This window comes from Enterobacter sp. Lyrl_3, assembly GCF_051948675.1.
GTDB classification, from domain to species: domain Bacteria; phylum Pseudomonadota; class Gammaproteobacteria; order Enterobacterales; family Enterobacteriaceae; genus Enterobacter; species Enterobacter cloacae.
In genome coordinates this window covers 1-115,343 of the sequence record NZ_JAYJLI010000005.1, presented here as the reverse complement: position 1 = coordinate 115,343, position 115,343 = coordinate 1, and the positions used below count along the sequence as shown (strand labels likewise).

Sequence of the window (115,343 nt, the reverse complement as noted above, 5' to 3'; positions counted from 1 at the left end):
GTTGCCGGCTGAATGGGGGTTTTCAGCTCCACATTGAGGTTAGTCGTCGCTTCATAGGCGTACGTGTTAACGATGGGTTTATCCGGCAGGATAAAGAACGAGTCTGCGATAATCGGCGAGCTGTTAATTGCCCCATCTACGTAAGGTGCCTGAGCCTGCTTTTTGGTCGGGAAGAAGGTGATTTTCGCCACATCCCGTGGCTGCCCGACGGCGGCGATGGTGTAGTCGATGCTGGCGTATTTGCCCTTCACCAGGTTCAACTTCACCGTCACGTTAAAGTCAGGATGGGTGAAGTCGACGACAATTCCACTGTCCTGTTTTTCGACATGTTTGACCTTAAAATCCGCCGTGTGAATTTTAGTCTCGTCCGGCAGCGTCAGAAAGAACAGCTCCTGCGGCTTCAGCGGATGATTAGCCCTGGTGTCCTTCACCACGACCGTCGAGTTCGCGTCATCAAATGACAGGGCAATGTTGTCGTTATTAAGGGAGTAATTCGCTGCTATCGCGCTATGGGAAACACACAGGGCAAGCATGGATAGGGTGAGGATTTTTTTCATCAGGGTAAGATCCTTTTTCATCAGGCTTCTGCCGGAAGCAGCAAGCGGTTTGCCGAGCCACACACGGTAATTTTGCTTCTGACCACCTCTTTCATGGCATCCATTCCGACCCGCATATAAAAACGCGGATCGTTACCCTGCGGGTTTTCAGCAAACCAGGCTTTCACTGCGTCAGAGAAGGCGATTTTCAGCTCGGTCGCCACGTTGACTTTGCACACACCCAGCGCGATGGTGCGACGTACATCCTCATCCGGCACATCGCTCGCGCCATGCAGCACCAGCGGCACGGTGACCACTTCGCGGATCTCGGCCAGGCGCTGAAAGTCAATTTTAGGGCGTTTGGTATACAGGCCATGTGCGGTGCCGATGGCGACGGCGAGGCTATCGACGCCGGTCAGTTCGACAAAGCGTTTCGCTTCCTGCGGGTCGGTGAGAAATGCACTCTCCGCGTCGACGCTCATGTCATCTTCCACGCCGCCCAGACGGCCCAGCTCAGCCTCGACGCTACAGTCGTTGAGGTGGCAGAAATCGACTACCGATTTCACCAGCTTCACGTTTTGTTCAAACGGATAGTGGCTGCCGTCGATCATCGCGCTACGCACGCCAGCGTTAACCTTGCGACGAATATCGTCGAGGGATTCGTGATGATCGAGATGCAGCGCCAGCGGCATGTCGTAAGTTAATGAATATGCGCTGCACAGGGCGTAGATCTCTTCCAGGGCAATATGTTTGAACGTGCCCGGCGTGCCTGCGAGGATCACTGGCGATCGCATCTCGCTACACACTTCGAGGATCGCCTGGATCGTCTCTGCGTTGTGGATGTTAAACGCCGGTACGGCGTAGCCTTTTGCCTGTGCGTCCTGCAGAAGATATTTCGTTGAGATAATGCTCATGATGCGATCCTCTTAAGCCTGCCACGGGTGAATAACAACGCCCTGTACCACGCGGTTGACCGTGCCGCTGGCGGATGGCGTATCGGGTGTATTGCCCACGCTGAGGGACTGGGACAGCGCAAATACCTGGGCGTACATCAGGAAGCAGAACGCCTGTTCCATATCAATAAACGGGCGTGAAGGCGGCAGCAGGATGTGCGGGCCCGCTTCAATCACCGGATCGTTTTCAGCGGCGATGGCGACAACGCGCAGGGCCTGGCGATCGCGACGCAATTCGGCCAGAAGATCCAGATCGTACTGACGCGTATACGGATGGCTGGAGATAAACACCACCACCAGCGTTTCGTTATCTACCAGCGACTTAGGCCCGTGACGGAACCCCGTTGGGGAATCGTAGAATGCCGCCAGCTTGCCCGCGGTCAGTTCCAGTACCTTCAGCGCCGATTCGCGCGCCGCCCCCTGCAGGCCACCGCTTCCCAGGTAGACGATCCGTTTCCAGGGCTCGTTACCAAATACGCCATGGCGGAAATCACCAAGTGAGGTGAGGATCGCCTGACAGCGATCGGCCACGTCGCGGAAGGTGTTGCTGTTGATCGTCTCTGGCGCGAATACGGCCAGGCAGCTTGCCATCATGGTGGTGATACTGCTGGTCATCGCGAAACCGCGATCGTGCGTTTCGGCAGGCATCAGCAGGGCACAGGCGTTATCACTGTCGATAGCGCTCTGATACAGGTTTCCCGCCTCGTTACAGGTGATCGACAGGTGGTAGCACTCCGGCACGAACTGATTGGCCAGCTCAACGGCGGCGACGCTCTCAGGGCTGTTACCGGAACGGGCAAAAGAGATCAGCAGCAGCGGATGTGCAGGGCTGAAGTAATCCATCGGGTTTGTGACCAGATCGGTTGTCGGAACGGCGCAGATGTTTTTCCCGGTGTGGCCCGCAAGCCATGGCGCAATGATATCGCCTATAAACGCGGACGTGCCCGCGCCGGTCAGTACGATCCGCAGATCGTGCTTACGCAGCAGTGGCGTCAGGAAACTGTCAATTGAGGAGCGCAAATTATCGATGTTGTGGAGCGAGCGGATCCAGCTGGCAGGCTGCTGGCGAATCTCTTCTTCGGTCCAGGTGCCGGTGGTGGCGGTGGGAGTGATCTGTGGCATAACTCAGTCCTTAGTCGTGTGAATTCCACATCAGACGCTGGCAAATGTGTCGCTATCTTTCGTTTCGTTTCACTTGTTCACTTAAGCAGTTAAATAAAATCTATAGAAAAGAAATCGAAAGTTCAATGAAAGAAAAGAAATAAAACGAAAAGTGTGATCGCGAAAGGAAAGGGTAAACTTAAGGAAAGGAAAAGAAAGGCCTTACGGTTTGGCGCCGTAAAGCCAAAAGGAGACACAATAAAAGGGCTAAAGGGGGAGAGCCTGGCCCTGAATCCAGATCTGCTGAAGGTGTAAACCGTCATCCAGCGCAATAATATTGGCGCGTTTCCTTGGCGCTAAGGAGCCAAGCTGATGATCAATGCCCAGCAGGCGGGCAGGATGCAGCGAAGCCATATGAATAGCCTCTTCTGCTGTCACACCCGCATGTTCCACCATATGCCTGACGGCGGCATCCAGCGACAGCGTGCTTCCCGCCAGCCCGCCGGAGGCGGTTTTCACTACGCCGTGGTGCATTGTGACCTCTTCGCCACAGAGCATATACCGCCCGTCCGGCATACCTGCCGCCTGCATGGCATCGGTAATCAGCACCACGCGGTCCTTCGCACAGCAGCTGCATATACGCATGGCGCCCGGATGAACATGATGACCGTCGGCAATAAGCTCCAGCCACGCCCGTTTGTCCGTCAGCCCGGCACCGACCATACCCGGCGCTCTGTGATGCAGCCCCGTCATACCGTTAAAGCAGTGCACCAGTCCGTCTGCACCGGCGTCAAAGGCGGCGAGGGTTTGCTCGTACGTGGCGCCACTGTGGCCCAGCATCACACGGATACCCCGCTGCTTCAGGTGGCGAATGGCCTGTAGCGCGCCGGGCTTTTCCGGTGCCAGTGCCACCACCTTCAGTGTGTTGTGCGATACCGCAATCAACGCGTCCAGCTCGGCGATATCCAGTTCACGAAACAGTGCAGGCGGATGCGCCCCTTTGTTCTGCGGCGTAAAGTACGGGCCCTCCAGATAGCTGCCCAGAATCTGCGCGCCAGGGCCGCCTGACTGACAGCGTCGGGCGATCCGCGTGAGTGCGCCGTGAATCGCCTCCAGCGGCGCGGTGACCGTTGTGGGCAAAAATGCCCCGACGCCTTCACGTGCTTTATGAAGAGCCAAAACGTTCAGCGCATCGGGGGCGTCATCCATCACATCCACGCCCATGCCACCATGAACGTGAATATCGATGTACGCCGGACAAAGCTGCCCGGCATCGCGGGCGTTAACCCCCGCCGGGACAGGTTCAATCGCCGTGATAACGCCGTTCTCGATACGAAGCTGGTGGTCATCCAGCCAGCCCTGTTCGGTCAGTACCCGCCGCGCGCGCAGTAGCTGACTCATATCCCTTCCTCAGCGGGCGCTTCCTCGCGACAGCGGCCAAGCTCATCTACCAGGCTCGTCAGACCGCGGTGACCACACTCCAGCGCCTGCCGACGAAACGCTTCGCTGCTCAGACCCTCACGTTCGAGCACCATCTCCAGCAGCAATTGCAGGTTGGTGCCGGTGATCACTTCGCTGCCCGGTCTTTTCATAGCGAGCGTAGAAGCAACGCGAAACGGCGTCCCGCCCAGCAGATCGGTAAGGAACACAATATCGTGCCGGGCATCGAGCTCGCTCACCGCCTGCTCAAGCTGCGCGGTCAGCCGCGCGGTGGTGGAGGTTTCCGGAAAATCGATGGCGATAAACTGCGGCTGCTCGCCGAGGATTTGCTTCATAGCCTGCTCAAGCCCGCTGGCAAATCCACCGTGACCCGTCAAAATAATGCCTAACATCGCAACCTCTTTGTTTTTACAGGAAGTGACAGAATTTACCGACAACACCCAGCACCACGGTGATACCAATCAGCCGCAGCGGGCTCCAGCCACGACGCACTAACCAGAACATGGTCAGGGTGTAGACCAGCGGCAGAAACGCAGGCATTAGCTTATCGATAACGTCAGCCTGCAGTTTAACGACCGCATCCCCGGCTTTGATTTCGAGTGTGGTATTGAGACGAACATAGGTTGCCACCAGCGCACCGATTACCGTCATCCCGACGATGGAAGCCGCATGGCCGACCTTTTTAGTATTGGCTTTGATCAACGGAATGGCTGCGACGCCCATCCGGTAAGCGTAATGCGCCAGGCCAAAACGCAGGCCGAGATGCACCACGTTAAACAGCACGATAAACACCACCGCACCCAGAATCGAACCTTGCAGCGCCAGGCTGGCACCAATACCGCCGCAGATAGGCAACAGGGTCAGCCAGAACATGGCGTCACCAATGCCGCCAAGCGGGGCACCGACGGCAATTTTGGTGCTCTGAATACTGTTTACATCCTGTTTGGAGCGTTCCATCGCCAGAATAATGCCAATAACAAAGGTCACCAGGAACGGGTGGGTATTAAAGAACCCCATGTGACCTTTCATGGCGCGTGCCAGATCGCGCTTGTTGGTATGGATCTTTTTCAACGCAGGCAGTAACCCATAAAGCCAGCCGGAGGCCTGCATACGTTCATAGTTGAATGAGGCCTGCAGCAGCATAGAACGCCAGGCGACGCGGTTGATGTCCTTTTTGGTCAGTTCGGCACCGATGCTCTGGTCTTCGTAGACGTTTTCATTGACGCCGGTCAGCAGCGTCTCTTCGCTTTCAGACACGCCCGGTAATGTTGTGTGATTAGATGCCATCTTCGAATTCCTCTTTCTGGGCTGCAGGTGCCACCGGTTCAGGTGATTTACGCATCAGGTCTATCAAAGCCATGGCCAGCGCGGCAGCGGCAATCGCCAGAACCGGAAGCTTGAGCCAGGCCGCAGCGACAAAACCGATAATGAAGTAGGGGATGTAGACGTTTTTCATCATGATTTTGAGCAGCACGGCAAAGCCAATGGCAGGCATGATGCCGCCCGCGACGCCAAGGCCATCAATCAGGCGCTCCGGCAGCACATCAATGGCGGTTTTCGCGTGCTCCGCACCAAAGTAAATGGGCAGAAATGCGCACAAGAAATAGAAGAGGCCAAGTGCCAGCAGAGCCAGATAGTTAACCCGTTCAATGCCGTTGGTATCTGCATTAGCCGCCATGCGATCGCAGCGGGACATCACGCCGGACATTACCGAGAAGAGGAAAGTAATTCCCATCTGTACCGCGACGGCAAACGGCACGGCGACCCCGACGGCGACATCCGGTTTCACGCCTGTGGTGATGGCAAACGTGGTCCCGACGATGGTGCCGATAATGACGTTTGGCGGCTGTGCGCCCGCGAGCGGTGCCAGACCCATCCAGACCAGCTCTAACGTCCCGCCGGTTAAAATCCCGGTGTGCAGATCGCCAAGGATCAGGCCAACCAGCGGCCCGAGTACGACCGGACGGTGCATGTGTGTTAAGCCATTAAACATATCCAGACCCGCGATAAAGGCGAGAAGCCCCAGCGCGAAAGCCTGCAACAGACTGATTTCCATTGTGAATCCCTCAAAGCAGTTTAAAGAGATCCAAAGCAGTCTCTGTTGGAACGCCCTGAACGAAGCATTCCACCCCGGCCGCTTTCAGGCCGTTGAAGGCGGCTATGTCGTCCGCGTCTACAGATACCGTTTTGGCAATTTGTTGTTTGCCACTGGCGTAGTGCATGTTTCCTACGTTGATACGGGTGATGGGCACGCCCCCCTCAACCAGCTTCAGAAAATCAGCGGGAGATTTACAGACCAGCAGAATTTTCTGGCGATCAGCGGCGCGATGAATGTTGTCGATCACTTTTTGCAATGACCAGAAACGCACGGCGATCCCCTCCGCGAGCACCATTTCCATCAGGTTCTGTTGAACCGGATCCTCTGCCACCTCGTCATTCGCGACCAGTACCAGGTTCGCCCCCGCGAACCCCACCCATTGCACGCCCACCTGACCGTGGATCAGACGTTCATCAATTCGGCATAAGACAATGTTTGGCATAGCTTTTTCCTCTTTTTAATTATGCATGCTGAGTCGTTACGCCTTCGCAGGCGGCGTGGTACTGCTGAAGTATGTCCTGAATGTGGTTGATGATGAGTTCTCGCGGCGTTGACTTGAGAGCCCCCTCGCGAACTTTGCTGTACTGCAACGGCAAATACTGGCTAATCAGCGGCAACGGTAGCGGTTCGTCCGCCAGGTTACGCACCAAACGTTCAAAGGCATCGTCAATCTGGCTGTCCGGCCAGTAGTAGCGTACGCGGTCAGAGTAGCTGTAGCCACGCGCCAGGCGGCGTGCGTTGCTGTCGCCATGGTAGTGGCTTTGCCAGTATTCCGGCCGATCGAGCATCACGTTTTCCAGCACGTGACGCAGGCCCGAGCTGGCTTTCGCTGGCAGCAGCTCTTCTTCTATGGCAGCCAGCGCAAAGAGTGCCTCACGCAGAGCGAAGGTAAGGGCCGGGCCGACTTTTAAAATGGCGAAGTGATCCTTTACCAGCTGGCGAAGCGCCTGTGGCGTCTGGTAGTCGGTAGAGTGCGCTTCAAAAACCAGCGTATCGTAGGCTTCAACCATGGTGCTCAGGGCATGGGCTTTTTGCGGCTGGTAGTCACAGACGTGCGCATGGTCGAACTCCACGCCAGGCTGAACCACCAGGCCAATAATGCGTGGCCAGATGTCACCTAACCCTTCCTTTTCGAACGCATGACGATGCGCCTCAAGCGTCGCGCGAGCCGCGTCCGGCGTGGTGACTTCAAGCTCGGTAAGCGTTTCGTGTGCGCCACCCGGCACAGGGACTTCAGTGCCAATGACATAGACCAGATCGGATTCACCAGACTGTTCACGGCAGGTCTGTTCGGCGACTTTCGCCAGACGTGCCGCGCGTTCGGCGACGATCGCGTCGGTCAAAGGAACCGGATCATCCTCGCAGGACATACTGCAGTCGAGGTGGATCTTTTTGAACCCGGCTGCGACATAGCTTTTGATAAGATCGTCAGCATTGGCCATCGCTTGCTGCGCGGGCAGGTGTTGCCAGCGGTTTGGCCCTAAGTGGTCGCCGCCGAGGATCAACTGTGACGCGGGGAAGCCAAGAGAGTCCGCCAGTTTGCGGACGAACCCGTAAAAGTCGGCGGGCGTCATGCCGGTGTAACCGCCAAACTGATCGACCTGGTTTGAGGTGGCTTCAATCAGCAGCGGCGTTTGTTGCGAATGGGCGTAACGAATTGCAGCTTCAAGTACTAATGGATGTGCGGAACAGACGGCATAAATCCCGTTTGTATTCCCCCGTTTATGTTGTTCCACCATATCAGTCAGATGTTTCACTTTCCTCTCCATTTCGGATGGTGATGGTATTCATCTTTCGTTTTGTTTCATTTGATACTGCATTATGGTGGTATAAAAATAAAACGAAAGATAATAGTTTTCCGATCTGTTTCACAAAAGAAACGCAATGAAAGGTTTCAGCGTCGGGAAGGGGAGGGTAAGAACGGTAGATGGGGCTTGCATTCCCCTAAAAGAAAGGCCTTAATAGGCAAAACGAAATGAAACGAAAGTTTATTTATAAAGGATCGCGTATGAGCAGCACTGATTCCTCCGCGGAAAAGCGCATCACCGGCACCAGTGAAAGGCGAGAGCAGATCATTCAGCGGTTGCGGGCGCAGGGAAGCGTACAGGTTAACGATCTTTCCCATTTATACGGCGTGTCGACGGTCACGATCCGCAACGATCTGGCTTTTCTGGAGAAGCAAGGTATCGCCGTTCGCGCCTATGGCGGCGCGTTGATTTGCGAAGGCAATGTGCCGGGCGTTGAACCCTCCGTTGAAGATAAAAGCTCGCTGAATACTGCCGTGAAGCGCAGCATCGCGAAGGTTGCCGCAGAACTGGTAAAGCCAGGGCATCGCATCATTCTGGATTCGGGTACCACAACGTTTGAAATTGCCCGAATGCTGCGCCAGCACACGGATGTGATTGCCATGACCAATGGCATGAACGTCGCGAACGCTTTGCTGGAAGCGGAAGGAGTGGAACTGCTGATGACAGGCGGGCATCTGCGCCGTCAGTCGCAATCCTTCTATGGCGACCAGGCGGAGCAGTCATTACAGAATTATCACTTCGATCTTTTGTTCCTGGGCGTTGATGCCATCGATCTTGATCGCGGTGTGAGCACGCACAACGAAGACGAGGCGCGCCTCAACCGCCGGATGTGCGAAGTGGCAGAGCGTATTATTGTCGTGACCGACTCCAGCAAATTTAACCGCTCGAGCCTGCATAAAATCATTGATACACAACGGATTGATATGATTATTGTCGACGAAGGCATTCCGGCGGAGAGCCTGGATGGGTTGCGTAAAAGCGGGATCGATGTGGTGTTGGTGAAAGGGTAGTTTCTCCCCTCACCCTGCCCTCTCCCCACAGGGGAGAGGGTAAAAACCGCACCGAGCAGTCCCCTCTCCCCTGTGGGGAGAGGGTTAGGGTGAGGGGCTATCACGTCACCGGCGCCGGGTTAAACACCGCCAGCTGATTGTGCAGCCCCCACTGGTCCGAGAAGGTTTTCTTCCTGCCGCTCGCCACATCCAGAATAAAGTGGAACAGCTTCCAGCCTACCTCTTCTATGCTCTCTTCCCCGGTGGCGATGGTGCCTGCGTTAATGTCCATTAGGTCAAACCAGCGGTTAGCCAGCTCAGTGCGGGTCGCCATTTTAATCACAGGCACCGCCATCAGGCCGTACGGCGTACCGCGTCCGGTGGTAAAAACCTGCACCGTAATACCGGAAGCCACCTGCTGGGTGCCGCAAACAAAGTCACTGGCCGGGGTTGCCGCGTAGATCAGGCCGCGTTTCGTTGGACGCTGGCCCGGCGAGAGGACTTCTACAATGGCACTTTGACCGGATTTGGCGATAGAGCCGAGCGCTTTTTCCACCACGTTCGCCAGGCCCCCTTTTTTGTTCCCCGGAGAGGGGTTGGCGCTGCGGTCGGTTTTTCCCATATTGAGGTAGTTATCGTACCAGGCCATCTCTTCGAGCAGGCGTTTGCCCACCTCTTCGTTGATGGCGCGCGGCGTGAGCAGATGAATGGCATCTCGCACTTCTGTCACTTCAGAGAACATCACCGTGGCCCCGCAGCGAACAAACAGGTCGGAGGCATAACCCACCGCCGGGTTGGCGGTCACGCCGGAAAACGCATCGCTGCCGCCACATTGTGTACCAATCACCAGCTCGGAAGCCGGGCAGGTCTCACGTTGACGCGTATTGAGTTTAGCCAGATGACGCTCTGCAACCTGAAGGATATCGTCAACCATCGAACGGAAACCAACGTGGCGTTCGTCCTGCAGACGTACAATGCTGGCCTCGTAGGCCGGGATGGCTTTTACATCCTCGGTGCCCTGCAGCAGACGCTCAGGCTGTAGTTTTTCACAACCCAGGCCTATCACCATCACTTCGCCACCAAAGTTCGGGTTCAGGGCGATATTGTGGATAGTTCGGATTGGCACCACGGCCGCAGGGGCATTGATCGCCACGCCGCAGCCGTAAAGGTGATTCAGCCCCACCACGCCATCAACGTTCGGGTACTTTGGCAGCAGATCGCGCTCAATGAGTTTCACCACGTAATCCACCACGCCTGCCACACAGTGAACGCTGGTGGTAATGCCGAGCAGATTCTTGGTTCCAACGCTGCCGTCTGCGTTGCGATAGCCTTCAAAGGTGTACCCTTCCAGCGGTGGCAGCGGCTCCGGGACGCGGGTTGCCAGCGGCAGGGTGTTCAACGGTGGGGCTTCTGGCAGCTCAACCAGAGACTCATCAATCCAGCTGCCTTGCGGAATGGCACGGACGGCATAGCCAATGACTTCACCATAACGCACGATTTCACCCTGGGCCGGGATATCCACCAGCGCCACTTTATGCCCCTGCGGAATATGTTCAATCAGCTCCAGGCCATCCGGGAAGCGGGTTCCGGCTTTTAAGCCATTGTCGTTCACAATAATTGCCACATTATCCGTGTCGTGAACTTTTATATAGAACGCCGTCGGCAACGCTTGTCGAATTTCAATGTCGGCCATTGTTCAATATTCTCCAGCAAAGAATCTGATAATTAATACAGCCAATTTTCTTATGGCAAAAATAAAAACGCAGCTTGCGAAAATAGAGCATGTCAGGAGACAGAGCGTGAGAATGTGATCGCGATCGCTCCCGAACCAGTAATGGCTGATTCTGTGCATCAGCGCCCAGTGGTTTGTGCATATGCTCAAAATATTATTGAAACAGAGCGTAACACTTGAGCATTAAAACAATGTGCTACCGGGAAGTGGCGATTATACTGAATGACGATTTTATCACGCCGAAATAGAGAATAAATATAACGCTGGTAATAAATATACTGACCAGGGCTGCGGAATTAAAAAGGTAAATACGATGAATAACGCTATCTTCCCAAATAAATTTAAAGCGGCGCTTGCGGCGCACCAGATTCAAATTGGATGCTGGTCCGCACTGGCAAACCCAATCAGCACCGAAGTGCTGGGTCTGGCGGGGTTCGACTGGCTGGTGCTTGATGGCGAGCATGCACCGAACGATATCAGCACCTTTATTCCGCAGCTGATGGCGCTCAAAGGCAGCCAGAGCGCGCCGGTGGTCCGCGTCCCCACGAACGAGCCGGTGATCATCAAGCGCCTGCTGGATATCGGCTTCTACAACTTCCTGATCCCGTTTGTTGAAACGCAGGAGGAGGCGGCACAGGCCGTGGCGTCAACACGCTATCCGCCGGAAGGGATCCGCGGCGTCTCCGTTTCGCATCGCGCCAACATGTTTGGCACCGTACCGGACTACTTTGCGCAGTCCAACAGCAACATCACCATTCTGGTACAGATTGAGAGTCAGCAGGGTGTCGATAACGTGGATGCCATCGCCGCCACCGAGGGCGTGGACGGCATTTTCGTCGGCCCAAGCGATCTGGCGGCCGCGTTTGGGCACCTGGGCAATGCGGGTCACCCGGATGTGCAGCGCGCCATTCAGCACATCTTTGCCCGCGCCAAAGCGCACGGCAAACCGTGTGGCATTCTGGCGCCGGTTGAAGCAGACGCACGCCGCTATCTGGAGTGGGGCGCGACCTTCGTTGCCGTCGGCAGCGACCTCGGCGTATTCCGTTCTGCGACGCAGAAATTAGCGGACGCTTTTAAAAAATAACCATCTTGAGGAAAACAGATTATGACGCTGAAAGTGGGTTTTATTGGCCTCGGCATTATGGGCAAACCAATGAGTAAAAACCTCATCAAAGCAGGATACTCCCTGGTGGTTTCAGACCATAATTCGCAGGCCGTGGCCGAAGTGATGGCGGCTGGCGCAGAAACCGCCACCACAGCCAAAGCCATTGCAGAGCAGTGCGATGTCATTATCACCATGCTGCCAAACTCTCCCCATGTAAAAGAGGTCGCGCTGGGTGAGAACGGCATTATCGACGGCGCGAAGCCGGGCCTGGTGTTGATCGACATGAGCTCCATCGCACCGCTGGCCAGTCGGGAAATCAGCGAGGCGTTGAAAGCGAAAGGCGTCGAGATGCTCGATGCCCCGGTGAGCGGCGGTGAACCGAAAGCCATCGACGGCACGTTGTCGGTCATGGTCGGCGGCGATAAGGCGATTTTCGACAAATACTACGATCTGATGAAAGCGATGGCCGGTTCCGTGGTGCACACCGGGGAGATTGGCGCGGGTAACGTAACCAAGCTGGCAAACCAGGTGATTGTGGCGCTCAATATTGCCGCCATGTCGGAGGCGCTCACTCTGGCCACCAAAGCGGGCGTCAACCCGGATCTGGTTTACCAGGCGATCCGCGGTGGGCTGGCGGGTAGCACGGTGCTGGACGCTAAAGCGCCGATGGTGATGGATCGTAACTTCAAACCCGGTTTCCGTATCGACCTGCACATTAAAGATCTGGCTAACGCGCTGGACACTTCACACGGCGTAGGGGCCCAACTGCCGCTGACCGCCGCCGTCATGGAGATGATGCAGGCGCTACGTGCCGATGGCCTGGGCACCGCTGACCACAGTGCCATTGCGTGCTACTACGAAAAACTGGCGAAGGTGGAAGTCTCCCGTTAATTTCGGCTTCCCTACAACCAAGGGTGACAGCGGCGTGCAAACCCACTATACTGCGCGCCGAAGCTGACCAGACAGTCGCCGCTTCGTCGTCGTCCACCTTCGGGTGGAGACGGGCGGAGGGGAGGAAAGTCCGGGCTCCATAGGGCAGGGTGCCAGGTAACGCCTGGGGGGGAAACCCACGACCAGTGCAACAGAGAGCAAACCGCCGATGGCCCACGCAAGTGGGATCAGGTAAGGGTGAAAGGGTGCGGTAAGAGCGCACCGCGCGGCTGGTAACAGTCCGTGGCACGGTAAACTCCACCCGGAGCAAGGCCAAATAGGGGTTCACATGGTACGGCCCGTACTGAACCCGGGTAGGCTGCTTGAGCCAGTGAGCGATTGCTGGCCTAGATGAATGACTGTCCACGACAGAACCCGGCTTATCGGTCAGCTTCAACTTCTTACAAAACCCCGCTTCGGCGGGGTTTTTGCTTAATGGGTATGTACGCAGGTTAAGCGCAGCGCCACCCGGCAACCTCCCAAACGACACCAATTCTCATATTTGCGACATTAAGCACATTTCACTGTTTTCTCCATTCATTTCCGCTCTGATGTCTAATCCCGATCGTTATCACAAAATTTACCGCTAAAAAATCCTGAATTCTGAGTGTGATTAATTTGTTATGAATGTTAACTGGATGATCCCGAATGTTTTCTTATTTGATATGTATATTTTGAAATTAAAAACATTCACCCTAAGAATGTGTGACGTATTCCACTCTTTCCCGAACCTCTGTCAAATTACGCCCGTAAATTTCAAAAAACTGAAAGAATGTTTCACATGAATAATGGTTATTTATTGTTCTTTAATTGCCTGAAAGATAGTCTTTATTGATTTTTTAAACGCAGAAAAATTTATCCGGGTTATCGCCATAAAATAAATTTATTACCGCCATTTTTGTTGATCAATATCAGCGTAATAGCGTATTTGGATGGTTGTATTTTATTGATTTAAAAGGTTTTTAATGGGGTTGGATAGTTCCTGGTAAGGGTGCGAAAAGGCAAATTGTGAGTAACAGCACATACCCCCTGAAACAATATTGAGTAGAATCCACCCCGTCATAGGGAAATAAGCGCAGAATATTATGAACACTATTATTCTACCGAAAACACAGCACCTCGTGGTATTTCAGGAAGTCATTAAAAGTGGCTCCATAGGTTCTGCAGCAAGACAACTGGGTCTGACGCAACCCGCCGTCAGCAAAATTATCAGTGACATCGAATCTTACTTCGGTGTGGAAGTGATGGTGCGTAAAAACACGGGCGTAAAACTGACGGCGGCGGGCCAGGTTTTGCTCTCGTACTCAGAGTCGATCACCCGTGAGATGAAAAACATGGTGAGCGAGATTAACAGCCTCAGTTTCAGCACCGTCATGGACGTCTCGTTTGGTTATCCGTCGCTGATTGGCTTCACGTTCCTCTCTGAAATGATCAAAAAATTCAAGGAAGTGTTCCCGAAAGCGCGGGTCTCCATGTATGAAGCACAGCTCTCTTCTTTCCTTCCCGCCATTCGTGACGGGCGGCTGGACTTTGCCATCGGCACGCTGAGTGATGAAATGCTGCTGCAGGATCTGCATGTCGAACCGCTGTTCGAGTCTGAATTTGTGCTGGTGGCCAGCAAATCACGAACGTGCACCGCCCCGACGACACTGGCATCGCTCACCCATGAGCAGTGGGTGATGCCGCAAACCGACATGGGCTACTACAAAGAACTTCTGACCACCCTGCAAGACAACCACATCAGTATTGAAAACATCGTCCAGACCGATTCCGTCGTCACCATTTATAACCTTGTCCTCAATGCCGACTACCTGACGGTGATCCCCCGCGACATGATTGCGCCGTTCGGTTCAGACCAGTTTATTGTGCTACCAGTGGAAGATGAATTACCGGTAGCACGCTATGCCGCCGTGTGGTCAAAAAATTACAGAATTAAAAAATCAGCGTCAGTGTTAGTTGAGCTGGCGAAACAATATGCGTCACTGACCAGTGAACGACGACGATGAATAATTAATTTCCAAATAAGTACTGCCTGTTTTTGAAAAACACCCCAGAGCTTATTTTAGCTGTGCTCTGATACCCTGACTTTGCCCGAAAAGAATGAATTATTATAACGAGGATATTATGCATATTACCTACGATCTCCCGGTAACCATTGAAGATATTCAGGACGCCAGAAAACGACTGGCAGGAAAGATATATAAAACCGGCATGCCGCGCTCGAATTATCTCAGCGAACGCTGTAAGGGTGAAATCTTTCTGAAGTTTGAAAATATGCAGCGTACCGGCTCCTTCAAAATTCGCGGCGCGTTCAATAAATTAAGCTCGCTGACCGATGCTGAAAGACGAAAAGGGGTTGTGGCCTGCTCTGCGGGAAACCATGCGCAGGGCGTCTCCCTTTCCTGTGCCATGCTCGGCATTGACGGCAAAGTGGTGATGCCGATAGGCGCGCCAAAATCTAAAGTTGCCGCCACGCGTGACTACTCGGCGGAAGTGGTGCTGCACGGCGAGAACTTCAACGACACAATCGCCAAAGTGAGCGAAATCGTTGAGATGGAAGGGCGTATTTTTATCCCGCCTTACGATGACCCGAAAGTGATCGCCGGCCAGGGCACGATCGGCCTCGAAATTCTCGAAGATTTATACGATGTGGATAACGTCATTGTGCCCATCGGCGGTGGCGGGTTAATTGCTGGCATCGCAACGGCAATAAAATCGATTAACCCGACCATTAATATTATCGGCGTGCAGTCTGAAAACGTTCACGGTATGGCGGCGTCGTATCAGGCGGGTGAAATTATTAACCATCGGGTTACCGGCACATTAGCAGACGGCTGCGACGTTTCTCGTCCGGGTAAATTAACCTTCGAAATTGTTCGTGAATTAGTCGACGACATTGTGCTGGTCAGCGAAGACGATATTCGCAACAGCATGATTGCGTTAATTCAGCGAAACAAAGTGGTGACCGAAGGGGCGGGGGCGCTGGCCTGCGCGGCGTTATTGAGCGGCAAGCTCGACCATTATATTCAGGGGCGCAAAACCGTCTGCATTATTTCCGGCGGCAATATCGATCTCTCTCGTGTTTCCCAAATTACTGGCTTCGTTGACGCATAAGGATGACCTATGAGCAACACTGAAAGCATTATCGTTGGCCAGACAAAAACGTCCTCCTGGCGTAAGTCAGACACCACCTGGACGCTGGGATTGTTTGGTACCGCCATTGGCGCAGGCGTGCTGTTCTTCCCTATACGTGCAGGTTTCGGTGGCTTGATCCCTATCCTGCTGATGCTGCTTCTCGCGTTCCCGATTGCGTTCTACTGCCACCGCGCGCTGGCGCGTCTGTGCCTGTCCGGTAGCAACGTTTCCGGCAATATCACCGAAACGGTGGAGGAGCATTTTGGTAAAACAGGCGGAGTGGTCATCACGTTCCTCTACTTCTTCGCCATTTGCCCGCTACTATGGATTTACGGCGTCACCATTACCAACACCTTTATGACCTTCTGGGAAAACCAGCTCCAGATGCCGGCGCTAAACCGCGGCGTGGTGGCGCTGTTCCTGCTGCTGCTGATGGCCTTTGTGATCTGGTTCGGTAAAGACCTGATGGTGAAGGTCATGAGCTATCTGGTGTTCCCGTTTATCGCCAGTCTGGTGCTGATTTCCCTGTCGCTGATCCCTTACTGGAACTCGGCGGTGATCGACCAGGTTAACCTGAGCGATATCGCCTTCACCGGACATGACGGCATACTGGTGACGGTGTGGCTGGGGATCTCCATCATGGTCTTCTCCTTTAACTTCTCACCAATTGTCTCCTCGTTTGTGGTCTCCAAGCGCGAAGAGTACGAACCGGAGTTCGGTAAAGACTTCACCGAGCAGAAATGTTCCAGAATCATCGGCCGCGCCAGCCTGCTGATGGTCGCCGTGGTGATGTTCTTCGCCTTTAGCTGCCTGTTTACGCTCTCTCCGCAGAACATGGCTGATGCCAAAGCGCAGAACATTCCGGTGCTCTCTTATCTGGCGAACCATTTTGCGTCGATGTCAGGCACCAAATCGACGTTTGCGACGGTGCTGGAATACGGCGCCTCTATCATCGCGCTGGTCGCAATCTTCAAATCTTTCTTCGGCCACTATCTGGGCACGCTGGAAGGGCTGAACGGCCTGATCCTGAAGTTTGGGTATAAGGGCGATAAGAAGAAGGTCTCGGTGGGCAAACTGAACACCATCAGCATGGTCTTCATCATGGGCTCCACCTGGGTTGTCGCGTATGCCAACCCGAACATTCTGGACCTTATTGAGGCCATGGGAGCACCCATCATCGCTTCTCTGCTGTGTCTGTTGCCGATGTATGCCATCCGCAAAGCCCCGGCAATGGCGAAGTATAAGGGCAGACCTGAGAACATCTTCGTCACCGTTGTCGGCCTGCTGACCATCCTGAATATCGTTTACAAACTGTTCTAAATCAATGCTCAGGAAGAGCGGAGTCACACCATGATTGAGTTTCCGGTTGTACTGGTTATTAACTGCGGTTCGTCCTCTGTTAAGTTTTCAGTGCTCGATGCCAGCAGCTGCGATGCCCTGATGACGGGCATTGCCGACGGTATCAACACTGAAAAAGCCTTTATTTCCGTGAACGGGGGTGAGCCAGCCACACTGGCTCACCATGACTACGAAGGGGCGCTGGCTGCCATCGCCCTGGAGCTGGAGAAGCGTGACCTGATGAGCAGCGTGGCCTTAATTGGCCACCGCATAGCCCACGGCGGTGAACGCTTCAGCGAGTCGACCCTTATCACGGAGCAGGTTATCAACGAGATCCGCCAGGTTTCTTCTCTGGCACCACTGCACAACTACGCCAACTTAAGCGGTGTAGAAGCGGCGGAACGCCTGTTCCCTAACGTTCAGCAGGTGGCGGTGTTTGACACCAGTTTCCATCAGACGCTGCCGCCGCAGGTGTATCTTTACGGGTTGCCGTACCGCTATTTTGAGGAGCTGGGCGTGCGGCGCTACGGTTTTCACGGCACTTCCCACCGCTACGTTGCCGGGCAGGCGCATGCGCTTCTCGGACTTTCACCGGACGACAGCGGGTTAGTGATTGCCCACCTGGGTAATGGCGCGTCGATTTGCGCGGTTCGTAACGGCAAAAGCGTCGATACCTCGATGGGGATGACGCCGCTGGAAGGGCTGATGATGGGCACGCGCTGTGGCGACGTGGATTTTGGCGCGATGGCGTGGATTGCCCAGCAAACCGGCCAGTCGTTCGAGGATCTGGAGCGTGTGGTTAACAAAGAATCTGGCTTGCTGGGGATCTCCGGGATTTCCGCCGATCTCAGGACGCTGGAAAAAGCCTGGCGCGAGGCAAACCCGCGGGCGCAGCTGGCGATAAACACCTTTGTGCACCGCATTGCACGGCATATCGCCGGCCACGCGGCGTCGCTGCATCGCCTGGACGGGGTGGTGTTTACCGGAGGGATTGGCGAGAACTCTACGCTCATCCGCAGGCTGGTAGCAGAACATCTCAAGGTCTTTGGCCTCATCCTCGACGAGACCCGCAACGCCCTGCCTGGCAGCGCGGGTGAACGCATCATCAGCGCCGATACGTCCCGCGTGGCGTGTGCGGTGATCCCTACCAATGAAGAAAAAATGATCGCGCTGGACGCCCTCCGTCTTGGGAAGGTTACCCCGGCTGCGGCTTACGCCTGACAGAGCGAGAATCTCATGAAAGTAACGATTGATACGCGCGTTGCGCCCTACAGCGACGCATGGGCCGGGTTTCGCGGTGAAGAATGGAAAGACGCCGTTAACGTGCGCGATTTTATTCAGCATAACTACACCCCTTATGAAGGCGACGAAACTTTCCTCGCGCAGGCGACGCCAGCAACGACGGCGCTGTGGCAAAAGGTGATGGTGGGGATTCGCCAGGAAAATGCCACCCACGCCCCGGTGGATTTCGATACCAACATCGCCACCACCATTACCGCTCACGGACCGGGCTATATCGACCGGGAGCTGGAGACCATCGTCGGCCTGCAAACCGATAAGCCGCTCAAGCGCGCCCTTCATCCGTATGGTGGGATCAACATGATCCGCAGCTCGTTTGAAGCCTACGGTCGCGAGATGGATCCGCAGTTCGAATACCTGTTTACCGACCTGCGTAAAACCCATAACCAGGGCGTGTTTGACGTCTACTCACCGGAGATGATGCGTTGCCGTAAATCGGGCGTACTGACCGGGCTGCCGGACGGCTACGGACGCGGGCGCATCATCGGCGACTACCGCCGCGTGGCGCTGTACGGCATCAGCTATCTGGTGCGTGAGCGTGAACTGCAGTTCGCGGATCTGCAGCCGAGACTGGAACGCGGCGAGGATCTGGAGGCGACGATCCGCCTGCGCGAAGAGCTGGCGGAGCATAAGCGTGCGCTGCTGCAGATCCAGCAGATGGCGGCGAACTACGGCTTTGATATCTCGCGTCCGGCGATGAATGCGCAGGAAGCGGTGCAGTGGCTGTACTTTGCCTACCTGGCAGCGGTGAAATCCCAGAACGGTGGGGCGATGTCGCTGGGGCGTACCGCGTCATTCCTCGATATCTACATTGAGCGCGACATGCAGGCCGGGCGGCTGAATGAAGTTCAGGCACAGGAGCTGATCGACCACTTCATCATGAAGATCCGCATGGTGCGTTTCCTGCGTACGCCGGAGTTCGACACGCTCTTCTCTGGCGATCCGATCTGGGCGACGGAGGTTATTGGCGGAATGGGGCTGGACGGCCGCACGCTGGTGACCAAAAACAGCTTCCGCTACCTGCACACGCTGCACACCATGGGGCCTGCGCCAGAGCCAAACCTGACGATCCTGTGGTCTGAACAACTGCCGATCGCGTTCAAGAAATACGCCGCGCAGGTCTCGATTGTCACCTCGTCGCTGCAGTATGAGAACGACGATCTGATGCGTGCCGACTTCAACAGCGACGACTACGCCATTGCCTGCTGCGTCAGCCCGATGGTGATCGGCAAGCAGATGCAGTTCTTTGGTGCCCGCGCCAACCTGGCGAAAACGTTGCTGTATGCGATCAACGGCGGGGTGGATGAGAAGCTGAAGATCCAGGTCGGGCCGAAAACCGCGCCGCTGCTGGACGAGGTGCTGGATTACGACACCGTGATGGCGAGCCTGGATCACTTTATGGACTGGCTGGCGGTGCAGTACATCAGCGCGCTGAATCTCATTCACTACATGCATGATAAGTACAGCTACGAAGCCTCGCTGATGGCGCTGCACGATCGGGACGTCTACCGCACCATGGCCTGCGGTATCGCCGGACTGTCGGTGGCCGCCGATTCCCTGTCGGCCATTAAATATGCGACGGTGAAACCGGTGCGCGACCATACCGGTCTGGCGGTCGATTTTGTCATTGAAGGGGATTATCCGCAGTACGGTAACAACGACGATCGCGTGGACAGCATCGCCTGTGACCTGGTGGAGCGCTTTATGAAGAAAATTCAGGCGTTACCAACCTATCGTAACGCGGTGCCGACCCAGTCGATCCTGACCATCACCTCGAACGTGGTGTACGGCCAGAAGACCGGCAACACGCCAGACGGACGCCGGGGCGGCACGCCGTTTGCGCCGGGTGCCAACCCAATGCACGGACGTGACAGAAAAGGGGCAGTGGCGTCGTTAACCTCGGTTGCCAAGTTGCCGTTCACCTACGCCAAGGATGGGATCTCTTACACCTTCTCCATCGTGCCGCAGGCGCTGGGCAAGGACGAGCTGGTACGCAAAACCAACCTTGTGGGGCTGCTGGACGGGTACTTCCACCACGAAACAGCCATCGAGGGCGGGCAGCATCTGAACGTCAACGTCATGAACCGGGAAATGCTGCTGGATGCCATTGAACACCCGGAAAATTACCCGAACCTGACGATCCGCGTTTCGGGGTATGCGGTGCGGTTTAATGCCCTGACGCGCGAGCAGCAGCAGGATGTGATTTCAAGGACGTTTACGCAGGTGATGTAATCCAGACTAAGGCGGGCCTCCCCTTTGGGGAGGCTTTTAATTTCGTGAATGCCATCACGTTTAGAAAATATCCACCTTATTGAGTATTTCAAAAGCAAATCTTCCTCCAGTATTAGAAAAGCCCTATTTATTTTGTGACTTTTTTCTCCCTCTCTCCGGCTATGATTTTCTCACACTAACAACAAGCACCTGCACTCTCTGACTCGCCATCGCTGGCGAACGGAAACCTATAAAAATTAATCAGTTACCCTACAAAAAAGCGAGTGCCTTATGGATACGGCTACAAACAGCAGTGTGATTGTGAATGATTCCCCCGCGGCAAGGCGGGCGGGAATGCGTGAGAGCGAATGGCGCGAGGCGATCAAGTTCGACAGTACCGATACGGGCTGGGTCATCATGAGTATCGGGATGGCCATCGGCGCGGGGATTGTTTTTCTCCCGGTGCAGGTCGGATTAATGGGGCTGTGGGTCTTTTTGCTCTCGTCCGTGATTGGATATCCGGCGATGTATTTATTCCAGCGCCTGTTTATTAATACGCTGGCGGAATCACCTGAATGCAAAGATTATCCGAGCGTCATTAGCGGATATCTCGGGAAAAACTGGGGCATCTTATTAGGCGCACTCTATTTTGTGATGCTGGTCATCTGGATGTTTGTCTATTCCACCGCCATTACCAACGACAGCGCCTCTTATTTGCAGACCTTTGGCGTTACCGACGGGCTACTCTCAGAAAACCCGTTCTACGGGTTAGTGCTGATCTGTATTCTGGTGGCCATCTCTTCCCGCGGCGAAAAGCTGCTGTTTAAAGTCTCCAGCCTGATGGTGTTGACCAAGCTATTTGTGGTTGCCGCGCTGGGCTTGTCGATGATTGGCCTCTGGCATTTAGCCAACGTAGGCATGCTGCCGCCGATGGGGCTGCTGATTAAAAATGCCATCATTACGCTTCCCTTTACCTTAACCTCAATTCTGTTTATTCAGACCTTAAGCCCGATGGTGATCTCCTACCGTTCACGGGAAAAGTCCGTTGAGGTGGCGCGTCATAAAGCGCTGCGGGCCATGAATATCGCCTTTGGCGTGCTGTTTGTGACGGTATTCTTCTACGCCGTCTCCTTCACACTGGCGATGGGGCACGATGAAGCGGTCAAAGCCTATGAGCAGAACATCTCTGCCCTGGCGATTGCGGCGCAGTTTATCAGCGGAGAAGGTGCGGGCTGGGTCAAAATCGTCAGCGTGATCCTCAATATCTTTGCTGTTATGACGGCCTTCTTCGGCGTCTATCTTGGTTTTCGCGAGGCCACGCAGGGCATCGTGATGAACATCCTGCGTCGCAAAATGCCGGCAGAGAAAATCAATGAAAACACCGTCCAGCGTGGGATCATGCTGTTCGCCATCCTGCTGGCCTGGAGCGCGATTGTGTTAAACGCGCCGGTGCTGAGCTTCACGTCTATTTGCAGCCCCATCTTCGGCATGGTGGGCTGTCTGATCCCTGCATGGCTGGTCTACAAGGTACCCGCCCTGCATAAATATAAAGGCGTATCACTGGTGATTATCATCATTACCGGGCTGCTGCTTTGTGTTTCTCCTTTCCTCGCATTCTCCTGAGGAGCAATTAAGGTCGTAACGATGTCTGAGCAAACTAACCCTTTATGGAATCATTTTATTCGCGCGGTGCAGGAAGAGGTTAAACCTGCGTTGGGGTGCACTGAACCTATCTCTCTGGCGCTGGCCTGTGCGATAGCCGCTGAGCACCTGCCCGGTGAGGTAACGCGCATTGAAGCATGGGTATCGCCCAATCTGATGAAAAATGGGCTTGGCGTAACGGTACCCGGCACCGGCATGGTCGGGCTACCCATTGCGGCGGCGCTGGGAGCGACGGGCGGGAATGCCCGCGCCGGGCTGGAGGTGCTAAAAGGGGCGTCAGCCGATGCGCTGGAACGTGCCAAAGCCCTGCTCAATGCGGGTCAGGTCCAGGTGAAACTGCAGGTGCCGTGCGAGGAAATCCTCTATTCGCGCGCCTGTGTTTATGCCGGAGAGGCCTCGGCCATGGTGACCATCGCAGGCGGGCATACTCGCGTGGTGGAGGTGGTCTGTGAGGGTGAAACACGCTTCATCCGTGATGAACAGCCGGGAGAGGCGGGTGACGATCCGCTGGAGGTGTTCTCTCACACCACGCTGTCGGCGATCCTCACGTTCGTGGAGCAGGTTCCGTGTGAGGCGATCCGCTTTATTCTGCAGGCGGGGCAGCTTAACGATGCCCTTTCTCGTGAAGGGCTGAGCGGAAAATGGGGGCTGCATATTGGCGCGACGCTGAATAAGCAGCGCACGCGCGGATGGATGGCGAAGGATGTTGGCTCGGACATTGTTATCCGCACCAGCGCGGCCTCTGACGCCCGAATGGGCGGTGCTACGCTTCCGGCAATGAGCAATTCAGGGTCCGGCAATCAGGGGATCACCGCCACCATGCCGGTAGTGGTTGTGGCGGAGCACGTTCAGGCTGATGAGGAACGGCTGGCCAGAGCGCTGATGCTGTCCCATCTTTCGGCGATCTATATCCACGCCCAGCTTCCCCGCCTGTCGGCGCTGTGCGCTGCGACAACCGCAGCGATGGGGGCGGCAGGCGGCATGGCCTGGCTGATGGGGGGAAACTATCAAACGATCGCGATGGCCATCAGCAGCATGATCGGTGACGTCAGTGGGATGATTTGCGACGGCGCTTCAAACAGTTGTGCCATGAAAGTCTCAACCAGCGTCAGCAGCGCCTGGAAAGCGGTGATGATGGCGCTGGATGAGTCTGCCGTGACGGGCAATGAAGGGATTGTGGCGCACGATGTGGAGCAGTCTATCTCTAACCTGTGCGCGTTAGCGTGCCGCTCAATGCAGGCAACGGACCGGCAGATTATTGAGATTATGGCGAGTAAGGTGTAGCGAGTTCAGGTGCTCGATCGGTTCCCTCTCCCTGTGGGAGAGGGTTAGGATGAGGGCATTCTCTACACCGGCAAATCAATCAGCAGCGCACGCAGCGGCGTATCGGCCACCAGCGTAATATTCGCTTCATCACGAATAAACGCCCCGTCGCCGCAGGTGAGCGCCTCTTTCTCTTCCGTGTGCGTTACCGCATGCACCGTACCGTGAATCGATTGCAGGTAGGCGCGCGGGCCATGAAGCTGGAAGCTCGCCTGTTCACCTTTCTTCAGTTCAATATGGTGCAGCCACACCTGCTGACGCAGTTGCAGGCTGCCTTTGCTCCCGTCCGGAGAAGCGATCAGCTGTTGCTTTTCGCTCTGCAGATCGATTTTTTGCACCAGCGGATTTTCCCGCTCAGGGCAGGCATCCAGCCACAGCTGCATGCGGGTCAGCGTTTTGTCTTTGCTGAGATTATGCTCGCTATAGCTAATGCCCGGCTGCGTGGAAATTAACAGCGCTTCGCCAGCCTTTGCCTGGACATGATTGCCCTCGCTATCGCGGTATTCTGCCTCGCCTTCCAGGATCAGGTTCAGGATATCGACTTTCGGATACGTACGCGGCTGGAAGGAGGCGCCCGGGGCGAGCACTTCCTGATTTAACACGCGCAGTGAAGCGTAACCGAGAAGTTTAGGGTCAAAGTAGTGTCCAAAGGAAAAGGTGTAGCGGGCCTGCAGCCAACCGAAATCGGCTTGTCCGCACTGTTTAGCTGTTCTTGTCGTAATCATAAACTTGACCTCTCTTTACACTAAAACAATGGTAAAGGTATGGACGCTTCATTGTTAGCCAGATATTCTGCCCGGTATGTTCAAATTTCCTGAATGAGAACGAGATGGCTAAAGAGAGAGCATTGACGCTTGAGGCGCTTCGCGTCATGGACGCGATTGACAGGCGTGGCAGCTTTGCCGCCGCGGCAGATGAACTGGGGCGCGTTCCGTCTGCGCTCAGCTATACCATGCAAAAGCTGGAGGAAGAGCTGGACGTGGTGCTCTTTGACCGTTCCGGTCATCGAACAAAATTCACGAACGTTGGACGGATGCTGCTGGAACGTGGTCGCGTACTGCTGGAAGCGGCGGATAAACTGACGACGGACGCCGAGGCGCTGGCACGCGGCTGGGAAACCCACCTGACGCTGGTCACTGAGGCTCTGGTGCCTACCGAGGCGTTATTCCCGCTGGTAGACAGGCTGGCAGACAAAGCGAATACGCAGCTTTCAATCATCACCGAGGTGCTGGCAGGCGCGTGGGAGCGTCTGGAGACGGGCAGGGCGGATATCGTGATTGCGCCGGATATGCACTTCCGTTCATCGTCTGAGATCAACTCCCGTAAACTCTACAGCGTGATGAACGTTTACGTCGCCGCGCCAAATCACCCGATTCACCAGGAGCCGGAGCCGCTTTCTGAAGTGACGCGCGTGAAGTACAGGGGCGTGGCGGTTGCGGATACCGCGCGCGAACGTCCGGTGCTAACGGTGCAGTTGCTGGATAAACAGCCGCGTCTGACGGTCACATCGCTGGAAGATAAGCGCCAGGCATTGCTGGCAGGATTGGGCGTAGCGACTATGCCGTATCCGTTTGTTGAAAAAGATATTGCTGAAGGGCGTCTGCGCGTTGTCAGCCCGGAGTACACCAGCGAAGTGGATATCATTATGGCGTGGCGTCGCGACAGCATGGGCGAAGCCAAATCGTGGTGTTTGCGAGAAATTCCAAAGCTCTTTGCGCATCACAACAAATAAAAGAGTAAGCCCGATGTGCCTAAGCGCCATCGGGCATAAATTTACGCGCCGATCTTCGGATCCGGACCAAAGCGGTTTTCACCCGGCGTCCCGCTCTGACAGTTGAAGATTAAAATCACAATCCATCCCACTACCGGGATTAACAGCAGCAGTAACCACCAGGCGGAACGATCCGTGTCGTGAAGCCGGCGGAACTGTACGGCCCAGGACGGCAGAAGAATAAAGATGGCATAAATCGATGTAAGGACGCCTTCCCCACTCGCCCACTCCCAGCCCAGAATTTTATCCACGATGCTCAGCACCAGAGCAAAAATGAAGTTCACCAGAATGAACATCCAGTACTCTTTGCGGCGCGCGCGGCCACCAAATCCAATGTAGTTGCGCAGTACGTTTAAATACCAATCCATTTCCTTGCCTCATTTATCAGTCAATCACTTGTTTTCTAAGCGATCGAGGTAAGGATAGATGGAGATTGTGAATTAAAAAAGGGCATCTCACGATGCCCTTAATATTTATCCAAAACGAACGTCGCGCCCGTGGGGTTCATTCAGATCCTGCCACGGCCCGATGGAGATAATACCCGTCGGGTTAATGGTTTTGTGGCTGCGGAAATAGTGGGTGCGGATATGGTCAAAATCGACCGTTTCGGCAATTCCCGGCATCTGGTAGATGTCGCGCAGGAAACCATACAGGTTCAGATAATCGCTGATGCGGTGTTTGTCACACTTAAAGTGGGTGACATAGACCGGATCAAAACGAACCAGCGTCGTCCAAAGGCGGATATCCGCTTCCGTCAGACGATCGCCCGTCAGGTAGCGGTGCTGGCCGAGGATCTGCTCCAGACGCTCAAGAGATTCAAAGACTTTTCCAACCGCTTCGTCGTAGGCTTCCTGGCTGGTGGCAAAACCGGCCTTGTAAACGCCGTTATTAACGTTGTCGTAAATCCAGCTGTTCAGCTCATCGATTTTGTCTCGCAGCTCAACCGGATAGTAATCCCCGGCGCGCGCGCCATGGGCGTCGAAGGCGGTGTTGAACATGCGGATGATCTCCGCAGACTCATTGCTGACAATCGTCTGGTTTTTCTTATCCCACAGAACCGGTACGGTGACGCGCCCGGTGTAGTGCGGGTCGGCGCGCAGATAAAGCTGGTAGAGGAAATCGTGATGATACAGTTCATCACCCGTCACAGCAGGGAAATCATGGTCGAACGTCCAGCCGTTTTCCAGCATTAGCGGGTTCACCACCGACACCGGAATTAAGGATTCGAGGCCTTTCAGCTTGCGCACAATCAGCGTGCGGTGCGCCCACGGGCAGGCGAGGGAAACATAGAGGTGATAACGATCTTTCTCGGCCGCAAAGCCACCTTCGCCACTCGGGCCGGGAGCACCATCGGCGGTAAGCCAGTTACGGAAGGCCGAAACAGAGCGCTTGAAGCGTCCACCGGTGGATTTGGTGTCATACCAGACATCCTGCCAGACGCCGTCTACGAGTTGTCCCATTTTTTTCTCCTCCGTCAGATAGCAAAAGCGAGGAGAGGTCTCCTCGCTTTGTGTTTATTCAGTATAGCGTGCTTACCATTTCTTATTCAGAACGCGGTCGATGCTGTATGCGCCCGGGCCGGTGACAGCCAGCAGCAGGAAGCCACCCGCAATGGTCAGGTTTTTCATGAACATCAGGGAGTTCACGCCTTCAGCAAAGTTGCTGTGGAAGATGAACGCCGTCAGCAGGGTGAAGCCCGCAGTAAACAGCGCCGTGGTACGGGTCAGGAAGCCGAACAGTACCGCCAGGCCGCCGCCGAACTCAAGCAGAATGGTCAGTGGCAGCATGAAGCCCGGAACGCCCATGGCTTCCATATACTGCTGGGTACCCGCATAACCGGTGATTTTGCCCCAACCTGCAACGATGAACAGAATTGGCATCAGAATACGTGCTACCAGTACACCAACATCTTCTAATTTTTTCATTTTACTCTCCAGGAAACCACATCAGCGGCTGAACATTATTTCTCTGCAAATTCGGGTAGATACCGCGTCTTTGCTGTCGATGGAGAGCATCATAAACGTGACGGTTGGCGATTGTTAGCAAGGAAAACTGTCAATCTTTTTCAAAGATATTGAGTAAGGGCAGGTGCGCGCTGGTGCCCTCACCCCAACCCTCTCCCACAGGGAGAGGGCGTAAAAACAAAAAACGGTAACCAGGGTTACCGTTTTGCTTTTATCACCGAAGCTGCTGCTGGCGAATCGTCGCTTTCACCAAGCGCCAGGCGCTCCAGGCACCAAAGCCGCGTCGGGCCCAACGGATCAGCATATTTGGATGACGGATCGTCCAGATTGCCATCACACTGCTGCCAACCAGAGCCCAGGAACGCAGGCTCAGGAAGGTGTTCCAGCCACGGTCAAACCGACGCGTCGCATCAATCCAGTCGCGGCGGCTGGCAGACAGATCCAGCCGTTGCTGCTGGATCTGACTTAACAGAAAGGCTTTTCGCTTTTCACGTTCGGCTTTATCGCTCACGGTTTGTCATCCTCCAGCAGAGCGCGATCGTTCGCCAGCTCCTGGCGCGTATGGCGCAGGAAAGTGGACTTACGCGCTTTGCGCATCGTCCAGATACCGCCAATCAGTGCTGCAACCAGCAAAACGACGGTGGTGGCAATCATCGCGTTGAGTCGATATTGCGGATCGATGGCCCAGATGATGAGTACCATCAGGCTCATCAGACCAAACGCGGCGAAGAGCATGGTCAGTCCAAGCATCAGCAGCATCTGGAAGAGGTTGGCTTTCTCCTCTTCCAGCTCTACCACTGCCAGCCGGACGCGCGTTTCGGCAATCCCGACCAGCGTCGTTAAGATACGCTGGCCGATGCCGAGGACGTTGTTAGCAGGCCCTTGTGCGTGACGAGGATCTTCCATATCAACGACGCGTCAGCAGTACGCCCAGTACCACACCGATTGCGGCACCAATACCGACACCCGTCCACGGATTATCGCGAACATATTCGTCAGCACGCGCTGCGGCTTCACGTGTCTGTTTTGCCAGCGCATCACCGGTTTCACCCAGGCGATAACGGCTCTCTTTCAGCGCTTGCTCCGCTTTACTGCGCAGTTTGCTGACCTCTTCTTTTGATTTATCGGCGGAGGAGTTCAGCACCTCTTCAAGGGTGTCAGCCAGGGATTTCAGTTCAGCGCGCAGATGTTCAGACGTCGTATCTTTTGACATGATTTTCTCCTGTTGAGATTTCCGTTAACTCAATAATCGCGAGCTTCCAGCGCTTTCAGGTCGTCCTGCGCTTCTTTCAGCTTTCTCTCGCGCTTGGCAATTTTTTCCGCATCCCCTTTCTCTTTCGCTTCCTGCAGGTCGTGACGACGCTCGGTTATCTCGTCCTTCTGTTCAGCGATTTTTTTCTGGTGATCGGCACGCAGTTGGCTGTCTGAACAGTTCGCTTTCACTTCGCTCAGCGCTTTTTTCAGCCCCTCAACACGATGCTGATTGTTGTGCTTTTCGGCATAACCGATCTCACGCTGAATATCCTGCTCTTTCTCCTGACAGAGAGAAGTGGCGAAGGAGGCAGTGCTTAAAGATAAAAGGGCCAAAGCCAGAGTAATGCGGAATTTCATTATCGAAACCTTCCATTGTGTTGCGGCATACGCCGCTATCCAGACTAAGCGGAGAACATTTGAGGGGTGCTCCGCGTACTTAAGCATAGTAAGTAAACGGGGGATTCACCAAAGTGAGTGAAAAGATTCGGAATCCTGGTAATTATCCAAATCGATGCGACGTATCGCGAATCAGCGACAGCCAGGCCGCTGGCCGGCTGTCATCGTCCTGCTGGGCAATGATGTATCCCTGCGGCAGCGTGCGGTCAAGCACCACTTTCGCGGCCGCGCTCTGCGCACGAGAGTCAAACTTGATCAGTAACACATCGTTTTGTGGGGTGATACTTTTAAAGCGGATCCCGTTGGCATCCAGATGGTGCCAGACAGAAAACCCATCCGGTACGCTGACACCCTGATTAACCGGGCGAATGGCCAGCGTAGATTCCTGATGCGAAAGCGCGCTCCAGACCAGAAGCATGGCGCTGATAAGCACCAGGGCGATCAGTGCGTACGCACAACGACGCAGGGAGAGCGCTGAGATAACCATGGTTAGCTCCTGGCTCCGTATTTTTTCTTCCACAGGACAACCAGCGAACCGATCAGGCCGAAGACCAGCAGGACGACAGGCAGCAGCATCAGGCATGACATCAGTTGATCTTCATACTTCATGAAGACCGGCGTTTTACCCAGCGCATAGCCCAGCGTGGTAAGGATCAGCACCCACAGCAGGCCGCTCATCCAGTTAAAGAACTGGAAGCGAGTGCTGCTGAGACCTGACAGACCCGCGATGGTCGGCAACAAAGTACGTACAAACGCAATAAAGCGGCCAATCAACAGTGCGGAAAGGCCGTGCTTATGGAAAAGATGGTGCGCCCGCTGGTGATAATGAGCCGGAAGGTGCGAAAGCCAGTTCTGCACGATCCGCGTATTGCCAAGCCATCGTCCCTGGATGTAGCTCACCCAGCAGCCGAGGCTGGCGGCGACGGTCAGTAAAAAAATGGTTTGCGGAAACGCCATCGCCCCTTTGGCACACAGCACGCCGACCAGCACCAGCAAACTGTCGCCAGGCAAAAAGGCCGCAGGCAGCAGACCGTTCTCAAGGAACAGGATCATAAACAGGACAAAATAGAGCATGCCAATCATGGAAGGGTTGGCCAGCGTTTCGAAATCCTGAGCCCAGAGGGCATTCAGTAGTTGGGTCAAAAGTTCCATTCAGTGTTCCTGGAAATCGGTTAACGTCACGCCTGTTATCCGGGACAAACAGCACGGCGACATTGTTGTGATTTCATTATGGTCGCTCGCGGACACATTGCGGTGTGGCCAACACTTTTCCCTGTTAATTGGCTGGTTAGCAAGCACTAACTTACAAAATAAGGAATTGAATCCAATTGTAACAAAGCCCAACGTTCTGCGTCACAGAATTTGCAGGGTGTGATGATTTTGGCGTAAGCCCTGGAAGTGAGCGAGGGGATTTACAAAGGCTGACACTATATATGTTTTGCTTACCCATAAGCGTGGGAAGGCGCAGCGAAGCGCCTGCCAGCACGGAGGCAAACTATTTTGCCTGACTTGACGCGGTATCGAGGTGAACGACAGGATTATCCGCAAAAAGATAACGGTCGGCGTTAAATTCGAAGTCGTCACTGGTCTCATTGAACAGCATCTGCTTGGTGTTCTCGAGGTGCTGCCACATGGCCAGTTTCGCGGCATGGGGATCTTTACGAATCAGCGCCTTGAGGATTTGGTCGTGATCGTCACACCAGTTATCCACCGTACGTGAATCGATATGATCGTGCAGTTTTTTCCAGTACGGGTTGTGAACGCGCTGAGTCCACATTTTTTCTACAATTGCGGCCAGCGCCGTATTTTGCGTTGCCAGTGCCACCTGAACGTGGAACTGCAGATCCCACTCCGAATCGCGGAAACATTTTTCCTTGCGGGCGTTCTCCTGGATCTCCATCAGTTTCATGATGTCCTGCTTGGTCACCTGGGTTGCCGCAAATTCCGCAATGTTGCTTTCAATGAGCTGGCGGGCCTGGAGCAGCTCAAACGGACCATAGCTGGCAAATTCCAGGCTTTCGTCCGCAACAGGAGAGTGTTTAGGCTGATTAGAAATCACATGAATGCCGGAACCTTTGCGAACCTCAACGTAACCTTCCACTTCGAGCATGATGATCGCTTCACGCACCACGGTGCGGCTCACGTTTTTTTCATCGGCTATGAAGCGCTCAGCGGGGAGTTTGTCACCGACAAGATAGACCCCTTGCTCGATGCGATCTTTCAGCTCGGCAGCAAGTTGTTGATATAAACGACGTGGTTCGGTGATTTCCATATGCGCTCCAGGCAGGGTACGGCGGATGATTTGTTATACCACTTTTGCATGCCACTCTCCAGATTTTGCCATTAAAAAAGCCGCCCGGAGGCGGCTGGTTTTATAGCTCGGGTAAGCGCAGCGCCACCCGGCACAGCAATGCTAACTCTGCGTCGCCGGTCCCCCGAGGGACTCTTTCGCCAGTTCGTCGGCAGATTTGCTTTTCAGCACCGTCCAGATAACGACTGCCCCCATCAGGTCGAAGATAGCCAGTACCGCAAACAGCGGGCTGAAACCGATGGTATCCGCCAGCGCACCCACCACCAGCGCAAACAGGGTACTTGCGGTCCAGGCGGCCATCCCGGTCAGGCCGTTGGCCGTTGCCACTTCGTTACGGCCAAACACGTCAGACGAGAGGGTAATCAGCGCACCGGACAACGACTGGTGTGCAAAACCACCGATGCACAGCAGGGCGATAGCCACGTACGGGCTGGTGAACAGGCCGATCATCCCCGGGCCAATCATCAGCAGCGCGCCCATGGTCACGACCATCTTACGGGAAACAATCAGGTTCACCCCAAACCAGCGCTGGAACAGCGGCGGCAGGTAACCACCCACGATACAGCCCAGGTCAGCGAACAGCATGGGCATCCAGGCGAACATGGCGATCTCTTTCAGGTTAAAGCCATAGACCTTAAACATGAACAGTGGGATCCAGGCGTTAAAGGTGCCCCAGGCCGGTTCAGCCAGGAAGCGTGGCAGCGCGATACCCCAGAACTGACGGGTCCCCAGGATCTGCCAGACGGACATTTTTTTGCCGTTGTTAGTCTGGTGCTGCGCTTCCTGACCGCCAATGATGTACTCGCGTTCTTCTTCAGACAGTTTTTTCTGGTCACGCGGGTGTTTATAGAACACCAGCCACGCCATGGCCCAGGCAAAGCTCAGTACGCCAGAGATAATAAACGCCATCTGCCAGCTGTGCATGACGATGGCCCACACTACCAGCGGGGGGGCAATCATCGCCCCGATGGACGAGCCGACGTTGAAGTAACCGACCGCAATGGAACGCTCTTTTGCCGGGAACCACTCAGAGCTGGCTTTCAGCCCTGCCGGGATCATCGCCGCTTCCGCCGCACCTACCGCGCCGCGTGCCAGCGCCAGGCCGCCCCAACTGCCTGCCAGCGCCGTTGCACCGCAGAACACCGCCCAGGCGATGGCGAAGAAGGCATAACCGATTTTGGTACCGAGAATGTCCAGCACATAGCCTGCAACAGGCTGCATGATGGTATAAGCCGCGGAGTAGGCGGCAATGATGTAGGAGTATTGCTGCGTGGAGATGTGCAGCTCTTCCATCAACGTGGGCGCGGCGGCTGCCACGGTGTTACGCGTGAGGTAGCCCAGCACGGTGCCGAGCGTCACCAGTGCGATCATATACCAACGTAACCCTTTAATTTTACGCATCTAAAACCTCATCGTTATGTTATTTCCGTGCCAGGGCACGGCAACCTCTCACCGGTTTGGGGGAGGGCTGTGTAACGGGAGGGGCGTAACCGGGAGAACGTCCCGGAACGGCCCGAACCTTGCCATAAATAAGCGTGCATAAGTCGGTTTCCGTACCGTTAAATCCGATGTCTGACACCGGTAATGCATTCCGTCGGCTGCGTGTTTGCGACGGCGAAAAGATAACTTGTCATACAACTTTAAAAGGTGAGTGACATCACAAATGTATGATTCTTTGTAGGGGCATTATCTGGCGCAGGCGAAGCCAGTTCTGACGCGGTCTGCAGAAGGGTTTACCTCATTCGGGGTAATTTTTTTGTCCAGGTTTATTGATCCAACTCACGAAAAAAACCTCAGGCTCTGGAAATTGGTGTGATAACTTTGCAGCATCTGAACATAAGCTTTCTGCCGCTCCCGTTACGAGGAAGACGATAATGACACCGTTTATGACCGACGATTTTCTGTTAGACACTGAATTTGCCCGCCGCCTGTATCACGACTACGCAAAAGACCAGCCCATTTTTGATTACCACTGCCATTTACCGCCGCAGCAGGTTGCCGACAATTACCGTTTTAAAAACCTGTATGACATCTGGCTGAAGGGCGATCACTATAAATGGCGCGCCATGCGCACCAACGGCGTCGCTGAACGCCTGTGTACCGGCGACGCAAGCGACCGCGAGAAATTTGATGCCTGGGCGGCTACCGTGCCGCAGACCATCGGTAACCGCTCTATCACTGGACGCACCTCGAACTGCGCCGTCCGTTTGGCATTACCGGTAAGCTGCTTTCACCGGCTACGGCGGATGAGATCTGGGAGCAGTGCAACGACTTGCTGGCACAGGATAACTTCTCCGCGCGCGGCATCATGAAGCAGATGAACGTGAAGATGGTGGGCACCACCGACGACCCGATCGACTCGCTTGAACATCACGCGGTCATTGCAAAAGACACCGCGTTTGATATCAAAGTGCTGCCAAGCTGGCGTCCGGATAAAGCCTTTAACATCGAACTCGACACCTTTAGCGACTATATGGCGAAGCTGGGCGAGGTTTCTGACACCGACATCCGTCGTTTTGCGGACCTGCAGAGTGCGCTGATCAAACGTCTGGATCACTTTGCGGCACACGGCTGTAAAGTCTCTGACCATGCGCTGGACGTGGTGCTGTTTGCAGAATCTAACGAAGCCGAGCTGGATAGCATTCTGGCGCGCCGTCTCTCCGGTGAAGCCCTGAGCGAGCATGAAGTCGCCCAGTTCAAAACTGCGGTACTGGTCTTCCTTGGCGCTGAATATGCCCGTCGCGGCTGGGTGCAGCAGTACCACATTGGCGCGCTGCGTAATAACAACCAGCGTCAGTTCAAACTGCTGGGCGCGGACGTGGGCTTTGACTCCATCAACGACCGTCCGCTGGCCGAAGCGCTCTCTAAACTGCTGAGCAAACAGAACGAGCAAAACCTGCTGCCCAAAACCATCCTCTACTGCCTGAACCCGCGCGATAACGAAGTGCTGGGCACCATGATCGGCAACTTCCAGGGGGAAGGGATGCCGGGCAAGATGCAGTTCGGCTCCGGCTGGTGGTTCAATGACCAGAAAGATGGCATGGAGCGTCAGATGACGCAACTGGCGCAGTTGGGTCTGTTAAGCCGCTTTGTCGGCATGCTGACCGACAGCCGCAGTTTCCTCTCCTACACCCGCCACGAATACTTCCGCCGCATTCTGTGCCAGATGATTGGCCGCTGGGTGCACGCGGGCGAAGCACCGGCGGATATCCAGCTGCTTGGCGAGATGGTGAGAAACATCTGCTTTAACAATGCGCGTGACTACTTCGCCATTGAACTGAACTAAGCCCGTTTGAGGTTGATATGCACTACATCAAAATCCATTCGCTGGATAACGTCGGCGTCGCGCTGGCAGATCTGACCGAAGGAACAGAGGTCACTTTCGGTAATCAATCGGTCACGTTGCGCCAGGCCATTGGACGTGGACATAAGTTTGCCCTGATCCCCATTATGAAAGGGGAGAACGTGGTGAAGTACGGTTTACCGATTGGCCATGCGCTGGCGGATATTGCGCCGGGTGAATACATTCATTCCCACAATACCCGCACCAATCTGAGCGATCTGGACGAGTACAGCTATCAACCTGATTTCCATGCGCAAGAGGAGCAGGCGGCGGATCGTGAGGTGCAGATCTACCGCCGCGCCAACGGTGAGGTAGGGATCCGCAACGAACTCTGGATCCTCCCGACCGTCGGTTGCGTGAATGGGATCGCGCGTCAAATCCAGACGCGTTTCCTGAAAGAGACTCACGATGCCGAAGGCATTGACGGCGTGCACCTGTTCAGCCACACCTACGGCTGTTCACAGCTGGGTGACGATCACATCAACACCCGTACCATGCTGCAAAATATGGTGTGTCATCCGAACGCGGGGGCGGTGCTGGTGATTGGCCTGGGCTGCGAGAACAACCAGGTGGATGCCTTCCGGGAGACGCTGGGCGAGTTTGACCCTGAGCGCGTGCACTTTATGGTGTGTCAGCATCAGGATGATGAAGTGGAAGCGGGCGTTGAGCAACTGCACCAGCTGTATGAGGCGATGCGCCACGATAAACGTGAGCCGGGCAAGCTGAGCGAGCTTAAGTTTGGGCTGGAGTGTGGTGGCTCGGACGGTCTTTCCGGCATCACCGCGAACCCGATGCTGGGCCGCTTCTCGGACTATGTGATCGCCAACGGGGGAACGACGGTGCTGACGGAAGTGCCGGAGATGTTTGGTGCCGAGCGTATCCTGATGAGCCACTGCCGTGATAAAGCGACGTTTGAGAAAACGGTCACCATGGTGAATGATTTCAAACAGTACTTCATCGCTCATAACCAGCCGATTTATGAGAACCCGTCGCCGGGTAACAAAGCGGGTGGGATCACCACGCTTGAAGAGAAGTCACTGGGTTGCACCCAGAAAGCGGGCGCCAGCCAGGTGGTGGATGTCCTGCGCTACGGCGAACGCCTGAAAACCCACGGTCTGAACCTGCTGAGCGCCCCGGGGAACGATGCGGTTGCCACCAGCGCGCTGGCCGGTGCCGGCTGCCACATGGTGCTGTTCAGCACCGGCCGCGGTACGCCGTACGGCGGGTTTGTCCCGACGGTCAAAATTGCCACCAACAGTGAACTGGCGGCGAAGAAAAAGCACTGGATCGACTTTGATGCCGGTCAGCTCATTCACGGTAAAGAAATGCCGCAACTGTTGACGGAGTTTGTGGATACTATCGTGGCGTTTGCCAACGGCAAGCAGACCTGCAACGAGAAAAACGACTTCCGCGAGCTGGCGATCTTTAAGAGTGGGGTGACGTTGTAAGTTGGGTGCGGGCTGGTGCCCTCACACTGACCCTCTCCCACGGGAGAGGGGACAAACACTAAAAACGGCAACCTCAGGGTTGCCGTTTTGCTGTTAACCTCGTAATGCGTTCTTCGCTAAACGCGCATCTTCCGCCTGACAGGCCGCAGCGGTGAACAGCACGTCGGTAGAAGAGTTCAGCGCCGTCTCACAGGAATCCTGCAGCACACCGATAATGAAGCCGACTGCGACCACCTGCATGGCAATTTCGTTCGGGATACCAAACATATTGCACGCCAGCGGGATCAACAGCAGAGAGCCGCCCGCCACGCCGGATGCGCCACAGGCACACAGCGAGGCCACCACGCTCAACAGCAGCGCCGTAGGCAGATCCACCGCGATACCCAGCGTATGCACTGCCGCCAGGGTCAGCACGGTGACGGTGATCGCCGCGCCCGCCATGTTCACGGTTGCACCCAGCGGGATAGACACGGAGTAAGTATCACGATCCAGATTCAGTTTTTCCGCCAGCGCCATGTTAACCGGAATGTTAGCTGCAGAGCTGCGGGTAAAGAAGGCGTACACGCCGCTCTCGCGCAGGCAGGTCATTACCAGTGGATACGGGTTGCGGCGGATCTGCCAGAACACCAGCAGGGGGTTAACTACCAGCGCCACCAGCAGCATGCAGCCAACCAGGACCATCAGCAGCTGTGCGTAGCCCCACAGCGCGTCAAAACCGGTGGTTGCCAGCGTAGAGGAGACCAGACCAAAAATACCGATTGGGGCGAAGCGAATAACGATTTTCACCATGAAGGTCACGGCGTTCGAGACATCGTTAACCAGGTTTTTCGTGGTCTCATTACCATGACGCAGCGCGAAGCCCAGCCCAATTGCCCAGACCAGGATGCCAATGTAGTTTGCGTTCATCAGCGCCGTGATTGGGTTAGAGACCATGCTCATCAGCAGGCCACGCAGCACTTCCACAATCCCGGATGGCGGCGTGACATCACCGGCCGCGCTGGTCAGGTGCAGCGTAGACGGGAACAGGAAGCTAAATACCACGGCGGTTAAGGCAGCGGAGAAGGTGCCCAGAAGATACAGGAAGAGGATCGGCCGAATGTTGGTTTTTTGTCCGTGTTGGTGGTTGGCAATCGACGCCATGACCAGCATCAGAACCAGTACCGGTGCCACGGCTTTCAGTGCGCCAACGAAAAGGGTTCCAAGCAGCCCCGTGGCTTCTGCAGCAGGTTTTGACACCATAGCCAGCAGAATACCCAGTACCAACCCGACCAGAATTTGTTTTACAAGGCTGCCCTGCGCCAGGCGCGCGAACAGACCGCGTGATTGTGTGCTCATACGTTATTCCTGAGTGAAATTGCGTTCCATCCTGGCTGTGCTCTAAGGCACATTTATGTCCGGATGTAAGTATTTGTTTGCCTGGTTGAGTATCAGGGAAAGCGAGGAAAGGCGGAAGAGTAAAATGCTGGATTTTACGTGTTGCGTCATGTTTTTTAACTATTGATTAACGAAAGTGCCGGGTGGCGCTGCGCCACCCGGCAAAACGCACTACGCCTGCTGCTTTTTATCGTGCTGGCGGTTAACCCAGGTATTGATAATCAGCGTTACCAGCAGAATGCCAAACACCACGCCGAGCGAGATGGCAATCGGGATATGGTAGAAATCGACAATCAGCATCTTGATACCGATAAACACCAGGATCACCGACAGACCGTACTTCAGCATTGAGAAGCGCTCAGCCGCGCCTGCCAGCAGGAAATACATCGCACGCAGACCGAGAATAGCGAACAGGTTAGAGGTCAGCACAATGAACGGGTCGGTAGTGACGGCGAAGATAGCCGGGATACTGTCCACGGCGAAGATCACATCGCTCAGCTCCACCAGAATCAGCACCAGCAGCAGCGGGGTGGCGAACAGCAGGCCATTCTTGCGGACAAAGAAATGCTCGCTCTCGATTTTGTCCGTCATGCGCAGATGACCACGGATCCACTTCACCAGCGGCTTATCACCAATACCGGTTTCGTCTTCTTTCGCCAGCGCCATTTTAACCCCAGTGAACAGCAGGAACGCGCCAAAGACGTACAGCAGCCATTCGAACTGGGTTATCAGCCAGCTTCCGGCGAAGATCATGATGGTACGCAGGACGATTGCCCCCAGCACGCCGTAAACCAGCACGCGACGCTGCAGGGCAGCAGGCACGGCAAAGTAGCTGAACAGCATCAGCCAGACGAAGACGTTATCAACCGCCAGCGCTTTTTCAATCAGATAACCGGTGAGGAAGGCGAGCGCCTGAGGATCAGCCACCGCACGGCCTTCGGTCGAGGCCAGATACCACCAGAAGGCGGCGCAGAAAAGGAGTGAGAGGGATACCCACACCAGCGACCAGACGGCGGCTTGCTTGACGCTCATACCGTGCTCGCCGCGACGGCCCTGCAAAAAGAGGTCGATTGCCAGCATGATGAGCACGACAACCGCGAATCCGCCCCACAACATTGGAGTGCCGACAGAATGCATACTATTTTCCTTACACATAAAAAACAAAAACGGCCATGGTCAGAAGACGATAGCCGTTAGCTTTTTATGCATAGACCTCGCCTTCCGGCAAGGTCTCACTTACAACCACGAAGGTTGCCCGGCGACCGGATGCGGTTTTGCACGCATCGTAATGACGATCCACCGGCAAGGAAGTTACTCCCCTTTGCTCGTAACAAAATATGTCAGACCATCAGTTTCGTCAATGGTCCTCAGCCATTCATTACACAGCTTTACGCGATAGCTTCTGTGCTCACGCCGTCAGCCGGGAAAACCACGCCGGTCTGGCGACGGATTTCCGTTTGCAGCTTCGCCGTGGTGCGGCTTATCGCAAGCCCCGGGTGATTCACTTCGTTGTCTTCCACCAGACGGGCGAAGACCTCTGCCTCATAGAGCATAGTGTTAATATGCTGAGGCTGCGTCAGCTCCTGCGCTTTACCGCCGCGTGGCACAAAGCTCAGCTTCTGGCATTCGGAGATCTTCTCGATAACCAGCGATCCGTTTTCACCCTGAATTTCACTTGGCAGGACGGAGTCACTCACTTTGGAGTGCTGCAGCGTGACGCTGAAATCACCGTAATCCAGCACCACGACACCGTGCGCATCCACACCGCTCTCCAGCAGGCTGGCAGTGGCCGTTACGCCGTGCGGCTCGCCCCACAGGGCAACCGCAGAGGCCAGACAATAGAAACCGATGTCCATAATCGAGCCGTTGGAGAAGGCCGGATTAAAGGTGTTCGGGTTTTCGCCGTCCAGATAACGCTGGTAGCGCGACGAGTACTGGCAGTAGTTAATAAAGGCTTTGCGCACTTTGCCCACCTTCGGCAAAGACTGCTGTAGCAGCAGGAAGTTCGGCAGGCTGGCGGTTTTGAACGCTTCGAACAGCACCACCTGGTTGTCGCGGGCGCACTGAATGGCGGCTTCCACTTCCTCGATATTCGAGGCCAACGGCTTCTCGCAAATGACATGTTTTTTGTGGCTGAGGAAGAGCCGGGTTTGCGGGAAGTGCAGGGCGTTCGGGCTGGCGATATAGACCGCGTCAATGGCGTCGCTTTGCGCCATCTCATCAAGCGAGGTGAACAGATGTTCAACCAGATAATCGTTCGCGAAGGCCTGCGCCTGTTCAAGGCTGCGGGAATAGACGGCGGTGAGCTTAAGTTTGCCGGTTTCGTGGGCGGCGTCGACGAACTGGCGCGTGATCCAGTTCGTACCAATGACTGCGAAACGTATCATAAACGTTTACGTACTCCATAGCGGGGAACCTTTAGCCACTGTAGCACGTGATTGTTGCAAAACCAGTGCGCTACTGCGCATTACTCTTTAACGATAAATGCGTAAGCCACAAACGGGTATCAAACTCCAGCTGATGGTACTGTGGCTCCATATGGCAGCACAGGGAATAGAACGCCTTGTCATGCTCTTTTTCCTTCAGGTGCGCCAGCTCGTGCACCACGATCATCCGCAGAAAGGCTTCCGGTGCGTTGCGAAAGACGGTGGCGACGCGGATCTCGGCTTTTGCTTTTAGCTTACCGCCCTGTACGCGTGAAATGGCCGTATGCAGGCCGAGCGCGTTTTTCAGCACGTGGATCTTGTTGTCGTACATCACTTTATTGATGGGTGGGGCACTCTTCAGATACCGGTTTTTGAGATCCTGCGTATACTGCCAGAGGGCCTTATCGGTCGCGACATCGTGCGTGCCGGGATAACGTTTTTCCAGCACCGCCCCCAGTTTTTGCTCGGCAATTAACGTGCGTACCTGGGAGAGCAAATGCTCCGGGTAGCCCTGGAGATAAGTCAGCTGGTTCATCAAAACCCCAAAATAAGTTGAAAACGGGTATACTCACGCACCCTTTTCAGGGATAACGCCAAATTTTACCATTCAGGAGGGCCGATGAGCCACTTAGACAACGGTTTCCGTTCACTCAACCTTAAACGTTTCCCGGAGACGGACGACGTTAACCCGCTTCAGGCGTGGGAAGCGGCGGATGAATATCTGCTGCAACAGTTGGATGACACTGAAATTCGCGGCCCGGTTCTGATCCTGAATGATGCCTTCGGAGCGCTGGGCTGCGCCCTGGCGGCGCACACGCCTTACAGCATTGGCGATTCATACTTAAGCGAGCTGGCGACGCGTGAAAACCTGCGTCACAACGATCTCGATGAATCCAGCGTGAAGTTCCTCGACAGCACCGCAGACTACCCGCAGGCGCCGGGCGTGGTGCTGATCAAAGTGCCAAAAACCATGGCGTTGCTGGAGCAGCAACTGCGTGCATTACGGAAAGTCGTCACGCCAGAGACGCGCATCATCGCGGGCGCGAAGGCGCGTGATATTCATACCTCAACGCTGGAGCTGTTCGAGAAAGTGCTGGGCCCGACCACCACGACGCTGGCCTGGAAAAAAGCGCGCCTGATCAACTGTACCTTCAGCGCACCGGAACTGGCTGACGCGCCAGAGACGCTGAGCTGGAAGATGGAAGGCACCGACTGGACCATCCACAACCATGCGAACGTCTTCTCACGTACCGGCCTTGATATCGGCGCACGTTTCTTTATTGAACATCTGCCGGAAAATCTGGAAGGGGAGATTGTGGATCTCGGCTGCGGTAACGGCGTGATTGGCCTGACGCTGCTGGCAAAGAACCCACAAGCCAGCGTGGTCTTCAGCGACGAATCGCCAATGGCGGTAGCCTCGAGCCGTCTGAACGTGGAAACCAACATGCCAGAGGCGCTGGATCGCTGTGAGTTTATGATCAATAACGCGCTGTCCGGCGTAGAGCCTTTCCGCTTCAACGCCGTATTCTGCAACCCACCGTTCCACCAGAAGCACGCCCTGACGGATAACGTCGCGTGGGAGATGTTCCACCATGCGCGCCGCTGCCTGAAAATCAACGGCGAGCTGTATATTGTGGCGAACCGTCACCTGGACTACTTCCACAAGCTGAAGAAGATTTTCGGTAACTGCGTCACCATCGCCACCAACAACAAGTTCGTGGTGCTGAAAGCGGTGAAGCTGGGACGTCGTCGCTAAATAACCAGTGCAAGCTGGGTGCCCTGCGCAATGGCCCGCCGCGCATCCAGCTCCATTGCCACATCGCATCCGCCGATCAAATGCACCGTTTTACCTGCCTCACGCAGCGGATCCGCCAGATCGCGCTTTGGCTCCTGCCCGGCACATAAAATCACATGATCCACGCGCAGCAGCTGTGGCTCACCGCCGATCGTGACGTGCAGGCCGTCGTCGTCGATCTTCTGATAGCTCACCGCCGGGATCATCTTCACGCCGCGCGAAAGCAGGGTGGCGCGGTGGATCCAGCCGGTTGTTTTCCCCAGTCCTTCACCCGGCTTACTTGCTTTGCGCTGCAGCATGACGATCTGCCGTGGGCTTTTCGGCAGCTGTGGCCCTTCCGGACGCAGGCCGCCGGACTGGCTCAGGCTGGTGTCGATGCCCCATTCCACGCAAAATTCGGCAATGTTCTGGCTGGTGGCCTCGCCCGGCTGGCTTAAATACATGGCGGTATCAAAGCCGATCCCACCGCAGCCGATAATGGCCACGTTTTCCCCAACCGGCGCTTTATCGCGCAGCACATCGAGATAGCTTAGCACCTTAGGATGATCGATACCCTCGATCGCAGGCGTGCGCGGGGCGATCCCACTTGCCAGGATCACCTCGTCGTAATCCAGCAGATCTGGCGCACTTACCCACTGGTTGAGCCGCAGATCCACACCCGTGAGTTCGATCATCCGGCGGTAGTAGCGCAGCGTTTCATAGAACTCCTCTTTGCCGGGGATCTGTTTGGCAATATTAAACTGCCCGCCAATTTCACCTGCGGCATCGAACAGCGTCACGCTGTGCCCGCGCGACGCCGCATTTACCGCAAACGCCAGCCCCGCGGGGCCCGCTCCAACAACCGCCAGGCGTTTTGATTTGTCTACCGGGAGCACCGGCATTTTGGTTTCATGGCAGGCGCGGGGGTTAACCAGGCAGGAGGTCACTTTCCCGACGAAGATCTGATCCAGACAGGCCTGATTACAGCCGATGCAGGTGTTGATCTCATCCGCCCGCCCGCTTTGCGCTTTGGAAAGCAGTTCTGCATCTGCCAGGAACGGACGCGCCATCGACACCATATCGGCATCGCCGCGTGAGATGACATCATCCGCCACCTGCGGATCGTTAATACGGTTAGTGGTCACGAGCGGAACAGACACTTTGCCTTTCAGCTTGCGCGTAACCCAGGTGAATGCCGCGCGCGGTACCGGCGTGGCGATAGTCGGGATACGCGCCTCGTGCCAGCCAATCCCGGTATTGATGAGGGTGGCACCGGCGGCTTCAATCGCCTGCGCCAGCTGGACGGTCTCGTCAAACGTCCCGCCGCCTTCCACCAGATCCAGCATCGACAGGCGGAAGATGATAATAAAGTCAGCGCCCGCACGTTCGCGCACGGCGCGTACCACTTCGACGGCAAAGCGCATACGTCGCGCATAATCGCCACCCCATTCGTCGTCACGCTGGTTAGTGCGGGCGGCGAGGAATTCGTTAATCAGATAGCCCTCGGAGCCCATTACCTCGACGCCGTCATAGCCCGCTTCACGCGCCAGCGCCGCACAGCGGGCGAAGTCGTCAATCAGCGCCAGCACTTCATCGTGGCTGAGGGCATGCGGCTTGAAGCGGTTAATCGGTGCCTGAATGGCCGACGGTGCCACCAGATTGGGCTGATAGCTATAACGCCCGGTATGCAGGATTTGCAGGGCAATTTTACCGCCTTCGCTGTGAACGGCATCGGTCACAATGCGATGGTGCGGCAGTTGTGACGCATCGTTAAGCACCGCTCCGCCTTCCATACCCACGCCTGATGGCGCGGGAGCCACCCCCCCGGTGACGATCAGCGCCACCCCGTGGCGCGCGCGTTCGGCATAAAAGGCCGCCAGACGCTCGGCCCCGTCCGGATGCTCCTCCAGCCCGGTGTGCATTGAGCCCATCAACACGCGGTTTTTGAGCGTTGTGAACCCCAGATCGAGGGGGGCGAATAGCGACGGGTAGCGGCTCATAGTCTCTTCCAGTGTAAAATTATTGTTATGTGGTCGGATGAGTTACTAATTTAGCCAGCAGAAAGTAAAAGGGAAAAGGGGAATGCAGTGATTGTGATGGGATTCAAATATTGGTGTGGCCTGATGCCCTCACCCTAACCCTCTCCCACAGGGAGAGGGGACTTAATCTCCCTCTCCCTTAGGGAGAGGGGCGGGGTGAGGGGGAACGCACCAGCCCCGGTGCCTGCCACATTGACGTCGTCAGCCCGCTGTCCACCAGACCGAGCTGGTCGGCGTACACCGCCTGCCACTTCTGCATCATGCCATCGTACAGCGCCCGGTGCTGCGGGTTCGGGGTAAACTCGCGGCTCCATTTCACCAGCCGCTCGCCGGTGGTGGCCATATCCGCAAACAGTCCGGCCCCGGCTCCGGCGGCAATGGCGCAACCCAGCGCCGTCGCCTCTTTCACTTCCGGTACGCGCACCGGCAAACCGGTGACGTCACTTAAAATCTGGCTCCATAGCGCCCCCTTCGAACCGCCTCCGGCAAACACCAGGCTCTCGAAGTTAACGCCGGAGAAACGTGAGATTTGCGCCAGGTTGCAGGCCGAGACAATCGCCGCGTTCTCTTCCAGCGCGCGGAACAGCGTCGCTTTGTTGCACTTTTCCGGGTCGATGGAGAGGTTAATAAACGACGGGGCGGCGTGGTACCACTGCTTAAAATGCATCGCGTCGGAGAAGATGGGCATCACGCCATGCGAACCCGCGGGCACCCGGCTCGCCATCTCCTCGAGCAGGGAATAGGTGTCCATCCCCATACGTTCGGCGATCAGCTTCTCTTCTGCGCAGAAGGCGTCGCGGAACCAGCGCATGGTCAGGCCGGTGAAGAAGCTGATCGACTCCGCCTGCGCCATACCGGGGATGACGTGTGGGTTTACGCGAATATTCATCTCAGGATCGGTGCGCACCTGCGGCAGATTGACCACCTGCTGCCAGAAGGTACCACCCAGCACCGCCGTTTGCCCGGCGCGGACCACGCCCAGCCCCAGACAGCCCAGCTGCACGTCGCCTCCGCCCATCACCACAGGGGTGCCTTCACGCAGGCCGCTCTGCTGCGCGGCCTCTTTAGTGATAGCGCCCAGCACGGTGCCGGTCTCTTTCACCGGAGATAGGATATCGGCGCGCAGCCCGGCCATATCCAGCAGTGCTGGCCGCCAGTCGCGGGAGAAGAGATCCAGCATCCCCGTAGTGCCCGCATTTGATGGATCGACCGCCAGCTCGCCGGAGAGCTTCGCCGCCAGCCAGTCGCTGATCATGGTAATAGTGGCAGCCTTGCGATAGATATCCGGGCGATGGTGCGCCAGCCACAGCAGACGCGGCATGGCGCTCAGGGCCAGGGTCTGGCCGGAAACGTCGTACACTTCGGATTCAAACTGGTTGTCGTGGATCTCTTTGAGTTCGGCCACCTCGCGGCTGGCGCGGGCGTCGACGTTGGCGCAGGCCCAGATGGCCTCACCGTTGCGGTCATACAGAACAATCCCTTCGCGCATGGAGCAGCAGGCGACGGACTGGATATCCGCCGCGCTCAGGTGCGCGCGATCCAGCGCCTGGTGGATGCACTGGCAGGTGAGCCGCCAGTTGGTATTGAGGTCGAACTCCATCGAGCCCGGCACATTTTCCACGCTCAGGTGCTGCCACTCGGCCTGACCCACGGCAACCTGGTTGCCCAGCAGATCGAAAATAACGGCACGCACGCTGCCTGTCCCTGCATCTAACGCTAAAAGGTAACTCATGAGTTTGCCTCGTTGTTAGCGCAGGGCTTACCCCGTTACGTCAGGGCCAGCACCGCGCGGGCTGTTGTCTCTTCCGTCACCAGGCCATTGATACGGCGACCTTTCAGTGCGGCGTAAATCGCATCGGCTTTCTCAACACCGCCAGCCACGCCGACGATGGTAGGTAACTGCGCCAGTTCATCAAGCGTGACGCCCAGCAGTTCTTTGTGGATCTCCAGCTCCTCAACGCACTCTCCTTCGGCAGTGAGGAAATAACCGAGAATGTCGCCGACGGCCCCTTTACGGGCATACATCAGCTGTTCACCTTCGCTGATGTAGCCTGAGCGCAATATCGTTGCATCACGACGCTGGTTCACGGACCCAATCCCCACCACCGCCACGTCGGCGGCCGTTGCGGCGAGGATCACGTCCCGTACGCTGGTTTCACGTTTTAAGATCCCGGCCACCTCGGCGGAGGAGACGCGAAGCGGGGCGGGGATCATGCTGACGCTGCATGCCGCGTCCAGCTGGCCGATACCGGTCATATAGGGCCCCACGCCGCCGGAGAGCGTCACCAGGCGGATCTGCTGCGAGCTGATAAAGCCGCTTAAATGTTGCAGGCTGCTCATGGTGGTTTCACCAAATCCCACCGCTAACAGCTGGCCGGGTTCCAGCACGCCCATTAACGACTGCGCGGCACCAATGCCTAACCGCACGTTCATTGGCGGGGTATTCAGTGCTGGCAGCACGCGCACCAGCTTTAGCCCAAAGCGCTGCTGCAGTTCGGTTTCCAGTGCCAGACAGCCCTCATAGCGGGAGTTGATCTGCACGCGGATCACCCCTGACTGGCGACCTTTCTCCAGCAGGCGAGAGATTTTCAGGCGCGGCAGGCCGAGCCGTTCGCCAATGTCGTTTTGCGTCAATCCGTCGTGGTAGTAACACCAGGCCACGCGGGCAACCAGCTCCTCTTCCGCCAGTGCCAGCCCGGCAAACCGACCTTCTTCCGCAGTGCGTTTATCGCTCATAATTGAACTCTTATAAAAATTTAGATCATATGTTCGTGACGGCGCAGGTCGAAAGTGTGAGCTACGCGGCAAAACGGATCATTTAGATAGTTTCTTTCTCAGATGGATCTTAATCGATAAAACTGTGATCCCTGCACGGTTGTAAATATAGTTCACCGTCTACGCTTTTGAACATTATTAAATCTAAAAATCATTTGTTCAATAGCGGAGCGATGATGACCCCACTTATCGAAGCACGAGCCATCTGCAAGCAGTTTTCCGGGGTGCCGGTTTTGAAAGGCATTGATTTCACGCTGCTTGCGGGCCAGGTGCATGCGCTGATGGGCGGGAACGGCGCGGGTAAATCGACGCTGATGAAGATCATCGCCGGGGTGGAGACGCCGGACAGCGGTGAACTTTCCGTAGCAGGTCATTCATATGCGCGGCTCACGCCCGTGCAGGCCCATAAGTTAGGTATCTATCTGGTGCCTCAGGAACCGCTCCTGTTCCCCAATCTGACGGTGCGGGAAAACATCCTTTTCCGCCTGCCGCGTGAACGGGAAAGAGAGAATCGGCTGACGGAGAAGCTGCAGCAGCTGCAGTGCCAGCTAAATCTCGATGCCACCGCCAGCACGCTGGAAGTGGCGGATCAGCAGATGGTGGAGATCCTGCGCGGTCTGATGCGTAACGCGACGATCCTGATCCTCGACGAGCCCACGGCCTCCCTTACGCCGGGTGAAACCGAACGTCTGTTTCGCCAGATCCGCGCCCTGCAGGATCTGGGCGTCGGCATCGTCTTTATCTCGCATAAATTGCCGGAGATCCGCCAGCTGGCAAGCCACGTCTCGGTGATGCGCGACGGTGCCGTAGTGCTCAGCGGGGAAACCGCGCAGTTCGACGATAACGCGCTGATTACCGCCATGACGCCGGTGAGCCGGGAGAAAGGCTTAAGCGATGCGCAAAAACTCTGGCTGGCGCTGCCGGGAAACCGTCGCACCCAGCCGCAGGATTTTCCGGTATTGCGCGTGGACGATCTTACCGGGGAGGGGTTTATCGATCTCTCGCTTGAGATCTACGCAGGCGAGATCGTCGGTCTGGCCGGGCTGGTCGGATCCGGGCGCACCGAATTTGCCGAGACGCTCTACGGCCTGCGTCCGGTGCGTGGGGGACGGGTCTGGCTGGAGAATCAGGAGATCACTCACGAGAGCGTGGGCGCCCGGCTGGACAAAGGCCTGGTTTATCTGCCGGAAGACAGGCAGGTGTCCGGCCTGTTCCTGGATGCACCCATCCGCTGGAACACCGTGGCGCTGAACGAGCCGTCTCTCTGGCAGCAGCGCAAGCGGGAGTCCGCGGTGGTGGAGCGTTACCATCGGGCGTTGGGGATCAAACTCAACCATGCGGATCAAACCGTGCGCACCCTCTCCGGCGGGAATCAGCAGAAAGTGCTGCTGGCCCGCTGTCTGGAAGCCAACCCGTTACTGCTGATCGTCGATGAACCGACGCGTGGCGTGGACGTGTCGGCACGTGCCGATATCTACCAGCTCATCAAAAGCGTGGCCGCGCAGAATGTGGCAGTGCTGATGATCTCAAGCGATCTCGATGAGTTTCCTGGCCTTGCCGATCGCGTGCTGGTCATGCACCAGGGCGTGCTCAGCGGCGAGTTGCCGCGCCATGCCGTCAGCCTCGATCGGATGATGGCGCTGGCGTTCGGAGGACAATCATGAAGACGTTACTGAAAAACCGCGAGCTGAGCGCGTTTCTCGCCATTCTGGCGCTGTTTGCCGTGCTGGTGGCGCTTAATCCGGCGTACCTGAGCCTTCAGACGCTGGGGATGATCTTCGCCAGCGCGCAAATCCTGATCCTGCTGGCGCTTGGCGCCGCGCTGGTGATGCTGACCCGCAATATTGACGTCTCCGTGGGCTCCACCGTGGGGCTCTCCGCCATCGCCGTCGGCGTGGCGCTGAACAATGGCTACAGCCTGCCGGTGTCGATGCTGTTCGCGCTGTCTGTCGGCGCGCTGGCAGGGGCGTTCAACGGGTTGCTGGTGGTGGCGCTGCGCATCCCGGCGATTGTCGCCACCCTCGGCACGCTGGGGCTGTATCGCGGGGCGATGCTGCTCTGGACCGGTGGAAAGTGGATTGAAGGGTTACCGCCGGGGCTGAAATCCCTTTCTGAACCCGTAGCCGTGGGCATTTCGCCGCTCGGCATGGTGGTGCTGTTTTTGGCCGCCGTCGGCGCATGGACACTCTCGCGCACCGCGTTCGGACGCGATTTCTATGCCGTGGGCGATAACCTTGCCGCCGCGCGCCAGCTGGGCGTGGCGGTCAACCGCACGCGGATGATCGCCTTTACTCTCAATGGCATGCTGGCGGCCTGCGCCGGGATTGTCTTTGCCGCGCAGATTGGCTTTGTGCCAAACCAGACCGGGAGCGGGCTGGAGATGAAAGCCATCGCCGCCTGTGTGCTCGGCGGCATTTCGCTGCTGGGCGGGACGGGCACGCTGATTGGCGCACTGCTTGGGGCCTTTTTCCTGACGCAAATCGACACCGTACTGGTGCTGTTTAAGCTCCCGGCGTGGTGGAATGACTTTATCGCCGGGCTGGTGCTGCTGGGCGTGCTGGTGCTCGACGGGCGTCTGCGCCAGGCGCTGGCGCATCATCAGCGGGCGCTGAAATACGGTCGCTTCCAGCCGGGTAACAGAGGGGGAAAGCACGTCACCCCATTTCCCAAACGCAAAAAAGAGGTGGCGTAAATGAAGCTTAACTGGGAAAGCGCGCTGCTGATCTTACTGGTGCTGGAGATCCTGCTCTTTGGCGCCATCAACCCGCGGATGCTCGACATCAACATGCTGCTGTTCAGCACCAGCGATTTTATCTGCATCGGCATTGTGGCGCTGCCGCTGACGCTGGTGATTATCAGCGGCGGGATCGATATCTCCCTCGGTTCAACCATTGGCCTGTGCGCCATTGCGCTGGGGGTGATGATGCAATCGGGCTGGCCGATGGCGGTCGCCATTCCTCTGACGCTGCTGCTGGGCCTGCTGTGCGGGCTGGTGAATGCGGCGCTGATCCACTACACGGGTATCAGCCCTTTAGTTATCACTCTCGGCACGCTCTACCTCTACGGCGGCGGGGCGCTGCTGCTCTCCGGCATGGCGGGCGCGACGGGCTATGAGGGCATCGGCGGCTTCCCGGACAGTTTTACCGCGTTCGCTAACCTGACCGTGTCAGGTCTGCCCGTTCCGCTGGTGCTGTTTGCGCTCATTACGCTCTTCTTCTGGCTGATTACCCACCGCGGGCGCTTTGGGCGGCATCTGTTCTTAATCGGCCAGAACCCGCGCGCCGCGCGCTATGCGGCGCTGTCGGTTAACGGCATGCCCTACGCGCTGTATGGCCTGGTGGGCGTCGCCTCGGCCATTGCCGCGCTGGTGATGGTCTCCTATTTCGGTTCCGCGCGCTCGGATCTGGGGCGCGATCTGCTGATGCCAGCCCTCACCGCTGCCGTACTCGGCGGGGCGAATATTTATGGCGGGTCAGGTTCGGTTATCGGTACGGCACTGGCAGCGCTGCTGGTGGGGTACCTGCAGCAGGGGTTACAGATGGTCGGCATCCCCAACCAGGTGTCGAGCGCGCTGTCAGGGGCGCTGTTGGTTGTGGTGGTGATGGGACGTTCGCTGAGTCTGCACCGTGAATGGGTGCGTTCTCTCTTTAGAAAACTATCCGGAGCGTAAGATGAAAACAAAACTGATAGTCCTGGCAATGGCCCTCAGCTTCGCCTCGGCGCAGGCGGCGGACCGCATCGCCTTTATCCCGAAGCTGGTGGGGGTGGGCTTCTTCACCAGCGGCGGCAATGGCGCGAAAGAGGCGGGGAAAGACCTCGGCGTGGACGTCACCTACGACGGCCCAACCGAGCCGAGCGTCTCCGGCCAGGTGCAGCTCATCAATAATTTCGTCAACCAGGGCTATAACGCCATTATCGTCTCCGCCGTGTCGCCGGATGGCCTCTGCCCGGCGCTGAAGCGCGCCATGCAGCGCGGCGTCAAAGTGCTGACCTGGGATTCCGACACCAAACCGGAGTGCCGCAGCATCTACATCAACCAAGGTACCCCGGAGCAGCTCGGTGGCCTGCTGGTGGAGATGGCCGGGAAGCAGGTGACAAAACCGAATGCCAAAGTGGCGTTCTTCTACTCCAGCCCGACCGTCACCGACCAGAACCAGTGGGTGAAAGAGGCGAAGGCCAAAATCGAAAAAGATCATCCCCAGTGGCAGATAGTGACCACCCAGTTTGGCTATAACGACGCCACCAAATCCCTGCAAACCGCCGAAGGGATCTTAAAAGCATACCCGGATCTGGATGCGATCATCGCCCCGGATGCCAACGCTCTGCCTGCCGCGGCGCAGGCGGCGGAAAACCTGAAGCGGGAAGGGGTGGCGATTGTCGGATTCAGTACGCCTAACGTCATGCGTCCGTACGTCGAGCGCGGCACGGTTAAAGCCTTCGGTCTGTGGGATGTGGTGCAACAGGGCAAAATTGCGGTCAATGTCGCCGATCGTTTGTTGAAAAAAGGCGATCTTAACGTCGGCGACAGCGTGGAGGTAAAAGATATCGGTACGCTGAAGGTCGAGCCGAACAGCGTCCAGGGCTACCAGTATGAAGCAAAAGGCAACGGCATCGTGCTGCTGCCAGAGCGCGTGGTGTTCACCAAAGAGAACATCAACAAATACGATTTCTGACGGGGGAGCAAATGGCTGATTTAGACGACATTAAAGACGGTAAGGATTTTGGCATCGGTACACCGCAGCAAAATGTACCGTTCACCCTGAAGGGCTGTGGCTCGCTGGACTGGGGCATGCAGTCCCGGCTTTCGCGCATCTTCAACCCAAAAAGCAACCGCACGGTGATGCTGGCCTTTGACCACGGTTACTTCCAGGGGCCGACCACCGGTCTTGAGCGTATCGATCTCTCTATCGCGCCGCTGTTCGCCGAAACCGACGTGTTGATGTGTACCCGCGGTATTTTACGCAGCACCGTACCGGCCGCCACCAATAAACCGGTGGTCCTGCGCGCCTCCGGCGGTAACTCAATTCTGGGCGAGCTGTCGAACGAGTGCGTGGCAGTGGCAATGGAAGACGCGCTGCGCCTGAACGTCTGTGCGGTGGCGGCGCAGGTGTACATTGGCAGTGAATTCGAGCATCAGTCGATCAATAACATCATCAAGCTGGTGGATGCGGGGGCACGCTACGGGATGCCCGTGCTGGCGGTGACGGGCGTCGGCAAGGAGATGGCGCGCGATGCGCGTTACTTCTCGCTCGCCAGCCGTATTGCCGCCGAAATGGGGGCGCAGTTTGTTAAAACCTACTATGTGGATGAAGGATTCGAAAAAGTGACCGCCAGCTGCCCGGTGCCGATCGTCATCGCCGGGGGGAAAAAGCTGCCGGAGCACGAGGCACTGGAGATGTGCTGGCGCGCGATTGACCAGGGAGCCTCCGGCGTGGACATGGGGCGCAACATATTCCAGTCCAGCGCGCCGCTCGCCATGCTGAAGGCGGTGAAGAAAGTGGTTCACGAGAACTTGAGCGCCCGGGAGGCGTTCCAGTTCTGGCAGGAAGAGAAACAGGGAGAAGCAGAATGAACGTGACGTTAGTGGAGATCAACATCAAACCCGAGCGGGTGGACGAGTTTCTGAAGGTGTTTCGCGCCAACCACGAGGGCGCGATTCAGGAGCCGGGAAACCTGCGTTTTGACGTGTTGCAGGACCCCCGGGTGAAAACCCGGTTCTTTATCTACGAGGCCTATAAAGACGAAGAGGCGGTGCTGGCGCATAAAAAAACGCCGCACTACCTGGCCTGCGTGGATAAGCTCGAAGAGCTGATGTCGGAGCCGCGCAAAAAACGCAGTTTTGTGGGGCTGCTGCCGGAGTGACAAATTAACCGGCAGCCAGCGATTCAATGGGGATAGTGGTGAAAGAGGCGAAGAATAACGGATGTTATACTCTGGCGCCGATTGTCTTTTATTTCATCTATCCCCAACGATGAGCTGACGTTAAAAAACGCCTCTTCCATTATCTTATGACGCCAGCAATCCTTTCAATCAGATAGGGATAGAACGGATTCGAGGTGATACGCATTAAGGAGTCCATATCTGCCAGCAGTACCGCTCGCTCCCCTCTGACGCGTAAAACACCCAGACTCAGACCATAGTGATTCGGTTCATAGGGTTCACTTCCATATAAGGAGTCATGGACAGGAAACGGGAGGGCGACATGAGAGAGTGAAAAAACATCTCTCGGATAGCGCACATTCAGGGGCTGCACGTCTGCTGTTGTTGAGTGCGCTAAGTGCGTCGAAGCGACCATGTTCATACTCTCTGAAGAGGCGTTTTTGACGATAGTCGTCGTGTAAGTACGCTGTGGTGTTGCCAGTAAGTGTGATAGCGCGCGATCCGAAGAGTGGCGAAACAGTGCACGAAAATTGACCGCACGATTAATATCAAACAACACCAGTTCGCTACCGTTATCCGGTAGATTATGATGGAGCACGTCCAGCACTGCCCGGGTACTGACTGTGGAATCAAGAACGGACTGAAACGTAAGCACATGAGGAAGGTCTTTCCAGCCAGCCGATGACTTGCGTCGCGTAAGGTCCCGTTTCAATGTCTCAGTCAGAAGATAAGCCTGCCGCGCACCATTCACGGGAAAAGAGTTATATTTAAAAGGATTAAATTCTGGTACCAGACCTAACCAGGCCGCACGAGAAAAGGCCGGGAGAAAGGCTGTCCATTCGGCCATTCCCGAAAACCGAGCAAAGCGGCTTATGCCTATCATGGGAGAAATCAGGACAATTTGTTGTGGCTTCTTCAGGCTCTCATCATCAAGGGCATCGATGGCATATTTCATGGCCAGCGCCCCACCATTGGAAAAGCCAACAATATGCAGCGGCGCATCCGCATGGGTCATTTTTGTTGCCTCGCGCACCGCAAGACGCGTTGCTGCCAGCCAGTCCTGCCATTTTACATCCGTTAATGCCCCGGGTACGGTTCCATGGGCAGGTAGACGGATCCCGATGGCGACAAACCCTTCTTTTTGATAGAGCCGGGCAATATGCTGCAGGCTGTAAGGGGAGTCCGTAAGTCCGTGCAGTAACACGACAGCCCCTCTCGGTTCCGCCTGTGGGCGCATGATATAGGATCGATTCCAGTCTGTGGGAAGGGTGTCCGGAAATACCGGGCTTGACGGGTTATAACGATTTAAACTCGTTGTATCCTGATCGGTTTGCTTCATAACGACATTGTTATGCACCTCCATGAAGAGTGCGTTTTCAGCATTGATATAGTCATCCCAGTCGGCCCGATCGATCTCGTTTTCGCGTAATTCATTAGGGACAAAAGTATGCCAGGGCTGGAGTTCGCCGCTACGCTGTACCCAATAAAACAGGCCTGTCATTGCACAAAGCGTGAAGCTCAAAAGGATAAAAATACAACGCTTCAACACTCTAATACTTTTCTTGCGCATAAATCCTCTAAACATAGATATTCAACCTGATATCTGCTGTATTTAGGTTTTAAAGCGCAGCGTGGTTGATGATGGGGGCACAGAATAAAGATATGGACATCGCATAAACTATGCTTTTAACCATTGCATGATCAGCAAGGAGTTAATGGCGAAATTGATATGCGCGACGATAGATAACATAATACTAAGCGCTGCCACAAACAGAACCTTGAGGTTGAGGATGCGTGTTTTTTTTAAGTTTGCATCCAGCCATAACATATTCCTTATTTTATTCTTTTGATATAAATACATTATCCCCATAGATAAATATAAGAGAGGCATGATAATGCTTACTGAATTGATCTGTAACAGCAGTAATTCACTGCCAACTAATGCAAATAGCCATGAAATAAATAACAGCATAAGCGTTGCTCCTCAGTTTTTTTTGTTGGTAAGGTAAAACCAAATCATAAACAGAACATCTAAAAACAACCAAACCCCGCCCAGCAACAAAACGTGCGAGACAGCACCCGGCCAGAACAAAGCGCCATTGGGGGAAACAGAAAAGAAATCCTGTCCCCAGACCAGGCGTGCCACAATCATGAAAAGGGGCAGCAATAAAAGGTTGAACAGAAAAAGATAACGGATAAAGTTTGGTTTTCTGGGACGTCTGATATTTTCTTCCGGGAACATGGTTTCCTCACTGGTTTCGGTGAAAATAAAGAGGCATTCTAGTGCGAAAAGATAGATGGAACTTAAACACACTTCATTTTATAGCGTACGCAGCTGTCACCTCGATGATTAATGAATGAGAGTATGGTGAGTGAGGATCTCTTGTTTGTTTGAACTTCATATAACATCGCCCCCTAAAATAAGCCACCAGACAGAGCTTGTTTAAGGTTCTGATTTCTTTTTTTAATGTAAATTAGGTGATAACAAATGTTTAAAAAAACACTCACAGTAGTGGCAATTCTTTCAACTATTTCTGTTGGTGCTAACGCCGCTGAAATTGGCGCTCAGTTAGGTACACAACATACGGAGTTAAATGCACTGATTGCGCCTGAGCCGACCGGTATTTTTTATACTGCAAACTGGGCTAACAATTATAATGATGGCCGTAATTCTGGCGGTGTCGGCCTGGGTTATCAGGTGTCTCTGGGTAAAGCCGATCTTTACGCAGGTGCCAAGGCCATCTATATGGCGCCTAAGAAAGGTGATAATGGATTTGCGGCACCGATTGGTGGCGGGGTTCGTGTCCATTTCAGCGATGAGGTGTATGCCTATGGTGAAGGTTATACCGCGCCACGTGGCCTGAACAATGCCGTCGAAAACTATGTTGAAGTTGATGCTGGGTTGGCCTGGCAGGTACGAGATGAGGTGAAACTCAAAGCGGGTTACCGTCATATTAGCGTTCATGGTAAATCCGGTACGCCTAATCATACGCTGCTTGATGGTGCTTACCTGGGCGCCGCACTTCAATTCTAAACAAACACTCACCGCGAGCCCTACGCTCGCGGTGAATCGTTGCATATAATCCAGTCATTTGTCTTTATCCTCTTTTTTATTCAGATACTCTTCTTCCTTCTTCTCTTGAAACATTTCCTTTCCTGCGCTGATAGTAAAAAGACCGAGAGTGTAATGCAGGGCTGAGCCCTGCTACAGGTTGTAACGTAACCACCCGAAGAGTACGTTTCCGTTATTATAGGTGCCAGGAATATAGGTGAACTGGACGTTCACGTTTTTATAACTCGCTGAAAAAAGCGGGAATATAATCGGTAAGGGAATGTAGTTGCCCATATCTTTACGCGCCGTTATCCCGGCAGTCACCCCTAATCCCAACCTGAAATCTTTTTGTTGGCCTGGATGCCATCCTTTCTCCCATGCATAGCCGGTGACCGGTTGCCACTCATTATGTGAGTCTTTAAACACCATTCCATACAGTGCACTCCAGTTGCCATTGCTGTGATGACGAGAAACACCCACTCCTGCACCCCAGGGCATTTCATTATAGCGATCGGTCTTTTCTTTATCGTACATGAACCGGTTATGCCAGCTGATAAAAGGAAGATAAATATCGTGGCTATCATAATCTGTCCAGGTTTGCGTAATATCGGAAACAATCCTGCTGCCCCAGCTTGCTGCATTTTCATCAGCATGAGTCTGGCCATAGGCACGTGTGGCAAAAAGAAGTAACCCGCTCCAGAGTAAAACAGAGCAAATCAACAAAAATAAATGATAAAAGCCGCCGATAAAGTCGATTTTTTCCTTACAGGGCTGCCAGGGGGTAGTGCTTTTCATTGCGAACACTCCAGTGGATAAAAGTAGTTAAAAAATAATAAATAGGCCAGCGCATTAACAAAACATGAGACGAATTGTTAATAGCGCCAGAGATGACTGATTTTCTAAAACGAAATGACTAAGGTTGGATATTACGCCATCCTTAGTCATTGTGATTTAATTTATGGCTTTCTTTTTAAGGAGTTCGAACTCCTCCTGGCTAATAACGTCCTGGTCTAATAGTTTTTTGGCGTCTGATATTTGCTCCGCTGGGGATTTACAAAGACTATATTGTGCTGCGGCATTCGCATCCAGTCTGTAAGCACGTTGTCTTTTGGCCATTCCCTTACCTCTCAAAATGAGATAAAAAACAGAGGTGATCAGCGGGATGAAAAGTAACAGCATTATCCAAAGCGATTTAAAGAAGCCGTTGAGTGTATTGTCACGGAATAAATCAGTAACGATCTGGAAAATAACAAACAGATACGCAATAAAAAAGAATATAGAAAACAGGGTGGCTGCCATATTCCAAAATTGTAATAGATGAGTCGTCACAATGATGCCTTCTTAAGGATATAAATGGTTACATGGAATGAATAAAAGATAAAAACCTGCCACAAAAAATTTTCATCCTTAATGAAAAGGACAATCATCCTGTTGTGGCAGATATGATAAAGCGTGTTATTGAGCTGGAGAGATCGTTACCTGACCGCGATGCGAGGTAATATTTACACGTTGCCCTACGACAAATTCACCTTCACGGGCGGGCTGCACGGTAACGAACTCTTGCCCGTTATCAGGACGAATAAAGAGTTCAGCCGCATTATGTCGCGCCATTCCTCGTTGTATCGACTGTCCTGCCATCGCGCCAGCAACGGTACCGCCAGCCGTCGCCAGCAGACGGCCGCTTCCGCCACCAATAGCATTACCGGCAGCACCGCCAATCAACGCGCCCCCGACTGTACCGGCAGCGCTGCTTCCGGTGTCGTTTTGGATTGTGATGTATCTCACCCCTGTGATTGTGCCGTGCGACAGCGCCATCACCTGACCGGAAAGCGCTGCACTTGCATGATGGGCAGAACCAACGGGTTTTTCAGTACAGCCAGCCAATGCCAGCAAACCGGCCAAAATTAAAACAGAACGTGTAAACATCTCTCTTCCTTATGAGTAATCAACGGCATCACGAATTAATGGACATGTCATACAGTGGCCGCCACCGCGTCCACGCCCTAATTCACTCCCAACAATTTCAATGACCTCAACGCCTTCTTTACGCAAACGGTCGTTTGTTTTGGTATTGCGGTCATAGGCGATAACGACACCTGGAGACATGGCGACCACGTTATTTCCGCTATCCCATTGCTGACGCTCGGTGTCGTAAACATTGCCTTCGGTTTCAACGACCCTGAGCGAGCGTAAATTGAGTGCCCTGGCTACCACCTCTGTTAACGGCTCTGAATAATGCTCCAGACGCATTCCGCCTGGGGAGTCGTCCTTAATCAGTGAAAAGACTTCGATTTGATCAACAATGGCGGGATAAAGCGTCACTAAATCTCTGTCACAAAAGGTGAATACGGTATCGAGGTGCATCGCCGCTCTGAGCTTCGGCATCGCGGCAATAATAACGCGCTCGACATGGCTAAACGGGTTCGAAAACAGGGCAGATGCAAGCTGGGCAATGGCCTGATAGGACGTTCGTTCGCTCATACCGATTAAAACGGTCTTGTTGCCAATAGGCATAACATCGCCGCCTTCAAGGGTGGCGGATCCGTGATAACGCGTTGGATCTCCCCACCATGTATTGATCGTCTGACGGGTGAAGTCCGGATGGAACTTATAGATAGCAGTGGTCAGTAACGTTTCTTCACGACGAGCCTGCCAGTAAAGGGGATTAAGCGTAACCCCGTTATAAATCCAGCTGGTGGTATCTCGCGTATAAAGCGTATTCGGCAACGGCGGGAGCAAATATTCACGCAGCCCTGTCGCTCTTCCGACGAGTTCAAGTTCTTCTTTATCGCCCCTGTGTCTGTTCAGCAAATCATAGGTTGAAAGCCCGCCGATCATAAACTCAGCCAGCCGATCTGCAGGTAACGAATCCAGGAACGAGCGTGTTTCATTAAGCAAACCCAACGGGATTTCATCAGCAGTAATCTGCTGTTCGATGAGCCAGTTGCGTGCCTGACGGTTAGCCAGCGTTTCGGAGAGCAGATCATGCATCTCAACAACGTCAACACCGCATCCGCGCATTTTGTTAATAAAATCGAGATGATCCTGACGGGCACGCTCTACCCACATGACATCATCAAATAACAGTCGGTCGCAATTGCCCGGCGTAAGACGGCTATGTGCTAACCCAGGGGCGCACACCATCACTTTGCGTAACTGGCCGACCTCGGAGTGAACACCCAGTGGTATATCTTGCATAGTATCTCCTTAAGAGAGTAATTAAATGGTAATATTTCCGTTTATAATTCCATAAATACAGGCCAAAGCCGCGAGCACGATGGCGGTAAATAATATTCGTTCCGTACCAGAGAATATTTTTTTGTTTTGCTCACGCTTAGCAATGTAATAAAGCAGTGTGCCAGGCGCATAAATAACGGCGGACAGCAGCACATACGTTAATCCGCCGGCATAAATCATCAACGAGGCATAGGCAGTGGCAATGACAGAGATCACCAGGTCTTTATAATATCCCTTTGTACACTGTTCGTAGGTTTCTCGTGTAATAACCAGCTTCAGGCTATATGCAGCAACCAGAAGATAAGGGATAAGCGTCATCGCGCTGGTTAGCTCAAGGGCTAACAGGAATGCGTAATCGCTGAAAAAAGTGATAATTAAGAACAGCTGTATCGAGATATTCGTCAACCATACGGCTGAAGAGGGAACGCGCCAGCGATTCTCGCGTGCAAAAACAGCAGGCATGCTCTTTTTCAACGCCGCGGAATAAATAACCTCCGCAGCGAGCAATGACCAGGAAAGATAGGCTCCGAGTACAGAGATAATTAACCCCACGCTGATGAAAATCATACCCCAGCGTCCCACTATGCTTTCGAGAACACCGGCCATTGAGGGTTGCCGTAAGGCTCCCAGCTCGGCCTGGGGCATAACGCCATAAGAAAGCATGGTGACTAACATCAGTAAGCACAGCACCCCGATGAAGCCGAATACGGTCGCCAGGCCAACGTCTTTCCGGTTAGTTGCATAACGCGAGTAAATACTTGCCCCTTCGATTCCAAGGAATACGAATACGGTCACCAACATGGTGCTTCTGACCTGGGAAAAGATTGATCTGAAGAGAGGTGGCTCTCCGGCGGCCCCGCCCCAGAAATTAAGCATAAACATCTCTTTTTTGAATGCCATTATCAGAATGGCGATAAATACAAAAATAGGGATGATCTTGGCACAGGTGGCCAGGGTATTGATAAAGGCCGCTTCTTTAATACCCCGCAATACCAGGAGATGAAAAGACCATAAAACAACTGATGAGACAGCGATTGCCAACAGCGTATTACCTTCGCCAAATGCAGGGAAAAAAGCGCCTAATGTTGATTTAATTAAAATAAAATAGGATACGTTGCCGATACATGTACCCGCCCAGAAACCGAGTGCCGAAATGAAGCCCGGATATTCGCCGAAACCGGCTTTAGCGTAGCTAAAGACGCCCGCATTGAGTTCAGGCTTTCTTTGCGCAAGGTTCTGGAATACAAATGCCAGCATCAGCATACCGCCACCGGCAATCACCCAGGCAATAATTGCACCAAGCCCACCGGTTGCTCGTCCGAATGCAGCAGGTAATGAAAATATACCCGCTCCGATCATCGCTCCGACGACAAGCGTCGTTAAAGACCAAAGCGATAGCGTATTGGTCGTAGATTTGTTCATATAATTTTCTTAACAATGAAGCTGTGATTGATGAAGTGTGAGTTTAAAAGTGTTAAATATACCGTACTTAAATGAAGTTAATTTTTATGCCATCAAGGCAGCACAGGGGCTGGGGGTAACTCAGATCGCACCGTTTAGATCGTAATAATAACCCTCTTCTCTTTGATTTCTGATTTGCCCGCTGTTGTAGGGTGCCAGTTTCTTTCTCAGACGACCAATAAGCACCTCGACGGTATTGTTTTCTTTACCCATCCAGTCGTGGTAGAGATGTTTCATGATTTTACGTTTGCTCAGCGCTTTGCCTTTGTTCTTCACCAGTAGCTTCATAATTTCAAATTCAAAACGGGTCAGTCGAATTTTTTGCTTGTTGATGAAGAGTACCTTGCTGTTTAAGTCGAGTTCTAAATTACCTGCAGTAATACGGCTGGAAGGGGTGAGATAATTCCGGCGTACTAAAACCCAAATTCTGATGATAATCTCTTCAATATGACTAGACTTGACAACATAATCGTCAGCGCCGCTTTCAAACGCTTTCACCTTGTGTTCAATATCGTTGCTGCTGTTAAGGATCATGATGCGGATAGTGCGCCCTTCGCGTCGCCACTTACGAATCGCCTGTAACTCAGCAGTGGAAAGCGTTTCAGATGCCATAATCAGGAGTTCAGCTTTATTTGAAAACATAAACATTTCCACTTCCTCAATACTCGAAGATACATCAGTTAAAATACCTGCCTCTTCAATTTGGGTTTTCAAATAATGCTGATTTATAATGTTAGGATCTAATATTAACACGCGCATATCTTCCTCTCACTTTGTTGCTTCGCCTGTTAGGGTTTTTGACATTTTATGAAATGGATTTCTATGCTTTACAGATAAAAGCATCGTCACCAAAAGTTGGCTAAATAATACTTTCGAAATAAATTCAAACAATTCTTTTATGAGGGATATTAGAAATACAAAATAAAAAAATGCAGAATAAAAGAAGTGAAGGGAAGAGTATGAGAAAAGCAGAGGAAGTAGAATTAAATCAAGAAAAATAACATTTAATAAGGTTTTTGTTCTGCTTTTTTGGCGTGTGGAGTGTTTGTTTAGATGAACGTATGGTTGCTCCAATTGCTTTCTGGTTGGGTTTTTGTTAAGAGTTAAGTGCGAATTTTATTTCTTGATTTAACAATCCATACATCTGTCTTGCATTCATAACATTAGCACAATGAGCCATGTGCTTGCGTCAATAAACTCATTTTCGGCAAATAAATATGGCACGCTGCAAATCGCTTATTCTCCAGGTTTTGGGGTCAAGCTTCTGGATCTTATAGTGCAGGACAGGTTGGCTGGTGGTGAGTTTTTCAATCAGCACAGAAGGTGCATTATCCTGCGGATTAGCAAGAAATTTACCTTTTGTGACTTTGTGGAATCCGTTTTGCACGTCTGTGTCGATGGTCATGTTTCCTGTACGATCGACAAGGTACTCTTTACCATAATAGTTCAACGTGCCGTATTCGCTGACCGTGACGAGACCATCGTTGGTAATGTGGAAAACAATTTTGATATTTCCATTAATCCCTTGCTGGACATTTTTTGAATCTTCATAGTTGATATGTACCGTCGACATACAGTTCATCGGTAGGTAATCATAAACACCAACAAGCTTGTATATTCCCATTGCAAGCAAGGGAAGCATCAACAGGCATAAAACAATATTAATTGTTGTTAATATTGACGAAGTTTTCGCATTCATGTCCTTTCCCTGTATTTTGTTTGCCACACAGGGCAATGTGAGTTGAGTACACCTTGCTTTTTAAAGGCGCTCTGTTGTCATCAAAATAGATATTTTTGGGATGTTGCTGGCATTTTAATGCGATTCTTTGCCCTAAATTTGTATTAAAAAATGAGTCAATATTCTCTTGTTTGACGCCATTTTCGTCAGTATAGACATCGCATAATCCGACTGACTTATATTTATGCATAGTGCTATCGTTTAAATGGTACAAATAAAAGGCAGTGATGGTGCTCACCATTAAAACGGTTAATGCTATTGTGCTAATGTAAAAACCTTTGTGGGAGGAACAGATTTTTTTAAATTTTTCGTACGTGCTACTACGTGTAGTACTAACACGAGTACACTGACAGTGCAGTACAAATCCTTGCTTTGGTATTGTTTCGATTTTGTCTTCAAGCGAGAATTCAAGAAATGCTTTTCGCAACAGAGATATGTTTCGGTTCAGGTTGTTATCAGAAGCAACCAGACCATGTTCTTCCCAGACTTTTTCAAGGAGTTCAGTACGGCTGACCTGAGAATTATTGGCGTCAATAAGTGCATTTAATAATCGCGACGTCGCCAGTGAAAGCTCAACTTCGCGTTTATTATCGGTTAAAATGCGCGATTCATCATTATAATGCACTATCCCGTCAAGTAGGTACTGCATAGCTTAAACGTCCTCGCAAATGAATCTACGCATTATAATTTTAGCGCTACTATTATTCAATGTTCTGATTTCTATTAAGAGTCGATAAGACGTATTTTTACCGGGATAATTACACGTAGACAGAGGGACAAACTGCGAGGGCGGGGACGTTGCTTTCTCAACCATTCCTGAGAATGATTACTTTATGAATGATGCGGTGTGGCCGGGTAAGCGCAGCGCCACCCGGCGTTTTTCAGGCCAGTTCCAATTTCGCAAGGATCGCTGAAAGCGCCTCGCGCGGCTCTCCCTGAATTGCCTGCAACGGGAACGGCAAGCCGGGTGTTGCCACTTTTCCCCTCATTTCCGCCGCTGCCGCGATGACCCTTACGCTACCGTAACGACGGAACAGATCCCATAGCGGCTCTAACCGTTCTGACTCTGTACTTTTCCCCGAACGCGCTATCGCCAGCGCCGCTTTTGGGAACAACCCCGCGAGAACCGAATACCAGACGTCAAACCCGGCCTGCAAGGCTGAGGCTGCCCGCCAGTCACCGGCGATACCCAGTGTGACCGTATCAGGAAGCCGGGCACGTACCTGCGACAGGTCCTCCGGCACGCGGCCAAGCTTGATGGAGCCCACATTTGGCAGAGACGCGACGGCAAACAGCAATTCATTGCTAAACGCAAAACCGGTCGTGGCAGGGTTATCGTAAATGCAGAGCGGTACGGAGAGCTGGCGGGTCACCGTTTCATAGAGCTTGAATACTTCCTCATCCGTTAATCGCTGGTACGACACGGGTGCCATCAGCACGCCGGAGACTCCGGCCGTTTGCGCGTCGTCAGCCAGACGCAGAATATCGTCCAGCCGCATTGCGCCGATGCTGACGATAACCGGTATGTTACCGGCATGTTCCACCGCACAGCGTGTCACCCGGGCACGCTCTTCAACGGTCAGATAGGCATAGCTCCCGGTCGAGCCAAGAATGCCCAGTGAATCCACGCCTGCCTCAACCACAGGAGAGAGCAGATGCGTAAAGGCCTGCTCATCAAACGTGCCGTTTTTCAGGGGCGTTAACGGAAATGCGCTGACTCCACGAAACATTTTTTATCCTCTTACAGGGTCAGTAACTGCCTATGCACCACTGCACCCGGCATCAGACGTTGCAGGTTATCAATCAGATCCGCTCCGGCTTCTTCCAGTGCCGTAATCGGCATTGACGGCAGACTTTCCAGAATAAACCACATGGTTTGCGCCTGACTGTCAAGACGCGTCCGTATACCCTGGCGCCAGTTCCAGCGACGGCAGGTAACACCGAGGTCGTCGCGCCAGATAACCTCGCCCGGCTCCGGGTATTCCACCACCGGCTGCCCCTCTTTGAAGGTATCAAACGGCTCACTGCCGTCCGCCAGCGTCAGGCGCGGCGCGCCTGAATAAGTCGCAAGATTTTCTCCACCAACCGGGATGGCGTAGCGAATGCTCACCGCGTTGTAGATATCCACCACCAGATCGAGCGGTGGCAGCGAGCCGTCTTTTAATACCCGCTTACGTAAGGCGGATGCCGAGCAGGGCGTACGTTTCGGTTTTGCGCCGAAGGCCTTAAATACCTCATCCCAGCCGGAAAGGTGCGCGTCAGCCCACGGCACATCATTATTAAGCATCTGCTGGCAGGCTTGCGTGAGCACGGCCGGAGCGACTTCCGGGTGGGTAATCGGCGCAGCTTCAACCAGAATGCTCAGCGCCCGAAAGCCCGGGGCAATTGCGGCAAGGCGTGGGTCTATTGACGGCGTAACGAGAGACATAAATAATCCTGTATTGACTGTTTTATACCATGGTAGTGACCAATGACTGAAAAAGTCAATATAATGACTGAGCAGGGTGCCGATATCGCCCAGGTAAGCCTGGCCGTAGCGAACCGCATACGCAACTGGCGTAAAGAGAAAAAACTGTCGCTGGATGAACTCTCGCGGCGTGCCAGCGTCAGCAAAGGCATGCTGGTGGAGATCGAAAAGGGCGCAGCCAACCCCAGCATCGCCATTTTGTGCAAGCTGGCTGCCGCGCTCGGTATCTCAGTGGCGGATATCGTTAACGTCTCCAGCGAGCCGCTGGTGCACGTTATCGAAGAAGCCGCGATCCCGGTGCTGTGGCAGGGGGAAAAGGGCGGACGCGCCAGACTGCTGGCAGGAACCGCGGGCCCGGATATGATTGAGCTATGGCAGTGGGAGATGCAGCCGGGAGAGCGTTTTACCTCTTCGGGGCATCCGGCGGGCACCTTTGAGCTGCTGCACGTGAACGAAGGCATATTAACCCTGACGGTGGACGAGACGGTTACGCAGGTTGCTGCCGGGGCATCGGCGGTGGCGAAAACGGAAGCCGCGCACGGCTATGCCAATGAGGGAAAAAAAGTGCTGCGCTTTACCATGACGGTGGCGGAGTTTCACCGATAAAAAGCAGCCCGGTGGCGCTACGCTTACCGGGCTGGTGTAGTAGGCCGGGTAAGCGCAGCGCCACCCGGCTTTTTTTTACGCCTCTTCCACACTCACGCGCAGTGCCGCCAGCGCTTTACGTGCCGCCTTCAGCACCTGCTCACACTGCTCAATGGTCAGCGTCAGTGGTGGCTCAATGCGGATGGTTTTGGAATTGTTGAGTGTGCCGGCCACCAGCACCCGCTGGCGGAACATCTCGCTCGCGAAGCTATAGCCGATTTCGTTATCAACAAACTCAATGGCCATCAGCATCCCTTTACCTCGAGCCTCCTGGATCAGATCCGGGTATTCACGTCCCAGCTGACGGAAACCGTCCAGCAGCATGTCGCCTTTCTGCTCCGCCTGCGCAGGCAGGTTTTGCTCCAGCAGCACGTTGATGGTGGCCAGCGCGGCCGCACAGGCCAGCGGGTTACCGCCAAAGGTGGTGGTATGCAGGAACGGGTTGTCGAACAGCACCGAGAAGACCTCTTCGGTGGCAACCGTCGCACCAATCGGCATTACGCCGCCGCCGAGCGCTTTCGCCAGACACAAAATGTCCGGCTGAACGTTCTCATGCTCGCAGGCGAACATCTTTCCGGTACGTCCCATGCCGGTCTGCACTTCGTCGAAGATCAGCAGCGCACCAAACTCATCGCACAGCTGACGTACGGCAGGCAGATAGCCCTGTGGAGGCAGGATCACGCCGCCTTCGCCCTGAATCGGCTCCAGGATCACCGCGGCTACGTCATCGCCGGTTTTACGGCATTCGCTGAGCACGGTGCGCATGGCATTAATGTCGCCGAACGGCACGTGGCGGAAGCCCGGCAGCAGCGGCATAAACGGTTTGCGGAAGGTGGATTTGGCGGTCGCAGACAGGGCGCCCAGGGATTTACCATGGAACGCGCCGCTGGTGGCGACAAAAGTGAATTTCCCGCGCGGCGACTGGTACGCTTTGGCGAGCTTAAGCGCCGCTTCGACCGATTCCGTGCCGCTGTTGCTGAAGAAGCTGTATTTCAGTTTGCCGGGTGTTAAGGCTGCCAGCGTTTTCGCGAGCATGGCGCGAAGCGGGTCGAGCAGTTCCTGGCTATGGAGAGGTTGTTTCGCGAGTTGATTCTGTACGGCGGAAACCACTACTGGATTACGGTGCCCCACGTTGAAAATGCCAAAACCACCCAGGCAATCAATAAACTCCTGTCCCTGGGTGTCGACAAGCGTATTCAGACTTCCCGCTTGCCACTCTACGGCTCCGTAATCCCCGCCGGCGGTAACAGATTTGCGATACTCCAGAAAACCTGGATTGACGTGCTCTTTAAAGTAATCGATGACCTCTCGGTTAAGTTGTTTCATCTCCTCATGATCAAGCGTTCGCTTCTCAATGAGATTCAGTGCGTGCGCGGTACAGGCAAGAGCCGAGGCGCTGGAAGGTAACCTGTTCAAAATATGCTCCCGGGGATCGCGTATCACATGATACTGCGTTAAGTATTGCAGGGATTACGCCACTTCAGCGGACTTAACGAAAATCGGGATAAACGCCAGGTTAAAATAATGTTGCGCAATATTTAATCATGCCGATGTTTTCCAGACGGGATTTAGCGGTACGGAAAACGGGGGCAGGAAGACGTGGATGGGGTCAATTGCACCAGGGGGGTGCAGGCGGTGCGACTTAAGTGGGCGTTAACAGATCATCCTTTGCAGGTAATTTCATTGTGAAAGTATTTAAAATCAATCAATTATAAAATCTCACAAAAAGTGCGGTTTAAGTGAAATCTGCGATCTCCATCAAGTTTAACAACTAAAGATAAATTGTTTACCGCCGAAAAAACAATAAACCACAAAATTAACATTCAAATAACCTGCAAGGGATGCTCACGATGTCCTCTCCAACCTATGTCACCCAGAATGAATATCTTCTGGACGATGACACCACCTTAATGTCTACCACAGACGTCCACAGCTATCTGACTCATGCTAACGACACCTTTGTTCAGGTGAGTGGCTATCAGCTTAATGAGCTGATGGGTCAGCCGCATAATCTGGTGCGCCATCCTGATATGCCTAAAGCCGCTTTTGCCGATATGTGGTACACCCTGCAACAGGGCGAGCCGTGGAGCGGAATTGTCAAAAACCGCCGTAAAAATGGCGATCACTACTGGGTGCGCGCCAACGCGGTGCCGATGGTGCGCCACGGGAAGGTCACCGGCTATATGTCGATTCGCACCAAAGCGACGGCAGAAGAGATCGCTACCGTGGAGCCACTCTATAAGGCCCTGAATGCCGGACGCTGTACCAAACGGATCCATAAAGGGCTGGTGGTGCGTCAGGACTGGTTCGGAAAACTACCGGCAATGCCGCTGCGCTGGCGGGTACGCGGCGTGATGGCGGTGCTCTTTGGCGCGCTCGCCGCCACGCTTGTGGCAACCTCAGCAGGCTGGGTGTCGTTGGCCGCAGCAGCGATAATGATGCTGCTGGGCACGTTGTTGTTTGAACAGCAGATTGTCCGCCCGGTAGAGAACGTGGCGCGACAGGCGCTGAAGGTGGCAACCGGCGAGCGCAATAGCGTGCAGCACCTGAACCGCAGCGACGAACTGGGCCTGACCCTTCGCGCGGTGGGGCAACTGGGGCTGATGTGTCGCTGGCTAATCAATGACGTATCAAGCCAGGTGGTGAGCGTGCGCGACGGCAGCGACAAGCTGGCGCAGGGTAATGAGGATCTGAACGACCGCACGCGTCAGACCGTTGCAAACGTGCAGCAGACCGTGGCGACGATGAACCAGATGGCGGCCTCCGTTCAGAGTAACTCTGAAACCGCCACCGAGGTCGATAAGCTCTCCGTAGCCGCCAGCAGTGCGGCGACCAAAGGCGGGAACGCGATGCAGACGGTGGTCAAAACCATGGACGATATCGCCGACAGTACACAGCGTATCGGCTCCATTACCACCCTGATCAACGATATTGCCTTCCAGACCAATATCCTCGCCCTGAATGCGGCGGTAGAAGCGGCACGGGCCGGTGAGCAGGGCAAAGGCTTTGCGGTGGTGGCAGGGGAAGTTCGCCATCTTGCCAGCCGCAGCGCTAATGCCGCCAACGATATCCGTAAGCTGATTGATGCCAGCGCCAGCAAGGTACAGTCCGGCTCCGAGCAGGTACACGCCGCAGGGCGCACCATGGATGATATCGTTGAGCAGGTGAAAAACGTCACTCAGTTGATCGCGCAGATTAGCCATGCCACCTCTGAACAGGCTACCGGGCTTTCGGAGTTAACCCGCGCGGTGGCTGAACTGGACAGCATCACGCAGAAAAACGCCGATCTGGTTGAAGAGAGTGCGCAGATCTCCGCGATGGTAAAACACCGGGCCGGACGTCTTCAGGATGCAGTGACGGTTCTCCATTGAGTCTGTAATGTTCCAGAAAAGCCGTTTATTCTGCCAGGCGTAAACGGCTTTCGTCGCTTCATTTGTAATTATTCTTGCGATTTATTGTTAATTTTATATTAAATAACTAAAGAAAGTGACTCAGTTATTTATCCCTGCCTAAGTCATTTTTCCCCGATGCTATTTCATAAATGCCCCGTCTGGTGGTTGAGTAACGATCGATACGGCCATATTAATAGTCTCTGCCTATCCATTGTGATGGTTATGAAATAAAAAAACGATCAAAGTCATAAAGTTAGCGGTTTCGTTACCGATAACGGTGATCGTCTGAGAAATAATCACATCGATGGAGTAAATATGTTCTTACATGACGTAAAAATCGGCACGAAATTATTTCTGGCGTTTGGATTCTTTATTGTCCTGATGGTGGTGAGCGCGAGTTTGTCTTTAATGAGTCTGAACCGGGCAAACAACGGGATGCAATCCATTATTACCAGTGATTATCCAACCACGGTAAAAGCGAACCAGTTAATCGATAACTTCCAGGAATTTATTAGCACTCAGCAGCTCATGCTTCTGGATGAACAGGGAACGTACACGGCGCAGTCGCAGCAGCATCTTAAAGAGATTAGCGAGCACATCACGGTGCTCCTCGGTGAGCTGAACAACGTACTGCAGGATCAGCAATCGCAGCAGGTGCTCGCCGAGATACGCGGCGTGCGCCAGCAGTATCTGGACTCGCGCTATCGTATTTTGCAGGCGGTGCAGAATCACGATCGCGCCGGGGCGCTTCAGGAGATGATGACCAACACCCTCAAACTGCAGCAGGCCTATAAAGCCAAAGTGCAGCAGCTGATTGCGATTCAGAACACTGAGATGCAGAACGCCGGGGTGCAGGTGGAAAGTGATTTCAGGAGCAACCGTCTGCTGCTCATCCTCATTACTCTCTTCAGCGTGGCGGCAGGCAGCCTGATTGGCTGGTTTATCGTGCGTTCCATAACCCGTCCGCTGGGCCAGGCCGTGGACTTTGCGGCGGCGATTGCGGATGGCGATCTCACCGGCAGTATCACCTCGCACGGTAAAGACGAAACCGGCCTGTTGCTGCATGCCCTGATGGAGATGAAAACGCGTCTGCTGGACATTGTGCAGCAGGTGCAGACCGGCTCGGAGAATATCTCCAGCGCCGCCGCGCAGATTGTCGCCGGGAACCAGGATCTGGCTGCGCGCACGGAAGAGCAGGCTAGCTCTGTGGAGCAGACCGCCGCCTCGATGGAGCAGATCACCGCGACGGTGAAAAACACCGCTTCGCATACCGGAGAAGCGACCAACCTGTCGGCGGATGCCGCGAAGGTGGTCAAAAACAACGGTGAGATGATGAAGCAGGTGACCAGCAAAATGCGCCTGATTAACGAGACCTCGAACCGGATGTCCGACATTATCGATCTGATCGATGCCATTGCCTTCCAGACCAATATTCTGGCGCTGAACGCGGCGGTGGAAGCGGCCCGGGCGGGTGAGCACGGTCGTGGCTTTGCGGTGGTGGCTGGTGAAGTGCGCCAGCTCGCGCAGAAGAGTGCTTCGTCAGCCAGTGAGATCCGTGAGCTGATTGAAAGCTCCACCACCCAGACGCAGGACGGGATGAATCTGGTCGAGAAGGCGAGCGAGCTTATCAATGGCATGGTGGGCAACGTGGAAGAGATGGATGTGATCCTGCGTGAGATCCGCCAGGCCAGCCACGAGCAGACAGAGGGGATCTCGCAGATTAACAGCGCGATTGGCCTGATTGATGCCACCACCCAGCAAAACTCCGCGCTGGTGGAGGAGTCTGTTGCCGCGGCGGCCTCCCTCAACGAGCAGGCGATGCACCTGAAAGAGCTGGTACGCGTCTTCCGCGTGAGCGCGCACGCACCGGCTTAATCCAGCTGGGAGATCTCCAGCGCCGCGCGGTCGATCACGCCAACGATCTGCTTAAGCTGCGCGTCGCTGAGCGCTCCCTGATTCACCTTCAGATCTAACACCGCTTTGAAGTTATCCAGTGCCCGCTTCATCTGCGGGTTTTTGCGTAGCTGGAAACCAACCGTGCGGGCTTTGATACGCGCCTGAATCTGCTCAAGCTGTTCCTGGTTTTCCTCCAGCCACTGCTGTCCTGCCGCATTGATGGCAATGCGCTTACGCCCATTCTCTTCTTCCGTAATGGTGATAAACGCCTGATCCTGAAGATAATCCAGCGTCGGGTAAATCACGCCAGGACTCGGGGTGTAGTTCCCCTGGGTCAGGTTCTCAATCTCTTTGATCAGCTCATAACCGTGGCTCGCGTTGCGGGTCAGAATATCCAGAATCACCAGCCGCAGATCGCCGTGACCAAAAAAGCGCGGTCGACGTCCGCCGCCATCATGTTCGTGTCGCATAGTGTGCCTCGTAAATTGATATATCTAAACTATATCTAAGATATATTCAGATGCAATCTAAAAGATCTTGCATTCTTGCTGATTAGCAATCATTATCATTTAAAATCAATTTAGATATATCGTATTCACCTGAGAAGGGTCTTAGCATGGCAACCACCCGCTATCCACAACGCGTGCGTAACGAACTGCGTTTTCGTGAACTGACCGTGCTCCGTGTTGAGCGCGTAAGCGCTGGTTTTCAGCGCATAGTTTTAGGCGGCGAGGCGCTGGAGGGCTTTAGCTCCCGCGGTTTCGACGATCACACCAAAGTGTTTTTCCCGGCCCCGGGAACGACGTTTGTGCCACCGGTGGTCACCGACGAGGGCATTGACTGGGGCGACGGCGTGCGCCCGCAAAGCCGGGATTACACGCCGCTGTACGACGCCGCGAAGCACGAGCTGGCGCTTGATTTCTTCGTGCATGACGGCGGGGTCGCCAGCCAGTGGGCGCTAGAGGCGAAAGTGGGCGATAGGCTGACGATTGGTGGCCCGCGCGGTTCGCTGGTGGTACCGGAGGATTACGCCTGGCAGCTGTACGTGTGCGATGAGTCCGGGATGCCGGCGTTGCGTCGCCGCCTGGAAGGCATCGCCAGCTTGCCGAACCGCCCGGAAATTCACGCGGTGGTCACCGTCGGGGATGAATCATACAAGGATTATCTGGCGCACCTGAGCGCGTTCAACATCAGCTGGGTGATCGGCCACAGCGAGCAGGTGGTGGTTGAGCAGCTGGCGTCGCTGAACGTTCCGGCGGAAGATTACTTTATCTGGCTGACCGGGGAAGGGAAGGTGGTTAAAAACCTGAGCCGACTGTTTGAGACTGAGGCTATCGATCAGCAGCTGGTGCGTGCCAGCGCGTACTGGCACGCGAAATAATTACGCTGCTGAATCGAGCTGCGCTTCGCTCACCTGATGTTCGAGCGAGGCGCGGACCTCGTTCAGCGCCTTTTCCTGCTGCGCGAAGTACGCTTCCATATTGCTGAGCGACGACACCAGCAGCCAGGATTCTTCTTTCTCCAGTTCTGCCAGCTCGTTCACTAAGGTGTCGATCTGCTCGCGAACCTGAGCCATTTTTTTGCGGATGCGCTCCAGATCGTTCAGCCTGTCGCTGGCCATCAGCGGCTCGAAGCCCTGCTGCAGGCGCGCCACCAGAGAACGAATGGCTTTGACGTCTCCACGCTGTTTAGCCTGGTTGAGCTGCACCATCATCGCGTTGGCTTCTTCTTTCAAATCGTCCGCCACCAGATCCGGGTGACACAGCTTGCTCGCCTGCCGCCAGAGCCGTTTCAGCTCGTCCCGATCCTCCTGTGAAAGATCTTTCCCTTTACGCAGACGCACTTCGGCATCCTGATGCTGCTCGCGGTATTTCTCGTACTCTTCGTTGGCCTCGTCACGCGCCTGACGCGCAGGCTCTTCCTCACGCGTTAAGCCGCTCTCCAGCTCCAGCGCCTCGGCAAGCAGGTTGGCAATCAGGTTACTTTGCTGCTGCAGATGCTTACGCGCCTCGGCTGCCTGTACGGAATCGGCAGGAAGTTCGCGCCAGCGCTGGGTGAGTGTTGCCAGCACCTCCACGGCCTGGGCCATGTAGCGCTGACAGCGGCGGTAGTCTTCCTCGCGACGACGCGCCTCAGCCTGCTGGCGGCGCAGGTTCAGCTCGGCCAGCGTTTTACGCAGGGCGAGGATCTGCTGCATCAGCGGGCCCAGGCGGGAGAAATAGAGATCGTTGAACTCATCAAGCTGCTGTACGCGCGCGTTACGGCGGTCAATCAGATCGCGCAGTCGCTCTTCCAGCGCTTTCAGTTCCAGTTTGCTCGCGGCGACCTGCGGATCGCGCCATGGCGTCACGGCACGCTGGCTCTGTAGCCACGCGACGATCGCGGCGATGGCCGCAGTGTAGTTTTTCTGCTCAAGCGCCACGACGATTGCCTGTAGCTCATCGTCAAACGCTTCATTTTTCAGCCGGGTTAGCTGGCTCTGAATGATGTCGTCATCTTCCAGTTCAATGGCATTTTTAATGATTTCTAGCCGTTTGATCGGTGTGCTCATGATGCCTTTCGCTTTGGCGCTTAAGTATTTGAGTTAAGGTTAGTTGTTGGAAACGCTACAGGAAATAATACACACGGATGATGATCGGCGCGATGGTGGATTTCTTTAGATTTACGCAGTGTCACCCGCTAAATTCTGAAAATGCAGCAAAATAGACCTTAAATTAAATGTGTGTATTTACACTGTTTACTTTTTGACATAAGTTGCGCGTTTTTTGACAGGCAAGTCTGAAAACGGACTTTTAGCAAGGAGTGGCAGTGATGACAGGGAAAACGTCGATACTACAGGTGCTGGCTGGCATGGCCTTGCTGGCAGGTGCTGCGCAGGCGGCCCCCCTGTCTCCGGCCGACCGTAATACTATTCAGCAGCAACAGCAGCAGCTGCTGGATGAAAACCAGCGCCAGCGTGAAGAGCTGGAGCGCAGCGTGGTATTACCGCGTCCTGTTCAGCCCGACAGTGCTGCGACTCCGCAAGGTCCCTGTTTTGTTATCTCGCGCATTGAGCTGACGGGTACCACCCTTCTTTCTCCGTTAGCCAAAGATCGCCTGGTTGCGCCGTGGGTGAACCAGTGTCTTGATATGGCGCGTCTCAACGCCCTGACCAACGCCATCTCTGACTGGTATATCAGCCGGGGGTATATCACCAGCCGCGCATTTTTAACCGAGCAGGATCTCTCTGGTGGCGTACTGCATCTCGCGGTGCTGGAAGGCAAACTCCAGCAAATCCGGCTTGAAGGGGTTCCCACCCGCACGCTGAGCATGACCTTCCCTGGCCTCGAAGGGAAAATTCTTAACCTGCGCGATATCGAACAGGGCATGGAGCAGCTGAATCGCGTGCGCCAGACGCCGGTTGAAATAGAAATTTTGCCTGGCGACAGGCAGGGCTATTCAATCGTCAATCTGACGGCTTCGCCTGAATTCCCGCTCAGCGGTTCAGTGAGTTTCGATAACAGCGGGCAAAAGAGTACCGGTACCGGACAACTCAATGGCGCGCTGTACGGCAATAACCTGCTGGGGCTGGCGGATAAGTGGTTTATCAGCGGCGGGCGCAGCAGCGATTTTTCGAACAGCCATGATGCTCAGAATTTTGCCGCCGGGGTCAGCGTGCCTTACGGCTACGGCTTGCTGGACTACAGCTACAGCTGGAGCAACTACCTCAGCACCATCGATAATAACGGCTGGCTCTGGCGTTCGACGGGCGACACCGAAACCCACCGTCTGAATGGCTCCTGGGTCCTGTTCCGCAATGGCGATATCAAAACCGGCTTGTCGGCGGGCATCACCCACCGCATCAACCATAACTATCTCGATGATGTTCTGCTGGCTACCAGCAGCCGCAAACTTTCAAGTTTCTCCCTGGGCCTTAACCACACGCAAAAAATTGCCTCCGGCGTGGCGACCCTGAACCCGACCTTCACTCAGGGTGTGCCGTGGTTTGGCGCCGAAGATGATAACGACAAACATGGCGATGTGCCGAAAGCCGAGTTCCGCAAATGGAGCGTCAACGGCAGTTTTCAGCGCCCGGTTGCTGACGGGCTGTGGTGGTTGACCAGCGTCTATTTTCAGTGGTCGCCGGACCGGCTGTACGGCAGCGAGCGCCTGACGCTGGGGGGAGAGGCCTCCGTGCGCGGCTTCAAAGAGCAGTACCTCTCCGGTGATAACGGCGGTTACTGGCGAAATGAACTCAATTATTCGCTCTTTACGCTGCCGTGGGTGGGGGATGTCGGCCTGCTGGCGGCAGTTGACGGTGGCTGGCTGAAGAAGGACGGATTTGACCGTTACGCCTCCGGCACACTGTGGGGCGCCGCGTTTGGTCTGACGACGGCTCATCGCGGCTATTCAAGCCAGTTTACCGTTGGCACACCGATGGCGTATCCGGATTGGCTGGCACCGGATCACCTCACGATTTACTACCGCGTATCAGTGGCTTTCTAAGGGACAGGGATGATGAAACAGGATCAGGTTCGTTTTTCACAGCGCGCGCTGAGCGCGTTACTGAGCGTTCTGCTGGCGACGCAGCCGCTGTTACCTGCGGTGGCGGCATCCATCACCCCGTCCGGCAATACGCAGATGGATAAGGCGGCTAACGGCGTGCCGGTGGTGAACATCGCCACGCCGAACCAGTCCGGTATTTCCCATAACAAATACAACGACTACAACGTCGGGAAAGAGGGGCTGATCCTCAATAACGCGACCGGGCAGCTTAACCAGACTCAGCTTGGCGGGCTTATCCAGAATAACCCCAACCTGAAGGCCGGGCAGGAAGCCAAAGGCATCATCAACGAAGTCACCGGCGCTAACCGCTCAAATTTGCAGGGCTATACCGAAGTGGCCGGCAAGGCGGCGAACGTCATCGTGGCGAATCCCTACGGTATCACCTGTAACGGCTGCGGATTTATCAACACGCCGAATGTGACCCTCACCACGGGTAAACCGGTGCTTGATGCCAGCGGTAAGCTGCAATCTCTTGATGTAACCCAGGGGGCGGTCACCATCGAGGGCGCGGGCCTCAATGGCTCGCAGAGCGATGCGGTGTCGATCATCTCCCGTGCGACGGAGATCAACGCGCAACTGCATGCGAAAGATTTACGTGTCGTTGCAGGGGCGAACCGCGTAGCGGCGGATGGCAGCGTCAGTGCGTTAAAAGGTGAAGGTACAGCCCCGAAGGTCGCGGTAGACACCGGCGCGCTGGGCGGCATGTATGCCAACCGGATCCGTCTGGTCTCCAGTGAAACGGGGGTGGGCGTAAACCTGGGCAACCTTAACGCGCGACAGGGGGATATTGCGCTCAGCAGTGCGGGAAAAGTGGTGCTGAAAAACACCCTTGCCAGCGGCAGCACCACGGTCAGCGCAGCGGACGTAACGTTACGCGGGGACCATAAAGCGGGTGGCAACGTCACGGTCTCCGGCCAGACGGCGCTGACGCTTGACCAGGCTCACGTTGCCGCCGATAACAACCTTCAGTTAACAACCCGCGGCACGCTGACGCAAAACGGCGGTGCGTTCACGGCGGCAAATGACGCTACGCTTGCCGCGACCACCCTGATCCAGAGCGTAGATGCCCAGGCAAGCGCGGGTCGTCATCTTGCCGTAAATGCTGAGAAAAACGCGGCGCTTAACGGTTCTGTTGTGGCGGGGCAGCAACTGTCGGTTAAGGGTGGCGAACTGGTGCAGCAGGGAAATCTCAGTGCTTCCGAGATTGCCCTCAACGCGCAGACGTTGACCCAAGAGAGCCGCAGCACAACAAATGCCAGCGGGAATATCACGCTCACCACGTCTGGCCACAGCCAACTGAAAGGCAGCACAACCGCCGGACAATCTCTCGCCGTCAGCGCGGGCAGCCTCGCTAACCATGGCGCATTAGCCGCCGTGGCGGATACCCGGATAAACACCGGTATATTCAGCAATACCGGCACCGTTCAGGGCAACAGTCTTACCGTCTCCGGGACGGATATCACCAGCTCCGGCGCGCTGAAGAGCGCCTCCACGCTGGATATCCGCGCAGACAATGCCACGCTTTCCGGTGAGACCGGCGCGAAAGGGAAAACCACCGTAACCGCCAGCGGTAATCTGAACAACAGCGGCACGCTTATCAGCGATGACACGCTAACGCTGAACGCGGCGCAAATCGTCAACAGCGGTACGCTTTCCGGTGTCCGGGGGCTCACCACCTCAGGGAAGACGTTCACCGCCAGCGCAACGTCAGTGACCCAAAGCGACGGGGATGTGGCGCTGAACAACACCGATACCACGCTTGCTGGTGAAACCAGTGCCGGTGGCGCCGTTACCGTGCAGGGCCGCAGCCTCAACACCACGGCCACGGCACAGACACAGGGCAACAGCGTCGGCGTGGCCGTGCAAAACGCAAAACTTGAAGGAACTCAGGCTGCCAAAGGCAACATGACGTTGAAGGCTGACAGCAGTCTCAACCACACGGGGAAATCATCAGCTTCAGGGCTTAAGGTTGAAACCGGCCATCTCAGCAACAGTGGAACCCTGACGGCCTCCGCGCTTGTAATCGACAGTCCTGAGGTCATTAACGGTGGTCTGATCCACGCCGGACAAACGCTGTCGCTGGTTACCCGTCTGCTGGATAACCGCAGCAGCGGCGTGCTGTACAGCCCGTCGGCACTGTCACTTTCCCTCTCTGAACTGAACAACGCCGGTATTATCACCAGCGACGCGGCGCTTTCCCTCTCTGGTTCAAATCTGACCAACAGCGGCGAGCTGAGCGGGACTTCACTGGCAATTGATTACGAGACGCTGAAGAACAGCGCGGAGGGGATGTTGCTGGCTCAAGGTGCAAACCGCATCACGGCACAGTCGGTGTCCAGTGCGGGCAGCATGGTGGGCAACACCCTGACGCTGAATGCCGATCGCCTGGAAAGTGCCGGTCTGTTACAGGGCGATAGCGCATTATCACTGACCGCCGGAATCCTGAATTTACTGACAGGCTCCCGCACGCTGACGGGCGGAGCGCTCGGCCTTTCAGGTACCACGCTGACTACCGCAGGGCAGCTCCAGGGACAGGATGTCAGCATCCGTTCCCACGACTGGACTAACCGCGGAAGTTCCCTCGCGACCGGCTCACTTGACGTTACGACCGCTGGAACGCTCAGCAATACCGGCGAACTGATGAGCCAGGGCAACGGGACGCTGAATGCGGTCAATACCGTTAACAGCGGCAATATGTTGTCGGCCGGTGACCTTTCGCTTAACGGAAAGACGCTGCGCAACAGCGGTACGCTTCAGGGGAATCGCGTCACCGCGCATCAGGACACCATCACGAACAGCGGAACGCTGACCGGGATTGCCGCCCTGACGCTGGCCGCCCGCCTGGAGATGGCGGCGCCATTACTGACGCTGGTAAATGACGCGTCGGGATCGTTACTGGCTGCGGGCGAGTTGTCCGTGACAGGCGGCGATCTGCGTAACGCAGGGCAATGGCAGGGGAAACGGGTACTTATTCATGCGCAGGCGCTTACGAACGGCGGTGCGATCCAGGCAGAAAATTTACTGGATGCGCAAATCGACAGCATCCTTACCGGGACAACGGGCAGCAAAATCACCTCTAATGGAGAACTGGCGCTCTCAGCACTGACGCTGGCAAACAGCGGGCAGTGGATTGCAAAACACCTCACGCTGGGGGGCAGTACCCTGAACAACAGCGGTGAGATCACTGGCGTTGATGCGCTTTCGGTTGCCCTAACGCAGCTGAATAACCAGGCCGGAGGAAAACTGCTCAGCGCAGGCGCGCTGACGCTTGATGCGGAAAATGCAACGAATGCCGGGCAAATCCAGGGGAAAGCGACCATGGTTACCGCCGGGCAACTCATTAACAGCGGACGGCTTCAGGGAGAAGCGCTGACGCTGAATGCCTCGGGCGCGCTGAACAATACCGCCAGCGGTGTGCTGCTGAGCGAGAATGCGCTGACGGTATCGACAGCCACGCTGAACAATCAGGGCACGCTGCAGGGCGGTGGGGAATCTTCGGTGAAGGCCACCACCCGCGTACAGAACGACGGCAAAATGCTCTCCGGTGGCAAACTCACACTGACCGCACCGGAACTGGCGAACAGCAGCAGCGGGCTGGTTCAGGCGGTGAGGTTGCTGCTGGATGTGGTGAAAGCCGTGAATGGCGGAAATGTCCTCGCAACGACACGCGCAGAACTGCGCGGCAGCTCGCTTGATAACAGCGGCACACTCCAGGGCGCTGATTTGCAGGCAAATTACCAGAGCGTTACCAACAGCGGAACGGTATTAGGCACCACTTCGCTTACGATAAACGGTGACGCTCTTGATAATACCGAGAGCGGTAAGCTCTACAGCGGGGATAAGCTGCTGCTCGACGTGCGTAATTACAGCGGCCGTGGTGATGTGGTTTCTCTGGGCGACACCACGCTGAAACTGGTTAACGCGCTCGTTAACACCGGCACCCTGGCGGCAGGTAAAACGCTGTCTGTCTCATCGCAGAATGCCATGACGAACAGCGGCGTAATGCAGGGCAATGCCATTGCCCTCAGTGCTGGCGGAGCGTTCACGAACAACGGTACGCTCACCACCGGGAACGGTAGCAGTACCTTCAACGCGCAGAGCCTGTTGCTCAATGCGTCCGGCTCGCTTCAGGCAGGCGGAGATGTGCAGCTTACCTCACGTGAAAATATCACCGTCAACGGTTTCACCGGTACAGCGGGCAGTCTGACGATGACGGCCGCCGGTACGCTGCTGAACACGGCGCTGATTTATGCGGGCAATAATATCTCTCTGTTTGCTGCACGTATCCACAACATATACGGCGATATTCTTGCGGATAACAGCCTCTGGATGCAGAAGAATGCAGTCGGGGAGGCAAACGCTGAAGTTGTTAACCGCTCCGGTACGATTGAGACCACACGCGGTGATATCACCGTTAATACCGGCCATTTACTCAATGAAGCCGATGGCCTGACTGTCAGCCAGTCTGAACGGGAATACCCGGATGCCATTCCTGCCGCAGATGAACACTACTTTAGTTATGATCTCAACGGCAGACGTTCGGATTTTGTCCTCCTTCTTGAAGACTGGAAAAACGATGGCAGTAAGGTTGTGTATGACTGGTATGAGCAGTGCCTTGGGAGTGGTGCTAATGGCAGTGGTCAGTGCAGGGACAGGGTTGATTATCGCCTCACAGGGGAGGACATCCGGCAGTTCCTGCTGAGTGAGTCTGTGGTTTCCGTATCCGCCACTGGCAGTTCAGCCCGAATTGCTGCCGGACGCGATATTACGATTAATGCCGGAACGCTGGATAACCGTGCCAGCCATATTCTTGCTGGCCGTAATGCCGTTCTTGCTGGGGGAACACTGAATAACCTTTCTGCGGAAGGTGGACGCCGCGTTACGTACGTTCAGGCTGAATACCGTTGCGAGTGGTTTTACCGGGACTGCAGCGATAGCAAATGGGAGCCTCTGACACAATATCCGGACGGAAGTTGGGGCTGGTTTGATGAGGACTACGGCTGGTATGGCTGGGTGCCTTATATCCTCGGTGAACGCACAACCGAATTTGTGGCTGATGGCGGTGTATACCGCTCAGTCATCAGTGCTGGCGGTAACGTTAGCGCAAACTTTACGAGTGATATCAGCAATACTAACGTCACCGCAAATTCGGGTGAGTTCAGTAATACGATTGATGCCCCAACGCTGAATACGCTCTCGCCTGAAGCTATTGGTAAGGGCCTTAACAGTGAATCACTGGCACAAGGTGGCAGTGCGGACATTCGTTTCCCTGAACAACTGGGCAATATCACTGACGCCCTGAAAGATATCTCCGGCGGTTCATCGCTCTCCGACCAAAACGGCAGCAGCGGTAACTATCCACTGCCGTCCGGCAACAACGGCTATTTTGTTCCATCCACCGATCCCGATAGCCCGTATCTGATTACGGTGAACCCGAAGCTCGATGAACTCGGCAACATGGACGACAGCCTGTTTAATGGACTGTATGACCTGCTTGGCATAACACCCGGTGCCACACCGCGTGAAACCAACAGCGCGTATACCGATCGGAACCAGTTCCTTGGCTCGTCCTATTTCCTGGACAGGCTCGGCCTGAACCCGGATCGCGACTACCGGTTCCTCGGCGACGCGGCGTTTGATACCCGTTACGTCAGCAACGCGATTCTGAACCAGACCGGCAGCCGCTATATCAACGGCATTGGCTCCGATCTCGATCAGATGCGCTACCTGATGGACAGCGCCGCAGAGCAACAAAAAACGCTGGGGCTGAAATTCGGCGTGGCGCTCACGGCTGAGCAGGTTGCTGCACTCGATAAAAGCATGCTCTGGTGGGAGTCAGCGACCCTCAACGGTCAGACGGTGATGATCCCGAAAGTCTATCTGTCGCCGAAGGATGTCACCGTGCACAGCGGCAGCGTGATTAGCGGCAATAACGTCCAGCTGGCGGGCGGGAACGTCATTAACAGCGGCAGCACAATTGCGGCGCAGAATGGGCTCTCAATCGACAGCAGCAACAGCCTGAGCAACCTCAACGCCGGACTGCTGAGCGCAGGTGGCGGGCTGAACCTGAGCGCGCTGGGGGATATCAATAACATCGGATCCACCATCAGCGGCAAAACGGTAGGGCTGGAGAGCGTCGCGGGCAGCATTAACAACATCACCCGCGCACAGCAGTGGAATGTCGATGCGGGAAATGTGCATTTCAGTGGCACCGATGTCGGCAAGACGGCCTCCATCACCGCCACCGACGGGCTGACAATGCGCGCCGGACAGGATATCAACGTGACCGGCGCAAACGTGTCGGCGGGTGGCAGCCTGGGTATGGCGGCGGGGAATGATATCAACATCACCGCCAACGAGATCGCGACCAGCGAAGGACGCGCCGGGCGCAACCGCGCAACCACGGAGACGGCGTCCGTCGCGCATCAGGGCAGCACCCTGAGCGCGGGCGGTGACCTCACCCTGCAGGCAGGTAACGATGTGAATGCCCGTGCGGCAGCAATAGCGGCGGAAGGGGATGTGGGCATTCAGGCCGGTCGGGATATGAACCTGCTGGCGGAAGCGTCGATGGAACGCTCCAGCAGCCAGGCGAAGAAAAAAACCGCCATTGACGAATCTGTTCGTCAGCAGGGTACGGAGATTGCCAGCGGGGGGAATACGGTGATCCTCGCAGGGCGCGACGTAACCACGCAGGCGGCTGGCGTGACAGCGCAGGGCGATATTGGCGTGGCGGCAGGCCGCGACATAAATCTGACGACGGCGACGGAGAGCGATTACCGCTATCGGGAACAAACTAAAACCAGTAGCGGCTTCCTGAGCAAAAAGACCACCCACACCATCGAGGAAGACAGCGCGACGCGGGAGAAAGGCTCGCTGCTGAGCGGCGACAACGTGACGGTGTCGGCGGGTAACAACCTGCGGGTGTTAGGTTCTGCGGTCGCTGGCGATGGCGACGTGGCCCTTTCCGCGGGCAACAATGTGGACATCGTGGCGGCGACCAACACCGACACGGCCTGGCGCTTTAAGGAGACCAAAAAGTCCGGTCTGATGGGCACGGGTGGCATTGGCTTCACCATCGGCAGCAGCAAGTCCACCCATGATCTTCGCGAGCAGGGTACCACCCAGAGCGAGAGCTTCAGCACCGTCGGCTCGACGGGCGGCAACGTCAGCATTACAGCGGGCAAACAGGCGCATATCGGTGGGGCAGATATCATCGCACAGAAGGATATCAGCCTGACCGGTGACAGCGTGGTGATTGAGCCGGGGCATGACAAACGCACCCGCGATGAGAAATTTGAGCAGAAGAGCAGCGGGCTGACGGTGGCGCTGTCCGGGGCGGCGGGGAGTGCGGTGAATAACGCGGTCACCACGGCCCAGAGCGCGAAGCAGAGCAGCGACTCACGTCTGGCGGCACTGCAGGGTACGCAGGCGGCGCTGTCAGGCGTACAGGCCGGACAGGCCGTGGCGCTGGACCAGGTGAAGGGCGACTCTGACAAACGCAATAACAACACCATCGGCGTCAGCGCGTCGATTGGGTCACAGTCGTCCAAATCCTCATCGCACATGGAAAGCGAAACGACCACGGGCAGCTCCCTGAGTGCAGGCAATAACGTCACGATAAAAGCCACCGGAAGCGACATCACCGTGGCGGGAAGCCAGATTAAGGCCGGGAAGGACGTGACGCTTGATGCAGCACGGGACGTCAACCTGATTGCCTCGCAGGATACGCAGCAGACAACGGGTAAAAACAGCAGCAGCGGTGGCAGCCTGGGTGTTGGAGTGGGTGTCGGTTCCGGTGGGGCGGGCATCAGCATCTCGGCGAACGCAAACAGCAGCAAGGGGCACGAGAAGGGCAACGGTGTCTGGCAGAACGAGACCACGGTGGATGCGGGTAACCGCGTGACCATCAACACCGGGCGCGACGCGACGATCGCCGGGGCGCAGGTGAGCGGCGAAACCGTGGTGGCGGATATCGGGCGCGACCTGACGATTGCCAGCACCCAGGACAGCGATCACTACAACAGCAAGCAGAACAGCGTCAGCGGCGGTGCGGGTTACACCTTTGGTGCAGGCGGTTTCTCCGGCAGCATCAATGTCAGCCGCGACAAAATGACTAGCGACTACGACTCGGTGCAGGAGCAGAGCGGGCTGTTTGCAGGCAACGGCGGGTTTGACGTGACGGTGGGCAACCATACGCAGCTCGACGGCGGGGTGATTGCCTCCACGGCGACGGCGGATAAAAACCGTCTAGATACGGGCACGCTGGGCTTTAGCGATATCCACAACCAGGCGGATTTTAAGACGGAGCATCAGGGCGCGGGTATCAGTTCGGGCGGCAGCATCGGCAAGCAGTTTGCCGGGAATATGGCGAACGCTCTGCTGGCCGGAGGCGGTAACAGCGGTCACGCGGAAGGGACAACACAGGCGGCGGTGAGCGAAGGGACGCTCATCATCCGCGATAAGGAGAACCAGAAGCAGGATGTGGCTGACCTGAGCCGCGATGCGGAACATGCGAACGGCAGCATCAGCCCGATATTTGACAAGGAGAAGGAGCAGCAGCGCCTGCAGGAAGTGCAGTTGATTGGTGAGATTGGCTCGCAGGTGGTGGATATTGCGAACACGCAGGGGGAAATAAACGGGCTGAACGCAGGCAGAAAACAGCTTGCAGATAAAGGGATAACCGAGCCGGGGGCGGATGCCAGCGACGAGGTTAAAGCCGCATATCAGAATGCCCTGCGCGAGACCGATGCATATAAGACCACGACGGCAAAATACGGGACGGGTAGCGACCTGCAGAGGGGTATCCAGGCGGCGACGGCCGCGCTTCAGGGGCTGGCGGGTAGCGACCTGACTGCAGCACTGGCGGGGGCATCCGCGCCGGAGCTGGCGTATCGTATTGGTCACGGCATGGGGATCGATAACAATACGGCAGCGAAAACCATTGCGCATGCCATCCTGGGCGGTGCGGTTGCGGCGCTGCAGGGAAACAGTGCCGCAGCGGGTGCGGCCGGAGCGGCGACCGGTGAGCTTGCGGCGAAGGCGATAGCGGGTATGCTGTACCCTGACGTCAAAGATTTATCGACGCTGAGCGAAGAGCAGAAGCAGACGGTCAGTGCACTGGCTACGATATCGGCCGGGATGGCTGGCGGGCTTGCTGGAGACAGTACGGGTTCGGCGGTGGCCGGGGGGCAGGCAGGGAAGAATGCGGCTGAGAATAACTCGCTGGCACTCGTTGCCAGAGGTTGCGCGGTTGCTGCACCCTGCCGGACGAAGGTCGCAGAGCAGTTGTTGGAGATCGGTGCGAAAGCGGGTATCGCGGGACTTGCCGGAGCGGCGGTCAAGGATATGGCTGATAAGATGACCTCCGATGAACTGGAGCATTTGGTTACCCTAGAAATGATGGGTAATGATGAGATTATTGCTAAGTACGTCAGTTTACTCCACGATAAATATGCGCCTTCCCATACTGGTGGTAACCTGCTACCTGAAACATTGCCTGGTCATACGGGTAATAACACAGGGTCTGTGGATACGGGGCCAAATCACACAGGGAATACGAATCGTCAGAATGATTCCGGTTCGAATAACACCGGCAATACAGAAGGTGCACCGAATACAGGTGGGAACACGACGATAACGCCGATCCCTAACGGGCCGAGTAAAGATGATATTGCTTATCTGGCATTAAAAGGGAAAGAAGCTCAGGAGGCTGCAAGCAATTTAGGTTTCGATCGCAGAATTCCACCTCAGAAAGCGCCATTTAATTCACACGGTCAGCCTGTATTTTATGATGGCAAGAACTACATTACCCCCGATATTGATAGTCATAATGTTACTAATGGCTGGAAGATGTTCAATAGTAAAGGTAAGCGTATCGGTACTTACGATAGCGGACTAAACAGGATTAAGGACTAGTGGTATGTTTGGAATATTCTCTAAAGGTGAACCAGTGAGTATGGAAGGTGAGTTGGTACAACCATCATCCATTGTTATCAATGATTATGAGGAAGAATTGCATTTGCCCTTATCCTATTGGGATATTAAAGATTACAAAAATTCTTGGTTAAAGTCTCTCGGCGAAGGGCTATCCAATAAGACTCACTCAGCATTAGCTGTTTCAATGTATGAGCCTGAAAAAACTAACTTTATATTTACATGGGTTTTATATTTTGAAGATGAGAAAGTTTACGTGCAAAATAACGTCATTTTTTTAGAGGAATGCCATGGTTTTTCCCCGGAAAATATAAATAAGTTTATAGAGAGCCGTACTACGCATGACGGAGATGGCATGAAAATATCTGAATGGCATACAGATCTAAATAGTGTTTTAGATTTTTATCATAGTCTTAACAACTGAAACAGAGCTCACTACCGAGCCGGGAGCTTTCTGTCAGGCTTTACTCGAAGTTCCCGTATCTGCGCTGGATCACTGACAGATTGTCGACCTTAACGGCCGTGGATATTTCAGGAAGCGGTAAACGCCGAATTAAGCCTGAACTAAGTACGAAAGAGCGGTAAGCGTAAGCAAGCAGAAGGATATTCTTCTTCATTATTTTATCTCAAGGAAAGAAAATGAAAGTAATAACATTCACAGTAACTACTTTACTATTCGTTGTAGCGCTAACGGGTTGTGCCAGCAAAATAAAGCCTGAAACAGTAACCTCTTCCAATGGTAGTTCAATTGAGATTATGGCTGTGTCAGCACAGGCAGATCTTAACAATAATCGTCTCGCAGATAATTCACTACGCGTAGTTACTCCGACTCATAACGCTGTAGGAAAAGGGTTGGCCGTTTTGTCTGTGTTGACCGGAAATATAAAACCCAGCAGTTTTGATAAAGAAAATCATAAAGGGGAAGTCATCGAGTCGATCAAAAATCCTACTGATACCTATCTCGCTCAAGGTGCAAAGAAAAGTATCAGTAAGTGGATGGACTCCCAATCCAGCGGTTATTTTTATAAAGAACAACTCAATATTGGCCATGCTACCTGGGCATTGATTTTTAAAGATGCTACAGCAACCACTCCTGTTTATCAGTTGAAATATAAGGTGCTTTTCTATAAGAAACCTGAGGGTGGGAATATGTTTTCCGCGTATACTGTAGCTGAATGTTCCCCCGTTCCTGTGGAAGCGAATCTGTCAGAATGGGAACGTGATAATTATAAGAAGGTGACAATTGAAACCCAAAAATATATGGATGCGTGTATCATGGAATTAAATAATCAACTCCCGCGCTTGCTGAAGAAATAGCATTTGTATAAAAACAGTCCCGGTTTTAAAACCGGGATGTTATCTGTATAAAAATTAGCTTTTGATAAAAATAATTATGGGAATGGCGAAGTAGCTTCGGAAAATATTTTTGAACAATATCATTGAATGATCCCTACCTCCGTGCTGGAAATCCTATATCAATTGTTACATTTACTCTCATTACACGTTGCCGGGCTTGTTAGCAGTTGTCATTCTGATTACCCCGCCCCCTATGCCCGGTTTACCATAAAATTCCTAAAATGTGTAATTTGCCAGCGACATCACTTTATCCTGCTCTGGATTGTTCATCTTCCATGTTAAAATACGTAGCAAACAACATTGTTAAAGGACAAACGATGAAAATGAAGCTTTCCCTGTTTTGCGCAAATACAGGTTTAAGTAAAAAGGACTTCCCCTTATGGTCAGATGTTTACGATGCGCTTCATCAGCTCAGGACGAATACGGGAAGCGTTAATATTGTAGATGTTGATAATCAAAAAACGCTCAGCATCCATTCGGATGGTATGCATTTCCTGCTCTCATTAATTGAGGGTAAGGATGATAAAACAAAAATACAAAGCATCCAAACTGCTTGTTTTGGAAGGAAAGAAAGTTCTGTTCCGCCTGTTTTTCTGAGTCATTCTCATGGCCTGACAAGTGATTTCGAGTTTGTGACTGAGGTTTCCAGAACCTTTTTCATCACAGGACAGGTTTAGCGTTTTGCTGCATTAAAACAACCTGTTATATCCGGCATTTAAATTCCAAACCCATTTATTTAAATCATTATGCCTAATGAAAAGTAGGTTGTGGTCGTGTATTTCGTATTTTTTCTGAATTATTCTCAAACCAGACAAACCTTGTCCTGATTCAACACGTGGTAGGCTATGGTGTATAGCGTGTAATGGAGCCGTTAATGCCTCAGGAAAGAATAAACACCAATGACAAAAATACTGCTTGTGGATGACCATCCGGCAATCTGCTTTGCGCTCAAGGTGCTGCTGGAAAAAAATCCGGATTTTATCGTGACGACATCCTCCGGCGAGAACCTGCTGGCGCTGCTGCATCGGGAACAGCCGTCGCTGCTGATCCTCGATCTGGAACTCAAAAACGCTGACGGGCTGGATCTTCTCCCGCGTATCAAGCACCACTTCCCTGCGCTCAGGGTGCTGGTTTATACCAACCAGCCTGCGGGGATCTACGCACTGCGCACGCTGAAGGCCGGGGCGAGCGGGTTTATCAATAAAAGCCTGGCGCTGGAGCGCGTCGAGCCGGTTTGCCAGCTGCTGCTGGACGGCTATCACTGTTTCCCGGAAGAGACGTTCACGAAAATCGTCGAGGCTACTGAAATACAACATGATACCCGGGCGCTGCTGGCGAGTTTCTCCGATCGTGAAATCGCGGTGCTGAACTATCTGAAGCAGGGCAAAAGCAACAAGGAGATTGCCGACCGGCTGGCGCTCAGCAACAAAACCATCAGCACCTATAAGGCGCGAATGATGAAAAAAAGCGGCTTTGCGCATTTTGAACAACTTTTAGATCTTATTGACACTTCAGAGCCAGAGACGTGAGAGCCGTTACCTTTATCCTGTTTTTTTGTATTGCCTTTACCGTGTGCGCCGCGCAACCGGGGGAATCCCTTCGCCTGCTGGCGCGTAGCCATGAAAAGGTGATCGAGCCGGGACTCAGCGGTAGCGAATGGCGCTGGGTGCGCGAACACCGCAAAATCCGTCTGGCGGTCTGGGAGCCGATGATGCCCCCTTACGACATCACCACCGGGCTGAATGATTACGGTGGTATCAATGCGGATTTCACCGGGCTGGTGGCAGAAAACCTTGGCGTGGAGATCGAGGTGGTGCGTTATCCCACCTATGACGATGCCTTGTCAGCATTGCGGGCAGGCAAGGCGGATTTTATGCCTCAGGCAGGGGATAGCCAGCAACAACAGGGGCTGATGTTGAGTGTGCCCTACAGCGACAACATCCCGGTTGAAGTGGTGAATACCGATGCCTCGCCCGATGAGCCGGTGAAAAGGATCGCCGTTTCGCCTGTCTACAGCCGCAGCGACGTGCTGGCCCGTTATCCGGGGGCTGACATTGTGAATTTCTCCTCCACGCGACATGCGCTGGAGGCGCTGGCGTTTCGTGAAATCGATCTGTTCTTCAGCGATGCGATCACCGCGCGCTATCTGGCGAGTCAGTCCAATTTAAGCAATCTCAGTATTCGTCCGGTGGCGGACACGTTCGAGGCGTCGGGATTCTCGTTCGCCGCGATGCCAAAGATGGCGGTCTGGATCGCGATCCTCAACAAGATGCTGACGGCGCTGCCGGAGAACGCGGGGGTGGAGATCCACCGTCGCTGGAGCGGGGGAATCCCGCTCTCCCTGAGCGAAGAGCCACCGCGTTACACCTCGCTCGAACATAAATGGATCAAAGAACATTCCCGGATCCGCGTCGCGGTGGCGCAGGATAACGCCCCCATTGCCTTTTTCAACGAGCGCGGGCAGTTGCGCGGCATCCTGGCGGATCTGCTGACCGCGCTCCGCCTGCGTACCGGGTTCACCTTTGAAATCCGCCGTTATCCCAGCCAGGCCGCCGCTTTCAGAGCTATAAATCGCGGAGAGGCTGAGCTGATTGCAGGCGTCACGCAGGAGGGGATCTGGCAGGCGGATCTCCTCACCACCCGAACCTGGTTGTATAACTCCTGGGTTATGGTTGGACGCGCGCTCCCGGGGAAGGAGGCGCTTCAGCCCCGCGTGGTGAGCCTGCGCGGTGAAGCGCCTGATGACTGGCTTGGCCGACAAAATAGCGGCCAGACGGCGAAGGTCGATACCTGGTGGCAGGGTTTTAACAGCGTGATGAAGGATAAAAACGACATGATGGTGGTGCCGCTGATCATTGCCAACGCCCAGCTCACCCGCAAAGAATTTGCCTCACTGAAAATTCTCGCCAGCATCGATGCCGAACCGTTGCGCTTTGCCTTTGGCGCATCGCGGCAGGCCTGGCCGCTGATCACCATTCTGAATAAAGCGCTGATCAACATCCCGCCGGAAGATCTCCACGCCCTGACGCGCGGCAGCAATACGGGCAATGCGTTTGCCTCTGTGTCGACGTCGGCGCTGTCGATAACGTGGTTGGTGACGTTCACCGCCGCCGGTCTGGCCTTGCTGGCGCTGGTGGCAGGGTGGATCTACCGTCGGCGGCGCATCCAACAGGCGCGCATCCGCAAGCTTATTCAGACGCTGCGTGCGGCGAAACAGCGCGCAGAGCGAGCCCGTCGGGGAAAAAGCGCCTTTCTGGCGACCATGAGCCATGAAATTCGCACGCCCGTCAGCGCCATTATCGGCATGCTGGAGCTGGTGATGAAACGTCCCGACCATGCCCCGCAAAACCCGCAGTCGATACGGGTCGCCTGGGACGCGGCGCAGTCGCTGTTGCTGCTTATCGGGAATATCCTGGATGTGGAGCGTATTGCGTCCGGCCGTCTGGTGCTTCGCCCTGAGCGCGCCTCGCTTCGAAGCCTGATTGAAGGAACGGTGTCGCAGTTTGAGGGGCTGGCGGCGCAGAAATCATTGAAGCTGCTGCTGGAAATGGATACCGCCCTGAAAGGGGACATATTGATCGATGTGATGCGTTTTCGTCAGATCGTCACCAACCTGCTGGGTAACGCCATTAAATTCACCGACCACGGTCAGGTGATGCTGCGGGCGCAGCCGCAATGGCAGGACGGCGAGTTTATGCTGCTGGAGCTGACAATAGCAGACACCGGCGAGGGGATTGATATCGCGACGCAACAGCGTCTGTTCCAGCCTTTTAGTCAGGGTGAGAGCCGTACCCGGGCGCAGGGCAGTGGGCTGGGGCTTTATATCTGCCGCCAGCTCGCGGACATGATGGACGGGGATCTCACGCTGAATAGCGTGCCGGGTGAGGGGACAATGGTCACGGTGACGCTCAGGCTGCCCGTCATGGCCGCACTGCCAGAGAAAGAGACTAAAGCTTGTGTGCCACCCGGCAAACGCGCAGCCTTGACCATCATGGTGGTAGACGATAATCCGGTCGGGCGGATGCTACTTACCCAGCAGCTTGAGTGGCTGGGGCATGCGGTCACCCAGCACGACAGCCCGGCAAAGCTGCTTGAGAGCCTGGCAATCCGACAGCCGGACGCGGTGATCACCGACTGCAACATGCCCGAGATGAGTGGCTATGCCCTGTCGCGCATCATCAATGAACATTACCCCAGTGTCACGGTGTTTGGCATGACGGCGGACGCGCGTGAATCCGTGCGGGATGAGGCGCGGGAAGCAGGCATGCGCGACTGTATCTTCAAGCCGGTCACGCTGGTTGCGCTGGAAAATCTGCTTGCCCCTCTGGCCCCCTCCGGTAAATCGCCGGTTGCTTCGCCATATTCCATCACGCTCCCCCCAGCACTGCTGGACGGTGAGCATCTGGCAACGTTTCTGGATTTGCAGATGACCGTGCTGGAGGAGACGCTGGGCGATATTGCGCTGTGGCGAAAGGACCCCGGTACACCCTTGAAGGACGCGCTGCACCGACTGCGGGGCGGTATTCAACTGCTCGGTATGACGGCGCTTGAGGCGCGCTGTCTGGAGCAGGAGCGGGCTGCCGACAGCGGCGGCATCCGTCAGCTTGAGGAGGAGATTCAGGCATTAAGGGCCGCATTACAGCGCTGGCGCGAGACGGGACTACAACCGGGCGAGACCGTCCTACAGCAGAATGAGGACGGGCGTACAGCGTAAGCTTCCCGTCCGCCGGGGTACTCTTTTATTCGAGGACGTTCACATATAAAGGAGATATCCCGATGAAAAAACTCGTATCCGCGCTGGCCGTTATTGCCTCTGTTGGTATGTTCACCTCCGCCCAGGCGGCAGAAAGCTGCTCTGCCAAAGCCGCGGCACTGGAAAAAGAGATCCGTATCGCCCAGCAGTACGGTAATACTTACAAGGTCAACGGCCTGAAAAAAGCGCTGGCTGAAGTGAAAGCGCACTGCACCCCGGCAAGCGTACAGGCTGACGCGCAAAAAGAGGTGAAGAAGCTGGAGAAGAAACTGGCCGAGAAGCGTGAAGACATTGCCGAGGTTCAGGCCGATCTGCGTGAAGCGAAAGCCAAAGGCGACAGCAAGAAAGTGGCGAAATACCAGCGCAAACTGGCTGAAAAACAGAGCGATCTGAGCAGCATTCAGCAAGAGCTGAGCCGCGCACGCGCCGCGCTTGCCTCCCTGCAGAAATAACGCTTTTTTGTAAAACAGGTGAGGGGGCGTGAGCCTCTTCACCTTTTTGCGCTGCCTGCCATCATGATGCGACTCCGTCTTCTCTGTTTTATGCTGCTGTTCGCCATGGCAGAAAGTCGTGCGGTAAGCCAAAAGACGTGGGTGATCCTCAATAACCTCTATAAAGGGGCGATTTCGTTTGAGGTGTCTGCCTCAGGGCCTTGCCTTAGCCAGCCGTTGATGGAGGAGTGGGGCGTACGTGACGCGGTGCTTTCACGCCTGGTCTGGGATGCCAAAGGGTGCCTGACGCCACAGTCTGCGGAGCAGTTTAACCTCAAATACTGGTATCGCCCGCAGGCGCAACTGCTGACGCTTCTGTTCCCGACAGACGCTATTAGCCCGCAGCAGAACGGCGTCAGCACCAGCCGCTGGGATGATGGCATCAACGCGCTGTTTATCAACTACCGTCTGGATGCGGATAACAGCCAGGCGCAGTATGACTGGGAGCGTTCCGGTACTGACGCCACGCTGAGCCTGGACAACGGCCTTAATGTGGGCCCCTGGCGTTTGCGTTATCAAAACACCTTCTGGCGTGAAAAAGAGGGACAACACGGTTCGTACACCAATGCGATGTCGCTCTGGCGCAGCATCACGCCGCTGCGTTCGCGTGTGAGCCTGGGCGACGGCAATACCTCTTCAAATATGTTCGACAGCCTGGCGTTTCGCGGTGCATCACTCGCCAGTGACGAGGCGATGTACCCTGATAGCTGGCGACCCTATTCCCCGTGGATCAACGGCTATGCCCGCACAGAGGCGGAAGTCACCATTCACCAGAACGGGGTACGTGTTTACCGTATTCACGTCCCGCCCGGGCCGTTTACCATTCGCGATTTTTATCCGCCGGACCCGGACGGCAACCTGGAACTGACGGTGCAGGAGAGCGACGGTACGGAGCGTACCCGCCTGCTGCCTTATTCCAGCATGCCCAATCTGGTGCATCACGGGCTCTTTAGCTACGAACTGGCCGCCGGTCGGTATAAGCCTTTTCACGGTATCGACAGGGACAAGGATCGCTTCTGGCAGAGTACGTTCTCGTGGGGAGTTGCCCCGCAAGTCACCGTGTTTGCCGGGCTGCAGCAAGGGGAGCACTATTTCAGCCAGGTCGCGGGTTTTGGCGCTAACCTCGGGCGGTGGGGGGCGTTTTCCGCAGATGTCAGCGCGGCTCGCTATACGCAAGAGGCGGAGACGCAACGGGGCAAGGTGTGGCGTCTGCGCTATGCCAAAGCGTTCTTTACGACCGAAACCAGCCTCACCGCTCAGCTCCAGTGGTATCCACGTAATGAACATTACCGGTCGCTGGAAGAAAAAATCACGCGGGCGGAGCTGCTGAGATACGGCTGGGACGATAACGTCACCCGGCGGGCGCTGCGTGGGCAGCTGGAGCTTAACCAGAATCTTGGCGAGGACGCCAGCCTGAGCCTGTCGTGGCACGGGTTGAAGTCACGTGAACCTGACGCAGGCAGCATGGGGATGACGCTGAGCCTGGATGCGACCTTACAGAACGTGGATGTCAGCCTGTACGGCGGTTATGAACGCTACGGTAAAAACCCGGATGAAACCACCGTGGGTATCAATCTCAGTGTGCCTTTATCCCTTTGGGGGACGACGAGTAATGTCGGCTATATCACCGAGCTCGCCAGCCGGGGGGAAGATAGTCATGGAGTGAATGTGTACGGTTCGGCGTTGAGTGATTACAGCCTGCGTTACGATCTGCAGGCGACGCATACCCTACACCGCAATGATGAGTTGTCTGCGAGCCTGGGCTATCAGTACAACGCGGGCGAGCTGAACCTCAGTATGGTACGCGGGGGAACGCGCCGTGATTATCATGCCGACACCAGCGGCAGCATTCTGGTACACGCAGGCGGCGTGACGCTTGGCCAACAGCTCGGCAGCACCGCTGCGCTGGTGGACGTGCCGGACTCCCCGGGCATTGGCTTCTATAACCAGTTTGGCTCCACAACCAATGCCAGAGGCGAGCTGCTGGTGAGTTACTTAACGCCATGGCGCGTGAACCGCATTACGGCCGATAGCCTGAGCTTGCCGGAAAACACCGCGCTGGATGTGACGGAACTGGAATCAGTGCCGACCGATGGCGCGATTGTTCTGCTGCGTTTTCCCCAACCAGTAACCGATTGAAATTAAAATAAACAGGACAAAAAGCGAGACAAATCCCTACGTAAAATTACCAGGTAAAACGCGTATTCATCCTAATAGTTTGCCCTTTCGGGACTGCTTATGATTCGTCTCACTGACTGTTTTTCAATGGAGTGTAGATGAAGATGAAAGCACTTTTAATCGCCCTGCCTGTGGCGATGATCCCGGCTACCGTTCTGGCGGCAAATACGGAAGAAGGGTATTACGGTTCGGCAAAATACCTGCAGATTGAACAGCGTGCGAAAGAGATGGATACCAGCGCGCGTCCGGGTGTCGGTCAGTTTGTGGGCGGTAAAGAGAAAGAGCATTTTGGCGGCGCGGCGATTGCCGCAGGCTACCAGTTCGGCAACGGCTGGCGTACCGAAGGTGAATACACCTTTAAACAAAAAACGGAGTACACCAGCGGCTCCAGCACATTCGCGAACAGCTTTAACCACCTGCAGACCGAAACTGAACGACTGATGCTGAATGTCTACCGCGATTATGAACTCGGCTACGGTGTCTCTGTTTACGGTACCGCAGGGCTTGGCGTGAGCAAGATCAAAGCGGGCGGCTGGCAGGGTAACGCCAGACGTGAATACGCCTCGACCACCCAAAGCAACCTGACCTACGCGTTAGGAGCGGGCGTAAGCTACACGCCGGTTGAACGTCTGTATGTCGATCTGGGCTATCGCTATATCGATATGGGCAAGATCGAAAGCGGATATAACAATTTCACTAACGCGCGCGGCTTAAAAGACGAGCAGATGAAAGCGCATATTGTCTCTAACGAATTTACGCTGGGCATGCGTTACGTGTTTTAACCTGTTGTGACCGTCACTGCTTTAAAACAGGGCCAACACCGTGGGAGTGCGGGGTTGGCTTTTTTATTGCGCAGGTGTGGCATGCTGATTGCCCGAGCCAGATCAGTAACCGTTGCGGATGATGAGGTCGGTGAAGACCGCCTGGCTTTTTTCAGTATAACTCACTCATTTTGCAGACCTGCAGTAAATATTGATATAATCGCTTGACTTGACGTCCGGCGAACTTGATTAGCAAGTCTAAAAAAAGAGATTTTTATTTGATGAAATTTTCACAGCTAAAACGATTCTGGCATGTAGAGGTTATTGGTCTTGAAAAAAATTTTCTTTTCTGCGCCTAATGACACGCCTAAGGAACAAACCGGGTTTGAAATATGTTTTTTGGTGGCGACTGGCAAGTTATTTGTATGAGAACGGCCACCGCCGCATGGCTTATCGTGTCCACTCACGCATCAAAAGTAAATTTGCTTGCGATATTATGCTCGGTGCAACTATCGGTGAAGGGCTAACTATCGCTCATCATATTGGTATAGTAGTGACAAAGCGAGTGCATGCAGGAAAAAATATGAAACTTACCCAAAATTCTGTTATTGGAAGCAGTGGAAAAGGTACACAGGGTAAGATCGTCATTGGGAATAACTTTTATCTGGGATCGAATAGCTGCATAATCGGCGACGATCTGAAAATTGGCGATAATGTTACTATTGGCGCAATGACATTCATCAATAAAGATCTCCCGGATAACTGCCGTGTTTATACAAAAAAAGTAACAGAGATTGTAAGCGTGTCGGTATAAGAGTAAAGCAGAGTGGGAGGAATGATTGTTTCACTAGCTTGCTCGGTTGAATTACATTAAACCCGCAGGAGCGGGTTTTTGTCTCGTTGACCTATAACCCATTCCTTTCTCCATCTCATTTTTATCACCAACCCGCGTAAGCGCATGCTGGATTATATAAAATCAAAACTGGAACGCATATCTATGTTTTCAAGTCAGTCTGCGCGCAACTTGTTCGGAATCATATTTTAAGTATTTTCATGGTAGTGAGTAACATTGTCTGGTTTATCCTTGTTGACATAAGAAAACTTCTTTTTCTCTTTAAGTTTTCGGGGAGTTAAAAGTCAAAAAAGCGCGAAATGCATCTTTGGGGCTAAACCCTGCACAAAATGCGATGACTTTGCTTAACGTTGATAGCAAATAGTAGGGATTAAACGGCAATAATTTCAATTTGGTATTCGCATCTGGACTTGAACCAGCGCCCAGGCGATTATGAGTTCCTACCAGAACAACCGAAAATCAATAGTTTGCATTATTTATCATTGACATAGATTGCCACTGTTTGCCAATGATTACCCATTATTCGCCATCTCCACCGCCACTTTATCGCCACTCACCGCCAGCGGGTTGAGCTTAACGGCATCCTCTAAATGATCAGGTGCAAAGTGCGCATATCGCATAGTCATTTTGATGTCTGTATGCCCAAGCACCCGTTGCAGGACCAGGATATTCCCACCATTCATCATAAAGTGGCTGGCAAAAGTATGGCGCAGCACGTGGGTCAGTTGCCCGGCAGGTAACTCAATACCTGTCCGTTGCAGCGCAGAGCGGAACGCACCATAGCAATCACTGAACAAACGGCCATTTTTGTTATCAGGCAGAGCGTCATACAGGGCTTTGCTGACAGGGACGGTGCGGTTTTTTCGCCCTTTGGTATTGATATAGGTGATTTTGTACTTCGACAGCTGGCTTTTTTTGAGCCCTTCGGCCTCAGACCAGCGTGCGCCCGTGGCGAGACAAATCCTGACCACGTTTTCCAGATCCGGGTTGTCATGACGCCGACACTCGGCCAGTAACCGGGCGATTTGCTCCTGCGTCAGCCAGGCCATTTCCATCTCTTCCGTGCGGAAAGGGCGCATATTTTTCAGCGGATTTTCGCCTTTCCATTCCCCCAGACGATTCAGCTCGTTGAATACCGCCCGGAAGTAGGCCAGCTCAAGGTTAAGCGTGCGGGGGGAAACTTCTTTTACCCGGGCAGAACGGGCGTATTCACCTTTCAGCCGCTTTTCCCGATAGCGGGAAAACATCTGCGCATCGAAATCCCTCGCGAGCGGTTCGCCCATACACTCAAAGGCATGGTGCATCGCCAGCTGGCGTTTAAGACCGTCTTTCAACGTAATACCGTGAGCGCTATACCAGGCGTCAATCAGCGCTTTTAAGGTGCGGCGGTCCTCTTTTTCCTCCTGCCACGGGTTTTGAACGGTGTACTGTTCAAAGGCCAGCGCTTCGCCTTTGGTGGCGAATTTCTTTCTGATGCGCTTACCCTTTGCCCCGTTGGGGTAGATCTCGCAAAGCCAGCCACCGGCAGGATTTTTACGGACCGCCATCAGTTAACCTCGCTGTAGACACCCACCACACGGCCAATCGTTTTTATCTCCTCGATACCGCATTCAAATGGGATCTTTCCGCCCGCGACGTGGAGTTTTTTACCCGGCAGGAGCGTCAGCTCGCGGATGCTGGTGGTGCCTTCAATCTCAACCAGCCACAGCCCGTCGGTTAACGATGCGTCTTTTTCAACAAAGTGAAGTTTTCCCTCAGCCCGGACGGCGATGCCGCGGGTGAGTTGTTTACTGAAGAAATGGGAATCGATACTCAAAATAGTATCTTCTTCCAGTCGACCATCACTAAGAGTGAATGACGCGACAGATACAGGATCGCCCGGCGCAGGCTGACCTTCAAACTGAGAACCTTGCCCGGTCATCAGCCAGCGCAGGCTGGCACCCGTATCCAGGGCGCACTGCACGGCGAAGTCATAAGAGATAGTGCCGCGTGCGTAGCGGTTCTGCAGCGAGCTGGCGGCAATATTGAAGTGCCGGGCAAGCTGGATTTTTTGCGTAAAACCATATACCTGACAGATTCTATCGAGCAACTCTTCATTATTCACTTGAGAATCTAAAATCAAAATATATTCCTTTGGGTGTTTACTAATACTCAATTGGGTATTAGTATCATTGCAAATTCGGGCAATCAGCGGCAGACGTTGGCAAACAGAGGCTAAAGATTGCAGTCATTATCAAAATGGGAATCATGCAACATGGCTTCTGAAATCGCAATCATCAAAGTGCCAGCCCCTGTGGTGACGCTGCAGCAATTCGCCGCGCTGGAAGGTGTTTCTGAACGTACTGCCTACCGCTGGACGACCGGTGATAACCCCCGGGTCCCCATTGAGCCGCGCACTATCCGCAAGGGCTGCAAAAAAGCAGGTGGCCCCATCCGTATCTATTACGCGCGCTGGAAAGAGGAGCAGCTACGTAAGGCGTTAGGCCATTCCCGCTTCCAGCTTGTTATCGGTGAATAATTCACGTTGCGGGAAACGAAGCGAGGGGTGATATGGCGATAGAAGCAGCTCAGGCAAGCTTTCCACTCAGCGTCGGGGCGCGTCTGTCCGGACTTAACCACGTGGCTGAACTGCGCGCCAGATTCTGGGGCGATAGCGAGAAAGAGCTGACGCGGTTTTTTGCAGAGCTGCGTGATAAGCGCGATCCCTGTTTTGAAGAGAACACCCGCGCGCTGGCCGCCATCTTCTTCCTGGCGAAATTACCCGCTACCCGTCATGCGTGCGAGATCGGTGAACTGACGACTGACGAGAAAAGGGCGCTGATTACCGCCATGAACCATTTTCGTGCAGTCGTGAGCTTATTTCCCGAACGGCTGACCATGCCGATGTAACCCCAACCAAACGTAATGGCGTAAACCCGCCGGGCATTCTATTGCCTGAATTTAAGGAGAACGAGTAATGCGAAATAGCGAAAACCGCACGTCCCCGATCGAGGGAGACAAACTGGTACGTCTGCTGGCGCAGGCGAAGACCGAGGAGCGAAGAGCACGTGCGCTCGCGGTTTCACAGCGCCTTGAGGCGCTGGCCAGCCACATTTACAAAACCGGCATGAGCGGTGAAGACGTGGCTGAACTGCTGTGTCACGAAGCGGCCCGTTACGAGCGTGAATCCCAGGAGCTGCACTGATGGCTGATTTTATCGATCTGATGCAGGAGCGTGAACTGGCAGAACGCGAGCGCCACATTAACAGCGCGCGCCGTCGACCTGTGTCGCCATCGCGTTTTCTCTGCGAAGGGTGCGACGCCCCGATCCCCGAGGCGCGCCGTATTGCCGTCCCCGGCGTGGCCATGTGCGTTACCTGCCAGGAAATGACGGAGCTGAAAAACAAACACTATCGGGGAGGGTGAATTGGCTATCTCCTGTGCTTATCCGTGGAATGCGCCACGGACGGCCATTGCCAGCCCCTATCTCACACACTCTCAACTGCAGCGTCGCGATCGTCTGTTCGCGGCGCTGCTGCAAGCCAGAAAAGCCCTCTCTTTGCAGCCTGAATGCGTCCGTTCTGAAGTGTGGCGGATGGTTGACGCCATCGAACAGCAGCAGGGCACACCGCGAGCCAATGCGTTTCTGATCCGCTTCTGTAAAGGGGTATTACCCCGCCTGCAGCGGGTTGCTGAGCAATATAGCCGGGTCGGCGTGCACGAGAGCGTCTCCGCGGCGGTTTTTGATGGCCACTTCGACACGCCGCTGCGGCAATACCTTGCCTCGCGGATGGTTGATATGGTCGCCCGCTTCAACCGCCTTCCGGATATGTCCCGTGCGGATATCGATCTGCTGGGGGCTGACATCGCCCGCTTTATTCGCGCCGAGCTGGCAAATATGGACGATGCCGACATGGGTGAATATCAAACGCTGCATGCCTGGTATCAGCGCGCCGGTGTCATTACCCGTCAGTTCAACGTGGTTCCTCTCCACTGGGAGCGCGTGTCCAAAACCGTCTTCTGCAAAGAGGACGTTGCCCCGGCGGTGATCCGTATGTTTTCAGAGGCCTGGTGGCGCGGTCGTCTGCGTCGGATGGCGGCCGCCTGGCGGGAGCATCTGCAGATCGCCATCGGTCACGTCAGCAAAAAGAAATCTGCCTATGCGAGCAAACGGTGCATCGCCGAGTGGCGCGAGCAGAAGCGCCGTACGCGTGAGTTCCTGAAGGGACTGGAGCTTGAAGATGAAGAGGGTAACCGTATCAGTCTGATCGAAAAATACGATGGCTCGGTGGCTAACCCCGCAATACGTCGCTGTGAACTGATGACCCGCATTCGCGGGTTTGAAAATATCTGCCATGAGCTGGGCTATGCAGGCGAGTTCTACACCTTAACCGCCCCCGCTAAGTATCACGCGACCGTGCAGGCCGGTTACCGTAACGGCAAGTGGAACGGCGCCAGCCCGGCAGACACGCAACATTATCTCAACCGGCTCTGGGCGCGTATCCGGGCGAAGTTGCACCGGGAAGGGATTCGTATTTTCGGGATCCGGGTTGCTGAACCTCATCATGACGGTACGCCCCACTGGCATATGCTGGTGTTCATGCGGCCGGAGGATACCGGGCGGGTTAGACGCATCATGAATGACTATGCCTGCGAAGAGGATGCCTTCGAGTTACAACGCGACAGGGCGAAAAAAGCCCGTTTTCATGCCGAAGCCATTGACCCGGAGAAGGGCAGCGCTACCGGCTATATCGCCAAATACATCGCGAAGAATATCGATGGCTATGCGCTTGATGGCGAAACTGATGATGAAAATGGCGAGCTGTTGACAGAGACCGCACCCGCCGTTTCCGCCTGGGCGGCCCGCTGGCACATCCGTCAGTTTCAGTTTATTGGCGGTGCGCCGGTGACGGTCTACCGGGAGTTGCGCCGTCTCGCCGACCGCGAGACGGCGCATGGCCTGAGCGTGGAGTTTGCCGCCGTGCATGACGCGGCGGACGCCGGAGACTGGGCGGGGTATGTGAACGCCCAGGGCGGGCCGTTTGTCCGTCGTGACGATCTGCAGGTACGTACGCTCTACGAATCGAAGGAAGAATATAACCAGTACGGCGAGGAAACCGTCTGTATCCGCGGGGTCTACGATGCGGCCGTTGGGGCCGGGTCACCGGTTTTAACGCGCCTCAAACAGTGGAAGATTGTACCGAAGCGGGCCGTTGACCTTAAGGGCGCCACCGCGCCCTCTTGGAGTTCTGTCAATAACTGTACGGTGGGTGATTTTACTCATCTGCACCGACACCGCGAGTTGCCCCCGCCCTACCTGGATAAGGCCAGTTCAATCCTTGAACGTACCGGGCATTTAAGGCATCAGGTCGCCGGAAGTATGCGCTAATCTCCATCGATATCATGCACATACCGCAAGCAGGTCTGATTTTTTGCTTCACTCTTTTTATGATTACGTGCTACTGTATGTTTATACAGTATCTCGTGGTGGAGGTTGTGTGGACAGAGAGTTGAATGAGCAAGTCATGATTGAACGAGTCGAGATGATTGCGCGACTGACGACGGAAGGAACATGTCAGGAGAGAGATCGTGAAATTGCCCTGAATCTTATTGCTGAGATAGCGAGAGGGAATTTAATCAAAAACAACGCGTTTACCGTTGTTTTCTCGGCATCGCCTGTTCCAGAACGAATCAAAAAAGAAGGCAATGTGCGGGTCAATATTACCCTGGATAAAGATCAGCACATTGGCCCTTCCGTCGTGGAGGCCTTCCAGTGCGAACTCACCCGCAGAATAAGGCCTCTGTTCCCGTCAACGCGGGTGACGGTGAAAGAAGGCTCCATGACGGGCGTCGAGTTGCTGGGCATCAACGGCGAGGCCGAGCGCGAAGCGTTAGACAATATTCTTCGGGAAGTCTGGGAAGACGAGAGCTGGCGCTAGCGTCTGCCTTTTCCCGGGCAACAACCTTCATTCAGATTTGAGCCGCGTTCTGTCGTACGCAGACAGCCTGTTGTGTCCGCGATTGTCCATCCGCCTGCGGTAGCGGAAAGGGCGCTGGCTCTGGAAACTCTACAGTACCTGGAAATCCGGATGTTGGAGCGTCTGATGAAGATCTATGCAATGCAGGGGGATACGCTTGATGCCATCTGTGCCCGTTATTACGGGCGCACGGCAGGCGTAGTCGAACCCGTTCTGAAAGCCAATCCTGGCCTTGCTGAGTATGGCGTTGTCTTACCCCATGGTACGGCAGTAGACATGCCAGAGGTCGATAGCGCACCCAGAAAAGAATCCGTGAACCTATGGGACTGAGTCTGGAGAAAGTCACCACGTTTATTGCCTACTGGCTGGCCGTGGCGCTGGCCTGGTTCGGGGCGATGTCTCCTGAAAAAGTGGCGCTGTACGTGGGAAGCCTCTGCGCCATTTTTACCGCGCTGACGAATTACTGGTTTAAGCGAAAAACCTGGCGCTATCTCAAATCTCTGGGCCTCGATAAGAAGAGTATTCGTGAACTCAATCATTAAGCGTTGCAGCGTCGCCAGCGTCCTTGCCCTGGCGGTGCTCATGCCTGACTTTCGATTACTGCACACCTCGCCTGAAGGGCTGGCGTTACTTGCCGATCTCGAAGGCTGCCGTCTTTCGCCCTACCGCTGTAGCGCGGGCGTATGGACGTCAGGCATTGGCCATACGGCAGGCGTTGTACCGACGCAGGCGATCACCGAGCGTGACGCGGCGGCGAACCTGATCGCCGACGTTCTGACGGTTGAGAAACGGCTTGCCGCATGCGCGCCGGTGGAGATGCCACCCCAGGTCTATGACGCGCTGGTCAGTTTTGCCTTTAACGTGGGAACCGGTGCCGCCTGCCGTTCGACGCTGGTGGCGTTTATTCATCACAAACAGTGGCCGCAGGCCTGCGATCAGCTGACCCGCTGGGTGTATGTCAACGGGAAGAAGAACGCCGGGCTTGAAAACCGTCGGGCTCGTGAAAAGGCCTGGTGCATGAAGGGGGCGGGATGAGAACTCTCCTGCTGATGCTGGCTGTGCTGATGGCCATTACCTTGTGGTTTCGCCATGACAATCTGAACCTGTCCCGCTCCTTTGCCAAAGCCAACCAGATCGCCGCTGAACAAAAAAACACGATTAACGCGCTGAACCATCAGCTGGCCGTATCGCAACGGATGGCCAGAGAAAATGAAAACGCGCAGGTCAGGCTCCGCGATGCGCTTGCCGTTACCGCTGAGGAGATGGCAAGGCGCGAAGCGGCTGTCGGGAGATTGATGAATGAAAATGAAGAACTACGCCGCTGGTATCATGCTCAGCTGCCTGATGTTGTCCGCAGGTTGCACACCCGCGCCGCCTGCGCCTCCGCCGCACATTGTTTACAACGCTTGCCCAAAGGTGAGCGCCTGCCCGATGCCAGCAAGTGAGCCTGTCACTAACGGCGATCTGAGCGCCGATATTCGCAGGCTTGAGCACGCCCTTATCGCCTGCGCCTTGCAGGTTGAAACCATTAAAGACTGTCAGGATAAACTCGATGCACAAACTCAAGAGCCTGCGTCAGGCATTAATTGACGCTGTACCACAACTGCGCGCAAACCCGGAGCGCTTACGGATGACCGTCGGCAGCGGTAACATCGATGCGCGTCTGGCGGCCTCGCTCTCGTTCGAAAAACAATATGAGCTGAAGGCGAACGTCAGCGGTTTTTCCGGTGACAGCGAGGGGATTTTCGTCCCGGTGCTGGCCTGGCTTCGGGAAAACCAGCCGGATATTTTTACCCTCGATGAGGGGCGGAAAAAGGGGTATCTCTTTCAGGTTGTCTTCAATGACGATGAAACCTCAGATATCAGCTTCAGCCTGCAGTTAACCGAGCGGATTCTGGTGTCTGAGAATGAAGGGACCTTGCTTGCCACCTATTCTCCGGAGCCACCGCTGCCAGAACCCGTCACACGTCCGATGGAGTTATACGTCAACGGTGAACTGGTCAGCCGGTGGGAGGCCTGACGTAACCGCGCTGATGGCCAGCCCACAGCCCTGTCGGCTGGCCATAGTTGTTGTTTCATCCCGCATAAAACCCCGCCTCGTTGCTGCCGATCGCCCTGAGCGGCATTCTCTTCTTATGAATACGCTAACTTCCATGCACGGCATCGCTCGCGCGATCCGCAATCTTATTCGTCTCGGTGTTGTGACTGATGTCGACCTCAAACGAGGGCTCTGCCGCGTCCAGTCCGGGGGGATGAAAACCACCTGGCTGAACTGGCTGACCTGCCGCGCAGGCCGCTCGCGTGTCTGGTGGGCTCCGTCCGAGGGTGAACAGGTCTTGCTGCTGGCTATCGGCGGTGAGCTGGATACCGCCTTCGTGTTGCCAGGCATTTTCTCTGACGACCATCCGGCGCCGTCTGAGTCGCCTGACGCGCTCCACGTCTCGTTTCCTGATGGGGCGGTTATCGAGTATGAGCCCGGCAACGGTGCGCTAACCGCGACGGGCATCAAAACGGCAACCATCACCGCATCGGAATCGCTGACCGCGACCGTTCCGGTGGTACAGGTGAAAGCAGAGACCCGTATCACGCTGGATACGCCTGAAGTGGTGTGTACCAACAAGTTAATTACCGCCTCTCTGGAGGTGCAGAAGGGCGGCGTGATGGCCGGAAATATTGAACATTCCGGCGGTAAATTCACCTCGAATGGGGTGCAGGTGGACAACCATGCCCACGGCAGTGTGCAAAGCGGCGGAAGCTGGACTAAGGGGACGCAATGACGGTGCGCTACACGGGAATGAACAGTCAGACCGGGCTCAGCATTTCAGAGGCGGAACATATCAGGCAAAGCGTGCGCGACATTCTGGTTACGCCAGTTGGCTCACGTGTTATGCGCCGGGAGTACGGCTCCTTGCTAGCGGCGATGATCGACAGGCCCCAGAGTCCGGCGCTGCGCCTGCAGATTATGGCCGCATGTTATTCCGCGATCCAGAAATGGGAACCGCGGATCAGCCTGACGGCGATTGCTTTCGAACGGTCGGAGAGTGACGGGACGCTGTATGTCGATATCACCGGCACGCGACCCTCTTCCGATCGCTCCTTTTCTCTCACCATTTCACTGAGTTAAACGCTATGGCTATTGTTGATCTGAGCCAGCTCGCCGCGCCTGATGTCGTGGAGGAGGTGGATTATGAAACGCTGCTGGCAGAACGAAAGGCCACCTTTGTCTCACTCTTTCCTGAGGCGGAGCAAGAGGCTATCGCACGCACGCTGACCTTAGAGTCAGAGCCGATTGTGAAGCTGCTGCAGGAAAACGCGTATCGGGAAGTTATCTGGCGCCAGCGCGTCAACGAGGCCGCGCGAGCGGTCATGCTGGCCTACGCCACTGGCAGCGATCTCGACCAGATTGGGGCAAACGCTAACCTTCAGCGTCTGGTGATTACGCCTGCCGACGACACGACCTTCCCGCCCACGCCGGCTGTGATGGAGTCTGATACTGACTTTCGTCTGCGTATCCAGCAGGCGCCGGAAGGGCTGAGCGTGGCCGGTTCGACAGGCGCTTATCAGTTCCATGGCCGCAGCGCGGATGGCCGGGTGGCGGATATTTCCGTGATCAGCCCCCAGCCCGCGAACGTCACCGTTTCCGTGCTCTCACGGGAGAATAACGGCGTGGCGTCTGAAGAGCTGCTTACCCGCGTTCGCAATGCGCTGAACGATGAGGACGTCAGGCCAGTCGCCGATCGCATGACCGTCCAGTCGGCCAAAATTGTCGACTACACCATTGCGGCCTCGCTGTTCCTCTTCCCCGGCCCGGAAAGCGAACCGGTGCTTAACGCGGCCAGAGCCCGGCTGCAGGCCTATATCACGGCGCAGCATCGGCTGGGACGCGATATTCGCAAGTCTGCCATTTACGCCGCTCTTCACGTTGAAGGGGTGCAGCGCGTGGAACTGACCGCCCCGGCAGCCGATATCGTGCTCGATGAAACTCAGGCCTCATGGTGCAGCCACTACAGCGTAACCGTGGGGGGGAGCGATGAGTGATACCCGTCTTTTACCGGTTGGATCGTCGCCGCTTGAGGTGGCGGCCGCGCGCGCCTGCGCGGAGATAGAAAAAACGCCGGTACCGCTGCGCCATCTCTGGAGCGCGGATACCTGCCCGGCGAATTTACTGCCGTGGCTGGCGTGGGCATTTTCGGTCGATCGCTGGGACGAGAACTGGCCGGAGGCCACCAAACGGGACGTGATCCGCGCGGCGTGGTTTATCCATGCCCACAAGGGAACCATCGGCGCCGTGCGCCGCGTCGTGGAGCCGCTTGGTTATCTGATTAACGTCACCGAGTGGTGGCAAACCAACGACCCGCCCGGCACCTTCCGCCTTGATATCGGCGTGTTAGACACCGGTATCACCGAGGAAATGTATTACGAGATGGAAAGGCTTATCGCTGATGCGAAGCCTGCCAGCCGCCACCTTATCGGCCTGAATATCATCCAGGACATCCCGGGTTATCTTTTTACCGGTGCCCTGAGCTATGACGGCGACATCATTACGGTTTACCCCGGATAAGTGAGAGCATAATGACAGTGAAATTTAAAACAGTTATCACCAAAGCCGGTGCAGAAAAACTGGCTGCAGCAACCGTCCCGAACGCGAAGAAAGTGAACTTCACCGCAATGGCGGTCGGCGACGGCGGCGGTGCGTTGCCCGTTCCAGATGCCAGCCAGACAAAGCTGGTGAAGGAAGTCTGGCGCCACGCGCTGAATAAAATCAGCCAGGACAAGAAGAACAAAAACTACGTTGTGGCGGAGCTGCTGATCCCGCCTGAGGTGGGCGGTTTCTGGATGCGTGAGATGGGTCTTTATGACGATACCGGAACGCTGATTGCCGTCGGGAATATGGCTGAAAGCTATAAGCCCGCGCTGGCAGAGGGGTCAGGACGCGCGCAGACGCTTCGCATGGTTATCATGGTGAGCGATATTTCCTCCGTCGAGTTGACGATTGACACCTCAACGGTGATGGCCACACAGGAATACGTCGACGGGAAGCTGACGGAGCATGAGCAGTCCCGCCGCCATCCAGACGCCACGCTGACCGCAAAGGGGTTCACCCAGTTAAGCAGCGCCACCGACAGCACGTCTGAGGTGCTTGCCGCAACGCCGAAAGCGGTAAAGGCGGCGTACGATCTGGCGAACGGGAAATATACCGCAGCGGATGCAACCACGGCGCGTAAAGGGATCGTTCAGCTGAGTAGCGCCACTGACAGCGTGTCTGAGGTGCTGGCGGCAACGCCGAAGGCGGTGAAGATTGCGTATGACCTGGCAAACGCCAAGTACACCGCGGTGGATGCCACTACGGCGCGTAAGGGGCTTGTCCAGCTCAGCAGTGCGATTGACAGTGTGTCGGAGGTACTAGCAGCGACGCCGAAGGCGGTGAAGGCTGCCAATGACAACGCTAATGGGCGTGTACCGACCGAGCGTAAAGTGAACGGTCGGGCCCTGACAAATGATATCAACGTAACCTCTCAGGATATTTTTAACGGTCAGGCTATCGGGCTTTCGACAGAGGATTTGGATACGCTGAAAACGCCAGGAATTTATTACCAGCCAGCGAACGCCAATACCTCAGCTACAAGGCATTATCCAGAAAATAACGCCGGGACGCTGCTTATCTATAAAAATGCAGGTGTCACGCAGGTTTATCATGTTTATAACAGCTCCCGTAGTTATACGCGCAGCCAATACTCTACGGGCGCATGGACGGTCTGGACGCCAGAAGATGCGTTTCCTGTTGGCGCTCCGATCGCATGGCCATCGGACGCACCGCCAGCCGGGTACGCCATTATGGCAGGGCAAACCTTCGATAAAGCTGCTTATCCGCTTCTGGCTGCGGCATATCCGTCAGGTGTCATCCCGGATATGCGTGGATGGACGATTAAAGGGAAACCTGCAAGCGGTCGCTCTGTGCTGTCACAGGAACTGGATGGCATTAAGTCGCACAATCACGGGGCTTCAGCTTCATCAACCGATCTCGGGACGAAAAATACCAGTGCATTTGATTATGGGACGAAAACAACCAGCGCCTTTGACTACGGGACTAAGACGTCAAATAGCACTGGTGCGCATACGCACAGTGTTTCCGGTACGGCGGCAAGCGCTGGTGACCACAGCCATGCTCAGCGAGCATGGCGCAACGGTGGTGGGGGGAACGGTGTTTATATTGACCGAAACGTATACAACACCAATGGCAATGCAGACACCTCATCCTCAACAGTTAATGCTGGGGCGCATACCCATACTATAGCCGGTACGGCGGCCAGCGCCGGCGCGCATGAACATACGGTAGCCATAGGTTCTCACACGCATACAGTGGCCATAGGTTCTCACGCTCACTCGATTGTGATGGGGGCGCATACCCACACCATTACCGTTAACGCTGCCGGTAACGCAGAGAACACCATTAAAAATATCGCTTATAACTACATTGTGAGGCTTGCATAATGACATTTAAGTTTTCAGATAAAGACCGCACAATCCGAATTTATAACCTTTGCGCAGATACGGGAGAGTTTATTGGTACTGATGATTGCTATATACCAGCTAATACAGGTCTACCAGCTTACTCCACCAATATTAAGCCCCCCGATGTACCAAAGGATAAAGTCGCCGTGTTCAATGAAACAACGTGGGAACTGCTCGATGACTACAGAAATCAAGCGCTCTTTAGCATAAAAACGGGTGAACAAGTATATTTTAGCAATCTTGGGGCTTTGCCTGCAGACGTAACGACAATCGCCCCTGACGGAAAATATATGCGCTGGAATGGCGAAGGCTGGGAAAAGGACGCTGCAATGGAGCGGGCCGCTGCGGTAGCTTGTGCTGAAAGTGAGAAAAAACGGCTGATGCAGGAAGCTACCTTCGCTGTTGAAACATTAAAGGATGCTGTTGAATTGGGGGAGGCGACCGAGAATGAGATCAGCATGTTGACGGCGTGGAAAAAATACCGCGTTTATCTTAGCCGGGTTTCACCAAATACAGCGCCTGAAATTGAATGGCCTGAACTACCGGTGTGACAGACTTCTGATAATCATAAAAAGCCCGCCCACAGCGGGCTTAATCGTAAGGGGGGCATGGGTCTCTTCTGGTTTATCACCAATAAATCGCCTGCGCCAGAAAAGCCAAAAGGGTACCATGCAGTCAGTGTCCCAGTGATGCGGAATAAAATCGACATTATTACTGCTTCGTTAATAGCGCCACGATAACTACAATTGTTCTGCAATAATAATGGGCATTAATGAACAGTTTAACTTTATTGAACGCTAAAACCTATCACCTTCCCTGTTAATCAGCTTAATCGCTTCCTGTGCGTTGTGCTGCCCTCCCTCCAACGGCAATACGTTTCATGCCTCCTCCGCCCAAGAGAAAATACCCTCACCACTAAACCACGGAGTTAAACGGATGGGCGACTATCACCACGGCGTGGAAGTCATCGAAATCAACGATGGCACACGCACCATTTCCACCGTCTCGACGGCAATCATCGGTATGGTCTGTACGGCCAGCGATGCTGACGAACAGACATTCCCTCTTAACGAGCCAGTGCTCATTACCAATGTACAATCCGCGATTGCGAAAGCCGGGAAAACAGGCACGCTGTCCGCTTCCCTTCAGGCGATTGCCGATCAGTGCAAACCGGTTGTCGTTGTTGTTCGCGTGGCCGAAGGTGTCGATAATCCGGAAGACCCGGAAGCCGCACAGAAAGAAACCATTTCTAACATCATTGGTACCACCGACGAAAACGGCAAATACACCGGCCTGAAGGCACTTCTCACCGCCAAAACGGTGACCGGCGTTAAACCACGCATTCTCGGCGTACCGGGGCTGGATTCGCAGGAAGTGGCGACCGCGCTGGCAGCAACGTGCCAGAGCCTGCGTGCGTTTGGCTATGTCAGCGCATGGGGCTGTAAAACCATTCCTGAGGCGATCAACTATCGCAAAAACTTCAGCCGGCGTGAGCTGATGGTTATTCACCCGGATTTTCTGGCGTGGGATACCGCGACGAACGTCACCAAAACGGCCTGGGCGACCGCGCGCGCGCTTGGCCTGCGCGCCAAAATCGACCAGACCACCGGCTGGCATAAAACCCTGTCCAACGTCGGTGTTAACGGTGTTACCGGGGTGAGCGCCTCTGTCTCCTGGGACCTGCAGGAACAGGCCACCGATGCCAACCTGCTTAACCAGGCGGGCGTGACCACGCTGATTCGCAATGACGGTTTCAAATTCTGGGGCAACCGTACCTGCTCTGACGATCCGTTATTCCTGTTTGAAAACTACACCCGTACCGCGCAGGTACTGGCCGACACCATGGCGGAAGCACACGCATGGGCGATGGATAAACCCATTACCCCAACGCTTATCCGCGACATCATTTCCGGTATCAATGCCAAATTCCGTGAGCTGAAAACCAATGGCTACATCGTTGACGGCTCCTGCTGGTATGACCCGGAATCGAATGACGTGTCGACCCTCAAAGCGGGGAAACTGTATATCGATTACGACTACACCCCTGTTCCGCCGCTGGAGAATCTGACCCTGCGCCAGCGCATCACCGATACCTATCTGGCAGACCTGTCAGATTCGGTTAACAGCTAAGGAGCTGCAGCATGGCGTTACCACGCAAACTTAAATATCTGAATATGTTCAACGATGGCCTGAGCTATATGGGCGTTGTTGAGTCTGTCACCTTACCGAAGCTCACCCGCAAGCTGGAGAAGTATCGCGGCGGCGGTATGCCGGGCTCGGTCTCTGTCGACCTCGGCCTGGACGATGATGCCCTGGCGCTGGAGTGGACCATTGGTGGTCTGCCGGACGTTGCACTGTGGGCGCAGTATGCCTCGCCAGGCGCGGACAGCGTGCCGCTGCGTTTTACCGGATCCTTCCAGCGTGACGATACCGGTGAAATCTCTGCGGTCGAGATCGTGATGCGTGGCCGTCACAAAGAGTTTGACGGCGGCGAGAACAAGCAGGGCGAAAGCGGCACGACCAAGATGTCCACCGAGTGCGCTTACTACCAGCTCACTATCGATGGCAAAGAGGTTATCGAGATTGACATCATCAACATGGTGCTGAAAGTCGACGGCGTCGATCGTCTGGCGGAACACCGTAAGGCCATCGGCCTGTAACCCTTAACCGGCCGCAGCTGCTGGCCGGTTATTTACCCTTTTTGAGAGTAACGAAATGGAAAATATCAACGAGACTGTTATCAACGAAAGCGAAAACCCAAACACCGTCACGCTTGATAGCCCCGTTCTGCGCGGCGAGCAAAAAATCGAAAAAGTGACCGTCGCAAAACCCAATGCGGGCACCTTGCGTGGCGTATCGCTGGCGTCACTGGCGCAATCCGACGTGGATGCCCTGATTAAAGTGCTGCCGAGAATGACCTCTCCGGCGTTGACTGAACATGAGATTGCACGTCTGGATGCCTCCGACCTGCTCTCTTTTGCCGGTAAGGTGGTCGGTTTTTTGTCACCGACTTCGGCTCGCTGAAATTTCCTGAAAACCTGTCGGTCGACGATCTGATGGCGGATATCGCGGTGATTTTTCACTGGCCGCCGTCAGAGTTGTATCCCCTGAGCGTGACCGAACTCCTCATATGGCGCGAAAAGGCGCTGCAGCGAAGCGGAAACCACCATGAGTAATAATGTCAGACTTCAGGCGCTGCTGGATGCAGTCGCCAGGGCAAGCCGACCGCTCAAAGCTATCCACAATGCCAGTCTCTCTCTTGAGGGAGAGATCGGTGAATCGCAGGCGGCGCTGCGTGCGCTCGATGAGCAGGCGGCCCGCGTCGATGGATTCAGAAAAACAAGCAGTCAGCTCACCATGACGGGGCAGGCGCTTGCCCTGGCGAGACAACGGACGGCGGCGCTGGCTCGCGAACTGAAAAACACCCAAAACCCCACCCGTGAGCAGAACGATGCGCTGACGGCCGCCCGCCAGTCTGCCGCCGCCCTGAAGCTTGAGTACAACAATCTGCGTCAGTCCGTCCAGCGTCAGCGCGGCGAACTTGCGCAGGCGGGGATTAATACCCGTACCCTGGCAGCAGATGAACGTCGTTTAAGAAAGAGCATCGGCGAAAAAACGCAGCAGCTCAACGGACAACGAGAGGCACTCGCCCGGGTTAATCAGCAGCAGGAGCGGCTCAATGCCGTTCAGAGCCGCTACGAATCCGGCAAACGTGTTGCCACGCGTGTGCATCAGATCGCTGGCACAGGCGTGAGCATGGCAAAGACGGGCTTTGACCAAACGTCCCGGTTTATGGCGCCGGGTATCAGTGCTGAAAAGCAGATGTCTGCTATTCAGGCCAGTCTTGGTCTGGAGAAGGGAGATGCCAGGCTTGAGGCTATTCGCCAGCAGGCGCGGGACGCCAGTGCCGGTACGGGAACCTCAACGGAGGCGGTCACCCGGGCGCAGACCGAGCTGGTTCGTTCAGGATATGACGCCGATGGTGTGCTTGCGGCCACGCTTCCTGCGGTCAATCTCAGCCTTGCGGGAAATGTCGATGCCGCAAACGCCGCCGACATCATCAGCACTGCACAGACCGCGTTCAACCTGGCCAATACCGATGCTGAGCGTGTCGCAGACGTGCTGACCCGCGGATTTACCTCCTCTCACACCAGCCTTACCGAGCTGGGTGCTGCCGTGGCCTCTGTTGCGCCAACTGCCAGCGGCGCTGGCGTGAGCCTTGAAGAGACGACCGCGCTGCTTGGCATTCTGATGGAAAAGGGGATGAAAGGGAGCACGGCTGGCGCCGGGGTCAGCGCTGTGCTGAGCCATCTGCAGATGCAGAACGGTCAGGGTTCTGCCGCGCTGAGTGAACTGAACGTACAAACCCATGATGGACAAGGCAATCTGCTGCCTGCCGAGCAGATCCTTGAAGCCCTCTCCGCATCCTTTGAAAAGAGCCAGCTCGGTACCGCGCAGCAGATGGCGTACCTGAAGACCATTTTCGGTCAGGAAAACGCGCAAGGCGCTGCGGTACTGGTCTCCGCCGCGGGTAATGGAACGCTGTCTGAGAAACGTCAGCAGCTCCAGGGGGCAAAGGGCAGTACCGCGCGGGTAGCTGCCGTTCAGTCCGATAACCTTGCCGGTGATATAGGCAAGCTTCAGGCGGTGTGGAACGGCCTGAAGATGGATGTATTTGATAAGGCGGAGGGCGCCCTGCGTACCCTGACCACCACCGCGACCGGGTGGATCAGTACGCTCTCTCTGTGGGTGAATACCAACCCCGCACTGACGCAAGGCCTGGTCGGCGTTATCGTCGGCGCTCAGGCATTTGCCGGCATTGTGGGCGGGTTGGGCATGGTCGTTGCGCCGATGGTGACCGGCCTGAACCTGGTCATTACCGCCGCCGGGATGTTAGGCACCGCCTTCAGCGTGGTCGGCGGCAGCATCATGGCGATCCTGGGTGCCCTCAGCTGGCCCATCATTGCCATTGGTACGGCGATTGCGGCGGGTGCATTACTGATTTTTAAATACTGGGAACCTGTCAGCGCCTTCTTTACCGGGGTGATGGAAGGGCTTTCTGTGGCCTTTGCTCCACTGGGCGAGCTGTTTTCTCCACTTCTGCAGGCGTTTGGTTTCATCTCAGAGAAGCTGGGCGGGATCTGGCAGTGGTTCACCGACCTGATTACGCCAATCAAAACGACTCAGGAAACGCTCGACAGTTGCAAAAACGCGGGGGTGATGTTCGGTCAGATGCTCGGGGAGGCGTTGATGGCACCGCTTAATCTGTTCAACACTCTGAGCAGCAAGGCGACCTGGCTACTGGATAAACTCGGTCTTATCAAAACAAAGTCGGACAACATCGAGCCCGCTGCGGCTAACGCAGAGGCGGCTTCCTCTGCGCCGGGCAGTGCGTATATTCCGCCGACATCGACCTATGGTGGCTATCTGAAGTATCAGCCAGCGCTCGCCACTGGCGGACGCTCTTACGTCGATCAGAGCAGGAGCGAATATCACTTCACGCTGCAGGGTGACATGACATCCGGCGCGGACCTCAGCCGCCAAATTCAGGATGCCCTGGACAGCAGAGACAGACAGAAAGCGGCGGACCAGCGATCCCACTTTATATATGAGTAAGGAGAGAGAAAATGTTAATGGTGCTGGGGCTGTTTGTCTTTGAGCGACGAACCTTGCCGTATCAGTCAATGCAGTTTTCAAAGGATTACCGCTGGGCCTCTAACGATCGCATCGGGAAGCCCAAAGCCTGGCAGTATCTGGGGGAGGGCGATACATCCCATACGCTCTCCGGAACGCTTTATCCGGAAATTACCGGAGGGCGATTGTCCCTGAAAGCCATCGAACTGATGGCGAATGAGGGGCGCGCATGGCCGCTGATCGACGGGACAGGCATTATTCATGGCATGTTTGTGATTGATAAGGTGACGCACACCCATACGGATTTTTACAGCGATGGTACGGCGCGGAAAATTGATTTTACGCTTTCTCTGAAGCGGGTTGACGAATCGCTGATGGCGATGTTTGGCGACCTGAGAACACAGGCTGAAGAGCTGGTGACCAGCGCGCGTACCGAAATTGGAGGGCTGCTGGGATGATCACGGAAATGAATATCCGGGCAGGGGGAAAAATCGCCCCCGATTTTATGCTCAAGCTTAATGGCCGTGATATTACGCAAAATTTTAGCCATCGCCTTATCCGCTTGACCATGACTGACAACCGAGGCCTGGAAGCCGATCAGGTGGACATTGAGCTGGATGATTCCGACGGTCTGTTAGACCTGCCGGCTCGCGGTGCGTTTATTACGCTATGGCTGGGCTGGCAGGGTACCCCTCTGGAGCTGAAGGGGAATTTCACGGTCGATGATATTGAATTTCGGGGGGCGCCGGACCGGTTAACCATTCGGGGGCGCAGCGCCGATTTTCGTGGCAAGCTCAACGTTCGCCGCGAGCAGTCATGGCATGACACCACCCTCGGCGCAATTGTTGATACCATCGCGCAGCGCAACCAGCTTAGCGCCAGCGTGGCGGCGGAGTTTTCATCCATAGCCATTGCGCATATCGATCAGACTCAGGAGTCCGATGCTGCGTTTCTCTCCCGCCTGGCTGAACGCAATGGCGCGTTTGTCGCCGTTAAGGAAGGGAAGGTGCTTTTTATGAAAGCGGGCGGCGCCGTGACGGCCAGCGGCAAACCGGTTGCGTTGAAGGTGATTGAACGCGCCGATGGTGATAAACACAGCTTTTCCATCGCCGATCGCGAAGCGTATTCCGGCGTGACGGCCAAATGGCTGCAAACGAGCGATCCTAAACAACAACACCCAAAGGTCAGCATCAATCGTCTGCCATCGGCGGCAGCGACAGGCGCGTTACCTCATCCGGATGCCGCAGCCGTATCCGGCAGCACGGAGCAAACGCCGCAGGAGACGTTGGTTGGTGCCGCCGATAACGTCTTTGAGCTGACCACTATTTTTGCCTCCGAAGCGCAGGCACTCAGAGCGGCTGAAGCCAAATGGCGTGCTTTACAGCGCGGGGTAGTGAAATTTTCTATCCAGCTGGCGCTGGGAAAAGCTGACCTTTTTCCAGAAACCCCCCTTCAGGTGAAAGGCTTCAAGCGGGCGATTGACGAGCAAGCGTGGATCGTCAGCCGGGTCGTACACACCCTTGACGGAAGAGGCTTTACGACGGAGGTGAATCTTGAACCTGACATTACCGACGAAAAATTTTCCATCGAAAGCGAGTAGTACGCTTTTAATTTTACTCTTTTAGGGTATTATTAATTCACAAAAAGTGAATTAAACGGAGGCGGTATGTTTCATTGTCCTAAATGTAAGCACTCGGCACATGCGCGAACCAGTCGCTATTTGAGTGAGAATACCAAAGAGCGTTATCACCAGTGCACCAACGTTGATTGCAGCTGTACGTTTGTCACCATGGAGTCGGTAGAGCGCCTGATTGCAGCCCCTGGCATGCCGAACGTGCCCGGGCGCCCTCGGTGAACCGCAGTTAACGATAGCCGCATCAGTCAAAAAAACCGCCTCGTGCGGTTTTTTTTATCTCTGTAAGAACCCAGCGATACCGCCATTTCATCGCCACTGAAAATTAAGCCAACAAAAAAGCCACTCATGTGAGTGGCTTAATTATATGATTCTAAAGCTAAAATTTGGTGGCCCCTGCTGGACTTGAACCAGCGACCAAGCGATTATGAGT

At 55.0% G+C, this 115,343-nt stretch carries 108 protein-coding genes, 1 other RNA gene and 1 pseudogene (1 of these 110 running past the window's edge); 63 read left to right on the top strand and 47 right to left on the bottom strand.

From position 1 onward, the window contains the following. The 9 genes from VF709_RS12420 to kbaZ all read right to left on the bottom strand — a co-directional run. Positions 1-557: the 5' portion of an enterotoxin gene (locus VF709_RS12420; RefSeq protein WP_044159238.1), read on the bottom strand. The gene continues 1,333 nt to the left of window position 1, outside the view; 557 of the gene's 1,890 nt are visible here — the first part of the coding sequence; its start codon is at positions 555-557; the stop codon falls past the left edge of the window. 20 nt (positions 558-577) lie between these two features. Next, positions 578-1,450, bottom strand: coding sequence for a tagatose-bisphosphate aldolase subunit KbaY (kbaY, locus tag VF709_RS12415; RefSeq protein WP_013098894.1), 873 nt, complete (start codon positions 1,448-1,450; stop codon positions 578-580). A 12-nt stretch (positions 1,451-1,462) separates the two neighbouring features. Next, positions 1,463-2,611 (bottom strand): SIS domain-containing protein, encoded by a 1,149-nt coding sequence (locus tag VF709_RS12410; RefSeq protein WP_013098893.1) that lies wholly within the window; start codon positions 2,609-2,611, stop codon positions 1,463-1,465. Between the two features lie 246 nt (positions 2,612-2,857). Next, entirely contained in the window at positions 2,858-3,991 is a 1,134-nt protein-coding gene (gene nagA, locus VF709_RS12405; protein ID WP_013098892.1) for an N-acetylglucosamine-6-phosphate deacetylase, read from the bottom strand. Beyond that, positions 3,988-4,422, bottom strand: coding sequence for a PTS galactosamine/N-acetylgalactosamine transporter subunit IIA (gene agaF, locus VF709_RS12400; protein WP_013098891.1), 435 nt, complete (start codon positions 4,420-4,422; stop codon positions 3,988-3,990). Before agaF ends, nagA begins: the two co-directional genes overlap by 4 nt. 16 nt (positions 4,423-4,438) lie before the next feature. Continuing rightward, a complete protein-coding gene (gene agaE / locus VF709_RS12395; protein WP_013098890.1) occupies positions 4,439-5,317 on the bottom strand; it encodes a PTS N-acetylgalactosamine transporter subunit IID in 879 nt (292 codons plus the stop codon). Further along, entirely contained in the window at positions 5,307-6,086 is a 780-nt protein-coding gene (gene agaW / locus VF709_RS12390; RefSeq protein WP_013098889.1) for a PTS N-acetylgalactosamine transporter subunit IIC, read from the bottom strand. Before agaW ends, agaE begins: the two co-directional genes overlap by 11 nt. Positions 6,087-6,096: 10 nt before the next feature. Next, the gene (agaV, locus tag VF709_RS12385) at positions 6,097-6,570 is read right to left on the bottom strand and encodes a PTS N-acetylgalactosamine transporter subunit IIB (RefSeq protein ID WP_013098888.1); all 474 of its coding nucleotides are present in this window, start codon (positions 6,568-6,570) and stop codon (positions 6,097-6,099) included. A gap of 19 nt (positions 6,571-6,589) precedes the next feature. Then, entirely contained in the window at positions 6,590-7,897 is a 1,308-nt protein-coding gene (gene kbaZ, locus VF709_RS12380) for a tagatose-bisphosphate aldolase subunit KbaZ (RefSeq protein WP_149896664.1), read from the bottom strand. A 239-nt stretch (positions 7,898-8,136) separates the two neighbouring features. Here kbaZ and VF709_RS12375 point away from each other — a divergent pair, with 239 nt between their 5' ends. Next, on the top strand, positions 8,137-8,946 hold the full coding sequence (locus VF709_RS12375; RefSeq protein ID WP_013098886.1) for a DeoR family transcriptional regulator: 810 nt from the start codon (positions 8,137-8,139) through the stop codon (positions 8,944-8,946). A 100-nt stretch (positions 8,947-9,046) separates the two neighbouring features. On the opposite strand, the gene garD is transcribed toward VF709_RS12375, so the two are convergent. Beyond that, a complete protein-coding gene (gene garD, locus VF709_RS12370) occupies positions 9,047-10,618 on the bottom strand; it encodes a galactarate dehydratase (RefSeq protein WP_187171001.1) in 1,572 nt (523 codons plus the stop codon). 352 nt (positions 10,619-10,970) lie between these two features. On the opposite strand from garD, the gene garL reads away from it, so the two are divergent. From garL to VF709_RS12320, 10 genes are all read left to right on the top strand, one after another. Next, a complete protein-coding gene (garL, locus tag VF709_RS12365) occupies positions 10,971-11,741 on the top strand; it encodes a 2-dehydro-3-deoxyglucarate aldolase (protein ID WP_013098883.1) in 771 nt (256 codons plus the stop codon). Positions 11,742-11,762: 21 nt separating this feature from the next. Then, complete coding sequence (gene garR / locus VF709_RS12360; RefSeq protein WP_013098882.1) at positions 11,763-12,653, top strand: 2-hydroxy-3-oxopropionate reductase; 891 nt, start codon at positions 11,763-11,765, stop codon at positions 12,651-12,653. A gap of 59 nt (positions 12,654-12,712) precedes the next feature. Further along, positions 12,713-13,091: RNase P RNA component class A (gene rnpB / locus VF709_RS12355), an RNA gene on the top strand. 686 nt (positions 13,092-13,777) lie between these two features. After that, positions 13,778-14,698 carry a transcriptional regulator TdcA gene (tdcA, locus tag VF709_RS12350; protein ID WP_038983586.1) on the top strand — a complete coding sequence of 307 codons (921 nt, stop codon included), beginning with the start codon at positions 13,778-13,780 and terminating at the stop codon, positions 14,696-14,698. A 118-nt stretch (positions 14,699-14,816) separates the two neighbouring features. Next, on the top strand, positions 14,817-15,806 hold the full coding sequence (gene tdcB, locus VF709_RS12345; RefSeq protein ID WP_149896662.1) for a bifunctional threonine ammonia-lyase/L-serine ammonia-lyase TdcB: 990 nt from the start codon (positions 14,817-14,819) through the stop codon (positions 15,804-15,806). Positions 15,807-15,815: 9 nt separating this feature from the next. Next, positions 15,816-17,147 carry a threonine/serine transporter TdcC gene (gene tdcC / locus VF709_RS12340; protein WP_013098878.1) on the top strand — a complete coding sequence of 444 codons (1,332 nt, stop codon included), beginning with the start codon at positions 15,816-15,818 and terminating at the stop codon, positions 17,145-17,147. 30 nt (positions 17,148-17,177) lie between these two features. Further along, complete coding sequence (gene tdcD / locus VF709_RS12335) at positions 17,178-18,386, top strand: propionate kinase (RefSeq protein WP_058678718.1); 1,209 nt, start codon at positions 17,178-17,180, stop codon at positions 18,384-18,386. Between the two features lie 15 nt (positions 18,387-18,401). Next, positions 18,402-20,696, top strand: coding sequence for a formate C-acetyltransferase (gene pflB / locus VF709_RS12330; protein WP_013098876.1), 2,295 nt, complete (start codon positions 18,402-18,404; stop codon positions 20,694-20,696). A gap of 270 nt (positions 20,697-20,966) precedes the next feature. After that, on the top strand, positions 20,967-22,298 hold the full coding sequence (locus VF709_RS12325) for an amino acid permease (RefSeq protein ID WP_029883368.1): 1,332 nt from the start codon (positions 20,967-20,969) through the stop codon (positions 22,296-22,298). A 21-nt stretch (positions 22,299-22,319) separates the two neighbouring features. After that, on the top strand, positions 22,320-23,621 hold the full coding sequence (locus VF709_RS12320) for an L-cysteine desulfidase family protein (protein WP_058678720.1): 1,302 nt from the start codon (positions 22,320-22,322) through the stop codon (positions 23,619-23,621). A 62-nt stretch (positions 23,622-23,683) separates the two neighbouring features. Here VF709_RS12320 and VF709_RS12315 read toward each other — a convergent pair whose 3' ends face one another. Further along, complete coding sequence (locus VF709_RS12315) at positions 23,684-24,385, bottom strand: pirin family protein (protein WP_013098873.1); 702 nt, start codon at positions 24,383-24,385, stop codon at positions 23,684-23,686. Positions 24,386-24,489: 104 nt separating this feature from the next. On the opposite strand from VF709_RS12315, the gene VF709_RS12310 reads away from it, so the two are divergent. After that, positions 24,490-25,392 (top strand): LysR family transcriptional regulator, encoded by a 903-nt coding sequence (locus tag VF709_RS12310; protein ID WP_014885334.1) that lies wholly within the window; start codon positions 24,490-24,492, stop codon positions 25,390-25,392. A 41-nt stretch (positions 25,393-25,433) separates the two neighbouring features. On the opposite strand, the gene VF709_RS12305 is transcribed toward VF709_RS12310, so the two are convergent. From VF709_RS12305 to VF709_RS12255, 11 genes are all read right to left on the bottom strand, one after another. After that, positions 25,434-25,799, bottom strand: coding sequence for a DUF805 domain-containing protein (locus VF709_RS12305; protein WP_013098871.1), 366 nt, complete (start codon positions 25,797-25,799; stop codon positions 25,434-25,436). A 105-nt stretch (positions 25,800-25,904) separates the two neighbouring features. Then, positions 25,905-26,891: a glutathione S-transferase family protein gene (locus tag VF709_RS12300; protein WP_013098870.1), complete on the bottom strand. Its 987-nt coding sequence runs from the start codon at positions 26,889-26,891 to the stop codon at positions 25,905-25,907. 72 nt (positions 26,892-26,963) lie between these two features. After that, entirely contained in the window at positions 26,964-27,356 is a 393-nt protein-coding gene (locus tag VF709_RS12295; protein ID WP_013098869.1) for a DoxX family protein, read from the bottom strand. A 253-nt stretch (positions 27,357-27,609) separates the two neighbouring features. After that, a complete protein-coding gene (locus tag VF709_RS12290; protein WP_013098868.1) occupies positions 27,610-27,906 on the bottom strand; it encodes a YqjK-like family protein in 297 nt (98 codons plus the stop codon). After that, on the bottom strand, positions 27,903-28,301 hold the full coding sequence (locus tag VF709_RS12285; protein ID WP_013098867.1) for a phage holin family protein: 399 nt from the start codon (positions 28,299-28,301) through the stop codon (positions 27,903-27,905). Before VF709_RS12285 ends, VF709_RS12290 begins: the two co-directional genes overlap by 4 nt. A gap of 1 nt (position 28,302) precedes the next feature. Further along, on the bottom strand, positions 28,303-28,608 hold the full coding sequence (locus VF709_RS12280; protein WP_013098866.1) for a DUF883 family protein: 306 nt from the start codon (positions 28,606-28,608) through the stop codon (positions 28,303-28,305). Between the two features lie 29 nt (positions 28,609-28,637). Next, positions 28,638-29,006 (bottom strand): DUF1090 domain-containing protein, encoded by a 369-nt coding sequence (locus VF709_RS12275; protein WP_013098865.1) that lies wholly within the window; start codon positions 29,004-29,006, stop codon positions 28,638-28,640. 142 nt (positions 29,007-29,148) lie between these two features. After that, positions 29,149-29,532, bottom strand: a complete 384-nt coding sequence (gene mzrA / locus VF709_RS12270) for an EnvZ/OmpR regulon moderator MzrA (protein ID WP_020689389.1) — start codon at positions 29,530-29,532, stop codon at positions 29,149-29,151. Between the two features lie 2 nt (positions 29,533-29,534). Next, the gene (gene yqjA / locus VF709_RS12265; protein ID WP_013098863.1) at positions 29,535-30,197 is read right to left on the bottom strand and encodes a DedA family general envelope maintenance protein YqjA; all 663 of its coding nucleotides are present in this window, start codon (positions 30,195-30,197) and stop codon (positions 29,535-29,537) included. A gap of 343 nt (positions 30,198-30,540) precedes the next feature. Further along, a complete protein-coding gene (gene exuR, locus VF709_RS12260; RefSeq protein WP_013098862.1) occupies positions 30,541-31,317 on the bottom strand; it encodes a transcriptional regulator ExuR in 777 nt (258 codons plus the stop codon). Positions 31,318-31,458: 141 nt separating this feature from the next. Further along, entirely contained in the window at positions 31,459-32,757 is a 1,299-nt protein-coding gene (locus tag VF709_RS12255; RefSeq protein ID WP_013098861.1) for an MFS transporter, read from the bottom strand. 473 nt (positions 32,758-33,230) lie between these two features. Between VF709_RS12255 and uxaC the strand changes: the two are divergent. Continuing rightward, positions 33,231-34,642 (top strand): annotated as a pseudogene (gene uxaC, locus VF709_RS12250) (glucuronate isomerase). A 17-nt stretch (positions 34,643-34,659) separates the two neighbouring features. Then, positions 34,660-36,147, top strand: a complete 1,488-nt coding sequence (locus tag VF709_RS12245) for a UxaA family hydrolase (protein WP_149896661.1) — start codon at positions 34,660-34,662, stop codon at positions 36,145-36,147. A 93-nt stretch (positions 36,148-36,240) separates the two neighbouring features. On the opposite strand, the gene sstT is transcribed toward VF709_RS12245, so the two are convergent. The 4 genes from sstT to VF709_RS12225 all read right to left on the bottom strand — a co-directional run bounded on the left by sstT (position 36,241) and on the right by VF709_RS12225 (position 40,482). Further along, positions 36,241-37,482, bottom strand: coding sequence for a serine/threonine transporter SstT (gene sstT / locus VF709_RS12240; protein ID WP_038985779.1), 1,242 nt, complete (start codon positions 37,480-37,482; stop codon positions 36,241-36,243). A 210-nt stretch (positions 37,483-37,692) separates the two neighbouring features. Further along, positions 37,693-38,658, bottom strand: a complete 966-nt coding sequence (locus VF709_RS12235; protein WP_013098857.1) for a TerC family protein — start codon at positions 38,656-38,658, stop codon at positions 37,693-37,695. A 251-nt stretch (positions 38,659-38,909) separates the two neighbouring features. Further along, complete coding sequence (locus VF709_RS12230) at positions 38,910-39,908, bottom strand: Gfo/Idh/MocA family protein (protein ID WP_013098856.1); 999 nt, start codon at positions 39,906-39,908, stop codon at positions 38,910-38,912. Between the two features lie 70 nt (positions 39,909-39,978). Then, the gene (locus VF709_RS12225; protein WP_013098855.1) at positions 39,979-40,482 is read right to left on the bottom strand and encodes a YgjP-like metallopeptidase domain-containing protein; all 504 of its coding nucleotides are present in this window, start codon (positions 40,480-40,482) and stop codon (positions 39,979-39,981) included. An 84-nt stretch (positions 40,483-40,566) separates the two neighbouring features. On the opposite strand from VF709_RS12225, the gene rlmG reads away from it, so the two are divergent. Next, on the top strand, positions 40,567-41,703 hold the full coding sequence (rlmG, locus tag VF709_RS12220) for a 23S rRNA (guanine(1835)-N(2))-methyltransferase RlmG (RefSeq protein WP_013098854.1): 1,137 nt from the start codon (positions 40,567-40,569) through the stop codon (positions 41,701-41,703). Here the strand turns inward: rlmG and VF709_RS12215 are convergent. The 3 genes from VF709_RS12215 to lsrR all read right to left on the bottom strand — a co-directional run bounded on the left by VF709_RS12215 (position 41,700) and on the right by lsrR (position 46,496). After that, positions 41,700-43,721 (bottom strand): NADPH-dependent 2,4-dienoyl-CoA reductase, encoded by a 2,022-nt coding sequence (locus VF709_RS12215; protein ID WP_013098853.1) that lies wholly within the window; start codon positions 43,719-43,721, stop codon positions 41,700-41,702. The genes rlmG and VF709_RS12215 overlap by 4 nt on opposite strands. 178 nt (positions 43,722-43,899) lie before the next feature. Beyond that, the gene (lsrK, locus tag VF709_RS12210; protein WP_094084852.1) at positions 43,900-45,492 is read right to left on the bottom strand and encodes an autoinducer-2 kinase; all 1,593 of its coding nucleotides are present in this window, start codon (positions 45,490-45,492) and stop codon (positions 43,900-43,902) included. A gap of 35 nt (positions 45,493-45,527) precedes the next feature. After that, the gene (lsrR, locus tag VF709_RS12205; protein WP_013098851.1) at positions 45,528-46,496 is read right to left on the bottom strand and encodes a transcriptional regulator LsrR; all 969 of its coding nucleotides are present in this window, start codon (positions 46,494-46,496) and stop codon (positions 45,528-45,530) included. A gap of 215 nt (positions 46,497-46,711) precedes the next feature. On the opposite strand from lsrR, the gene lsrA reads away from it, so the two are divergent. From lsrA to lsrG, 6 genes are read left to right on the top strand one after another with little or no spacing between them, the layout of a single operon-like run. Next, entirely contained in the window at positions 46,712-48,199 is a 1,488-nt protein-coding gene (lsrA, locus tag VF709_RS12200) for an autoinducer 2 ABC transporter ATP-binding protein LsrA (RefSeq protein WP_045293616.1), read from the top strand. Further along, positions 48,196-49,227, top strand: coding sequence for an autoinducer 2 ABC transporter permease LsrC (lsrC, locus tag VF709_RS12195; protein WP_130626654.1), 1,032 nt, complete (start codon positions 48,196-48,198; stop codon positions 49,225-49,227). Before lsrA ends, lsrC begins: the two co-directional genes overlap by 4 nt. Beyond that, on the top strand, positions 49,228-50,205 hold the full coding sequence (gene lsrD / locus VF709_RS12190) for an autoinducer 2 ABC transporter permease LsrD (RefSeq protein WP_038985768.1): 978 nt from the start codon (positions 49,228-49,230) through the stop codon (positions 50,203-50,205). Position 50,206: 1 nt separating this feature from the next. Further along, positions 50,207-51,208 carry an autoinducer 2 ABC transporter substrate-binding protein LsrB gene (gene lsrB / locus VF709_RS12185; RefSeq protein ID WP_020689399.1) on the top strand — a complete coding sequence of 334 codons (1,002 nt, stop codon included), beginning with the start codon at positions 50,207-50,209 and terminating at the stop codon, positions 51,206-51,208. Between the two features lie 11 nt (positions 51,209-51,219). Next, positions 51,220-52,107, top strand: coding sequence for a 3-hydroxy-5-phosphonooxypentane-2,4-dione thiolase (gene lsrF / locus VF709_RS12180; RefSeq protein ID WP_045902632.1), 888 nt, complete (start codon positions 51,220-51,222; stop codon positions 52,105-52,107). Further along, positions 52,104-52,397 carry a (4S)-4-hydroxy-5-phosphonooxypentane-2,3-dione isomerase gene (lsrG, locus tag VF709_RS12175; RefSeq protein WP_045902633.1) on the top strand — a complete coding sequence of 98 codons (294 nt, stop codon included), beginning with the start codon at positions 52,104-52,106 and terminating at the stop codon, positions 52,395-52,397. The genes lsrF and lsrG overlap by 4 nt, the downstream gene beginning before the upstream one ends. A 139-nt stretch (positions 52,398-52,536) precedes the next feature. Here the strand turns inward: lsrG and VF709_RS12170 are convergent, their stop codons facing one another. From VF709_RS12170 to VF709_RS12160, 3 genes are all read right to left on the bottom strand, one after another. Beyond that, positions 52,537-53,985 carry an alpha/beta hydrolase gene (locus tag VF709_RS12170; protein ID WP_180944577.1) on the bottom strand — a complete coding sequence of 483 codons (1,449 nt, stop codon included), beginning with the start codon at positions 53,983-53,985 and terminating at the stop codon, positions 52,537-52,539. 108 nt (positions 53,986-54,093) lie between these two features. Beyond that, a complete protein-coding gene (locus VF709_RS12165) occupies positions 54,094-54,387 on the bottom strand; it encodes a hypothetical protein (RefSeq protein ID WP_020689402.1) in 294 nt (97 codons plus the stop codon). A 12-nt stretch (positions 54,388-54,399) separates the two neighbouring features. Beyond that, the gene (locus tag VF709_RS12160; RefSeq protein WP_045902634.1) at positions 54,400-54,657 is read right to left on the bottom strand and encodes a hypothetical protein; all 258 of its coding nucleotides are present in this window, start codon (positions 54,655-54,657) and stop codon (positions 54,400-54,402) included. A 246-nt stretch (positions 54,658-54,903) separates the two neighbouring features. Here VF709_RS12160 and VF709_RS12155 point away from each other — a divergent pair, with 246 nt between their 5' ends. Further along, positions 54,904-55,449, top strand: coding sequence for a YfaZ family outer membrane protein (locus VF709_RS12155; protein ID WP_149896660.1), 546 nt, complete (start codon positions 54,904-54,906; stop codon positions 55,447-55,449). 171 nt (positions 55,450-55,620) lie between these two features. On the opposite strand, the gene pagP is transcribed toward VF709_RS12155, so the two are convergent. The 10 genes from pagP to VF709_RS12105 all read right to left on the bottom strand — a co-directional run bounded on the left by pagP (position 55,621) and on the right by VF709_RS12105 (position 64,331). Next, positions 55,621-56,262, bottom strand: coding sequence for a lipid IV(A) palmitoyltransferase PagP (gene pagP, locus VF709_RS12150; RefSeq protein ID WP_013098837.1), 642 nt, complete (start codon positions 56,260-56,262; stop codon positions 55,621-55,623). Positions 56,263-56,418: 156 nt separating this feature from the next. Continuing rightward, positions 56,419-56,796, bottom strand: a complete 378-nt coding sequence (locus VF709_RS12145) for a zinc metalloprotease HtpX family protein (protein ID WP_029883828.1) — start codon at positions 56,794-56,796, stop codon at positions 56,419-56,421. 126 nt (positions 56,797-56,922) lie between these two features. Further along, complete coding sequence (locus VF709_RS12140; RefSeq protein ID WP_038420668.1) at positions 56,923-57,393, bottom strand: glycine zipper 2TM domain-containing protein; 471 nt, start codon at positions 57,391-57,393, stop codon at positions 56,923-56,925. A 9-nt stretch (positions 57,394-57,402) separates the two neighbouring features. Further along, entirely contained in the window at positions 57,403-58,665 is a 1,263-nt protein-coding gene (locus tag VF709_RS12135) for an arginine deiminase (protein WP_045293622.1), read from the bottom strand. Between the two features lie 21 nt (positions 58,666-58,686). Then, positions 58,687-60,126: a basic amino acid/polyamine antiporter gene (locus VF709_RS12130; protein ID WP_038420667.1), complete on the bottom strand. Its 1,440-nt coding sequence runs from the start codon at positions 60,124-60,126 to the stop codon at positions 58,687-58,689. 120 nt (positions 60,127-60,246) lie between these two features. Further along, entirely contained in the window at positions 60,247-60,924 is a 678-nt protein-coding gene (locus VF709_RS12125) for a winged helix-turn-helix domain-containing protein (RefSeq protein WP_013098832.1), read from the bottom strand. A 439-nt stretch (positions 60,925-61,363) separates the two neighbouring features. Beyond that, entirely contained in the window at positions 61,364-61,864 is a 501-nt protein-coding gene (locus tag VF709_RS12120; protein ID WP_058678725.1) for a hypothetical protein, read from the bottom strand. Next, positions 61,827-62,552, bottom strand: coding sequence for a winged helix-turn-helix domain-containing protein (locus VF709_RS12115; RefSeq protein ID WP_040022010.1), 726 nt, complete (start codon positions 62,550-62,552; stop codon positions 61,827-61,829). Before VF709_RS12115 ends, VF709_RS12120 begins: the two co-directional genes overlap by 38 nt. 232 nt (positions 62,553-62,784) lie before the next feature. After that, a complete protein-coding gene (locus VF709_RS12110) occupies positions 62,785-63,633 on the bottom strand; it encodes a dihydrodipicolinate synthase family protein (RefSeq protein WP_149896659.1) in 849 nt (282 codons plus the stop codon). An 11-nt stretch (positions 63,634-63,644) separates the two neighbouring features. Continuing rightward, positions 63,645-64,331: a B3/B4 domain-containing protein gene (locus tag VF709_RS12105; RefSeq protein ID WP_149896658.1), complete on the bottom strand. Its 687-nt coding sequence runs from the start codon at positions 64,329-64,331 to the stop codon at positions 63,645-63,647. A 42-nt stretch (positions 64,332-64,373) separates the two neighbouring features. Here VF709_RS12105 and VF709_RS12100 point away from each other — a divergent pair, with 42 nt between their 5' ends. Further along, positions 64,374-64,976: a helix-turn-helix domain-containing protein gene (locus tag VF709_RS12100; protein ID WP_013098828.1), complete on the top strand. Its 603-nt coding sequence runs from the start codon at positions 64,374-64,376 to the stop codon at positions 64,974-64,976. A 75-nt stretch (positions 64,977-65,051) separates the two neighbouring features. On the opposite strand, the gene ygjG is transcribed toward VF709_RS12100, so the two are convergent. Continuing rightward, positions 65,052-66,431 carry a putrescine aminotransferase gene (gene ygjG, locus VF709_RS12095; RefSeq protein WP_013098827.1) on the bottom strand — a complete coding sequence of 460 codons (1,380 nt, stop codon included), beginning with the start codon at positions 66,429-66,431 and terminating at the stop codon, positions 65,052-65,054. Positions 66,432-66,865: 434 nt separating this feature from the next. Here ygjG and VF709_RS12090 point away from each other — a divergent pair, with 434 nt between their 5' ends. After that, positions 66,866-68,386: a methyl-accepting chemotaxis protein gene (locus VF709_RS12090; RefSeq protein WP_058661852.1), complete on the top strand. Its 1,521-nt coding sequence runs from the start codon at positions 66,866-66,868 to the stop codon at positions 68,384-68,386. Positions 68,387-68,722: 336 nt separating this feature from the next. Next, on the top strand, positions 68,723-70,282 hold the full coding sequence (locus tag VF709_RS12085; protein WP_149896656.1) for a methyl-accepting chemotaxis protein: 1,560 nt from the start codon (positions 68,723-68,725) through the stop codon (positions 70,280-70,282). On the opposite strand, the gene VF709_RS12080 is transcribed toward VF709_RS12085, so the two are convergent. After that, complete coding sequence (locus VF709_RS12080) at positions 70,279-70,773, bottom strand: PadR family transcriptional regulator (RefSeq protein WP_148791225.1); 495 nt, start codon at positions 70,771-70,773, stop codon at positions 70,279-70,281. The genes VF709_RS12085 and VF709_RS12080 overlap by 4 nt on opposite strands. A gap of 146 nt (positions 70,774-70,919) precedes the next feature. Between VF709_RS12080 and VF709_RS12075 the strand changes: the two genes are divergently transcribed. Continuing rightward, positions 70,920-71,684 (top strand): siderophore-interacting protein, encoded by a 765-nt coding sequence (locus VF709_RS12075; RefSeq protein ID WP_100168126.1) that lies wholly within the window; start codon positions 70,920-70,922, stop codon positions 71,682-71,684. On the opposite strand, the gene VF709_RS12070 is transcribed toward VF709_RS12075, so the two are convergent. Continuing rightward, positions 71,685-72,854 (bottom strand): DNA repair ATPase, encoded by a 1,170-nt coding sequence (locus VF709_RS12070; RefSeq protein ID WP_013098822.1) that lies wholly within the window; start codon positions 72,852-72,854, stop codon positions 71,685-71,687. A 260-nt stretch (positions 72,855-73,114) separates the two neighbouring features. On the opposite strand from VF709_RS12070, the gene VF709_RS12065 reads away from it, so the two are divergent. The 11 genes from VF709_RS12065 (at position 73,115) to VF709_RS12015 (ending at position 95,134) form a co-directional block, all read left to right on the top strand. Then, a complete protein-coding gene (locus VF709_RS12065) occupies positions 73,115-74,788 on the top strand; it encodes a ShlB/FhaC/HecB family hemolysin secretion/activation protein (protein ID WP_149896671.1) in 1,674 nt (557 codons plus the stop codon). 9 nt (positions 74,789-74,797) lie between these two features. Then, positions 74,798-84,763: a contact-dependent inhibition effector 16S rRNA endonuclease gene (gene cdiA, locus VF709_RS12060; RefSeq protein WP_149896654.1), complete on the top strand. Its 9,966-nt coding sequence runs from the start codon at positions 74,798-74,800 to the stop codon at positions 84,761-84,763. A 4-nt stretch (positions 84,764-84,767) separates the two neighbouring features. Next, positions 84,768-85,205 carry a toxin-immunity protein system imunity protein CdiI gene (cdiI, locus tag VF709_RS12055; RefSeq protein WP_044157619.1) on the top strand — a complete coding sequence of 146 codons (438 nt, stop codon included), beginning with the start codon at positions 84,768-84,770 and terminating at the stop codon, positions 85,203-85,205. A gap of 215 nt (positions 85,206-85,420) precedes the next feature. Then, complete coding sequence (locus tag VF709_RS12050) at positions 85,421-86,098, top strand: hypothetical protein (RefSeq protein ID WP_149896653.1); 678 nt, start codon at positions 85,421-85,423, stop codon at positions 86,096-86,098. Between the two features lie 356 nt (positions 86,099-86,454). Continuing rightward, on the top strand, positions 86,455-86,814 hold the full coding sequence (locus VF709_RS12045) for a DUF6911 family protein (RefSeq protein ID WP_223232826.1): 360 nt from the start codon (positions 86,455-86,457) through the stop codon (positions 86,812-86,814). Between the two features lie 222 nt (positions 86,815-87,036). Beyond that, on the top strand, positions 87,037-87,666 hold the full coding sequence (locus VF709_RS12040; RefSeq protein ID WP_095427885.1) for a response regulator transcription factor: 630 nt from the start codon (positions 87,037-87,039) through the stop codon (positions 87,664-87,666). Next, complete coding sequence (locus tag VF709_RS12035) at positions 87,663-90,851, top strand: ATP-binding protein (protein WP_149896652.1); 3,189 nt, start codon at positions 87,663-87,665, stop codon at positions 90,849-90,851. The genes VF709_RS12040 and VF709_RS12035 overlap by 4 nt, the downstream gene beginning before the upstream one ends. 62 nt (positions 90,852-90,913) lie before the next feature. Then, complete coding sequence (locus VF709_RS12030; RefSeq protein ID WP_013098815.1) at positions 90,914-91,342, top strand: DUF1090 domain-containing protein; 429 nt, start codon at positions 90,914-90,916, stop codon at positions 91,340-91,342. Positions 91,343-91,405: 63 nt separating this feature from the next. Next, positions 91,406-93,520 (top strand): fimbria/pilus outer membrane usher protein, encoded by a 2,115-nt coding sequence (locus tag VF709_RS12025; RefSeq protein ID WP_226842770.1) that lies wholly within the window; start codon positions 91,406-91,408, stop codon positions 93,518-93,520. A gap of 137 nt (positions 93,521-93,657) precedes the next feature. Next, the gene (locus VF709_RS12020) at positions 93,658-94,341 is read left to right on the top strand and encodes an outer membrane protein (RefSeq protein ID WP_102752649.1); all 684 of its coding nucleotides are present in this window, start codon (positions 93,658-93,660) and stop codon (positions 94,339-94,341) included. 364 nt (positions 94,342-94,705) lie between these two features. After that, positions 94,706-95,134, top strand: coding sequence for a serine O-acetyltransferase (locus tag VF709_RS12015; protein WP_223232824.1), 429 nt, complete (start codon positions 94,706-94,708; stop codon positions 95,132-95,134). Between the two features lie 551 nt (positions 95,135-95,685). Here the strand turns inward: VF709_RS12015 and VF709_RS12010 are convergent. After that, positions 95,686-96,720 carry a phage integrase gene (locus VF709_RS12010; RefSeq protein WP_063427137.1) on the bottom strand — a complete coding sequence of 345 codons (1,035 nt, stop codon included), beginning with the start codon at positions 96,718-96,720 and terminating at the stop codon, positions 95,686-95,688. Next, complete coding sequence (locus VF709_RS12005; RefSeq protein ID WP_038420651.1) at positions 96,720-97,295, bottom strand: phage repressor protein CI; 576 nt, start codon at positions 97,293-97,295, stop codon at positions 96,720-96,722. The genes VF709_RS12010 and VF709_RS12005 overlap by 1 nt, the downstream gene beginning before the upstream one ends. A gap of 132 nt (positions 97,296-97,427) precedes the next feature. Here VF709_RS12005 and VF709_RS12000 point away from each other — a divergent pair, with 132 nt between their 5' ends. From VF709_RS12000 to VF709_RS11875, 26 genes are all read left to right on the top strand, one after another. Beyond that, positions 97,428-97,691, top strand: coding sequence for a hypothetical protein (locus VF709_RS12000; RefSeq protein WP_014833350.1), 264 nt, complete (start codon positions 97,428-97,430; stop codon positions 97,689-97,691). A gap of 32 nt (positions 97,692-97,723) precedes the next feature. Then, entirely contained in the window at positions 97,724-98,062 is a 339-nt protein-coding gene (locus VF709_RS11995; RefSeq protein WP_038420650.1) for a DUF5347 domain-containing protein, read from the top strand. Positions 98,063-98,129: 67 nt separating this feature from the next. Next, positions 98,130-98,357 (top strand): DUF2732 family protein, encoded by a 228-nt coding sequence (locus tag VF709_RS11990; protein ID WP_038420649.1) that lies wholly within the window; start codon positions 98,130-98,132, stop codon positions 98,355-98,357. Further along, positions 98,357-98,578, top strand: coding sequence for a TraR/DksA family transcriptional regulator (locus VF709_RS11985; protein WP_440231660.1), 222 nt, complete (start codon positions 98,357-98,359; stop codon positions 98,576-98,578). Before VF709_RS11990 ends, VF709_RS11985 begins: the two co-directional genes overlap by 1 nt. A 1-nt stretch (position 98,579) precedes the next feature. Then, positions 98,580-100,541, top strand: coding sequence for a replication endonuclease (locus tag VF709_RS11980; protein WP_193144304.1), 1,962 nt, complete (start codon positions 98,580-98,582; stop codon positions 100,539-100,541). A gap of 109 nt (positions 100,542-100,650) precedes the next feature. Further along, positions 100,651-101,091 (top strand): DinI-like family protein, encoded by a 441-nt coding sequence (locus tag VF709_RS11975; protein ID WP_023619960.1) that lies wholly within the window; start codon positions 100,651-100,653, stop codon positions 101,089-101,091. 165 nt (positions 101,092-101,256) lie between these two features. Further along, complete coding sequence (locus VF709_RS11970) at positions 101,257-101,460, top strand: tail protein X (protein ID WP_028027926.1); 204 nt, start codon at positions 101,257-101,259, stop codon at positions 101,458-101,460. Then, positions 101,451-101,672 (top strand): HP1 family phage holin, encoded by a 222-nt coding sequence (locus VF709_RS11965; protein ID WP_020689436.1) that lies wholly within the window; start codon positions 101,451-101,453, stop codon positions 101,670-101,672. The genes VF709_RS11970 and VF709_RS11965 overlap by 10 nt, the downstream gene beginning before the upstream one ends. Continuing rightward, positions 101,656-102,165: a lysozyme gene (locus VF709_RS11960; RefSeq protein ID WP_193144305.1), complete on the top strand. Its 510-nt coding sequence runs from the start codon at positions 101,656-101,658 to the stop codon at positions 102,163-102,165. Before VF709_RS11965 ends, VF709_RS11960 begins: the two co-directional genes overlap by 17 nt. Next, positions 102,162-102,575 (top strand): Rz-like lysis system protein LysB, encoded by a 414-nt coding sequence (lysB, locus tag VF709_RS11955; RefSeq protein WP_193144306.1) that lies wholly within the window; start codon positions 102,162-102,164, stop codon positions 102,573-102,575. Before VF709_RS11960 ends, lysB begins: the two co-directional genes overlap by 4 nt. Beyond that, on the top strand, positions 102,460-102,720 hold the full coding sequence (gene lysC, locus VF709_RS11950) for an Rz1-like lysis system protein LysC (protein WP_226842772.1): 261 nt from the start codon (positions 102,460-102,462) through the stop codon (positions 102,718-102,720). The genes lysB and lysC overlap by 116 nt, the downstream gene beginning before the upstream one ends. Then, complete coding sequence (locus VF709_RS11945; RefSeq protein ID WP_038420639.1) at positions 102,683-103,150, top strand: phage tail protein; 468 nt, start codon at positions 102,683-102,685, stop codon at positions 103,148-103,150. Before lysC ends, VF709_RS11945 begins: the two co-directional genes overlap by 38 nt. Before the next feature lie 115 nt (positions 103,151-103,265). Continuing rightward, entirely contained in the window at positions 103,266-103,907 is a 642-nt protein-coding gene (locus VF709_RS11940; RefSeq protein ID WP_038420637.1) for a phage baseplate assembly protein V, read from the top strand. After that, a complete protein-coding gene (locus VF709_RS11935; protein WP_020689441.1) occupies positions 103,904-104,254 on the top strand; it encodes a GPW/gp25 family protein in 351 nt (116 codons plus the stop codon). Before VF709_RS11940 ends, VF709_RS11935 begins: the two co-directional genes overlap by 4 nt. 5 nt (positions 104,255-104,259) lie before the next feature. Beyond that, complete coding sequence (locus tag VF709_RS11930) at positions 104,260-105,168, top strand: baseplate assembly protein (RefSeq protein WP_440231658.1); 909 nt, start codon at positions 104,260-104,262, stop codon at positions 105,166-105,168. After that, a complete protein-coding gene (locus tag VF709_RS11925) occupies positions 105,161-105,691 on the top strand; it encodes a phage tail protein I (RefSeq protein ID WP_020689443.1) in 531 nt (176 codons plus the stop codon). The genes VF709_RS11930 and VF709_RS11925 overlap by 8 nt, the downstream gene beginning before the upstream one ends. 11 nt (positions 105,692-105,702) lie before the next feature. After that, positions 105,703-107,622: a phage tail protein gene (locus VF709_RS11920; protein WP_193144307.1), complete on the top strand. Its 1,920-nt coding sequence runs from the start codon at positions 105,703-105,705 to the stop codon at positions 107,620-107,622. Further along, a complete protein-coding gene (locus VF709_RS11915) occupies positions 107,622-108,194 on the top strand; it encodes a tail fiber assembly protein (RefSeq protein WP_193144308.1) in 573 nt (190 codons plus the stop codon). The genes VF709_RS11920 and VF709_RS11915 overlap by 1 nt, the downstream gene beginning before the upstream one ends. 385 nt (positions 108,195-108,579) lie before the next feature. Further along, on the top strand, positions 108,580-109,773 hold the full coding sequence (locus VF709_RS11910; RefSeq protein WP_440231657.1) for a phage tail sheath protein: 1,194 nt from the start codon (positions 108,580-108,582) through the stop codon (positions 109,771-109,773). An 11-nt stretch (positions 109,774-109,784) separates the two neighbouring features. Then, the gene (locus VF709_RS11905; RefSeq protein ID WP_014833332.1) at positions 109,785-110,303 is read left to right on the top strand and encodes a phage major tail tube protein; all 519 of its coding nucleotides are present in this window, start codon (positions 109,785-109,787) and stop codon (positions 110,301-110,303) included. A 55-nt stretch (positions 110,304-110,358) separates the two neighbouring features. Beyond that, positions 110,359-110,667, top strand: a complete 309-nt coding sequence (locus tag VF709_RS11900) for a phage tail assembly protein (protein WP_038420626.1) — start codon at positions 110,359-110,361, stop codon at positions 110,665-110,667. Positions 110,668-110,699: 32 nt separating this feature from the next. Beyond that, on the top strand, positions 110,700-110,819 hold the full coding sequence (locus VF709_RS11895; RefSeq protein ID WP_014833330.1) for a GpE family phage tail protein: 120 nt from the start codon (positions 110,700-110,702) through the stop codon (positions 110,817-110,819). Beyond that, complete coding sequence (locus tag VF709_RS11890) at positions 110,812-113,259, top strand: phage tail tape measure protein (RefSeq protein WP_193144309.1); 2,448 nt, start codon at positions 110,812-110,814, stop codon at positions 113,257-113,259. The genes VF709_RS11895 and VF709_RS11890 overlap by 8 nt, the downstream gene beginning before the upstream one ends. 11 nt (positions 113,260-113,270) lie before the next feature. Beyond that, positions 113,271-113,735 (top strand): phage tail protein, encoded by a 465-nt coding sequence (locus tag VF709_RS11885; RefSeq protein ID WP_014833328.1) that lies wholly within the window; start codon positions 113,271-113,273, stop codon positions 113,733-113,735. Further along, complete coding sequence (locus VF709_RS11880; RefSeq protein ID WP_193144310.1) at positions 113,732-114,877, top strand: phage late control D family protein; 1,146 nt, start codon at positions 113,732-113,734, stop codon at positions 114,875-114,877. The genes VF709_RS11885 and VF709_RS11880 overlap by 4 nt, the downstream gene beginning before the upstream one ends. Positions 114,878-114,943: 66 nt before the next feature. Next, positions 114,944-115,132 carry an ogr/Delta-like zinc finger family protein gene (locus tag VF709_RS11875; protein ID WP_058661828.1) on the top strand — a complete coding sequence of 63 codons (189 nt, stop codon included), beginning with the start codon at positions 114,944-114,946 and terminating at the stop codon, positions 115,130-115,132. Positions 115,133-115,343 lie beyond the last annotated feature (211 nt).

Excerpts from the sequence above, each read along its gene's own strand:
- VF709_RS12305 (WP_013098871.1), bottom strand. The coding sequence starts at position 25,799 with ATGGATTGGTATTTAAACGTACTGCGCAACTACATTGGATTTGGTGGC.
- VF709_RS12165 (WP_020689402.1), bottom strand. The coding sequence starts at position 54,387 with ATGCTGTTATTTATTTCATGGCTATTTGCATTAGTTGGCAGTGAATTA.
- VF709_RS12085 (WP_149896656.1), top strand. The coding sequence starts at position 68,723 with ATGTTCTTACATGACGTAAAAATCGGCACGAAATTATTTCTGGCGTTT.
- VF709_RS11940 (WP_038420637.1), top strand. The coding sequence starts at position 103,266 with ATGAATACGCTAACTTCCATGCACGGCATCGCTCGCGCGATCCGCAAT.
- lsrG (WP_045902633.1), top strand. The coding sequence starts at position 52,104 with ATGAACGTGACGTTAGTGGAGATCAACATCAAACCCGAGCGGGTGGAC.
- VF709_RS11885 (WP_014833328.1), top strand. The coding sequence starts at position 113,271 with ATGTTAATGGTGCTGGGGCTGTTTGTCTTTGAGCGACGAACCTTGCCG.
- VF709_RS11900 (WP_038420626.1), top strand. The coding sequence starts at position 110,359 with ATGGAAAATATCAACGAGACTGTTATCAACGAAAGCGAAAACCCAAAC.
- VF709_RS12045 (WP_223232826.1), top strand. The coding sequence starts at position 86,455 with ATGAAAATGAAGCTTTCCCTGTTTTGCGCAAATACAGGTTTAAGTAAA.
- VF709_RS12065 (WP_149896671.1), top strand. The coding sequence starts at position 73,115 with ATGACAGGGAAAACGTCGATACTACAGGTGCTGGCTGGCATGGCCTTG.
- VF709_RS11925 (WP_020689443.1), top strand. The coding sequence starts at position 105,161 with ATGAGTGATACCCGTCTTTTACCGGTTGGATCGTCGCCGCTTGAGGTG.
- VF709_RS11965 (WP_020689436.1), top strand. The coding sequence starts at position 101,451 with ATGGGACTGAGTCTGGAGAAAGTCACCACGTTTATTGCCTACTGGCTG.
- garR (WP_013098882.1), top strand. The coding sequence starts at position 11,763 with ATGACGCTGAAAGTGGGTTTTATTGGCCTCGGCATTATGGGCAAACCA.
- VF709_RS11890 (WP_193144309.1), top strand. The coding sequence starts at position 110,812 with ATGAGTAATAATGTCAGACTTCAGGCGCTGCTGGATGCAGTCGCCAGG.
- kbaZ (WP_149896664.1), bottom strand. The coding sequence starts at position 7,897 with ATGGAGAGGAAAGTGAAACATCTGACTGATATGGTGGAACAACATAAA.
- VF709_RS11990 (WP_038420649.1), top strand. The coding sequence starts at position 98,130 with ATGCGAAATAGCGAAAACCGCACGTCCCCGATCGAGGGAGACAAACTG.
- agaE (WP_013098890.1), bottom strand. The coding sequence starts at position 5,317 with ATGGCATCTAATCACACAACATTACCGGGCGTGTCTGAAAGCGAAGAG.
- VF709_RS12135 (WP_045293622.1), bottom strand. The coding sequence starts at position 58,665 with ATGCAAGATATACCACTGGGTGTTCACTCCGAGGTCGGCCAGTTACGC.
- rlmG (WP_013098854.1), top strand. The coding sequence starts at position 40,567 with ATGAGCCACTTAGACAACGGTTTCCGTTCACTCAACCTTAAACGTTTC.
- VF709_RS12155 (WP_149896660.1), top strand. The coding sequence starts at position 54,904 with ATGTTTAAAAAAACACTCACAGTAGTGGCAATTCTTTCAACTATTTCT.
- VF709_RS12020 (WP_102752649.1), top strand. The coding sequence starts at position 93,658 with ATGAAGATGAAAGCACTTTTAATCGCCCTGCCTGTGGCGATGATCCCG.
- VF709_RS12255 (WP_013098861.1), bottom strand. The coding sequence starts at position 32,757 with ATGCGTAAAATTAAAGGGTTACGTTGGTATATGATCGCACTGGTGACG.
- lsrA (WP_045293616.1), top strand. The coding sequence starts at position 46,712 with ATGACCCCACTTATCGAAGCACGAGCCATCTGCAAGCAGTTTTCCGGG.
- tdcC (WP_013098878.1), top strand. The coding sequence starts at position 15,816 with ATGAGCAACACTGAAAGCATTATCGTTGGCCAGACAAAAACGTCCTCC.
- cdiA (WP_149896654.1), top strand. The coding sequence starts at position 74,798 with ATGATGAAACAGGATCAGGTTCGTTTTTCACAGCGCGCGCTGAGCGCG.
- VF709_RS12000 (WP_014833350.1), top strand. The coding sequence starts at position 97,428 with ATGGCTTCTGAAATCGCAATCATCAAAGTGCCAGCCCCTGTGGTGACG.
- VF709_RS11920 (WP_193144307.1), top strand. The coding sequence starts at position 105,703 with ATGACAGTGAAATTTAAAACAGTTATCACCAAAGCCGGTGCAGAAAAA.
- VF709_RS12030 (WP_013098815.1), top strand. The coding sequence starts at position 90,914 with ATGAAAAAACTCGTATCCGCGCTGGCCGTTATTGCCTCTGTTGGTATG.
- lsrK (WP_094084852.1), bottom strand. The coding sequence starts at position 45,492 with ATGAGTTACCTTTTAGCGTTAGATGCAGGGACAGGCAGCGTGCGTGCC.
- VF709_RS12280 (WP_013098866.1), bottom strand. The coding sequence starts at position 28,608 with ATGTCAAAAGATACGACGTCTGAACATCTGCGCGCTGAACTGAAATCC.
- VF709_RS12105 (WP_149896658.1), bottom strand. The coding sequence starts at position 64,331 with ATGTCTCTCGTTACGCCGTCAATAGACCCACGCCTTGCCGCAATTGCC.
- VF709_RS11945 (WP_038420639.1), top strand. The coding sequence starts at position 102,683 with ATGCACAAACTCAAGAGCCTGCGTCAGGCATTAATTGACGCTGTACCA.
- VF709_RS11970 (WP_028027926.1), top strand. The coding sequence starts at position 101,257 with ATGAAGATCTATGCAATGCAGGGGGATACGCTTGATGCCATCTGTGCC.
- VF709_RS12100 (WP_013098828.1), top strand. The coding sequence starts at position 64,374 with ATGACTGAAAAAGTCAATATAATGACTGAGCAGGGTGCCGATATCGCC.
- VF709_RS12140 (WP_038420668.1), bottom strand. The coding sequence starts at position 57,393 with ATGTTTACACGTTCTGTTTTAATTTTGGCCGGTTTGCTGGCATTGGCT.
- sstT (WP_038985779.1), bottom strand. The coding sequence starts at position 37,482 with ATGAGCACACAATCACGCGGTCTGTTCGCGCGCCTGGCGCAGGGCAGC.
- lysC (WP_226842772.1), top strand. The coding sequence starts at position 102,460 with ATGCTCAGCTGCCTGATGTTGTCCGCAGGTTGCACACCCGCGCCGCCT.
- VF709_RS12245 (WP_149896661.1), top strand. The coding sequence starts at position 34,660 with ATGCACTACATCAAAATCCATTCGCTGGATAACGTCGGCGTCGCGCTG.
- VF709_RS12170 (WP_180944577.1), bottom strand. The coding sequence starts at position 53,985 with ATGCGCAAGAAAAGTATTAGAGTGTTGAAGCGTTGTATTTTTATCCTT.
- yqjA (WP_013098863.1), bottom strand. The coding sequence starts at position 30,197 with ATGGAACTTTTGACCCAACTACTGAATGCCCTCTGGGCTCAGGATTTC.
- VF709_RS12235 (WP_013098857.1), bottom strand. The coding sequence starts at position 38,658 with ATGCATTCTGTCGGCACTCCAATGTTGTGGGGCGGATTCGCGGTTGTC.
- agaW (WP_013098889.1), bottom strand. The coding sequence starts at position 6,086 with ATGGAAATCAGTCTGTTGCAGGCTTTCGCGCTGGGGCTTCTCGCCTTT.
- nagA (WP_013098892.1), bottom strand. The coding sequence starts at position 3,991 with ATGAGTCAGCTACTGCGCGCGCGGCGGGTACTGACCGAACAGGGCTGG.
- tdcA (WP_038983586.1), top strand. The coding sequence starts at position 13,778 with ATGAACACTATTATTCTACCGAAAACACAGCACCTCGTGGTATTTCAG.
- VF709_RS11935 (WP_020689441.1), top strand. The coding sequence starts at position 103,904 with ATGACGGTGCGCTACACGGGAATGAACAGTCAGACCGGGCTCAGCATT.
- VF709_RS12275 (WP_013098865.1), bottom strand. The coding sequence starts at position 29,006 with ATGAAATTCCGCATTACTCTGGCTTTGGCCCTTTTATCTTTAAGCACT.
- VF709_RS11995 (WP_038420650.1), top strand. The coding sequence starts at position 97,724 with ATGGCGATAGAAGCAGCTCAGGCAAGCTTTCCACTCAGCGTCGGGGCG.
- VF709_RS12230 (WP_013098856.1), bottom strand. The coding sequence starts at position 39,908 with ATGATACGTTTCGCAGTCATTGGTACGAACTGGATCACGCGCCAGTTC.
- exuR (WP_013098862.1), bottom strand. The coding sequence starts at position 31,317 with ATGGAAATCACCGAACCACGTCGTTTATATCAACAACTTGCTGCCGAG.
- VF709_RS12325 (WP_029883368.1), top strand. The coding sequence starts at position 20,967 with ATGGATACGGCTACAAACAGCAGTGTGATTGTGAATGATTCCCCCGCG.
- lsrD (WP_038985768.1), top strand. The coding sequence starts at position 49,228 with ATGAAGCTTAACTGGGAAAGCGCGCTGCTGATCTTACTGGTGCTGGAG.
- VF709_RS12130 (WP_038420667.1), bottom strand. The coding sequence starts at position 60,126 with ATGAACAAATCTACGACCAATACGCTATCGCTTTGGTCTTTAACGACG.
- VF709_RS12285 (WP_013098867.1), bottom strand. The coding sequence starts at position 28,301 with ATGGAAGATCCTCGTCACGCACAAGGGCCTGCTAACAACGTCCTCGGC.
- VF709_RS12310 (WP_014885334.1), top strand. The coding sequence starts at position 24,490 with ATGGCTAAAGAGAGAGCATTGACGCTTGAGGCGCTTCGCGTCATGGAC.
- pflB (WP_013098876.1), top strand. The coding sequence starts at position 18,402 with ATGAAAGTAACGATTGATACGCGCGTTGCGCCCTACAGCGACGCATGG.
- lsrF (WP_045902632.1), top strand. The coding sequence starts at position 51,220 with ATGGCTGATTTAGACGACATTAAAGACGGTAAGGATTTTGGCATCGGT.
- VF709_RS12160 (WP_045902634.1), bottom strand. The coding sequence starts at position 54,657 with ATGTTCCCGGAAGAAAATATCAGACGTCCCAGAAAACCAAACTTTATC.
- VF709_RS12070 (WP_013098822.1), bottom strand. The coding sequence starts at position 72,854 with ATGAGCACACCGATCAAACGGCTAGAAATCATTAAAAATGCCATTGAA.
- VF709_RS11880 (WP_193144310.1), top strand. The coding sequence starts at position 113,732 with ATGATCACGGAAATGAATATCCGGGCAGGGGGAAAAATCGCCCCCGAT.
- VF709_RS12025 (WP_226842770.1), top strand. The coding sequence starts at position 91,406 with ATGATGCGACTCCGTCTTCTCTGTTTTATGCTGCTGTTCGCCATGGCA.
- cdiI (WP_044157619.1), top strand. The coding sequence starts at position 84,768 with ATGTTTGGAATATTCTCTAAAGGTGAACCAGTGAGTATGGAAGGTGAG.
- VF709_RS12110 (WP_149896659.1), bottom strand. The coding sequence starts at position 63,633 with ATGTTTCGTGGAGTCAGCGCATTTCCGTTAACGCCCCTGAAAAACGGC.
- lysB (WP_193144306.1), top strand. The coding sequence starts at position 102,162 with ATGAGAACTCTCCTGCTGATGCTGGCTGTGCTGATGGCCATTACCTTG.
- kbaY (WP_013098894.1), bottom strand. The coding sequence starts at position 1,450 with ATGAGCATTATCTCAACGAAATATCTTCTGCAGGACGCACAGGCAAAA.
- tdcB (WP_149896662.1), top strand. The coding sequence starts at position 14,817 with ATGCATATTACCTACGATCTCCCGGTAACCATTGAAGATATTCAGGAC.
- VF709_RS12120 (WP_058678725.1), bottom strand. The coding sequence starts at position 61,864 with ATGAATGCGAAAACTTCGTCAATATTAACAACAATTAATATTGTTTTA.
- VF709_RS12300 (WP_013098870.1), bottom strand. The coding sequence starts at position 26,891 with ATGGGACAACTCGTAGACGGCGTCTGGCAGGATGTCTGGTATGACACC.
- VF709_RS11930 (WP_440231658.1), top strand. The coding sequence starts at position 104,260 with ATGGCTATTGTTGATCTGAGCCAGCTCGCCGCGCCTGATGTCGTGGAG.
- lsrR (WP_013098851.1), bottom strand. The coding sequence starts at position 46,496 with ATGAGCGATAAACGCACTGCGGAAGAAGGTCGGTTTGCCGGGCTGGCA.
- VF709_RS12075 (WP_100168126.1), top strand. The coding sequence starts at position 70,920 with ATGGCAACCACCCGCTATCCACAACGCGTGCGTAACGAACTGCGTTTT.
- VF709_RS12215 (WP_013098853.1), bottom strand. The coding sequence starts at position 43,721 with ATGAGCCGCTACCCGTCGCTATTCGCCCCCCTCGATCTGGGGTTCACA.
- VF709_RS11895 (WP_014833330.1), top strand. The coding sequence starts at position 110,700 with ATGGCGGATATCGCGGTGATTTTTCACTGGCCGCCGTCAGAGTTGTAT.
- mzrA (WP_020689389.1), bottom strand. The coding sequence starts at position 29,532 with ATGGTTATCTCAGCGCTCTCCCTGCGTCGTTGTGCGTACGCACTGATC.
- VF709_RS12410 (WP_013098893.1), bottom strand. The coding sequence starts at position 2,611 with ATGCCACAGATCACTCCCACCGCCACCACCGGCACCTGGACCGAAGAA.
- VF709_RS12125 (WP_013098832.1), bottom strand. The coding sequence starts at position 60,924 with ATGCGCGTGTTAATATTAGATCCTAACATTATAAATCAGCATTATTTG.
- VF709_RS11915 (WP_193144308.1), top strand. The coding sequence starts at position 107,622 with ATGACATTTAAGTTTTCAGATAAAGACCGCACAATCCGAATTTATAAC.
- VF709_RS11910 (WP_440231657.1), top strand. The coding sequence starts at position 108,580 with ATGGGCGACTATCACCACGGCGTGGAAGTCATCGAAATCAACGATGGC.
- VF709_RS12295 (WP_013098869.1), bottom strand. The coding sequence starts at position 27,356 with ATGAAAAAATTAGAAGATGTTGGTGTACTGGTAGCACGTATTCTGATG.
- VF709_RS12040 (WP_095427885.1), top strand. The coding sequence starts at position 87,037 with ATGACAAAAATACTGCTTGTGGATGACCATCCGGCAATCTGCTTTGCG.
- agaV (WP_013098888.1), bottom strand. The coding sequence starts at position 6,570 with ATGCCAAACATTGTCTTATGCCGAATTGATGAACGTCTGATCCACGGT.
- agaF (WP_013098891.1), bottom strand. The coding sequence starts at position 4,422 with ATGTTAGGCATTATTTTGACGGGTCACGGTGGATTTGCCAGCGGGCTT.
- VF709_RS12115 (WP_040022010.1), bottom strand. The coding sequence starts at position 62,552 with ATGCAGTACCTACTTGACGGGATAGTGCATTATAATGATGAATCGCGC.
- tdcD (WP_058678718.1), top strand. The coding sequence starts at position 17,178 with ATGATTGAGTTTCCGGTTGTACTGGTTATTAACTGCGGTTCGTCCTCT.
- pagP (WP_013098837.1), bottom strand. The coding sequence starts at position 56,262 with ATGAAAAGCACTACCCCCTGGCAGCCCTGTAAGGAAAAAATCGACTTT.
- VF709_RS11985 (WP_440231660.1), top strand. The coding sequence starts at position 98,357 with ATGGCTGATTTTATCGATCTGATGCAGGAGCGTGAACTGGCAGAACGC.
- garL (WP_013098883.1), top strand. The coding sequence starts at position 10,971 with ATGAATAACGCTATCTTCCCAAATAAATTTAAAGCGGCGCTTGCGGCG.
- lsrB (WP_020689399.1), top strand. The coding sequence starts at position 50,207 with ATGAAAACAAAACTGATAGTCCTGGCAATGGCCCTCAGCTTCGCCTCG.
- VF709_RS12080 (WP_148791225.1), bottom strand. The coding sequence starts at position 70,773 with ATGCGACACGAACATGATGGCGGCGGACGTCGACCGCGCTTTTTTGGT.
- VF709_RS11875 (WP_058661828.1), top strand. The coding sequence starts at position 114,944 with ATGTTTCATTGTCCTAAATGTAAGCACTCGGCACATGCGCGAACCAGT.
- VF709_RS12050 (WP_149896653.1), top strand. The coding sequence starts at position 85,421 with ATGAAAGTAATAACATTCACAGTAACTACTTTACTATTCGTTGTAGCG.
- VF709_RS12315 (WP_013098873.1), bottom strand. The coding sequence starts at position 24,385 with ATGATTACGACAAGAACAGCTAAACAGTGCGGACAAGCCGATTTCGGT.
- lsrC (WP_130626654.1), top strand. The coding sequence starts at position 48,196 with ATGAAGACGTTACTGAAAAACCGCGAGCTGAGCGCGTTTCTCGCCATT.
- VF709_RS12225 (WP_013098855.1), bottom strand. The coding sequence starts at position 40,482 with ATGAACCAGCTGACTTATCTCCAGGGCTACCCGGAGCATTTGCTCTCC.
- VF709_RS12090 (WP_058661852.1), top strand. The coding sequence starts at position 66,866 with ATGTCCTCTCCAACCTATGTCACCCAGAATGAATATCTTCTGGACGAT.
- VF709_RS11905 (WP_014833332.1), top strand. The coding sequence starts at position 109,785 with ATGGCGTTACCACGCAAACTTAAATATCTGAATATGTTCAACGATGGC.
- VF709_RS12320 (WP_058678720.1), top strand. The coding sequence starts at position 22,320 with ATGTCTGAGCAAACTAACCCTTTATGGAATCATTTTATTCGCGCGGTG.
- garD (WP_187171001.1), bottom strand. The coding sequence starts at position 10,618 with ATGGCCGACATTGAAATTCGACAAGCGTTGCCGACGGCGTTCTATATA.
- VF709_RS12375 (WP_013098886.1), top strand. The coding sequence starts at position 8,137 with ATGAGCAGCACTGATTCCTCCGCGGAAAAGCGCATCACCGGCACCAGT.
- VF709_RS12010 (WP_063427137.1), bottom strand. The coding sequence starts at position 96,720 with ATGGCGGTCCGTAAAAATCCTGCCGGTGGCTGGCTTTGCGAGATCTAC.